This is a genomic window from Coprobacillus sp. (assembly GCF_984815275.1).
This window is the reverse complement of the sequence record NZ_CFJNYH010000002.1, coordinates 1-115,343: the sequence shown is the minus strand read 5'-3', so window position 1 is coordinate 115,343 and position 115,343 is coordinate 1. Positions and strand designations below refer to the sequence as shown.

Below are 115,343 nucleotides of genomic sequence, written 5' to 3'. Positions count from 1 at the left end.
AAAGGTTTTACATTAATTGAAATGATATTTTGTATTAGCGTTATCTTAGTTATTCTCTTATTAGTTATTCCAAACGTGACATCAAAAAATACAGTTGTTAAAAATAAAGGGTGTGATGCTCAAATTGAAGTTGTCAATTCTCAAATATTATTGTATGAAATAGAGAATGGAGAATTACCAACAAGTATTTCTGATTTAACAGGTGGGACACATCCTTATTTGACTGAAAAGCAAGGAATATGTCCTAATGGAAAAAGCATTTCAATTGATGATGGTCAAGCATATGTTGACGAATAGAGGTTTTACATTGGTGGAAACACTATTTGTTTTATTTATTATTTGTATGCTCTCTTTGCTCACAATGACATTGCATCTACCAAATAAGAATAATCAAGTCATTATTCAAGAAATAACAGAATTTTTAAATCAAGCAAAATTGGAAGCGATCGTTTCAAAAAAAACTGTTACAGTTCAATTTTTAAAAGATAAGGTCCTCTGGAAAACGACTGATAAAGAAAAAAACTATCAATTAAGTGAAAACACTTATTTTGATTCATACAAAATGACTTTTAATTCGGCTGGTCATATTAAAACTGCAAAAACTGTTACATATCATACTTTGCAACAGGATTTTCAGTTTGTATATCAAGTTGGTAGTGGGTGCTTTTATGTTCAATAATAAAGGCTCCACTCTGATTGAAAGTTTGTTGGCTTTTGAAATATTTATATCAGTATTAATTGTGTTAATAACATCATTGACAACTATATATAATCATGAATTAAGATTGAAAGAAAATTATACTAAAATTTTGGAGAAGGAGGAGGTATTATTAGAAAAAGAAGATTTTATAGGTTTAATCGAAGAGGTTTTACATTAGTTGAGGTTCTTTTATCTTTGTCAATTACAATGATTATTGTATTGTCATTAACAGGTTTTTATCGTATAATTGCTCACTCGAATCAAATATCTTCTTATGATGAGGATATCTATATTGCTGCCAAACAGGTGAGTCAGTATGCTATAGGGAGTTGTTATGAAGAAGTTGATGATTCTTATACATATTATAATTTTGAACAAGAGGAGGTAACTTTTGAGCTCAACAATAGACGACTTGTAAAAACTCCTGGATTTGAAATTATGTTGACGAATATTGATAACTTATATTTTGTTATAGAAAATAATAATATATATATGAATATTGAAAGAAGCGAAAGAGAATATCGTTTTTTGGTTAACTATGCAAAAGAAAAAGAGGAGGAAGATATTCCTGATGAAGAACTTGAATAATCGTGGATCAATTCTTCAGATCGTTTTGGTTATTTTTCTTGTTATTATTTTTGTTATAACGACATGTCTTATGACAATGCAATTCAATGTTAGTAATTACAAATTAGTGGATTTAATGATGAAACAGAAGAATCTTGAAATTAACCTTATTGCATATTATGTTGATCAAATGGAAAATGATATTTTATTAAGCGATGATTATGAAGAATCAGGATATCATATTTATAACCAAATTGATGATTTGGGAACAGTCTATGATATTACAACATATGTAGAGTCAAAAGAAATGAATTATAGTTTTTTCGTTCAAATAAGTATGGAAAATTTTAGGGTTTTAAAATTTGAATATAGGGAGGTGTAACCATGTTTTATTTTATTATGGCATTATTAATAATAAGTTTTATATTAACATATTTAAGGCAAAAACGTTATCAAGATAATCGTGATATGCAATTCAAACTTCGTATGGCAAGTTTTATATTATTGTTGCTTGTGGCATATTTTACATTTTTTGTAGCATAGAATAAAAGAAAAAGCACAAAAATAAAGCGAATATGGTATACGTGTTATTTTTTATTTTACATATTCATAGAAATTTGTTATAATTCTAAAGGAAATTATACAAAGGAGAGATTGATTATGATTAATGTTGGTGATTTAAGACCAGGTATGACTTTTCAATATGATGGCAACTTATATGTTGTTCTAGAATACTCACATAATAAAACTGCACGTGCAGCTGCAAATATTAAAGTGAAAATGAAAAACATGAGAACTGGTTCTACAACTGAAGTTACATTTGGAAATAGTGAAAAAGTTGCTAAAGCACATATTGAAAAAAGAAAAATGCAATATCTATATGATAGTGGAGATATGTTAGTTTTTATGGATAATGAGACATATGACCAAATTGAAATACCTAGTGATCGTTTACAATGGGAATTAAATTTCTTAAAAGCTTCTGATGAAGTGGAAGTTACAAGTTTTGAAAATGAAGTTTTAGGAGTGCAATTACCAGTAAATGTTGCTTTTACAATTACAGAAACTGAACCAGCTGTGAAAGGTGATACTGCAACAGGTGCATCTAAAAATGCGACAATTGAGACAGGATTTCAAATTAAAGTGCCATTATTCATCAGCGAAGGTGAAAAAGTTATTGTTAATACTGAAGATGGTAAATATCAAGGAAGAGCGTAAGCTCTTTTTTTCATATTTTTAAATGTTTATTCATATAGTGTAGAAGACAAAGGAGAATGGGATATGAATAAACAAGCTTTTACTTTTTTAACACTCTTTAGTTTGATATTAGTGTTGTCTATTTATTACATTATGTTACCACCAAGTTCTAATCAAGAAGTTGTCACCAATACACAAACAACAATTGAACAATTGCAACAACAATTAAATAAAAAAAGAGATGATATCATTGCTAAAAACAATGAGATTATTGCTAAAGAATCAAGTACATCAGATTCTATCAATGAAGCGCTTGAAACAATTAGTGAAACGAAAAACCTTGGTGAAAAAGAAAAGAGTATTGTTGCAAAGATTAAAGAACTTGGATATCAAGATGTTTATGTTGAAATAGACAATCAAACAATTAAAGTAACTGTTTTAAAGAAAGATGCAACACAAAGTGATGCTTCAAAAGTTATCAAAGAAGTTTTAAAGTTGGTAGGAGATAATTATCAAGTTGAAGTCAAATTTATTAGTGAATAACCTTGTAATTTTATGACTTTTTATATACAATAGAGTATAGAAAAGAGGTAATATTATGGCACATAATGAATACTATACATTTGATCAAGGAACTGTGAATGGAAAGATTTTAATGAATATTCAAGTCTTTGATGAAATTACTAAGAAAACTGTAAGTGAAATGAAAAATGTTTCTTTAGATACATCTAAAGGTATTCAAATTCCTGGAACAAAAGCAGTTGTTTCTTGTTCAATTAAGGATAACGAAGTTTATGTATGCATTCATGTTCGTTTGAAATATGGTGTGAATGTGTCTAAAATGACAAGAGAAATACAAGAAAAAATTGCAACTTCTATTAAACAAATGACAGGCGTTTTAGTTAAACATGTTGATATTGAAGTTGATAATATTGATTTCTAGCAACAAAAGTAAGAATATGCATTCTTACTTTTCTTTTGTTTATTTTTATCGTTATTTGTGGTAGAATAAGTTATATTTAGAGAGTGTGGAGGCATTTTGATTTTATGGAAAAAACACGAAGACAAATCGCTAGAGAAAAAGCAACTATTGGAGTTTATCAGAATCTTTTGGTTGATAGTTCTCTTGAAGATATTTTAACTTTTTTGAGCGAAGAAAAAACATTGACAAAAAGTGAAGAGACAATGGCATTTAGTCGTTGGTTAGTAGAAACAACTCTTCAAAATAAAGAATCATATCAAACTTTGATAGAAAAACATTTAAAGAAGGGTTGGAAATTCGAACGTTTGAGTATGATGGAAAAAGCTATTTTAATGATTGCTGCCTGTGAGTTATTAGAGTCTGATTTACCTAAAACTATCGTTATTAATGAAGCAGTTTTAAATGCTAAGAAATTCTGTGATGATGATTCTTACAAATTCATTAATGGTGTATTAGGTCAAATTATTTAATGGAAAGACAATACATAAGTGTTTTTGCTTTAAATAAGTATATTAAGGCAAAGATGAATCAAGATGTTTCTTTGCAAAATGTTTATATTAAAGGAGAAATTTCAAATTATAGGCCACATCCTAGTGGTCATCTTTATTTCACTTTAAAAGATGAGAATTCCAGGGTAAGTGCAATTATGTTTGCATCTGCCGCCCGTAAGATGAGTTTTCAAATTGAAAATGGTATGCAAGTTTTTATTCATGCGAGCGTTTCAGTATATGAGGCTTCTGGACAATATCAACTTTATGTTCAAACAATTCAACAGGATGGTATAGGAAACCTTTATCTGCAATATGAAGCACTAAAAAGAAAATTGGAAAAAGAGGGACTCTTTGATCTAAAGTATAAGCAATCTATTCGTTCTTTCCCTAAAGGAATTGCAGTTTTGTCAGCTAAGCAAGGTGCTGCTGTACAAGATATTGTTCGAACAATACATTTACGATTTCCTTTTGCAAAAGTCATTGTTTTTCCAATACCTGTTCAGGGTAAAAATGCTTATTTACAGATTATTGAAACTTTAAAACAAGTTGATACCTTAGGCTTTGATACAATTATTTTAGCAAGAGGTGGTGGCTCTATTGAAGATTTATGGAATTTTAATGAAGAAGATTTAGCACGTTGTGTTTTTGCATGTCAAACACCTATTATAACAGGCATTGGACATGAAACTGATTTTACAATTTGTGATTTTGTCAGTGATTATCGTAGTGCGACTCCAACAGCTGCAGCGGTGAAAGCAACACCTGATCAAAAAGAACTGAGAGTATATCAAGAAAACTTACAAAGACAATTGTTATATAAAATGAAACATCGCCTAGATGTACAAAGACAATACTTATCTCGTTTACAACAATCTTATTACTTAAATAATCCAGAAGTGATTTATTCTCATGAGTTTTTAAGATTGACTAAATTGCAGGATAAGTTGTCATATCAATTTAAAGTTTTTGATATGCGAGTGTATCAACAACTAGCAAGTTATCAAACCGAACTTAAAAATCAAATAGATTTGAAATTACAGGCATATGAACATCAATTGCATCAACATATTACAACTTTAGATGCATTGAGTCCACTGAAGGTTTTACAAAGAGGTTATACACTCATTCAAAAAGAAAAAACTATGATTAAGAAATCAAAAGATTTAAAATCTGGAGATATTATTGATATTCAATTTCAAGATGGTCATCAAAAAGCAGAGATTAAGTAGGTGAGAAAATGGAAAATATGACATATGAAAAAGCTATTTCACGTTTAGAAGAAATTGTTTCAAAACTTGAAGGAAATGAAATACCTTTAGAGGATAGTATTGCATTGTTTCAAGAAGGAATTGAATTATCTAAATATTGTGATGATAAACTTAAGAATATTCAAGAAAAAGTTGCTCAGATTTATGAAAATGGACAATTAAAAGATATGAAGACAGAGGAATAGTTTATGGAACAATTAAGAACTGAGATAAATTCACGATTAGAGGAACTTCTAGAACCATTAAAAAATGGACCTGTTAAAGAAGCTATGAGCTATTCTTTATTAGCTCCTGGAAAAAGATTAAGGCCATTGCTATTTTTAAGTGTTTTAAGAAGTTATCAAATTGATTATCATATTTATATGGATATTGCCTGTGCAATAGAAATGATTCATACATATTCATTAATTCATGATGATTTACCTGGAATGGATAATGATGATTTGAGACGTGGACGTCCAACGTGCCATAAACAATTTGATGAAGCTACTGCTATTTTGGCAGGTGATGCCTTACTAAATCTAGGTGTAAATACTATTTTAAATATATCTATTGATAGTGATTTAAAGGTGAAACTTTTGAATCGTCTTTATGAAGCGAGTGGTATTAATGGTATGATTTATGGTCAACAACAGGATATCACTTTTGAAAAGCAATTAGCGAATTTAGAACAACTCAAAGATATTCACAAACATAAAACAGGTGAATTGATTGCTGTAAGTATGCAATTAGGCAGTTTGATTGCCAATCCTAGTGATTATCAATATTGGACAAGTATTGGTTTTGATTTAGGGCTTGCTTTTCAAATTCAAGATGATATTTTGGATGTTGTTGGAAATACAGAACAGTTAGGAAAGAAAGTTGGCAGTGACCAAGAAAATCATAAAACAACATATGTTTCATTAATAGGGATTGATAAATCAGAATTAGCAATTCAGGAATTATTTAAAAAATGTTATGAAAATATATATGCAATGAGAATTAATCATGGATTAATTCTAGAATTATTATCAATTATTTTGAAAAGGGTGAATTAGATGAATCTTGAAAAGATCAAAAATCCAGAATTTATAAAACAATTAAATATTGAGGAGTTGGAAGATCTTGCAAGTGATATCAGACAGTTTATTATAAAGAGCGTTTCACAAACTGGTGGTCATTTTTCTAGCAATCTTGGTATTGTTGAATTGACAATAGCACTTCATTATATTTTTGATTCTCCACAGGATAAAATGATTTATGACGTAGGACATCAATCTTATGTGCATAAGATATTGACAGGACGGGCTAAAGATTTTACAACGCTTAGACAATTTGAAGGGTTGAGTGGTTTTCAAAAACGAAAGGAAAGTGTTCATGATGTTTGGGAAGCTGGACATTCTTCAACAGCTATATCAGGTGGTATAGGGATGGCTGTTGCACGTGATCTTAATCATGAAGATGGAGATGTGCTTTGTATAGTTGGAGACGCAGCTATTATGAGTGGTGAGTCTTTTGAAGCTCTTAATCATTTAGGTTCTATTGATTCTAAAGTCATTATTATTTTGAATGATAATGATATGTCAATTTCAAAAAATGTTGGTGGATTTAGTAATTTTCTATCTGAGGTGCGTATTTCTACACAATATAAGAATGCTAAATACAATTATGTATCTTTTCTTGAAAAATCAAAACTTGGAAAAAAAGTCTATAAATTCACAAAGAGAATTAAAGATCATATCAAGGAAAATGTTTTAGAAGACAATATTTTTGGTGAGTTTGGTTTGGATTATATTGGTCCAGTAGATGGGCATGATTTTAGAGAACTTTTTAATGCATTGAGTTTAGCAAAGGAAATGTCACACAGTGTGGTTGTCCATGTTCATACAATAAAAGGAAAAGGTTATGTATTGGCTGAAAATGACCGCCAAGGCGTTTATCATGGTGTCGCACCTTTTGATTATAAAGAAGGAATATATAAAAAAGAGTCACAACTTATGAGTTGGAGTGCTGTTGTTTCTTCACAAATTGAAAAATTAATGAAAGAAGACGAAGATATTGTTGTTATTACTCCTGCTATGATTTCAGGGAGTTGTTTAGGTGAAATTTTTAGAAAATATCCTCATCGGAGTTTTGATGTTGGTATTGCAGAAGAACATGCTATGACTTTTGCAGCAGGGTTATCTGTTGCCCATAAAAAACCATACATTACTATTTACTCATCGTTTTTACAGCGTTGCTATGATCAAATTAATCATGATATAGCTAGAATGAATTTGCCATGTCTTATTGGTGTTGACAGATGTGGACTGGTGGGAGCAGATGGTGAAACACATCATGGAGTTTTTGATATAAGTTTTCTGTCTGCTATACCTCATATTGTCTATATGACTCCGAAAGATACGCAAGAGGCTCGCAGAATGGTTAATACAGCTATGAAAAACTTTGATATGCCATATATTATGCGATTCCCTCGCGGAAATGTTTTTGATTGTGATGTTGCAACTGATGAGTTTATTGAGATTGGGACTTGGGAAAAAATCATTGATGATCAAACACATCATTTAACAATTATTACATATGATGCTAAAGTTAATACAGTTAAAGAGTTGATTGAAAAAAATCATTTGCCAATTAATCTTGTCAATGCAAGATTTATAAAACCAATGGATGAGAAGATGCTCAATGAATTCTATGATAATCATCAGGATTTAATTATTTATGAAACTGATTTAATGATTGGCTCATTAGGATCGATGATTGCAAAATATTATTCTCAAAATCATATGAATATAAGTATAGATTATTTAGGAATTGATGACAGGTATACACCTCAAGGAGATGTTGAAACTTTATTAAAATATGAAAACATGAGTTTGGATGATCTTTTCAATGTTATAAAGGAGAAATGTCATGAAGAAGGAAAGAGTTGATGTTCTTTGTGTAGAGCAAGGTTTATTTGATTCAAGAGAGAAAGCCAAAAGAGCAATTATGGCTGGGATTGTTAGAGATGAATATGATTATATTGATAAGCCAGGAACAAAAATACCTGTTGATTCACAGCTTTATATAAAGGGTGAACAATTGGCATATGTTTCCCGTGGTGGTTTAAAATTAGAAAAAGCTATCAAAGAATTTGGGCTTGATTTAAACGGTTTGATTATGCTAGATATTGGATCATCCACTGGTGGATTTACAGATTGTGGCCTACAAAATGGCGTTAAAGAAGTTTATGCTTTGGATGTTGGGACGAATCAATTGGTTTGGAAGTTACGTAATGATGAACGTGTTCATGTAATGGAAAAAACGAATTTTAGATATGCAACACTTGATATGTTTCAATTTGGACAACCTGAATTTGTAAGCATTGATGTTTCATTTATATCTTTAAAGCATATATTTCCTGCACTGTCTCATATTTTAAAAAAAGATGGTTATATTGTTGCATTAATCAAACCTCAATTTGAGGCTGGAAAAGATGATGTTGGAAAGCATGGGATTGTAAGCGAGCCATCTGTTCATGAGCGTGTTATTAAGGAAGTTATTGATTATGCTCATGATTCTCACATGTCTTTAAAACAATTGACATATTCACCTATTACTGGTGGTGTTGGTAATATAGAGTTTTTAGGTTGTTTTCAAAACAATGAAACTCAGGATTGTTTTATAGATGTTCAAAAAGTTGTTGCTACAGCACATCAATACTTTAAAGGGTAGGTGATAGTATGTTAAAAAGTTTATATATTTCTTCTTTTGTTATTATTGATCAGACACGTATTGATTTTGAAAGTGGTATGAGTGTTCTCACTGGTGAAACAGGCGCTGGTAAATCTATTATTATTGATGCATTAGGGCAGTTGTGTGGGAATAGGGCTTCTGTATCGTTAATTAAGAAAAACTGCTCTAAAGCGATTATAGAGGGTGTTTTTGATGCAACTATGAATGAAGCGTTGGAAGATATATGTGAACAGTTACATATTGAACCAGATGAACAGTTTGTTATTACTAAAGAAATTCTTCAATCAGGAAAAAGCAATATTAAAATAAATTATCAAAATGCTTCAAATCAAGCATTGAAGTTATTGATGCCTTTGCTAATAGATATTCATTCACAGTTTGAAACTCAAAAACTTTTTGAAGAAAAAAACCATATTATATTATTAGATGAGTTTTCTTCTCAGGAATTGGCTGATTTACAAAAAAAATATGCAGATTTATATACTTCTTATAAAGAACTTAAAACGAAATTAAAAAAGACACTTGAAGAAGATATGAGTGATGAACAATTAGATTTTTTAGAGAGTCAATTGGATGAAATTGATAAAGTTGAGTATACTGATGATGAGGTAGATGAATTAGAAAACGAGTTAAAAATGCTTCAAAATTTTGAAAAAATGAACGAAGATATACAGAATTTTGATAGATTAATGAATTCTTCAAAAGGAGCATTGCCTTTAATTAAAGAAAGTTTAAATGCATTAGAGTCAGTCAATGAAATAGAGGCATTTCAAAAATCATATGATAACATTTATAATCAGTACTATTTACTTATTGATGACTATGAAAATGTTATGGAAACATATAGGGAATTTCAATTCGATCAATATCGTTTTAATGAAATTCAAGAAACTCTTTATATAATTAATAGATTAAAGCGAAAATATGGTTTTACGATGGAAAGAATTAAGGAATATCGAAATGATATCATCGAAAAAATAGAAAAAATATCTCATCGTGAAGAATATATTCAAGATTTGCAAAAACAAGTTTCTGAATCAAAAGATGCTGCACTTTTAATTGCTAATCAAATGCATCATATTCGCTTAAAAAATGCAAATCATTTTGAAAGGCTTATCCAAAAAGAATTTAGGGACTTATATTTGGATAAAGCAATATTAAAAGTGAATTTTGATAGAGTTGAACTATGTAAAAATGGAATTGATAAAATACAATTTTTAGTTTCTATTAATAAAGGTCAAGATTTGAGTTTGCTTAACGAAAGTGCTAGTGGTGGAGAAATATCTCGTATTATGCTTGCAATAAAGACAATTATTTTGGCATATAGTTCAATAGAAACCATTATTTTTGATGAAGTCGATACTGGCGTTAGTGGTAAAGTAGCATCTAGTATTGGTGATAAAATGCTTCAATTGGCACAAAATAAGCAAGTTATTTGTATTACACATTTACCACAGGTTGCTTGTTTAGCTGAGCATCATTATTGTATCGAAAAAATGATTACTGATCATGAAACGACAACAGCAGTGCATCTTTTAAGTAAAAATAGTCGTATAGAAGAAATTGCTAAGATGCTTTCAGGAGAAAAATTAACACCTGAAGCTATAGAAAATGCAAAAAAATTATTGAATGTATAATTCAAAGCATATATGCCAAAATAAACTGTAATCAAAAAAAGATTACAGGGAGGTGTATATGCTTTGCTTTTTAAAAAGTTAAGTATTACACTCGTTATTGTCGTGACGATGTTATTCCAGACAGTCAATGTATTTGCAGCAGATGTTATTTTAGGTGGACAATCAATAGGGATAGAGTTAGATTATGATGGTGTATTGATTACTGGAACATATGATATTTCTATTGACAATAAAAAGTACAATCCTTCTTCAGATGGGTATTTAACAGGAGATATCATTAAGAAAGTGAATGGACAAAGTATTGATTCAATATCAACTTTAATGGCAAACGTTGAAAAGGAAATTGATAACAAAAATACGATTACACTTACACTCTCACGTGATAAAAAAGAACTCCACAAAGAATTAAAGTTCCAGGAATCAGATGGGAAGTTCACAACAGGTTTATATGTACAGGATGGGTTGACTGGTGTAGGAACAATGACATATTTTAATCCTGCCACACATCATTTTGGGGCCTTAGGGCATGTTATGATGGATGTATCGTTAGAAAGTGATGTTATTATTAAAAAAGGCAGTGTCTATAATTCATATGTCAAAAAAATCAATCCTTCAGAAAATGGTAAACCAGGTGAAAAAATAGCCGAAATAGGTTCGATTCAAATTGGAACGATATATGATAATAATAATTATGGTATTTATGGGAATTATGATGATTATCCTAGTCAAGATAAACAAATAATTTCTACGGCTTCTATGGATGAAGTTGAAGAGGGAGAGGCTTATTTCTTAACCGTTTTAGATGGTCATACACTTACAAAATGCTCTATCAATATTACAAAACTAAAAAAACAGAACGAGCCTTCTATTAAAGGTATTACTTTTGAAATTACAGATGAAAAAGTTCTTTCTTTAACAAATGGGGTTGTTCAAGGAATGAGTGGATCACCAATTATACAAAATGGGAAGTTAATTGGGTGTGTTACTCATGTTGATGTCAACAATGTTCACCAAGGTTATGGATTATACATCGATTGGATGCTTGAAAACGACAAATAGGGAAGGAATCGCTCAAGATTCCTTTTTCTTATTTCAACATAAAAAGACATTTGATAGGATATCGTGTCGTAAATATGGGTGAAAAAAATGACGAATTTGTGAAAATTCCGCTTTGACTATGTTTTCTTTACTTTTTGACTATCTTTCTTTTTTTGACACATATATAATAAATTTGCTGATGAGAATAAATCGAAAGGGGAAATTGGAAAAATGAAAACTTTTATAGCAATAGATCAACAAGAATTATTGGAAAATATTAAAATCAATTTAGAAAAAACAAATAAATTTGAAATTATAGGGACTGCAAACAATGGAACAGATTGTTTTAATTTCCTAAACCAAAGAACTTGTGATTTATTAATCATTGATTTAATGCTTTCAGAAATTGATGGTGTAGGAGTTTTAAATAGATTAAAAGAAATGCATAAAAACAGTTACAATAAAGTTATTTGTGTGACACAATTTATGAATCAAACAATTTGTAATTGGCTTGAGGATTTATCTGTAGATTACTGTTTTAAATATCCATTTGATTTACAACATTTTGTCCAATCTGCTCTTTACATAACAACTGCTGATCAACAAAAACATGATCAATTGTTAAATGGGGATGAATCAGAAAAATATAAAAAAGTCAAAATCGAAAATGAAATCACTGATATTTTACATGAAGTTGGAATTCCTGCTCACATTAAGGGGTATATGTATTTAAGAACAGCAATCTTAACAACTTATTATAATATTGATATTTTGGGGCAAGTTACTAAAGTTTTATATCCAGATATTGCTAGAATGTATAATACAACTTCATCTAGAGTTGAAAGAGCAATTCGTCATGCGATTGAAGTGGCTTGGAACAGAGGAAATACTGATGCAATTGATGATATTTTTGGATATACTGTTTCTGCAGTGAAAGCGAAACCTACAAATTCAGAATTCATTGCAATGATTGCAGATAAATTGAGATTAGCACATAAAACTGATACAGTTAAAAAAGAAAGCATTTATAATTATAAAGATTTTATGTTAAAATAGATGCTGAGGTAGGTGATGTTGATGCAAATTATATTTCATGTTGATTTAAATGCATTTTATGCAAGCGCAGAAACATCATCACAACCATCTTTGAAGGGCAAACCAATAGTTATCTGTAGAGAATCTCGACGAAGCATTATTACAACTGCTTCCTATGAAGCAAGAAAATTCGGTATTCATTCTGCTATGCCACTGTTTAAAGCAAAAGAATTATGTCCACATCTTGTTATTGTTCCTCCACATTTTGAACTTTACAAGACTCTCTCTGAAAAATTTTTCAATATTATTTCAACATTTTCACAAGAATTAGAAGTGGCAAGCATAGATGAATGTTATGTGGATTTAACGAACTATATTCAGATGCATTACCAAAACCCTTATGATGTCGCAATCGAAATTCAAAAGCGAGTTTTCGCAGAATTGAAGTTACAATGTTCGATAGGAATAGCACCAAATAAGTTTTTAGCAAAAATGGCTAGTGATATGCAAAAACCAATGGGAATCACTGTCATAACAAATCAAAACTATAAGCAAAAAATTTGGCCATTACCAATAGAAAACATGTTTGGTATTGGTAAAAAAACTGCTCCTAAGCTGATTGAATTAGGAATAGTCAGAATTGGTGATTTAGCAAAATATGAAAACTATGAGAAAATCAAACCTATATTTGGAAAAAATGCACTGATATATTATCAAAAGGCAAACGGGAAAGATTATTCAAAAATCAATGTTGCACATAATGAATTAAAGTCTATTGGGAATTCAACAACATTTGAGCGTGATAGCCAAGATGAAGAATTTATTAAATCAGTATTTAGAGACTTAGCACAAGAAGTTTCTTCACGTGCCAAAAAGCGAGATTTAGTAGGGAATTCTATCTCAATTACGTTAAAATACACAAGAGAAAAGAGTAAAACAAAACAAATGATTATTGATGATTATACTCAGGATTTTGATACTATTTATGCAACATCTTTATTGTTGTTTGAAAGTATTTATGGTGGTGAAATGCTACGATTAGTTGGTATAAGTTTGAATAATGTTAAACATGTTGAAGAATTACAGCAACAGATTTCTTTATTTGATCATACCCAACTACAAGCAAGTAAAAAAGAGATTAATGAAACTGACGAAGTTATACATCGTTTAAATTCTTCGTTACCTGGTTTGAAAGTAATGAAAGCATCAGATCTAATAGAACCACAATCAACAATTCAAAAGAAATACTTAGAAAACAATGAATAATATAAAAAGACACTCATATGAATTATTAGAGGTGATAATCAATGAGTGTCTTTTTACGTCGTTTTATTGACAATAAAAAATATATTGTTATAGCAATGGTAAGTGTTTTTGTTTGCGGGTTGTTGTTTGGGTTTTATCAGTATTCATCTTCAATACAAGGGGTAAAGGATTTTTTTCAAAATTTATTTTATCTTAATATCGATGGATATCAAAATCAATATCAGCTTTATGTCATTCAAGGTGGAGTTTACATATTGATATGTACATATCTGAGTTCTAGTTATTTGGGGCATATTGGCCTATTGTTTTTAATTTTCTTAAAAGGATTGCAATTATCATTTTCTTTTATGTTTGTTTTTACAGCGGTTCCATTTACATTTATAATATTTCTTTTGTTACTTGTTGAAAGTCTTTTGGAAATTGCGCTTTGTCTATCGATGAATTTAATATGTATACACATTTCAACATATGTCACATTAGTTACTTTTTGTGTTGAACAGAATTTTAGTATGAAAAGCATGATGAACTATAAGCTTAATTGTGTAATTATTGGTCTTGTTATTTTTTCTTTAGCATTAGCATTCCGTATCTATGTTGTACCAATGTTTTGAATTTTTTGATTATCTATAATCTACGTTTATTAGAATTCTTTTAAAAATTAGGAAAGTAGTGGTCAAATGAATTTTACACGATTGGATTTATATGAATTAAAAATGATTCTTAAATTAGCTCTTGTATATAATTTGGCTGATAATGAATACATTAAAGAATTAATTGGCAAAATAGAGTTTATGGAAGAAGCATTAGATACAAATAATCATATTGATTAATCTTAATGCAAAAATATTGTTATTTGTAATTTGTTTTTGTATAATATGGTAGGTGATGTATTTTGAAATGTGTAGATGCGTTAAAAGAATATAAACAATATATGATTGTAGAAAAAGGTTATAGCCGTTATACTGTTGAGAATTATGAACGTGATATTCTACATTTTATTGATTTTATTTATAAAAAATATGAAGTCAATAGTATAGATAATATTATTAAAGATCACATGTATCATTATCTTAAAGATTTGCGTAATCATTTAAAAGCATCTTCTGTTGACCGACATATGACTTCACTAAAGCAATTTTATATTTTCTTAGTAAAAGAAAATATCATTAAGGACAATGTTATGAGTTCTTTTGAAATGTCTAAGAAAGCGAAATATTTACCTGAAGTTTTGACAGTTGCTGAAGTCAATCAGTTGCTTGATTCAATTGATGTAAATGATCCAGTGTCAGCGCGTAATCGGTGTATGGTAGAAGTTTTATATGCATCTGGATTAAGAGTGAGTGAAATGTGTTTTTTAACGTTACAGAACGTGAATATACATAAAGGCTTTGTAAAATGTATTGGAAAAAGAAACAAGGAAAGAATTGTACCAATGAATGAGAATTGTTGTTTGTTGTTAAAGAAATATATTGAAGAATATAGACCACAATTATGTGAGGAAGTTTCGTCCCAATACCTTTTTATTAATAAAAAAGGACAGCCTATTCAAAGAGATGACTTTTATCATATTTTAGAAAATATTGTTAAGAAAAGTGGGTTGAAAAAACATGTCACTCCTCATACATTACGTCATACATTTGCGACTCATTTATTAGAAAATGATGCTGATTTACGGTCTATCCAAGAAATGCTAGGACATAGTGATATTTCTACAACAACAATATATACACATGTGTCTAATAATAAAGCAATAGAAGAATATAGGAAGTTACATCCACGAAGCAAGAAAAGGAGATAAATTATGAAAAAATATAAACGCGTTTTTTTAATTGTTTTAGATTCATTGGGCGTTGGAGATGCCCACGATGCAGAGGCTTTTAATGATTTGGGAGCAAATACACTTGGTCATATTTGTGAAAGCGTAGGGGGCTTAGATTTGCCTAATTTAGAAGGCATGGGCTTAGGAAGTATTGGACAATTTAAGGGCATTCATGCTTTAAAAAACCAATTGGCTTATACTGCTAGGCTAGAAGAAGTTTCAAATGGAAAAGATACAATGACAGGTCATTGGGAAATGATGGGATTAAAGATTACTGAACCCTTTCAAACATTTACTGAGACAGGTTTCCCAGATGAATTTATTAAACTATTTGAAGAAAAAACTGGAAGAAAATGTGTAGGAAATTACGCTGAGAGTGGAACTAAAATACTTGATGATTGGGGCGAACATCAAATTCAGACTGGGGATTGGATTGTTTATACTTCAGCAGATTCAGTATTTCAAATAGCAGCTAATGAAGATGTTATTCCTTTGGAAGAACTTTATAAAGCGTGCGATATTGCCAGAGAATTAGCTATGGATGAGAGATGGAAGGTTGGTAGAATCATTGCAAGACCATATATAGGACAGAAAAAAGGAGAATTTAAACGTACTGCTAATCGCCATGACTTGGCATTAAAACCTTTTGGAAAAACTGTTTTAGATTCTTTAAAAGAAAATCATCTTGATGTTATTGGAATTGGTAAAATACCTGATATATTTGTTGATCAAGGGATAACACGCAAAGTAAAAACTGAATCTAATTTTGATGGGATGATAAAGACAATAGAAATCGCTAAAGAGAATTTCACAGGTCTTGCATTCTTAAATTTAGTAGATTTCGATGCTGTGTTTGGACATAGAAGAGATCCTCGGGGATATGGCAATGCTATTATAGAATTTGATAACCAATTAACGGATCTGTTAAGAGAACTTAAAGAAGATGATTTATTAATGATTACTGCTGATCATGGGAATGATCCAACATATAAAGGAACTGATCATACACGAGAGAATGTTCCATTAATTGTTTATAGTAAATCGTTGCATAAACCAAGACACTTAGGTCTCTTAAAAAGTTATGCTGTAATTGGAGCAACAATCGCTGAGAATTTTAAAGTTGAAAATCCTGGTATTGGTCAATCATTAGCAGATAAAATTATATAGGAGCTTGAAGAAGTATATGGATGAAAACAACAAAACAAGACGTGTTATTATTATTTCTTTAGCTGGGTTATTAATTGGAACCTTGCTGTTTATTTTTGGGATTTCTATAAAAGATAGTATTTGGCCAATGATTGTGAATTATATAATTGGATTGGTATTGTATATCTGTTCTTTTTTAGCTGTTTATAATAACAACAAGGTAGATGTTCAGGCTATTTATAAATATATAATGGTATTAGTAGTAATCATGGCTATATTAATTACATTTGCAACACTTTCTCGCATAGTCTAGAATTCACATAATCTATATTATGCGAAGTTGTATATATTTCATGAAAATAAGGGAAGATTTAATGTCTTCCCTTATTTTTTTACTTTTCATCTTTATTCGCTTGTTCAAAAGAATCATATAGTTTTGTAACATATTTGCCGTTGAAACAAGACATACATAAGCCACATGTGTGTTCTTGTTTAAAGTGAATAGATTGACTCAATCCATCTTCACTGATAAATGCTAATGAATCTGCTTCTATATATTGGCATAACTCACTAACACTCATTCTATGAGAAATTAATTCTTCTATTGTAGATGTATCAACACCATAGAAACATGGATAACGAATTGCTGGTGAGGCAATGCGAACATGTACTTCTTTTGCTCCAGCTTCTTTTAATAGTTTAACTATACGTTGAGAGGTTGTTCCACGCACAATTGAGTCATCTATCAAAATGATGCGTTTTCCATTTACAATGGATGAGACAGCTGATAGTTTCATTCGTACACCCTGCTCTCTCATTTCTTGTGTGGGTTGAATAAATGTACGTCCTACATACTTGTTTTTAACAAGTCCCATCTCATAGGGAATTGAAGAAGCTTCAGCATAACCAATAGCAGCAGAAATGGATGAATCTGGCACTCCAATAACAACATCTGCATCAACTGGTGCTTCATAAAATAATTGTTTTCCTGCCAATTTTCTTGTTGTATGCACATTGATTCCATCTAAGGTACTATCTGGTCTTGAAAAATAAATGTATTCCATTGCACAAATTTTATCAACGACTGGATCTTTTGTATAAGTCATAGCTTTTAATTTTCCATCCTTTACTCGTACAATCTCTCCTGGTTCAACATCTCTTACAAAATTTGCTCCAACAATATCTAATGCACAAGTTTCTGATGCAAATACATAGGCTCCATTTGGGAGGATTCCAATGGATAAAGGTCTTAAACCATATTTATCTCTTGCAACATAAAGGCGATCTTCGATAAGAATCAAGAAAGCAAATGCCCCATCTAACATATCTAAAGATTTGCAAATACGTTCAATCATTTTACCATCTTGTCTTTTGATTAAATGACCTAAGACTTCAGTATCTGAAGATGATGAAAAAATACTACCCTGTTCTTCTAACTCTTTTTTTAGAATATTTGCATTTACTAAATTTCCATTATGACAGATACCTAATGAGCCCTTCATTGTTTTAAATAAAAAAGGCTGAACATTGGCAATGCCACTACCACCAGCTGTGGAATAACGAACATGCCCTATAGCTGCATCACCATCAAGCTGAGCAAGGCGTTTTGCATCAAACACTTCTGTTACTAACCCTTCGCCTTTATGAATGCTAAGTTTATGTCCTTTTTGCACAACAATTCCAGCTGCTTCTTGCCCTCTATGCTGCAAACTATGTAATCCATAATAACAAAGATCAGCAGCATTGTTATGTCCAAAAACACCAAATACACCACATTCTTCATGTAATTCGTCTTGATCAAACATTTTATTAGTCTCCTTGTGATAAATATTTATTAACACAATTAAAATTTACCAAAATGTAGATAATAAGTCAATAAAACTCATTAAAATTAAAGAAAAAAGAATAAAATTCTTCTTTCTTTAATAAATTTCATTAATATATTTGTGTTTATCAAAAGTATCTAACTTTACTTGATTAGACATCATTGTAATAATAAGAGATGACTGCCCTTCTATTTCAACATTTATATCACATTCTAAAATAATATTTTTTGTACTGTTTGAAAAATAAGATAACATAATATTTATAGAATCTTTTGTAAGATAGATAAACTCTGATATTTCAATAGATTCATCATTCTCATGATAAATAAGATATCCATGATCTTTGAAGATAAGAATATTATCCAAAAAAACAAGACATCTTTGAATAAATAACTTCCAATAGTATTCATCACGAATGCGATATTCATCAAATTGTTGCACAAATGCTTCATAATAATCTTTTAAGAGTGAAATATCATCTATAGGGATACAAGGAGACTGTATTAATTTTTCCTTATCTACAGCAATTTTTTGGTGATAATGAGATGCATTAAAACCAAAAGGTTTATAAATTTCTGGATGATACGCTTGTAAATAAATAATTTGATTATTATATTGTTCAAGAACAAATTGTAAAAGTTTTTTCATATACCCTTGTTTTTCAAAATTTTTCTTTGTTGCAACGCCTAATATAAAATAACACTCTCTTATCTGATTGTGAATTTGAATTGATATAGGAACAATTTGTAACATTGAAATCAAATGATTTTTATTCTTAAGAACAAAAGTATATTCCTTATGGTATAAATATTGAAAATAGTAGTTTGTTGTTTCTTCTGTTTCATCTGGGAAATTATCTTTCCAAAGATGAATGATAGATTCTAAATCATCATCAGATGCTTGCCCAATATACTCATCTTTTTCATAAATACGATATTTTTCAATCATCTTGATTGGATGTAGAGAAAGTTTTGATTTTTTTAGATTCTCTAATCCCATATCTTCTTCTCTATTAACATACTGTTCATCAGGAAAATGATGCTCTAACATTTCTTTAAGAATAGCAGGATACAATCCGCGAATATCTTTGTTTGCTTTTTCAACATGTATTTGAATTGTAGAATGCTTTAAACGAGAAGCAATAATGAAAGCTTCCATTTGTCCATTAATAAAAATCCCACCTACTTCAAATTCCAACATGTGTCGAGATGATAAAAGATACATAATGCCTTTAACTTCACTTGTCATAGATTCACTTAAATCTTCTTTCTCACTCTCCCAGCGATTAAGACATTCTAAAATCATATTAAAATCATTAACTAAGTCTAAATCTCTATAAATATAATCAGGATTTTCTTTCAAAAAAGCATTATAGTGATTACGACGCTTCTGCATTTTTTTACCAGATAAAGTTTGCAGCATCATTCGATCATAAACATAATCATCATTCTCGGGTGTACGTGCAAATAAAAGTTTATCTTGATATAATGGCTTGATATATTCAACGAATGTATCAATAGCACAATCAATTATAAATTCAAACTGATTTTTATGACTATACTCTAGCATATAATCAATAGCTTCTCGATAATATTGTGGACTTGTAAAAGGCATTGCCCAGAACTGTGTTCCTTTATAATTATGTAACATAACAACAAAATGTTCATGAATTTCATATTGAATATGATACTCATGGTTCCACATCATCATTGTTACAAAATTTGAATTATATCCTTCATAATTTGCTAAATCCAAGTAAGGTTTAATTATTGAATAATCATCTAATTTTAATTCTTTCATTATTTCTTTCCGAGCAGCATATGTATAAATTGTTTGGCAGTACGCCCAGAAAATCCTCCATTTCTAATTTCCCATTGTAATGCTAAATCATGCAATTCATCTTGCTTCATATCAATTTGATAAGTTTTAGCTAATCCATCAACAATATCTAAATAATGTTGTTTATCAGGATGAATATACATAATTTGTACACCGAATCGTGAAACAAGTGACAGTTTTTCTTGTTTTGCATCATTGTTATTAATCTCCTGATCATGATTTCTATCATTCCAGGTCTCTTTGATAAGATGGCGACGATTACTTGTTGCATAGATTAAAATGTTATCTGGTTTCTTCTCCAAACCACCTTCGATAACAGCCTTCAAATATTTATACTCGACTTCAAATTCCTCAAAAGATAAATCATCCATAAAAATTACAAACTTATAATTTCTATTTTGAAGTTCATTAATAATTTGAGGCAAAGAGATAAATTGATGCTTATAAACCTCCACCATTCTTAACCCATCTTTATAATATTCATTTAATAAAGCTTTGATGCTACTTGATTTTCCTGTTCCACTATCTCCATAAAGTAAGACATTATTAGCCTTTTTACCTTTTAAAAAAGCTTCAGTATTGGCTTTTAAATGCTCTTTTTGGCTCTCATAACCAATCAATTGGTCTAATTTATTATTCCCAATATGATCGATTGGTATAATTTTTTCGTTTTGAAAACGAAAAGCTTTATTCAGACCATACTTTCCCACTCCATATTGACTATAATGATTGTATAATATTTTATAGAATTCTTCTAGTGAAGTGCTCCAAGAAAGTTGTAATTGTAATTCTGACAATAAATTGAAAATTTCCTGATTAATGATCGGGCGACTATGTGGAAAGTCGAAAAAAATATTTTGATACTGAAGATCAAGGCTAGTAAAATTATAATGATAAAGGTGATATAACACATTTATATCATTCATTACAACATCTTTTAATGATTTATTTATAGTTTGTTTGCGTTCTAAAGAAAGTGTAAATATATTTTCGTGTTGCACTAATAAATATGTTATTAAACTTTGAAACAAATGACCATGAAGATCATATTTTTCAGTTAACTTTAACATTGTTGAAATAAAAGTATTTTCATTTTTATCACTGTCATGTGTGCAATATAATAAACAGTCTAAGACATCAGGATCATCAGTGAGATTTCTATATATAATTAATTGATTTAAGTCCATAAATTTAACCTTCTTCCTATGAAAAAAGACGATAAATCGCCTTTTTAATTTTTAAAGCTATGAATTGGTGCAGGGATTCTTCCACCACGATCAATAAATTCATCACATGAGAATTGGTTAACTGGCATAATTGGGGCATATCCTAATAATCCGCCAAATTCAACCATTTCACCTACATCTTTTCCAATGACAGGAATAATTCTTACGGCAGTTGTTTTTTGATTGATCATACCAATTGCCATTTCATCAGCAATAATTCCTGCAATTGTCTTTGCGGATGTTTTGCCTGGGATTGCAATCATATCTAATCCGACCGAACATACACATGTCATCGCTTCTAATTTTTCTAATGTCAATGCACCCATTTCAACAGCATCAATCATTCCCTGGTCTTCACTGACAGGAATAAATGCACCAGATAATCCGCCTACATATGATGAAGCCATGACCCCACCTTTTTTCACTTGATCATTTAAGATTGCTAAAGCAGCAGTCGTTCCAGGAGCTCCCACTCTTTCAAGCCCCATTTCTTGCAAACAATCAGCAATACTATCTCCAACAGCAGGTGTTGGTGCTAATGATAAATCAATAATACCAAAAGGAATATTTAATGCTGCTGAAGCTTCTCTAGCAACCAGTTGGCCAACACGAGTAATTTTGAATGCTGTTTTCTTAATCGTTTCGCACAATTCACCAAAATCTTTACCTTTTGCTGTTTGAATAGCAGTACGTACAACACCAGGTCCACTTACACCAACATTGATAATTGCATCAGCCTCACTGACCCCATGAAAAGCACCAGCCATAAATGGATTATCATCAGGTGCATTACAGAAAACCACAAATTTTGCACAACCTATGGAATCATTCTCTTTAGTAATTTCTGCTGTCGCTTTGACTGTTTCACCAATCAATTTCACTGCATCCATGTTTAATCCTGTCTTTGTTGATCCAACATTAACAGAACTACAAACAAGCTCAGTTTCTTTCATTGCCTGTGGAATTGACTCAATCAACAATTTTTCAGCTTTTGTCATTCCTTTAGAGACAATTGCACTATATCCACCAATAAAATTCACGCCAACTTTATGAGCGCAATGATCTAATGTCTTTGCAATTTTTACAAAATCATCAGAACTTTTACATGCTGAAGCACCAATAAATCCAATTGGTGTAACAGAAATTCTCTTATTAACAATAGGTATACCATATTTTTTCTCAATGGCTTCACCTGTTTTTACTAAATCTTTCGCAATCGTTGTGATTTTATTGTAAATGTTTTGACACAGAACGTCGATATTTCCATCAATACAATCCAGAAGACTAATTCCAATTGTGATTGTACGAACATCTAAATTCTCTTGTTCAATCATTTTATTTGTTTCTGCAACTTCAAATAAATTAATCATTCTTATCCTCCCTAGATTCTATGCATTTTATTAAAAATATCTTCATGCTGAAATTTTATATTAACACCAATCTCGTTTCCTAATTTTTCTAACTGATCAGCTAAAGTTGAAAATTCTTCTCCAGCATGAGATGCATCAACAATCATCATCATATTGAAATATCCTTGTAAAATTGTTTGTGAAATGTCAAGAATATTAATGTGTGAGTCTGCTAAATATGTACAAACTTTGGCAATAATTCCTACTTGATCTTTTCCTACAACAGTAATAATAGCTTTTTCCATTCGTAACCCCTCCTGATATTTTTTAATATTATAGCAAACAAGTCATAAAAAAGAAAGAAAAAAAGGAGTTTGCACTCCTTTTGTTTAAGAATATTAACCTAATAAAGACATTGCTTTATCAAATACAGCTTTTCCGTTCATTGTACCGTAATCTCTCATATCGATAACGTCTACAGGGATAGCTCCAGCTTTTCTTCCAGCAGCCATTTTTTCAATAGCACCTTTTTGGAATCTTACTTGTGGGCCAAGTAAAATGCAGTCAACTTCTTCTAATACTCTTGGTGCATCAGAGAAAGGTAATGCAAAGATTTTGCATTCAACACCTGCATCTTTAGCAGCAGCTTCCATTTTTGTTACTAATAAACTTGTTGACATTCCTGCAGAACATACTAATAAAATAGTTTTCATATTCATTACTCCTTTTCTAGTTATTTCACTATGACTATTTTACCAACTTTTGGACCAATTGTAAACACTTACGAGACAAATTTTTTCTATTTCAGAAAATATAAGGATTTTATCAACATAAAATGAAACGAAATTTATTTTGTGGTAAAATAAAGAATAGAAAAGAGAGGATAGTATGAATATTTTAGTTGTCAGTGATAGTCATTTATTTGGAAATGATCTCCAACGCATAACAAAACTCTATAAAAACAAAGTTGATTTGATGATCCATTGTGGTGATTCATCCTTGACTTTAGATGACCCATTAATTCATCAATATGACATTGTTGTCAAAGGAAATCATGATGATGCCGCTTTTCCAAAGTACAGAATTCATCAAGATATCTGTGTTACTCATGGTCATCATTATAATGTTTATTATGGTTATGACGATTTAGTTAAGTTATGTCAAAGTCATCATTGCCACTTGTGTTTGCATGGTCACACCCATGTCCCCACACACCAGATTCATCAAGGGATTCATTTTATCAATCCTGGGAGTCTTATGATGAATCGAGGAAGCTATGGTTATGGGACTTATGCTCTTGTTAATTATGAAAACAATCATACACAAGTCACCTACTATCATCATCAAACAGATCAACCAGTTGATGAATGTATTCTTAAAGAGGGATTAAAATTGTTGGATGAATTTAAAAAATTATTAAAATAAAAAGCAGAACAATTAATCATGATTAACTGTTTTGCTTTTTTCTTCGAGTCTTTTGCGTTTATATTCAATGATGAACATAACCTCTTTTAAATCTTCATCTGGTAATTCAGTAAGCAAGCGGGCAATATTTGCAATATTATAATAATCATATTTTTTACCACTCATAATTTCTTCTACACTTCGACCATATAAATGCGAAAGAATTTTAAGTTCACCAACTGTCACATCACGTTTTCCATTTTCAATATCTGAAATAGCAGAATGTGGAACTTCAAGGTGTGCAGCAACTTCTTTTTGTGTTAAATGTTTAAAATTTCTATAAGTTTTCAATCTTTTTGCTAAATCCATATCTATAGCCATAATGCCACCTCCATGGCACTATTATATCACTATTTAAAATTGATATCAATTTAGAATTATAAAAAAATTAATTTACGAAAGACATAAATGGAAACTATTAGACAAATTTCTACACTATACCTTAAAATATCCTGAAGTCGTCATTATTTTTTCTCTGATATTTGTTTTCTTGTGATGGTACAAATACGAAAATAACTGATTGAGAATAAATTCTGTCATTTCGCTATTTTCATTCGTGAAATGAATAAAATACCCTCCAACATCAAGAGTGTTGTTTGGTTCTATAAATAGTGTTCGGCAATTCAAAAGATGCATACGACATTGCTCATCCATCATTAAATCAAAAGTTTCATTTTTTCTATCAATAAGGGCATATTGAGATGATTTACATAACTGACAGTTCTTTTTTTGATATCCAAAATAATATTGTGATATAGGACAATAATCGCTAATCATATTTTCTATTTTTCCATAGATTTGTACAAAACATTGTTGATGATTGCATTTTAATTGATAGATTTGTTTTTGACTCATCTCTAGTGAAAGAATTTTTGTTTCTTGATAAGAGTTGATTGCATGTGAATTGTAAACATTTAATCCAGTTCCAATAATTCTCTTTTTATCTTGGCAGGAATAATAAGCACCATATTCATTGACAACCACAGCTTCAACTTGTTGATAAACATCAGATTGTTTAATAATTTCAAGTTCTTTATCTTTACAGATTCTTGGTATAAATAGAGCGAATTTCTGTTGTTTTCTAATACATAAATGAAAAGCTTCTAAACTATCTGTTTGAAATGGATAATAAATCATATCAATGTTATTATAGTTTAAGACAATTTCTAATTGTTTAAGATTGCTTACTAAGATGTGAATACATTGTGATTCTGCACTCTTTTTTATAGTCGTTAAATCATATTGTTCTCTAGGAACTGAAAAATGAATTTGGCGATTTGATAATTTTTCTGTTAATTCATCAATAGCTTCCCTACGCATTTCATTCAATACTTTAATAGGCATAGATAATTGCTCATCAATATCTAAATTGATATGATGCGCTATAAAAGTGCTTTGTCCTAATTTGCATAGTTGTTGTTGAATGCGCTGTCTATCTAAAGGTGTTTTGATTGCTTCTTCTACTGTGATATCTGCTGTTTTGTGGACTTTTATATCTTGGCATTGAAGAATGAGTTGTGGATGCTGTTTGATATGAGCGATAAATGTCATTTCAATTGGTTGTTTTCGATAGTCTTTATCATATGTATGATGCAATGTATCTATAACGTCAATATCAATCGTTTTACGCACATTTCCTTCATAAACTGGATAATTAAATTCTATTTCTGCGATATCTCCTGCAGATGCTTTTGCTACTAAGCGGTTATTTATAAATATTTTATTAATTGGGCGTCCTTTATCTATTTGTTCAAACACAAGACTATCCCCTTGTTTAAGAGACTTATCTAATTCAATAATGACATGTTTCTCTTTTTTTCGATACCCTATGACTTTTCCAATAATAATGCCTTTGTTACCTGGATAATCTCCTTCAACAATATGTTGGTCCTGATAAATATAGCCTTTTGTATAATTACGATTAAACATAGCTTTCATATAAAAAATGTCGTCATCAAATGTTTTTGTTTGACAATTTAAATGACTATCAATAGCTTTGCGATATGCCTTAATGACACTTGCGACATACTCTGGTTTTTTCATTCGCCCCTCTACTTTGAATGATTTTACACCAGCATCTATAAGTTCACCAATTGAATCAATTGTCATTAAATCTTTTGGCGAAAGAAGAAAGGGAACTTTCTTAGGTTGAATTTTCCCATTTTTAGATAATCTATATTGCAAACGACATGGTTGAGCGCATTCTCCCCTATTCCCGCTTCGTTTTCCAATAAAGCTACTCATCAGGCACTGTCCAGAATAACAAACACATAAAGCCCCATGAACAAACACTTCTACTTCGATAGACGTTGATTTGCAAATATGTTGAATTTCTTCTAGAGTATTTTCTCGTGCTAAAACTATTCTAGAAGCGCCTTGCTCATAAAAATATTGAGCAGCTGCTTTATTCATAATCGATGCTTGCGTGCTCATATGAATTTCAAAATCATCATAGCGTTTCTTAATCATATGAAAGAGTCCTATATCTTGAACAATAAGTGCATCAACCTGTATATGATATAAATAATCTAAATATTGAATTAATTCAGCAAATTCATCATCTCTATATAGTGTATTCACTGTAACATATATTTTAACATTACGTAAATGAGCATAGTGAATTGCCCACTCTAATTGCTCATCATCAAAATTCTTAGCAAAAGCACGAGCATTAAACAATGTTCCACCTAAATATATAGCATCTGCTCCATTTTGAATAGCAGCAATTAATGATTCCTGATCACCAGCTGGTGCTAATAGTTCAACTTTTTTCATTCTTTCACCTCCAAAAAAGTAGCAATAACTTGTTGCGTTATTGCTATAATTGAGAAACAAGTTCATTGCACATTTGTGCAGATTGTAGACTTGCTTCCTTTAAATATTCATCAAATTGGATATGACTTTTTCCTTTATTAAAAACATCACTTAATGAGCGAGTAATAATAAATTTTTTGTGGTAAACATGGCAGACTTGAGCAATAGCAGCAGCTTCCATTTCTACACACATCGCTTCTGGAAAGTGTTTTTGAATTGTTTTGACTTGTTGGGAATTTGATATAAATTGATCACCTGAAGCAATCAAGCCTATATGAGCATGAATATTATGTTGATTTAATATTTCTTTGACTTTCATAAGAAGATCTTGATCAGGTGTATAGTATTGAGGCATGCCAGGGACTTCACCTAGTGCTCTTCCAAATGCAGTCACATCTACATCATGATGAACAACTTGTGACGAAATCACAACATCTCCAACATTCTGATGAGAATGAAGTCCGCCAGCTGATCCGATATTAATGACATAATCTATAGAATAATGTGTAAACAGCAATGTTGTTGCAATAGCAGCATTGACTTTACCAATTCCACCCTGTAATAATACAATACCTTTATTATTAAGTGTTCCTTCATAAAATATATATCCTTGATATTCCTTTTGTTGATTCATTACCATTAATTTTTTTATTTCTAAAACCTCTTCTGCCATTGCTCCAATTATTCCAATCATGATTTACCCCTTTCTACAAACAAAGATAATGCGTTCACAATCTTCATGGTATTCTTCAAAATCACTATAATATTTAATATCAATAAATCCAATTTCATTAAGCCAATAGACATACTGTGATACAGTATATGTTTTTTGAAAATGATTTTCATCAACTATTTCATTTTCAATTTTATCTTCAATACGAAGATGATGATGCACATAGCCATCTTCTAATGTTTCTACATGCCAATGAAAAGAAAATTCTTCATCTTCTTCATCCTCATGATAATTTTTTAAAATAACATTCATTTTGTATAAACTATCAATATCAAAAATAAAAGTCCCATTGTCCTTTAATGATGAATATACATTTTGAAACGTTTTTAAAACATCTTCAGGATTTAACAGATAATTTATTGAATCGCAAAGACATAACACCAAATCAACCTGATGAGATGTAGAAAAATCACTCATATCAACACGTTGGAGTATTAAATTTACATTTTCAGCCATTGCTTTTTGCTTTGCAACTTCTAACATATCTAATGATAAATCAGATGCAAAAACGTGTTTACCATCTTTTGATAATCGAATAGCTATTTCACCAGTTCCACATCCTAATTCTAAGACTTCATTAAATTGGCAGTGTTTATAAATGAATGCATGATAGTCATCATAAAATTGTGGTTCCATAAGACTATCATAGTAATAAGCAAAATTTTCATAACTCATTTTGCCAGCATTCCTTCAACATTAATATGTGGCATATCACCCCATAATTTTTCTAAATTATAACTTTCGCGTTCTTCAGCTTCAAAAATGTGACATACAATATCACCAAGATCAATAAGTAACCATTTTGAATTCCTTAAACCTTCAATACTTTTGATCTCAAAATTGTTTTTTTCACATTCATCTTTAATATTTTGCATAATAGCCTGCATTAATCTTTCATTACTAGCTGTACACAATACAAAAGTATCAAATATAGGACTTGCCTCTTGCATATCAATAGCAACTATATGAGTTGCTAGTTTATCATCCATAGCTTTAACTACACATTCTAATTTTGTCATTTATATTTCTCCTTTAGTTACAAAATAATCATATATTTCATAAAAACATTCATCAATATTTCTGTTGTTTCTTATAGAAAATTCATAAAACTCATTTAATGAATTTCTAAATCCTTGATGAATATCTTTCTTGCATACTTCAATTTGCTGAGCTGAGTTATATCCTCGCAATGGGTCAAGTTTGTCAGCTACATAAACACATTTTCCAATTGCTGAAATATCGATTGATCCAGTTGTATGATGTTCAATTGCATTTAAAACAATAATATCATCTATCAAATATTCATGTTCACTTACATAACGAGATACCCATTGATGCCAAATTGGTTTTGGTTTGCTCATGTATTCAGGAAAATATGCTTGCATAATAGCTGTTGATTCTGTCTCATTCATTTCTTTTGCAATGTCATGAAACATTCCAGCAATATAAGCTTGTTTCTCATTAAGATGATTAGATTTCGCAATATCTGCTGCTAACCTGGCCACACTACAAGTATGCTTCCAACGTTTCTCTTTCATACGATTAAAAATCAATGTTTCTAGATATATTCCATGTCGTGTTATATATCTTAAGACACTTTCATCAAGCATTTCTATATGTCCTTTTCTAACATCACTGCTAGATGCATATATAGGTTCATTCTTTAATAATATAAAATGAAATTGTTGAATGATAGGAACATATGGTTCAAATCCTCCTCTTTGAAAGGCTACCAATTGGACCATTTGACTAATAAGTTCAGCATCTTTCCATCTATCAAATAAATTTGCTTGATCCATCCCCATAATATAATAATATTTAATATCTGGATTTTGTTTTGTTAATATTTTTAAAGTATCAACTGTAAAATTTTTTTTATCCGATTTTGAATCGATTTCAATGTTATTGATAGTCATCTCTGTTTCATCTTGAATAGCTAATACCATCATATCTAGGCGTTCTTGTCGCGTTGCGCAATTTTGATCTTTCCAAGGATTGTTTTTTGTTGGAATAAATTGAATTTCATCTAACTGCAATTGTTCAAGTGCTAATTTTGCTATAGTCACATGAGCCTTATGAATAGGATCAAAACTCCCACCGAATAATCCTACTTTTTTCATGGTAAACGATATAATTCCTTATCTGATGATTTATATAAAATAATTGTATGACCAATAATTTGAACAACTTCAGATTTTGTTTGTACACTTAACTCTAATGCAACTGTATTAACATCATCTGGACAGCTTTCTAAAATTTTTACTTTTAATAATTCTTGTGATTCTAAAGCTTCAGAAATTCCCTTAGCCTGATTACTATTGACTCCTTCTTTGCCAACTTGGAAAATAGCATTTAAATGATGTGCTTTTCCTCTTAAATATCTTTTCTGTTTACCTGTTAACATAGTATCTCCTTTTTTTAAATAATAGCTTCTCTTAATATAACTGAAATCTGTGGTGGAACCAAAACTCTTACTTTTCCACCTTTCGAACTCACTGTTATGAAACCTAATCCAGAAATAACAATATCAGTTTTTCCTGGCATCAATCGAAATTCATAAGACTTCATTTGTGCAATTGAATCAATTCCAGCAATTTCATACTGTAAAGTTTGATGACGATTATACAAATCATCTGCTTTAATTGTCTTTGTCCGATGAATTTTTAAGTTTTTAGAAAAATATGCAATAAAACTAGATTGTTCACCTTCTAAATAATCAATACGTCCTAAACCACCAAAGTAAAGCGTTTGAAGACTGTTTAATTGGAATCCCATTGGTCTAAGTTCTCCTTGAGGAACGACCTTTTTGATATCTTCTGGAGCTAACAAATGTGTCATTTGACTTTCATTGATAATTCCTGGTGTATCATATAGAACTGAATGTTCATCTAAAGGAATTTCAATGAGGTTCAAAGTTGTTCCAGGATACTCAGAGACAGTAATGAGATTTTGCTTTTCAACTTCAGCATAATGTTTTAATAAACCATTAATAAAAGTTGATTTCCCAACATTAGTCACACCTACAACATAAACATCCCGCCCTTTACGATGCTCCATGATAGCATCATATATGTAATCAAAGTTCATACTTTTTTTACCACTTGTTACAATGACGTCTACTGCTTGAACCCCTTGATCTTTTAATTGTCTTCTCACCCAATGTTCTAGTTTTCTTTCTTTTACAGATTTTGGTAAAATATCACGTTTGTTTGCCAATACTAACACATCATTATAAGCAATATGACGCATTAACCCTTGAATCATACTTCCATTAAAATCAAATAAGTCAATCATATATACAACCAAACAGTCTTTTTCACCTATTTGTTGTAATATAGTGAGAAAATCATCCTTTGTCATATTTGTTTCTTGCAACTTATGATAATTTTTCAATTGAAAGCAACGTTGACATAATACTTTATCATTGTTCATTGCACTTTTTGGCACATAACCAATATGTTTTTCATTTTCGTTTTGAATAATGGCTCCACAGCCAAAACATTTCATTTCCTGATTCATAAATGACCTTCCTTTTCTTCATTATTGTACCCTATTTTCGCTTCTATGAAAAGCCTAAACATAAACATCGACAATTTTCATATAATGATTTTGAGGTGGATTATGTTTACAACACTAATAACATTTTTACAACAATTTTTATTTGTCTCATTCATCAAGACACAAGCTTTTAAAAAACAATTGACTCCCCAAGAAGAAAATGATTTATTAGAAAAATATTTTCAAGGAGACCAAGAAGCTCGTAACCAACTAATTGAACACAACTTGAGACTTGTTGCTCATATTGCTAAAAAATATGAAAGTACAAAAGATCTTCAGGAAGATTTAATTAGTATAGGAACAATTGGTTTAATTAAGGCAGTTGATAGTTATAAACCAACAAAAGCAACAAAATTAGGAACTTATGCAGCAAAATGCATTGAAAATGAAATTCTTATGCATATGCGTGGTAACAAAAAAACTGCTCTTGATGTATCACTGAATGAAATTTTAGGTGTCGATAAAGATGGTGGAGAAATGACACTTCTAGATATCTTGCCATCTGATCAAAAAGAAATTATTGATCAAATAGATACAGAGGATCAAATCAAAAAGTTACAAGAATATTTTCTTCTTTTAACACCTCGAGAACAAGAAATACTTATTTATCGATATGGTTTAAATAAGCATAAAGTGTATACTCAAAAAGAAATTGCGAGCACAATGCATATTTCACGTTCATATGTATCACGTTTAGAAAAAAGAGCACTCATCAAACTTTTGAAAGCTTATCTTAATGATAAGTAAAAGAATATGAGAGTTCCCATATTCTAAAAATCATCTTTAAAAAGATCATCAAAAGAAATTGGCTCAAAATGTTTATCATCTTTTGATTCTTCTTTTTGTGAATTTTTTTGAAGAACTGGTTGAACTATGACTGGCTCAACTTTTTCTTCAATAATTTCATTTCTTTTTTTAGCAATCTCTTCTTTAACTTCATTGAATAAATCAGGTTGTTTTTTAACTTCAAAGATTTTAGGATTTATTTCATTGTTTATTTTCTCAACATCAAACAAATCTGTAGATAATGTTTTTGGATTATAAACATATCTTATAATGTTATCTTTAATTGCAGTTAGAATACTTGGCTTGCTTTCAAGCTGTGCATGAGTATAATCTTTGACAAAGATATCAATTTTTTGTGAATCTGTTTCAATATTGAGCTGATCCTTAGTTTCTAATACAAATGCATAAAGAGATTGAATATGCTTTGTTTTTGGTGATTTAAAAATAAGATTTCCTTTTGTAGCACGGTTACAACTTGGGATATCAGAAATACGTAAACGCTTGATACCTGGCTGATCACTAATAAGAATAAACGAATCTGTTCGCAAAGGATTAAAAATATTCATTGCAATCAATTCATCATTTTTTAAATTGATTCCTTTTATTCCTCCTGCTTTAACACCCAAAACAGAAATTTCTTGTTCGCTGTATAAAGTTGCATAACCAGCTTGAGTTGTTAAAACAATTCCTTGCTGTCCATCGCTTAATCCTACTTGTAATAATGAATCATCTTTCTTAAGATTGATACATTTCATTGGTTTTGTAAAACGGGTTACATCAAACTCTTTAAGTTCAACACGTTTCATTTGACCAAAACGTGAAGCAAGAACAATATACAATGGATAATCAAATGATTTCACAAGGACAGAGCCAACTATTTTTTCTTCTGGAGAAACTTTGATAAGATAGCTAATATGTTTTCCAAGTTCTTTCCATTTAAATTCTTCTAATTTATGAAGTGGTATATACATATAATTCCCTTTATCAGTAAATACAAGTAATTTATCTAAAGTATTGGCAAAATGAAGATCAACTAAAACATCATCATCTTTTTTCCCAAACAAAGTATTTTCGCTTGCTTTATATGATCTTTGTGAAATACGTTTGATATATCCATCTTGCGTTATAGAAACATAAATATCTTCTGGCAAAATCATTGCTTCTTCATTGATTATAATTTCCTGAACTTCATCTTTAATTTCAGTAAGTCTTGGAGATGGATATTGTTTCTTGATGTTTTTTAATTCGTCAACAATAACTTTTCTTAAGACTTGGTCGCTATTTAAAATATCATTTAATGTTTGAATTAAAGACTCTAATTCTTCTTTTTCTTTTTCTAAAGATACAATATCTGTATTTGTCAAACGATATAACTGTAATGTAACAATAGCTTCAGATTGCTTCTCAGTAAAACCAAATTGTGTTTGAATATTTATTTTAGCATCTTGTTTATCTTTAGAATGACGAATAGTATGAACAACATCATCAAGAATTGAGACAGCCTTAATTAAACCATCAACAATATGTTTTCTTTCTTCAGCTTTATTCAAATCAAAGATAGAACGTTTAGTAATGACTTCAATTTGATGCTGAATATAGCCATCAAGAATAGCTTCAATTCCCATACATACAGGTCTTTTGTCTTTGATAGCTACCATATTATAATTATAATTTTTTTGTAAATCAGTATTTTTAAAGAAATAATTTAATGTATTTTGGACATCTACATCTTTCTTTAAATCAATAACAATACTTAATCCATTCCGATCAGATTCATCACGAACCTCAATAATTCCATCAACGCTCTTATTGAAACGAATTTCATCTAGTTTTCTTACCAATTCAGCCTTATTGACCTCATATGGTATTTCACTGACAATAATTTTATTCATGTTTTTTTCGTGAATGATTTCTGTTTTAGAACGAACAACAACTTTTCCACGCCCTTTTTCAAAAGCTGTACGAATTCCCTGTTTTCCTTCAACAATTGCTCCTGTCGGAAAATCTGGTCCCTTCATAAATTCCATTAATTTATCTAATGAACAATGGGGATGAGAAAGACGATAAATTGTAGCATCAATAACTTCTTCTAAATTATGTGGTGGAATGTCTGTTGCATAACCGGCCGAAATACCAGTTGCCCCATTGACCAATAAATTAGGATACTTTGCTGGAACAACAGTTGGTTCATATTCAGTATCATCAAAATTCAATGCCATCTGAACTGTTTCTTTATCTATATCTTTTAATAATTCTGCTGCAATAGCTGATAAACGCGCTTCAGTGTAACGCATCGCTGCAGCCGGGTCATTATCTATCGATCCATTGTTTCCTTGCATGTCTACTAATGGTATACGCATTTTCCATTCTTGTGATAGACGCACCATCGCATCATATACAGAAGTATCACCATGTGGATGATAATTTCCAATAACATTACCAACTGTTTTTGCAGATTTACGATATGGTTTGTTGTAAGTATTACCTTCCTTGTACATTGCATATAAAATTCTTCGCTGAACTGGTTTTAACCCGTCTCTGACATCGGGCAGTGCACGATCTTGAATAATGTACTTGGAATACTTGCCAAATCGATCTCCCATAATATCATCTAATGATTGTGTTATGATTTTTTCGCTCATGCATACCCTCCTTACTTCGTAATAAAGAATGAATCTTCTAATGAGAATTGAACATTATCCTCTATCCATTCACGTCTTGGTTCTACTTTATCTCCCATTAATACAGAGACTCTTCTTTCAACTAATGCAGCATCCTCAATAGATACTTGAATAAGTGTTCTGGTTTCAGGATTCATGGTTGTTTCCCATAATTGGTCAGCATTCATCTCCCCAAGACCTTTGTATCTTTGAACACCATAACCACGTCCTATTTTCTTTTTTGCATCTTCTAATTCATCATCATCCCAAGCATAAAGTGAATCTTCATGCTTGCCATTTTTCTTAGAAACTTTATATAAAGGTGGCATAGCAATATATACTCTTCCAGATTGAATTAATCCACGCATATATCGATAAAAGAATGTTAAAAGTAATACCTGAATGTGTGCACCATCAGTATCAGCATCGGTCATGATAATCACTTTTGCATAATTAGAATCATCAGCATTAAAGTCAGCACCAACTCCAGCTCCAACAGTATTGATAATAGTACTAATTTCCTCGTTTTTAAGAATATCAGCCATTGCAGCTTTTTCTGTATTGACAACCTTTCCACGTAATGGCAGTATCGCTTGGTATTTACGATCACGTCCTTGTTTTGCACTTCCGCCAGCCGAGTCTCCTTCGACAAGATATAATTCCTTTTTTTTCTTGTCTTTTGATTGAGCAGGAGCTAATTTCCCACTTAATATTTTTTCAACTTTATTGCCTTTCCCTTTTCTTGCCTCTTCACGAGCCTTTCTAGCAGCATTTCTCGCTTGAGCAGCTTTAATCATTTTATTAACCAATTGATTAGCAACATCTTTATTTTCTTCTAAAAAATAATTAATTTGTTCATAAACAACATTTTCGACAATGTTTCTCGCTTCTGGTGAGCCTAACTTTGATTTTGTCTGTCCTTCAAACTGCAATAATGATTCAGGAATTTTAACTGAAATGATGCCTGTCAATCCTTCGCGAACATCAGCGCCTTCTAGATTTTTGTCTTTTGTTTTTAGTAAACCGTATTTTCTAGCATATTCATTAAATACTTTTGTAAAACCTGATCTAAATCCTGTTTCATGAGTTCCCCCATCTCCAGTTCTTACAAGGTTTACAAAAGAAATTAAATTTTCTTGATAACCTTCTGTAAACTGAAATGCAATTTCAACTTCAATTGGATTTGATTCATCATCAAAAGAAACTGTTTTGTGTAGCACTTTCTTTTCATAATTCAAATAATCAATAAAAGCCTCTAACCCATTCTCATATTGAAAAGTTTCATGTTTTCCTGTTCTTTCATCAATAACAATCATTTCAATGCCTTTTAATAAAAAAGCACTCTCTCTTAATCTCTCACAGATTGTTGAATAATTAAAATCGATTGTTGAAAAGATTTCCTTATTAGGCTTGAAATGAATTGTCGTCCCTGTACGGTTAGTTTTTCCAATAACTTTTAATGGAGAGATAATTTTAGCTCCATCTTCAAATTTTTGTTGATGAATTTTTCCATCACGATATACAGTCACTTCTAGCCATTCACTTAATGCATTCACAACAGAAGAGCCTACTCCATGAAGTCCCCCAGAAGTTTTATATCCACCATCTTCACTAAACTTACCACCAGCATGTAAAATCGTTAATATAACTTCAGTTGTTGGTTTTCCAGAAGCATGTAATCCAGTTGGCATCCCACGTCCTTCATCTTCAACTTTAATAGTGTTATCTGATCCAATTGTCACAGTTATTTTATTACCAAATCCCGCTAAGGATTCATCTATAGCATTATCGACAATTTCCCATACCAAATGGTGTAATCCACGATAATCAGTTGATCCTATATACATTCCAGGTCTTTTACGAACTGCTTCTAAACCCTCAAGAATTTGTATATTTGATTCATCATAATGATTTGATTTCATTTATGATATCCTCCTTCCATAACTAGTATATTATACCTTAAAATGATTGATTTTTCCAACTATTAATGTATAATAATTTTCAAGGATGTGAAATTATGGAGATTTTTGTATATATATTATTGATTTTAATGAGTTATTTGTATGGTTCAATTCCTTTTGCATTAGTTGTTGGAAAACTCTTTTATCATACTGATGTACGAGAAAGTGGCTCAGGTAATCTCGGTGGAACAAATGCTGGGAGAGTTCTTGGAAAAAAAGCAGGACTGACAGTTATATTGTTAGATGCTTCAAAATGCTGCATTTCCATTTTGGTAGCTAGAATTGTCACTCATTATATGGGCTTGAATACTGATATTATTTATCCTTGCGCATTAGCTTGTGTTATTGGACATTGTTATCCAATCTTTGCTGGTTTTAGAGGTGGAAAGGCTGTATCGGTGGCAATAGGATATGCACTTGTCACAAATGTTTATGCATTTGTTATTGCTTTAGTTATTTTCTTTATCACCTTAAAATTAACAAAATACGTTTCTTTAGCTTCTATTTTAGGATCTGCAACAATTGTTGTTATAGCTCCGTTTATTGGTTATAGTACAGTAGGTATCATTACTAATGCGTGTATTGTTGGATTATTGGTTTATAAACATAAAGCAAACATTAAAAGAATAAAAGCTGGAACAGAAAATAAAATTACATGGATGTAAAAAAGCCTTAATAAGGCTTTTTATTTTGCAAACGATGTATTCATAACATGTGGTAAATAATCGTGCTGATTATAAAATTCTAAATCATATTTACCATTTTCCAAATTAACCAGTGTCAAGGAACACCCTTCAACAACCTTTTGATTAATTTTGATGTAATCCTTTTTTTTCATACCTAACATGGTTGCTAATAAAACAATAAAAAACATGCCATGAGTAACAATCATAACTGTACTATTCTGAGAATGATTTTTTTCTAAATCGATTAAAAATGAACGTGCTCGTTCGATAACATCATCATAACTTTCGCCATGTGGAATAAAAGTGAATTTTTCAGGATGATGCCAAAGATTATGGTATAATTCATAGTCAGACTTTAATATATCCGAAATTTTTCTACCTTCAAAATCACCGAAGTTCATTTCCATAAGTCTATCATCTAAAATGATTTTCTTGTGATCAAATAACAGTCTAGCTGTAGTATAAGCTCTTGGAATAGGACTTGAATAAATACAATCAAAAGGAATGGTTTGTATATAATCTTTTAATGCTTTAGCATTTTCTTCTCCTTCTTGTGTTAAAGGAGAATCACATCTTCCTTGCAATCTTTTTTCTTGATTCCATGCTGTTTTAGAATGTCGTGTTAAATATATTTTCATAGTTATAGTAAAAAATAAGGGGTTAACCCTTATTTGTATTGATCATTGATACTTTTCATTATTCTCTTGATTTGAGTCTCGTTTGGTTTACGTCCCATTTCCATAAACATAGCACGAATCATTTTTTCATTGATTGGTGGGTTCTTCTTTAAGTTTTTCTTGAAAACATAACGTGATGCGAAGAATCCTATAACAAGACCAACAGCAAGTCCTAAAAATCCATATAACATTTTCAATTCCTCCATTTCAATTACTTACTCATTATAGCACAAAACATTTTGATTTGTAAAATCAATTATGTCTTTATCATATAAAAGTTTTTAGAAAAAGCCTTAATCATATCAAAAACAACATGTTTTTCATCACTTTCTGTCACTTCTATGTCATATTCATTCATAACAATTGATATTTTTTCCTCAGTAATAGGATTTAATAACTGATGAATTCCATGATAATATGTATAATCTTCTCGTTTTTGAATAATTTGAAGTAATTTTTCTTTCCCTAAACTCATAGGACTAAATAACAATTCTATTTGATTTGTTTCAAAAACATCATTTTGTTGAGAGTATAGTAAAGGAATGAGTTCAGGATAAGTATTGACCATTTCACTCATCTTTTCTTTCAAACATATAATTCTATATTGATCCATTATTCATCACCCTTTTTCAATATATCATAAATAAAATGAAAAAAATGTCAAAATCAAAGGTCTTAGAAAATTTCTAAGACCTTGTTGTTTTTATTTGAATTTCTTTTGTTTGTGATATGTTGTATGAAGAAGTTCGTGAGCAACATGAGAATTTGGATGTTCTAAAAATTCATCATACAATTTTTGAATTTGTGTATTTTTATGAGACTTTCTTGCTGGCATAGCACGGTCTTCATCATACAATGCTTTTGCACGAGCTCCTTTAAAATCAAAGCCACTATTCCTGATTAAAGCATTTACATATGACTGCCCGCCACCATTAATACATCCTCCAGGACAACCCATAATTTCAATAAAATGATATTTAGATGTTCCTGCTTTGATTTCTTCTAACAATGGCTTTGCAATTGTCATGCTGTGTGCTACTGCAACATTAACCTTTAAATCACCAACTTGTAAAGTGGCTTCTTTTAGTCCTCGTTGTCCTCGCACAGAATGATATTCGATATTATCTAAATCTTGATTCGTTAAAACATCAACAACTGTACGTAATGCAGCTTCCATAACTCCACCACTTGCTCCAAAAATAACACCAGCACCAGTATATTCACCAAACATATCTTGATCAAATTCTTCATCTTTTAAATCAACAAAATTGACACCAAACATTTTTATCAATTTTCCAAGTTCTCTTGTTGTTAAAACCGCATCAACATCTTTCATTTCGTCTTTTATCATTTGTGAACGTTCTTTTTCACCCTTTTTAGCTACACACGGCATAATAGAAACAACATAAATGTTTTTTGGATCTAATTGATGTTGTTTAGCATAGTAAGATTTAATCATTGCTCCTAACATCATGTGTGGTGACTTACATGATGATAAATAATCTAATAAATCCGGATATTCTTTCTCACAATAATTAATCCACCCTGGTGAGCATGATGTAATCATTGGGAGAACACCACCATTTTGAAGACGGTTAATGAATTCGTATCCTTCTTCCATAATTGTTAAATCTGCACCAAAGTTTGTATCATAAACTTTATCAAAACCAAGAAGTTTTAAAGCTGCAACCATCTTGCCAGTTACTCTTGTTCCTATTGGCATACCAAACTCTTCACCGAGACTAGCACGGACAGCAGGTGCAGTTTGAACGACAACATGTTTTGTCGGGTTATTTAATGCTTCAATAACATCATGAATTTCTTCTTTCTCTTGTAATGCCCCTACTGGACAAACATTAATGCATTGTCCACATTGCATACAATTGACATCATTTAAACTCCGATCAAAAACAGGACCAACTTTTGTTTTAAATCCACGCTCCATAAATCCTAAAATCCCAAGTCCCTGATGTTTTTTACATGCTGCAATACAGCGTCCACAAAGTATACATTTAGCAGTATTTCTCACAACACCAGGGGAAACTTCATCAAATGTTGGTGTCGTTTTTGCACCTTGAAAAGCATCTTCTCGAACACCTAATTCTTGACATAATCTTTGAAGTTCACAATTTGTATTGCGAATACAAGATAAACAGTCTTTTGAATGATTAGAAACAATCAATTCAACAACACGTCTTCTTGCGTCCAATGCACGCATAGAATTTGTTTTAACAACCATTCCTTCTCTAACAGGATAAACACAAGCAGCACAAAGATTTCTGACTCCTTCAACTTCTACCTGGCAGACACGACACGCTCCCGTTCCTGTATAATCCTTTAAATAACACAAAGTAGGGATGTGAATACCATTTTCTCTTGCAACTTCTAAAATCGTTTTGCCTTCATAAGCTTCAACTTGGCGATTATTAATCGTTAATTTTATTTTTCCCATTCTCTTCACCTACTTTCTCACAATAACATCGAAGTGACATGCTGTCATACAGTTACCACACTTGATACATTTGTTTTGATCAATGCGATAAGGGACCTTACCGAGTTCACCATCAATAGCATTTGCTGGACATTGTCTAGCACAAAGACCACATTTACGACACTTGTCCTCATCAATCTCATAAGATAATAAGGCTTTACAAACACCAGCTGGACATTTCTTATCAATAATATGCGCGATGTATTCATCTCTAAATTGTAAAATTGTTGATAACACAGGATTTGGTGCTGATTGGCCAAGACCGCAAAGTGCTGTATCCTTAATTGTTGTAGCAAGGACTTCTAGTTCGTCTAATGTCTCCATTGTCCCACGACCCTCACAGATATCCTCAAGCAATTCTAACATACGTTTTGTTCCAATACGACATGGTGAGCACTTTCCACAAGACTCATCAACGATGAAATCCATATAGAATCTTGCAACATCGACCATACAATTATCTTCATCTAAAACAATCATACCGCCTGATCCCATCATAGAGCCTAATTTCACCAATTCATCAAATCCAATTGGTGTATCCAATTGAGATTCAGTTAAACACCCACCAGATGGTCCGCCAGTTTGCACTGCCTTAAAACTCTTCCTATTTGGACACCCTCCACCAATTTCATAAATAACTTCGCGAAGTGTTGTTCCCATTGGAACTTCTACAAGTCCAGTGTTAACTATTTTTCCACCTAAAGCAAAAACTTTTGTTCCAGCAGATGTTTCAGTTCCAATAGAGCGGAACCACTTTGCACCATGAGTAATAATTTGTGCAATATTTGCATATGTTTCAACATTATTAATGATTGTAGGCTTCCCCCAAACACCTTTATGAGCAGGGAATGGAGGTTTTGGAGAAGGCATTCCCCTTTCTCCTTCGATTGACTGAATTAAAGCCGTTTCTTCACCACAAACAAATGCTCCGGCTCCTAAACGAATTTCTAAATCAAAATGAAATCCACTACCAAATATATCATTACCTAACAATCCCAAATCTTTGGCTTCTTGAATAGCATGTTTTAAACGTTCTACAGCGATTGGATATTCAGCACGAATATAAATATAACCATGATGAGCACCAATTGCATATCCAGCAATTTCCATAGCTTCAATAACACTATGAGGGTTCCCTTCCAAAATAGAACGATCCATAAAGGCCCCAGGGTCTCCTTCATCGGCATTACAAATAACATACTTTTCATCACCAGGCTCATTTAAAGCAAATTGCCATTTTAGACCTGTTGGGAAGCCACCGCCTCCACGACCTCTTAATCCACTTTCTTTGATTTCATCAACAACTTCCTGAGGCTGCATTTCAGTTAGAACTTTACCTAATGCAAAATATCCATCCTTGGCAATATATTCGTGAATATTTTCAGGGTCAATCACACCACAGTTATGCAAAGCAATTCTTTTTTGTTTTTCGTAAAACTTTGTTTTGTTAATATCATGAACCTCGTTTGTTTCCTTATCAGATTCATTAAGCATTAAGCGATGAACTGGACGTCCTTTATAAAAGTGTTCCATAACAATTTCTTTAACATCTTCAACTTTTACTGACTTATATATGATATTATCAGGGTAAATTGAGACATTTGGTCCAACACCACAAAGACCTAAACACCCAGTGCGCAAAACACTTACTTCATTCTCTAATCCCATAGATTTAATTTCAGCTCTAAAAGCATCAATCAAAGCGCCAGAGTTACCAATGCTACATCCAGTACCAGCACATACTAAGACTTGTATTCTTTCCATGTCATCCCCTCCTATCTCTTATATTTACCCACAGTGTATTCATCAATGACCTCATCATTTATTAAATGACGAGTTACAATTTCACTAGCTTTTTTTGCATCAACTAATACATATGTTGTTTTATGATCATCTTTATCAAAGACTTCAACAATTGGCTCTAATGTACACATTCCAATACACCCTGTTTGTAGGACAGTCACTGGAAGCTTGGCTTTTGCGACTTCTTCAACGATTGTATTCAATACTGGTCTTGCTCCAGCAGCAATTCCACAGGTTGCCATCCCCACAACAACACGATATTTTTGGTCATCATCTAAACGCATTGTCATTTTATTTTGTGCTGCATCTCTAATTTTCTTTAAATCTTCTAATGATTTCATGACGCTAATCCCTCCTTTATATAATCCTTTAACCATAAAAGAACTTCAGGTTCAGTAATTTTAACATCACCCAATATATCCTTCATATCTTTTGTTTTCATTATAAAATCATTATTATCAGTTTTATATTCGAATTCATAATCAATATTTTCATTAGCCTGAATTAAGGTCACCATTGTTTCTACAATATTTCCCATAACTGGCGTATCTATATTATTTTTTATAAACCTGGCTTCCACATTTGTTCCTTTATTTATCTGTGAATTGACTTTTAAATATCCACCAGTTAATTCAGCATTTTGTTTAAAAAGTGGAATTCCTAAACCGACTTTTCTAGTTGTTCTTGTTGTATAAAATGGATCAATCACTTTTTCTACAGTTTCTTTATCCATACCATGACCATTATCTTGAATAGAAATATCAATAATATTATTTTCTACACTATCAACAATTCGGATGTAAATCATAGATGCATGAGCACGAATAGAATTATAAGCAATATCTAAAATATTAAGTGCTAATTCATCCATATCGTTTCCTCCACATCTCGTAAAAATTTTGTTTGTCCATATTATGAATAGGTTCACTTATCATATCTAATCGATGAGCATCACTATTTATAAACCAAAGCATCTTTTTTAAATATGGGTATTGATGTAATAAATACTCTTGATGTTTTATTTCAGTGACTTCTATACCATCAATATCTAAATCCTTATCAATTTTCATAAAAACATTCATTATTGAAAATCGTTCGCTCATTGCATGAGCCAAAACAGCGACACCACCTAATTGATGAATCCATCTGATAACTTCTCTTATTGACAAGTCTAATGATTTTATAAGCAACCTCTTTTCTTCATTTATTATTTTATCATTCTCATCAAGAATATACTGATGACCAAAATAATATTCATCATTTGGTTCTTCTATTAAATAATCATCAAGAAATGTCTGGATTGAATCTAAACATGTTTCTCCTAAAAAATATGCTAAAATATGAACTTCTTCTCTACTCTGTATTTCAACACCATAAACAAACTCAACTTTATCTTTTGCAACTTCTTTAAGATGATATAGTTGTTTTACTGAATTATGATCAGTAATTGCTATGATATCAAGACCTTTAATATAAGCCATATTGACAATGTTATTCAAAGTCATATCATCATCACTACATGGTGATAAAGCAGAATGAATATGCAAATCATAAAACATTTTTATATACCTAAAGAAACCATTTTTTTTGCTAAAGAGTAAGCACTTTGTTGGCTACTCATAAGTGGCAAATTAAGTTCATCTGCTTTCTTCATGACATCTTCATTTGGTATGACTCCTTCAGGAAAGATAATCCCTGAAATATCAAGCATTTCAGCGATAGCAACTGTATTCATATGAGCTTGAACAGTTAACCATAATGAATTTTCATTGGCTTTAGCCATTACCATGCTGAGTAAATCACCAATATACACACCCTCAACTTCTTTTTCAAGTGTTGCTGTATTTAAAAGTTTTATATCTAACTCATTTATGCAATCTTTAATTTTCATTCTCTATCACCTTTTCTTTTGACTCTACACGCTTGGATATCAACATCTCCCTTCGCAACACTTTGTGCTAAACTTCGGCAGTTTGCAAATCCACAAGCGCCACAATCATATTGCGGTAATGTATCAAGTATTTCATTAACGCGTGCAAACCATGCCATACGCTCTTTCATTGACTTTATTTCCTGGCGATTGAGTTCCCTTTGAATAAGATATTCATTTTCTTCTAAGGCGATATTTTCAGCGGTATAATGTTCCATCATACTCTCGATGTTATAACATCCTTCAAAAGGATTTGACCATAAATAATAGCCCCCTATACATCCTTGATAACAAGCATACATAGCCACCAAATCAACATGTTGAATACGATCAAATTCCACCAAATCCAACAAACTTTTTGACTGATTCAATCCTTCCACACGCACAACAGATAAACTTCTATTTCCAAATAAGTCCTCAACATTACTTTTCACACCATATTTATTCATTTGGATTGGATATTTAATATCACTTTTTAATTTGTTCATTTTTGGAAAAACATGAGATATAGTCATTGCATAATCAATAGCAGATTTCTCATTTCCAAAAGGTTCTTTTGCTAAAATCATTTTTCCAACACATTCACATAAGGAATAAATACCAACATCCTTATCTTGATGTTTTTTTCTTATTCTTCTTGCAGCAATTTCTACTGGATAATCATATGGAAGTATCCTTTCATATAATGTTGGATAATTTTTCTCAATCAATTGATTAATTGTTGGGCAAAAAGAAGTTAACCATATGCCTTCTCTTTTGTTGCTTTCATCAATTGCCTTTTTATATAAAAAGCCTTCAATATCACTATACTGTTCAACCGCATCAAATCCAAGTTTTAAAATAGCTTCGCACATTCTTTGGAAGTCCTCATATGATTTCATGTCAGATAATATACTTGTTGGAATTAACACCACATTATAATCATGTTGATGCATTGTCTCATTCATATGCACGCCATGAACTTTTAAAACTCGAGCTGGACATTCCTTAATACATACATCACAATGAATACACTTTTCTTCATCAATTTGGACTTCATGATTCACAATAGAAATTGCATCAGCGGGACATGACTTTAAACATTTGATACAATGTTCACATTTTGTACCAAGCCAACTCACAACCGGTTTCATACAAACCTCATTTTCAAGTGCGTTCCTTCACTTGAAGATTCGATATGAAATTCACTTGCACAATTTTTCATATTATCAAGTCCCATTCCAGCTCCAAATCCAAATTCACGGGCTTTTGATGAAGCAGTTGAGAATCCAGGAGTCATAGCTAATTCAATATTAGGAATACCTGGACCAATATCATCAAATGATAAACAGACACCACCATTATCGTCAATTTCAAAAGTAATCGTTCCACCATTCGAATGAATCACTAGGTTAATTTCTGCTTCATAACATGCAATAGAAATACGTTTTAATACTTTTGGATCCAATCCAAGTGTCTTTAAAGTCATTTTAATATCACGTGAGGCTTGTCCAGCATCTTCATAGTTATCCTTATCAACTTGATATACTTTTTTCATTTTCCCAAACCTTTTTCATAGAGACGACCACAAGTTTCATACATTGTATAATCGGTCACAAAGACACTCACATCGCTCATTTTAGCCCCTTGAATCATATGTTCATCTATTGTTTTCCCTCTCACAATCAATATAGCAGCTAAATCCAGTGTATTTGCAGTATGGAATATTTGCATATTTGCAAGTCCTGTAATCAAGAGTTCACTTTCGTCAGCATCACGTAAATGACATAAGGCATCTGACATAAGATCAGTCCCAAAAGCATTTTTAAAATCAATGTCATAAACATGTGAATCATTTACATAAATTTCTTTCCCGCTCACAATATCTAAGATTTCTTTCATCTTCATGCAGGAGTTTCCTCCTTTTTATAGTCCAAAACAAGCATTTTTAAGTCTTCAAGCTGTTTTGTGCATCCGAAGACAGTCCCATCAACACTAACAACAGGAGCTAAACCACAAGCTCCTACACAACGTGTTGCATCAATAGAAAATACACCGTCCTGACTTGTTCCATTAACTGGAGCCCCTGTCATCTCAACTAGCAAATCAAGAATTGTTTGTGACCCATTTACATAACAAGCAGTTCCCAAACAAACACTAATGACATGTTTACCTTTAGGCTCAGTTGTAAACTGTGAATAAAAAGTCACTACACCATAAATCTTTGCAATAGGTTCCTCTAATGCTTCACTGATTTTTTCCATAGCTTCAAAAGGTATATAACCTAATTCATTTTGAATCTCATGAAGCATTAATTTGATGGGCCCTTTTTCGTCTTTGTGTCTATAAATGACATCATCTATAAAATCCAAAGACTTCTGATTCAATTTTTTCATACTCTCACCTCGTTTTTTTATTATCCTAAATTTATTATAGCATAGAAACCTAAAACTATGAAACCGTTTTCTTTCTAATAAAAAAAGAAAAACTGTTAATTTTCATTAACAGTTCATTATATTGATATAGCTAAGAAGGTATTCACAACATTTTCTACTGTAAAACCATAATTTTTAATAACAAGGTCGGCTGGAGCGCTCGCACCGAATTGATTTACAGATAGCATTTGTCCATCTAACCCAATATATTTATGCCACCCAAAATCAGTGCCCATTTCAATCGCAAGACGTTTTCTCATAGAACGAGGTAAAACCAATTCTTTATATTCATTTGATTGCTTATCAAATAACTCCATTGAAGGCATTGAGACAACGCGAACATCATGCCCTTGCTTAAACAACTCTGCTTGTGCTTGGAAAGCCAACTCTACCTCGCTACCAGTTGCAATAAGTATTCCATCCAATTGATTTTTTTCTTTTGAAGCTATATATGCTCCATGACAAACATCATCATATGTTGCATGAGTCAAATTTGTAACATTTTGTCTTGTGAGAATGAGTGCTGTTGGACAATCATTTGTTTCCATTGCTTTCTTCCATGCTGCACACATTTCATATGCATCAGCTGGTCTAATAACCTGCATATTAATCATTGAACGCATCATTGCCAATTGTTCAACAGGTTGATGAGTAGGTCCATCTTCACCTACAGCAATAGAATCATGTGATAATGGTAGAACTAATGGTAATTTCATTAAACATGCCATTCTTAAAGCCGCTTTAAAATAATCACTAAAAACGAGAAAACCACCAGAGGCAACTTTAACACCTTTATGAAGATTCATCCCATTCATTATAGCAACCATTGCAAATTCTCTAATTCCAAAGAATAAATTTCTGCCACTATAATTTTCACAACTAAAACGTCCACCATCTTTAATTGTTGTTTTTGTAGATGAAGCTAAATCAGCAGTTCCAGATAAGAATGTTGGATTCTGTTTAGCAATCTCATTAATGATTTTTTCACTTGTATTACGAGTAGCTTCACTTATCCCCTCAGGATAACTATTTATAAACTCTTCATAATCAAAAGTATACTTACCTTTAACATCATCAGATAATTCTTTATAAAGTTCAGGATAAGCTTTCTTATATTCACGCATCATTTTCTTCCATTTGTTAAATGTACGTTTTCCTCTTGCATATACATTCTTTTGGAAATCATCATAAACTTCTTCAGGAACATAAAAGTCAGGATGGTCAAACCCATAAGAGAGCTTAGCAGCTTTTCCATCTTCCGCTCCTAAAGGCGCACCATGAACCTTATTTGTCCCTTGATTTTTAGAACCAAATCCTATAACAGTATTCATAATAATCAATGTTGGTTTGTATTTTTCCTTTTTAGCTTTTTTAATAGCTTTTAATATTGCAGAAACATCATTTCCATCACTTACATATACAACTTGCCAATTCATTGCTTCAAATCTTTTCTTCACATCTTCACTAAATGAATAATCTAAAGGTCCATCTAATGTGACACGGTTAGAATCATACAAAACAATCAGTTTCCCTAATGATAAATGTCCTGCCAAAGATGCTGCTTCATAAGTCACACCTTCCTGCATATCACCATCACCACATAAAGCATATGAATAATGATCGACAACTTCAAATTCTTCTTTGTTGTAGCGGTCAGCTAAAAAGCGTTCTGCCATTGCCATACCAACTGCTGTTGGAACTCCTTGTCCTAAAGGACCACTTGATGCATCTACACCATCAGTTATTTCAATTTCTGGATGTCCAGGTGTACGGCTTTCCCATTGTCTAAATTGTTTTAAATCATCCATTGTTAAATCATAACCTGATAAATGCAGTAAACTGTATAATAACGAAGATGCATGTCCACTTGCAAGGACAAAACGATCTCTATTAAACCAATCAGATTCTTTTGGAAAAACTTTTAATTCCTTTGTAAATAAAGTATATAAAGCAGGGGCAGACCCCAATACCATTCCAGGATGACCTGAGTTTGCTTTATTAATCATGTCAATTCCTAAAGATCTAATTGTAGCTATTGATAATTCCGATTGATTCATTTCTCCATTTTCCTCCTCAAAACACATTCATCGTTATTATACACAAAAAACATCTATTAGCAAACACCTATTTGCCATATTTCATCAATTTAATTCATTTTTTTCGCATTTTTTAATTTTTGTGGTGTAACATCATGACCTTCTGAGTCAACAACTTTGATACTTTTGAGTTGTTGCTGAAAACCACTTCTAAAAATTCTTAGGTATTCCTGCCTTAATTCATGCTGTCTTGCCTTTTCTTCTTCAGTCAAACCTACTGTTTTGCTTTTATGAGCAAGTTCATTAATTTCATTTATCATTTCATCACTTATCTTAGCCATATTTTCCTCCATAATAAAAACCTAAGAGTTTTAGATATTATCCCTGGTTAATACAGGTGGGTATCTTGTGTTCGACTTTAGGATTCCTATTCAAGATAGGCTTTCAACACCATCGACCAACAATCAGATTCCCTTATCTATCGTGTAGGAAATACATATTCTCTTAGGTCAAACTTATTATAGCATAAAAACCTATTCTGTAAACCTACGAAAAGGGTTTTTATTTTTAAAGTTTTTTCCATATCATTTTGTTCGCGTTTCCTACAATATACTTGGTTTTTCTATCTCTTTATTTTTTTCTCATTGTAAGGACATTTTTTGAACACCCTTCTCTTTTACAGATTTGTATTTCTAAAAACAGAAAAACAAATTTGTAAAAACTATAACAAAAATTTCATTAATAATTGTTATAGTTTTGTAATTTATTTAGCTTTAACCATACATGTACTTGTTAAATCAATATCAAAAAGTGCTTTTAAATTTTCAATATCTTCTTTTTTAAGAGTTGCCACACAATCTATTAAATCAAAAATCATAATTCCTTCAAAATAATATCTACTAAACAAATTAGCAATGCCCTCTGGACTATTGAATACGCCAATTAAAACACCAATATTTTTCTTTTGAACACGCTGAAATTCAACATCATCAATAGCATAATCTTTTATTGAATGAATCAAATCTAAAATCTTATCTCTTAATTTTTCTGGTTCCATAGTGTCTCCACCAATTTGCAAGAAAGAATAATCTCTTTCTTGGGTAAAATTAGCACTAAAACTATCATTAATAATTCCTAAACGTGTCCACTCTTCAAATAAAGGTGAACTTTTAGAGAATAGAAGATCTAATAAAATGTTCATGCCTAATTCTCTTTTTAATTTTTCTTTAGGCTCACTTAAAATATCATTAATTTTCATGGAAACAATAACTTTAGGCATAATGACATCCATATGCAAAATATCTTCTTTTTTATCAATTCCTTGAGGTTCTTTGGTAATTTCTCTTTGAATTTGTTTTTCTTTATCAAAATGTTTTTTTGCTTGATTATTTCTAATCAATTGAATTGTATCTTCAACTTGGATATTCCCTACAACAAATAACATCATATTACTAGGGTGATAAAATGTTTGATAACATTTTTCTAAAATATCTTTATCTATTTCATTAACTGTTTCTACTGTTCCAGCAATATCAATTTTGACTGGATGTTTTTGATAAAGGTTTTGAATACTTCCAAAATAACAACGCCAATCTGGATCATCATCATACATACCAATTTCCTGATTAATAATCCCTTTTTCTTTTTCAACTGTTTGATCAGTTAAATAAATATCTTGAACAAAATCTAGCAATAATTCAACACATTCATTCTCATGGCTTGTTGTATTAAATAGATAAGCAGTTCTTGAAGATGAAGTAAAAGCATTTGTACTCGCTCCAAGTTGTGCGAATTTCTCACTTGCATCACCATCTTGCATCTCAAACATTTTGTGTTCTAAGAAATGAGCAATCCCATCAGGAACAGTTATCATTTCATTTTCTCCTAATGGCACAAATGTTGTATCTACAGAACCGAAATGTGTTGAAAATAAACCATAAGTCTTCGAGAATCCTTTTTTAGGTAATAAATAGACTTTTAATCCATTAGCCATCTCTTCATAATATAAAGTTTCTTGTAATGTCTGATAATTAATTGTTTCCATGAAAATCCTTTCCTGTAAGGAAGAATATTGTATCTAACTGTACTTTCTTAGCTACATTAATAATATCTTCTTTGCTTACATTTAATAATTTTTGAATATATTCATCATTCGTTTCTTGTTTGTGAGTGATGTCTCTATTATAAGCTAAAGCAATCATACTCCCTGCTTCATCATTTGTTTTCCTTAAAGCATTTTGAAGCATGATTTTGGCAATTTGAATATCATTATCACTTAAATTTCCATTTTGAATATCTTCTAATTGTTCTTTAATAAGACTCATTGTTTTTTGATAATCTTTTGCTTCAATTCCAGCGTTTACAATCATTATTCCATTAAAAGCATCATAACTTGATGAAACATAATAACATAAACTATTCTCTTCTCTGACAACCTTAAATAAACGTGATTGAGAAAAACCGCCAAATAAAGCATTAAAAACAGTGAATGCATAATGATGATTTGATGTGAAATCACAGCCAATACGATAACCCATATTGAGCTTAGATTGTGTTAAGTCCTGTTCCTCTATAATCTCTAAAACATCTTGACGCTGACTATCAAAACTATACGCTGAAGGATAATCTTTATTGTTTTCAGGGAATTGAAGATGCTGATTCAATATATCTATAATTGATTCATCTATATCTCCCACAACATAAAGATGCTTTTCATCGTTTTGAATAGTCTCTAAAAAATATTTGTAAAGGTCATGTGATGATATTGTATCTATTTCATCTTCATATCCAGTACTTGGAATCCCTAATGTATGATTTTTCCCCATATACTCAAATAACTTATCTAATGAATAAGAAAACTTATCATCTTTATTAACTTGTAATCTTTCTTTCAACTCTTTTTTCTTCATTTTGACAATTTCTTCATCAAACTTCTGATCTTGAACAAGAGGATTAAAAAACAAATCACTTAATAACTGAATTTGGCGAACTAGCAAAGATTCATTAATAGGTAAATAAACATCATTCACAAAACTAGAATAAACATTTATTGTTTGTGATTTTCCTTTAGTAGCGATATTTGTAGATAATCTAGCCCCATAATTTTCATCAAGATACGATGCCAGTTCTTTTGTGGATGGATATTTTTTAGTAGCTGCAACGATAACAAATGTTAATAGAGTTCTTAATGTTGTTGTTTCTTTTGTCAATGGACTTTGCAAACGCAAAGACATTGTTATTGTTTTAAATTTCTTTGTAGGGATCAAATGTAATGTATATCCCTTCATTTGATAAACTGTTTCCATAAATTCTCCTTTTCTCGCATATTACTATTATACTCATTTTTTATGAAAATAAAATAAAAAAAGATCAAGACTTTCATCCTGACCTCCCTTTAACGTTTTCCTTTGTCAAATGGCTCACCTTCTGCACGTGGCGCAGCAGAATTTTTTGAAACAAAAGCAAGAACAATCAAAGTTGCTATATAAGGTATAATTTTATAAACAACTGCCGGAATTCCTAAACCTAATAAAAATGGAATAGCATTTGATGTGGCAGCTATGGTTTTCATAAACCCAAAGAATAAAGCTGCAAAAAAGATTTTAAACGGTTTCCATTGTCCAAAAATCAAAACAGCCAGAGCCAAGAATCCATATCCAGCGACAGTTGCATTAAAAATGGTACTTGTTGGAATAATTAAAACCAAACCACCTATACCAGCTAATAAACCTGAAATAAGAACGCCAGCATAACGCATTTTATATACGTTAATCCCAGCACTATCAGCTGCTTGAGGCAACTCTCCACAAGCACGTAGTCTCAAACCAAATTTTGTTTTATAAATAAGTACATATGATACCAAAAGAATAATAATTCCTAAAAAAGTTGTCACATATGTATTTTGAAAAAACATTGGTCCAATTACAGGAATACTGCCCAATAAAGGTATTGATTCAATCCTAAAAAGATTATCAAAAGAAATCTGTTGTGTTCCAAGGATTAATCTTCCAAAAAAGACACAAAAAGCTGGAGCAAATATATTCAAAGCAGTCCCACTAATTGTTTGGTCGGCTTTCATATGTATAGAAGCAAATGCATGGAGTAATGAGAATAACATGCCTGTCCCTCCAGCAATCAATAATGCAATAATAAGGTTAAGCTGTGGTGGCAATACATTACCAAATAAGTGTAAATATGAAACTCCAAACAATGCACCGATTAACATAATACCTTCTAATGCAATATTAATAACACCACTTCGTTCAGAAAATAATCCTGCTAAAGCAACAATAAGCAAAGGAATAGCAAAAGTCCATGTTTGCTGAATAACAAAATAAAATAAATCCATTATTCATCACCTTCCTTTGTTTCTATCATTTGTTTTTTATGAGTAGACTTCTTTTTAGCTAACCAAAGTTTTATCATTAATGATAAAGCAGAGCAATAGATGATAGCAGAAATAATAATATCAACAATTTCAGGAATAAAACCAAATTGCTGCATTAAGTTTCCACCAACAGTTAAATATGATATAAAAATTCCTGAGAAGAAAATCCCAATTGGATTAGATAGCCCTAATAGTGCAACTGGAATTCCATTGAATCCTTCAGGAGCAAGCACTTCAACAATACTAATAAATTTTCCTGATCCAGAAAGATATACTAATCCTCCACCTATTCCAGCTAAAGCGCCAGCAATTACCATTGCCAATACAATGTTTTTCTTTTCGTTAATACCAGCATATCTTGCCGCATCAGCATTAAAACCACATGCTTTCATTTCATAACCAAATTTTGTTTTATTGAGTATAATGTAAATAATAATAACCATTCCTAAAGCAATCAAAATACCAGCATTAAGTGTAGAGCCTCTAAATAATTGATCTAATCCCAAACGAGGAATTTCAGCTGAAGATGCGACTCCTAATGATTGCGATCTTAATTCATCAAAAACAGTTGCCTTTACTAGAAAATTAACGAGATACATTCCAATATAATTCATCATGATAGAACTGATAACTTCGTTAACATTTAAATATGCCTTCATAATTCCTGGAACTATTGCCCATAATCCACCAACAATAAATGCAGCCAGCAAAGCTACTATCCAATGAATTTCAGCAGGTAAAAAAGTCCAATGAACACCAACATAAACTGCAGCAAAGGCACCAGTAATGAACTGTCCAGGTGTCCCAATATTGAATAGACCTGTTTTAAAAGCAAAGCCTACAGAAAGACCAGTCATGATAATTGGAATAGCATAAAATAAAACACGTCCAATCCCCATCATTCCCATTTTCAACGGACCAAACAGCATGTTCAAAAATCCATCAAAAGCATTAGCAGGATTCGTAAAAAGAATAATAACTAACCCAAACAACAGCCCTATAGCAATAGCCATACAAGAAGATATAAAACTGCTGGCCCCCTCACTCTTTAACCATTTTTTCATTTTACACCCTCCTTCTTAGAACCAGCCATATATAAGCCTAATTCTTGAATAGTAGTTTTTTCTGGATTTAATTCAGCAACAATTTCACCTTCATAAATTACTAAAATACGATCAGCTAAATTCATGACTTCATCCAATTCAAGAGAAATCAAAAGAATTGCACGGCCTTTATCCCTTTCGGCTACAAGTTCAGAATGAATAAACTCAATAGCACCTACATCCAAACCACGTGTTGGTTGAACTGCAATTAAAAGCTTAGGATCATTATCTACTTCTCTTGCAATAATTGCCTTTTGCTGGTTACCACCAGACATACTACGTGCAATTGTTTTTGATCCCTGCCCACTTCGCACATCAAATTTTTGAATAAGATGATCTGAATATTCTGTCATTTTCTTATAATCTAAGAAACCATGATTATTAAATTCCTTTTTGAAATAACTCTTTAAAGCCATATTATATGATAGAGGATAATCTAATACCAAACCATAACGATGTCTATCTTCTGGAATATGTCCTAATCCAGCAACATTTCTAGTAAATATAGAAGTATGAGTTATATCCTGATTATCTAATAAAATTGTCCCTTCTTTGACTGGCATTAATCCAGATAAAGCATAAACCAATTCAGATTGTCCATTTCCATCAATACCAGCAATACAAACAATTTCCCCTTTACGAACTTCGAAATTTACATCATTAACCACATCTTTATGATCTTTTTTTCCAACACATAGATGTTGTACACTCAATACAACATCAGTTGGTTTAGCCATTTCTTTGTTTACATTAAAATTAACTTTACGTCCAACCATCATTTCTGACATTTCTTCTTTAGACGTTTCACCAACCTCAATTGTTCCAATGTATTTTCCTTTTCTAAGAACTGTACATCGATCAGCTACCTCTTTTATTTCATTTAATTTATGAGTAATAAATAAGATTGATTTTCCCTCCGCTGAAAGATTCTTCATAATGTTCATCAATTCTTTAATTTCTTGAGGCGTTAATACAGCAGTAGGTTCATCAAAAATAAGAATTTCATTATCTCTGTATAACATTTTTAAAATTTCAACACGTTGTTGCATTCCAACAGTAATTTCACTAATTATTTCATCACAATCAACATTTAAATGATACTTTTGACTCAAATCATTCACTTTTTTTCTAGCCGCATCTAATGTCAATAGTCCCTTTTTTGTATCTTCAGCACCTAAAATAATATTTTCTAACACTGTAAAATTATGTACTAGTTTAAAATGCTGATGAACCATTCCGATTCCTAGTTTGTTGGCATCATTTGGATCTTTAATAGTTACTTCTTGACCATTCATCTTAATGACACCTTTTTCAGCTTGATAAAGTCCGAAAAGCACACTCATTAAAGTTGATTTTCCAGCTCCATTTTCACCCAATAAAGCATGAATTTCGCCTTTTTTTAACTGAAGTGTTATATCATCATTAGCTATGATTCCTGGGAATTCTTTTGTAATATGACACATTTCAATTACATATTCCATTCAATCTCCTCCTTATCCAATATTATATCTTTTTTTTCAACAAATATAAATATATTTTTCATATTCAGGATAATTTCACAAAAAAAGAGAAGGCTCCTAAAACCCTCTCTCAATCACACAAAATTATTTCACAAGTGTAACTTTTACATTTGATACTTTAATATCAGTAACAGCTTTAGCACCTTCATTATTAATGATTTTAACTTCATCATTAACTAGTTTCTTATAAAGTGTATCATAATCAGCTTGTGTGAATTTTTTAAATCTAGAAGTTTTCATTGGTAAACCAACAGCTTCATCTTTTGCACTTAAAACAAGATCCTGTCCACCTTTGAATGAACCATCATCAATTGCTTTCAATTGAACTTGAACTGAATGAGCTAATTGTTTGTATGCAGAAGTTAAAACATATTCACCTTCACCATTTTGATCAACATCAACACCAATAACAAGTCCATTATTTTGTTGAGCAGCAGCGCTGATTGAAGCGAAGATTCCTCCACCACATGAGAAAATAATTTCTGTTCCAGATTTATACCAAGAAGCAGCCTCAGTTTGAATTGCAGGATCTGGGATAAAAGAATCTGTATATTTATATTGTAATTCAATATTAATACCTAATTCTTTTGCAGCATCATTTGCACCTTGAACATAACCATAACCAAAGTTAACAACTGCAGGCACCGCTTGACCACCCATAAAACCAAGTTTAGTATGTCCTTCTTTTACAGCAGCATAACCAGCCAAATAACCAGATTCTTGTTCAGCATATTTAATACTTACTGTATTATCAGCCGTTTTGAATTCTTTATATTGACCATCTTTGTTTGGAACCCCATCAATTAAAATAAATTTCACATCAGGATATGTAGTTTGTTTTTCATAAATAGATGCTTCAAATAAATAACCTGGAGTCACAACAACATTTGCCTTGTAGTCATTAACAGCTTGATCAATAGCTTCATTGTAAGCTTGAGTTGTTCCATCAGTAGGTTTAATGTACTCAGTCTTAGCACCTGTTTCTGTGCCATAAGCTTTAATTCCTTCCCAAGTCCCTTGGTTAAAAGATTTGTCCTCAATTGTACCTTTGTCAGTAATCATAACAATGGTATTTTTCTTAGAGTCATCTTTTTTGTCGCCATCATCATTACCACCGCATCCAACAAGAATCATTGATAATGCTAATAAAGACGCAAACATTTTTTTCATATTCAGTTTTCCTCCTTCAAAATTTCTACACATATTTTAACATTAAATTTACAAAAAGAAAAGAAAGATTATCTATTCAATAAAACATTTTTATAGATGCTCATTCTATTAATTGTTTTATTTCACTCAAATAAATTAAAAACACAACAAAAAAAGATTAAATGGGTATTGTTTGCAGTAAAGCTTGATTAAGAATATAAACTATCTGCTTGTAGTTTAGATATATTGAAGTATTATAGAAAAGAATTTTTATTTTCTTGAATGCATTCCATTTCTGTAAAACTATATCATTATATACATGATATTTTCTTATTATTTACAACAAACCTAAATCCGTTATATTTGCATGCAATACTAGCATATAAATAATCCTTTTCATTATAGAGTCTTGTTCTTTCTTTTTTACCTTCGAATGTTCATTTTGACATATTTAAACCCCTCCAGTTAATAATTCAACCAGAGGGGACAGTTCTTCTATCCACTTTTTAAGTGAAAGAGAATTATGTAAGTCTTTTTTCTATAAGTCTTCTTCGTGATACTGCCTTATAAAAACTTCTCTTGGCTTACTACCAAGCTGTGGTCCAATAACACCATCTTCTTCTAACTGATCGATGATACGTGCAGCTTTGTTATAGCCGATTCTAAATTTACGTTGCAATAATGATGTGCTGGCTTTTTGTGCCTGAATAACAAATTCACGACACATTTCATACTCTTCATCACCATCATCATAATCATCACCAGATGAAGAATTTGATGATGTTGCTTTGGCATTAACATATTTATCTTCATAAATAGCTTCCTGCTGCTGGGAAACATAATGAACAATATCAGAGACTTCATCATCAGACACAAAGCAACCTTGAACACGAATAGGTGATGAAGCTCCCATAGGGGAAAATAGCATATCTCCTTTTCCTAATAATTTCTCTGCTCCAGATGTATCTAAGATTGTTCTTGAATCAATACTTGAAGAAACTGCAAATGCAATACGTGAAGGAATATTTGCTTTGATAACACCTGTAATGATATCAGTAGATGGTCTTTGTGTCGCAACGATTAAGTGAATCCCAGCTGCTCTAGCCATTTGAGATATACGCATAATACAATCTTCAACATCTTTACTTGCAACCATCATCAAGTCAGCAACTTCATCTAAAATGATAACATGATATGATAGAATTTCTTTTTGTTCAGAATCACTTTTTCCATTATTATAATCTTTTACAAATTCATTATAGCTTTTAATATTTCTCGCATTGACACTTGCAAAGAGATCATAACGTCTCTCCATTTCTGAAACAACTTCTCTAAGTACTGCTGCTGCTTTCTTTGGATCAGTAACCACAGGCGCTAGCAGATGTGGAATACCATTATAGATAGAAAGTTCCACCTTCTTAGGATCAACCAAAATTAATTTCACTTCATCTGGTTTTGCTCGCATTAATATAGAAGAAATGATTGTGTTGACACAAACAGATTTTCCTGAACCAGTTGCCCCGGCTATTAATAAATGGGGCATTTTATCTAATTCAGCATAAATTGGCTTGCCAGAAATATCCTTTCCTAAAGCAACAACTAACTTGTTACTTTCCATTTTTTTATCAGTTGATACTGTTTTAAAAACATCTTTGAACGCAACCATTGATGCAGATTGATTTGGAACTTCAATTCCAACATATGGCTTTCCTGGAATTGGAGCTTCAATACGAATGTCAGCAGTTGCAAGTGCAAGTTTGATATCATCTTGTAATTGAAGTATTTTATTGACACGAGTCCCTGTTTCCAATTTTAATTCATATTTTGTAATTGTAGGGCCAATAAAGGCATTTTCAATTGTAGCATTAACGCCAAATTGTTTTAAAACAGTCGTTAAGCGTGCCGCGTTTTTGTTTGCTGAAGTTCTTTCTTTTGAAGCATTATTCGTAGATTTTGTAGATAACAAACTTAGTGGTGGCAGATGGTATTGAGATGAAGATTTGCGTGGTTTCACTTGAATTGTTTCTTCAGTAACTTCTTCTATTTCCGTTTTAACAGGTTCCATTTCTTTAATATCTATTTTCATATTTTCATCATTAAACTCAAATGCACTTGTAATTTCAGGGTCTAAAACAGGTTCCTTTGGTTCATCTTCAAATATTTCATCTGGAAACAAAGGGATTTCCTCACTTTTTGATAAGAAATCAAAGAAGTGAGATTTTTTCTTTAAAACAATAGTTTGAGGAACTGGTTCAGATGATTCTTCCTTTTGTTTCTTAACTGGTTTTTTCTTTTTCTTTTGTTTTGCTTGATATTGTACATAAAGTTTGCTAAATAACAGAGCACATCCAATTAATAAAACAACAATAGCTAAAATCAAAGTTCCTAAACTATCAAACAAAGCACTTAAAGACCCATAAAAGATATGTCCAAGCAATCCACCTTTATTAAAAGTTTTTCCCTGAATATACGTATTGATAACACCAATTCCTTTAACTTGCGGATCACCAGGAATTGTTGCGAGTGTTAAAGCACTCGCAAATATCAAATAAAACCCAAGTGCTTCAGGTCCTTTAAAACGTGGAATTTTTGCCTTATAAATAATATAACAACATAACAAACTAAGGATAGCATAAACAACACCATAAAGATTACCAACAAAAAAAGTAAACATTTGGTGAAGCCCCTGACCAATAAAGCCGAGCCTCAAAGCTGCAATAACAATGATAAATAATATTAAGAGTGTTATAATTCGTAAACGTAATGTTTCTTCTATAATTTGATTTTGAGATTTCTTTGTTCGTTTTGATTTAGCCATGCCCTCACCTACTTTCACTTTCCTCATTATAACAAAATATTCCAATATTGAAAAGAAAAAGCAAGATTTCTCTTGCTTATTTTTCGACAACAACACCTATAAAAACAGGCTTTTTACCAGTTTCTTTCACAATATACTTCATACATTGATCTTTCATCATTGCACGAACATCAGCAACTTCTAATTCAGGATTTTCTTTATATTTTGCTATTACATTTTCACAAATTTCAATAATATGCTTTATCACATATTCTGAATCTTTTAAATAAACAAAACCTCTTGTCTGACAATCAGTTTGAGCAATAATATCCTTTGTCTCTCTAGAAATTGTTAATCCTACAATGACCACACCATCATTAGCAAGTTGTATACGATCGTCTATAACTTTTTCGCCAACATCGCCAATACCAATTCCATCAATCATAATATCTTCAATTTCAAAAGTATCACGAGCACTTTCCAATTCACCATTTTTAAATGTAATACGTTCACCATTATCTAAAATAACAATATGATCATCTTTAATCCCCATATCCTTAGCAATGTGCATATTAGAAATAAAGTGTTGATACTCTCCTTTTATAGGAATGTAGTATTTAGGATTAAAAATCTGAATAATGACCTTGATATCTTCTTCAGAAGCATGCATAGAAAATAAATCTTTATTCTTTAATAAATGAATATGAGCATCTGTTTTATATAGACCATTATGTGCTTTATTTGCAATTTTTTCAGTTCCTGGTAATACTGGAGAAGCGACAATGAATGTATCTCCTTTTCTTAACTTTAATAAATCATCTCCACCATCAATAATATCACAAATATCATGATAGATTCTTCTTGGACTGCCACTTAATAAAATAACATAATTGCTATCATATTGAGGTTTCCCTATATTTTCTTTTTTACCTAACAATCGATTTGGAACATCAATAATAGGTTCTTTTGATTTTTGTCCTAAACGCAATAAACTATTTGTATTGTCATACTTATCTCTACCATAGAAAACAATTTGTCGTTTATATTTTTTTGTTAATTCAATAATTTCTTTTGTTCTAAAAACATTCTGAGCATAACTAGAAATAATAATCCTTTCATTACTATCTTCAAAAATATGATCAATTTTATTTGTTAACTTATGATTTGGAGATGTGTAGCCCTCATGTTTTGAACTTGATGATTCAACCAGCAGTGCCAGAACACCTTTTTTACCAATTTCCATCATTTTCTGAATATCACATCTAAACCCTTCTGGTGCTCCAAAATCAATAATAAATTCACCACTATAGACAATATATCCTTGATCTGTCCATAAAGCCACACCAACACTTCCAGGAATTGAATGTGTCACTGGAAAAAACTCAATTGGAACACCTGCTATATCAATTGAAGCATTTCGTTTAACACGTCTTAAATCCAAATTTAACCGAACACGATTATGACGCTGGAAACGTTCTACCATTTGTTCAATCAAATCTGCTGTCAGATTTGGAGCATAAACTGGCGCTTTTACAGTTTGTAATAAATATGGTAAAGCTGCCATAGCATCATCATGAGCATGAGTAATAATAATCGCCACAATCTGCTCTGCTCTTTCTTCTAAATATGTAAAACTAGGAATGATGACATCAACACCTAGTTTGTCCGAATCAGGAAAACGAAACCCTGAATCTATTATAAAAATCTTGTCATTGATTTCAAAGCAGTACATGCTTTTACCCATTTCTGCTTGTCCACCCATAGGTATAAACCTAACGATATCTTTTTTCATCTTTTCACCCTTTCATTCTGCTTTCTATGATCATTTCTATATACATTATACATGCGTTTATGATTTGTGTATAGGTTTTTTCAAAAGTATCAATATCATATCACATTCTGATTTAAGCTTCAAATCATTTTCTTATATTTTTCAATGAGTGGTGTGAGTTTGACTTCTGAATCTTCTTCAATTGGTGTTAAAGGACAGCGTAATATATTCTGAATATACCCAAGTTGGCTTAATATATACTTAATTGGTGCAGGAGATGGTTCAATAAAAACATATTCACTGATTAATTTTAAATATCGATCATCAAAGATATTCTCATTCCTGCATATTTCTTCTATCAATGGATAATCCAAATGACTGGAAACTGAAATAATCCCATCAGCTCTTTGCTTCAATCCTTCTAATAACAAATGATCATCACCAATATAAACCTTAAATTGTGGCAAGGCATCTTTAAGCATGTGAATCTCATCCAGTGGTCCACATTGTTTCATACCAATAATATTTTTATGTTTATTAGCCAGACGAATAACTGTTGATACATCAATAGCAACTCCACAACGACTTGGAATATTATAAATCATAATCTTCTTATCAGTTGATGATGCAATTAAATCAAAATGTTTAAAAATACCACTTTGACTCGGTTTAATATAATATGGAACAATAACGAGATATGCATAGATGCGTGGATTGTCCTTATACATATTGATATGTCTAATAACTTGTGACGTACTATTTGAACTAATCCCCACAATCACTCTAATTTGTGGATATTTCTCTAAAATATTCTCAACCAACAATCTTCTTTCATCTAATTTAAGTGTCGATGTTTCACCTGTTGTTCCACATAACAAAAATGATTTGTTGCCTTCTTCGATAAGTTTATCCATAATACGGTATAACCCAGCATAATCAATTGATTGGTCTTGATTAAAGGGTGTGATTAAAGCAGTAAATATTTCTTTCATTTTATACCTCCTTATAACCTAATAGAAATGGTTGATACTGTTCATGTTTTAATGCACATTTTAATGTTTTTGAAACCTTTTTATGACATGCAATCATACTGTTAGGTTTCTTTTTATATTGATCCTGATACATTGGAACAAAATAGAAATTCTTTTTATTCATTAATGAGAAAAGATTCTTACCACTGTTTGAAAGAATATCATTTGAAAAGACACCTAAGACAATTGGAACATTGTTTCTCAAAGAAGACTTCACTAACATTGTTACACCATTATCATTGATACCACAATCTAACTTAGCCATTGTTGATGCATCACATGGATAGACCAGAACAGCATCTAATTTTTTTGATGGTCCATAAACTTCTGCTTCTTGTATTGTCGTATGCAGTTCTTTTTTTACAACTTCTTTAATTTTCTCTTTCAAATCATGACTTGAGTAGAACCTCGTATCCATTGTATTCACATGAGGCGTTAAAAAGACCTCTATTTCATAATCTTTCACTAATTCCTTCATCACTATCAACATATCATCCATACTACAAAATGAACCTGTAATACAAAATCCTAATTTAAGCATTCTCTAACTCCCTTTCTATTTCATCAGCAACCATCTTTCCCGCATACCCATAAGCATACTTACATGGTATTGAGGAGAGGATTTGACAATTTAATCCCTTAGATAAAGCATAGTGATGGTCGATTCCATATGGATATGATGCAATATCAACTATCATCAATCTCTTATGAGCTTTATCAATTTCATTTTCTTTCACCACAACATAAGGAATCGTATTGATTAAAATATCTAATTTTGATAAATCCAAATCATTTAAATGCAAATATCTAGCTCCCATATCTTCTATATCTTTTTGATATTCTGCTTTACGTACTGCAACAGATACATTTGCTTTCATTGCCACTAAATAATCAATAATTGGTTTGGCACAATGTCCAAATCCCAATATGCATATTTCACTTTCATACAAAGGATATCTCCGATGCATAATCATATAAGACAATAGTCCTTCAGCTGTTAATATACTATTCTTGACAATAAAATCTTCTTTATCTAGAAGAGCAGAATACCTAAATTGATATTGCGCAGATAATTCTTCTAAATATTCATTATGAATCAATGTTAGTATCAAACAATGAGATTTAAAAGCAGCCAACATGTCCTCATCAATAACAACTGTTTCTTGATGTGTCTGTAAACGATTTTTTCTATCAATTCCTCGCATCCCCATATAAATCACATCAGCATATTTCATATCTTTGAATTGATCACTGACATAATAACCTCTATGAAGCATTTCTTCCATGAGTTCTAGCGAACGCATATCATCATGATTAACAAAAACCAACATTTTTCCCACCTCACTATTAAATTATGTTAGATTACCTAAAATGTGAAAGAAGAAAGGCAATTAATGCCTTTCCTCTTCTTCGTCTTCACACACAATTGGATCTAATAAGATAATCAATTGCGTAAAAGAATGCATAACACTTTTAATAGCAACTTCAGCAATATCTGATTCACTCATACCATCATGAATCATGTCCACTATGTAAATGAGTTTTAAACAAAATCGATAATTGTCTTTATTATCACCGACATATGCAGTCATAAACAGTTTGATTTGGTGATTAGCTAATTTCTCATATTCAAAATCAACATGGACATCATTTCCCCATACATCTGAATTACTGCGTTCATATTTCAGTGCTTCAATTCTTGGATCCATTTTTTTACCTCCTTACTTATATATTCATAATTTTTTTCTATTTTTCTTTTTATTTTTTAAAAAAAGTATATAATTCTTTCAAAGAGGTGTTTTATGATTTATCTATTCATATGTTTCTTCACAATTTTTATAACAAGTCGTGCGAATCTGATGTATGAGAATATGACTGGTGTTGCTACAATGGCTGAATATCGATTGCTTGTTATTTTCTTTACAATTCTTTCATCTTGTTATTTTGTTTACAAAACACACAAGATTTTTCATTTTTTATTTTGGCAAAAAAAATACATTTATAACATTATAAACCTAACTGGATTGACAATGTCTCTAGGCGCATTATGTCCATATACAATAAATGGGCAGGATCTTTTTTCAAAACTCCATGTTTATTGTTCAATGTTTTCAAGTATAAGTTTTCTTGTATTATTATTTATTTGGACTAGACAGTTGGTTTTTGAGAATATAACAATATACAATCGTATTCACTGGTTCTATGATTTTGGCATTCAAATGTTAGGTATCCTTATTGTTGTCTTCACAAGAGTCAATGGATATATTGAAATTATATTTGCTATTTTGGTTTGTTCATATCTGTATATGATAGAAAGACATTTTGCAAAAGAAAAGAGCGATTAACATCGCTCTAAAAGATTCTAGGGATAAATATTAGCAATCCAATCAGAACTGCTATAATAGCACTTACCAAAACAGCTCCTGCCGCAACATCTTTAGCGTACTTTGCTAAAGGATGTTTTTGTGGGCTACACAAATCAACAACTGCTTCTATTGCTGTATTAACAAGTTCCAATGAAATAACTATTGCAAACAATAACAAACAGATCATCCATTCAAAATAAGATATATGAAATGCAAAACCACATATAATGACACATCCCATAATAAATATATGTATCTTTAAATTACGTTCTCTAAGGAAACATTTTTCAATGCCCTCTATAGCATACTTTAAACTTTTATCAAATCTCGCTTTCATACACTCACCCTTCCCTATACTCAGTATAGCATAAAAGCTTTCTTAAAAATATCAGAAAAAATCACAAAAAAGTCTTGCATCATTTTTCTGGCTATGCTATTATATATGAGCAGTTGAAAAACAGATGTCTACGTAGCTCAGCTGGATAGAGCACACGCCTTCTAAGCGTGCGGTCGCAGGTTCGAATCCTGCCGTGGACGCCATTAGAAAAAACGCCCTTTATAAGGGTTTTTTTATTATAAGAATTGAAAAAACAGTCCATGTTTGATGGGCTGTTTTTATATACAACGGAATTCATCATACCATGATATAAGTTCTTGATATGGCAAAGGTTCTTTTCTAGCACTTATCCAACGATTTAAAAAAGCACACACTTCTTAAATAATATAAAAACCTAGGGTTATGATATTTTTGCTCTTGTCTAAAATCATAATAAAATCCAATGGAGAAATCATGCCATATTCTAGATGCATCCAACGCCCTAGATCGAACTTGAAATCTTATTTTCACACTAACTCCCTTTTTTGATTTTTTTATTATTTTATTATGACTAATCTGAAAAACTATATCATATTTGGGTACATATACATATAGTATGTTGAAAATAAAAAAATTTTTTTATAAAATAAAAATGAATTCGAGGTGAGATATCAGTGCAAGATAAACAAACCTTATTTGATTATCTATACAAAACATTACATGAACAAATTGAAAATGGCCGCTTCCCATATGGTTCAAAATTACCATCAAGAAGTCATTTATGTGAAACTTATAATGTTGGTATGAGAACTGTCAAAGATGTGCTTATGCGCCTTAAGATAGAGGGATATATTCAAACACAAGAAAGAAAGCCAACCATTGTAATATATGATTCGTTACATACACACAAAGATTTTGAAGTTCAGTACGTTTTAGAACATAAGTCTTCAATTGTTGCTGTTTATGAAACATTGGCTTCACTTATGCCAAAAATCTTTGCACTTTCCATTCAAAATTGCTCAGATGACTTCCTTAAACATTGGCAAAAAAGATTAAATCGTGCAAAGAATAATAATGATATTGGAGCACGCAAACAAATCAATATACACTTTCTCCATGATATATTAACACAATCTAACAATCAATTATTTAAGAGTCTTTTTTTAGTCTTGAACTCTATACATACAGTTCTTTTTTTCTTGAAGAAGAAGATTTTCTTCAATTGCTTCGTACATACCCGCAATTTCCAGATATTTTTTGGGTTAGCGATGCTTTATTAAACAAAAACGATAATGAAATCAAATCGAGATTTCAAAAAATATACAGTTCTTTTGCAGAAACTGTGGAAAAGTATTTAATACAATTGTCATCACGATATCCAAACATTCATGAAAAGCAATTTTCATATACCTGGACAGTAGAGGTCGGAAGAGATCATTATTATACTCAAATTGTAAGAGATCTCATTGATAAAGTTGGTTTAGGTTTTTATAAAAAAAATGAATTTCTTCCATCAGAAGCACAATTAGCAAAGCAATACAAAGTCTCTATTTCCACAATCAAAAAATCTTTATCAGTTCTCAATGAACTCGGTTATGGAGAAACCATAAATGGCAAAGGGACAAAAATCTATATTCAAAACGACCAATACACCATCAAAAGTCTAAATAATAAAAAATATAGAAAAGATACAATTATCTATTTGAACGCTCTTCAGCTAATGGTTTTAAATATTGAAGTTGCAGCATTTTTAGCCTTTGAAGAAATTGATGCCAGAACTATTTCCAATTTAAAAACAAAAATTCAAAACAGTCAAAATATAATTCTCGATGAACTTTTTCACTGTATTTTAGAACATGTACAACTCAAACCTTTAAAAACAGTTTTACAAGAAAATAATAAAGTGCTGTATTGGGGATATTATCTATCTTTCTATTATGATGAATCACAAATAATACAGGAACTCAATTCAAAGGCAATGGTTGCTTTTGAATACTTATCTTCAGGAAATCAAAAAGATTTCGCTAAAGAAATGTCCAAGTGTTATAGAGATGTTTTTCATATTGTCAAAAAACATATGATATCTTTTGGCCTTTATGAAGTCAAGAGACTCATTGCCCCTCGCTAAATAATTTCTTATCTCGTTAGAATGACTATGCATCATCTTAACCCGTATGACTTCTCATTATAGATATACCTACAACGCTTAAAATGATTTATAAGAAATCCCTAGATCAATTATTGAGATCTAGGGATTTCTTTAAATACGCAATCAACAGCCTGACCATCAATTGTCACAACTGCATAACTTTTTTTACTTCCACCTCGAGGGAGCGATGTTGATCCAGGATTGATATAATAATATGAACCATCTTTTAGAAATAATGGCATATGTGTATGACCGGAAATGAAAACTTGACAATGATTACGTATTAACAAGTCTTTCATAGCAAGTTCGCGATTAAAATATCCTAAATATTGGCCATGTGTAATAAATAGAGTCACATCTTCAATTTGAAGTTTTGCTTCCATTGGCAAATCCAATGACCAATCATTATTTCCTTTCACACAAATATATCCGGTTAACAATTCTTTATAGGATGCTTCACTATCTCCACAATGAATATAATAATCTGCATGTGGTTCTTGTGCTTTAATATATTCCATCATAGAATCATTCCCATGATTATCTGACATAACTACAACTTTTTTCATTTCTATCACCAAGTGATATTATACCAAAATCTGGCTGAATTACTACATTTTAATATAATTATATTCAATTTGTGAAGATTGTTTTGTTCTTACATCTTCACCATTGATTTTAATTTCTACATCTTTAACATCTTTTAAAGAAGACAAAGACAAAACAATTAAATCTTCTAAAGTCTGATCGATTTTTTCATTGTCTAGAAGTATATTTGAATCAAGATCCACTGTCAAAACTCCATTATCTAATTTGGCATCTAACAAGTGAATTTTACTTTGTACATAACTTAAGATAGTTTGAACTTGTTTTGTTAATGGCTCATTCTCATCAACTCTCATAGTTGTTGGCACATAATAAGAATATTGTTCAATAGTCTTTTGATGATAAACCATGACAGGTACTGTTTGATGCAAAAACGCAGATGTTTCTTCAAAATTATTTAAACCTAAACTTTTTGTTAATGATGATAAAGGAATTGTACTATTTGGAATATATGAAACATTCTTTTCATTTATCTGAAGATTAACTCTTTCAACATCATCATAATCCGTCATGACATATGTCAAAGCTTCTAAAATATCCATTGCATCTTGATTAGCAACCAATTGATCATTAAAACTGACTGTTAAAACATGATCTTTTAAATTAACTGACTGTACCTCCAAATCTTTACTAATGACTGGATAGAGTCCATATTGAATCATTTCATCTGATTTCATTAAATCTATCTTATTTCTAATTTCTTCCTCAAGTTCTACTTCACTATGAAAATTAACAGATATAGGAATCAAATCATTATCACTATCCTTAAAAACCACACTCTTATAATAAACATCGTCTACTTTCTCATCGCTCTTTTTATCTTTTTTTAGATACATAATTGATACAAATGTCAAACACAAAACCAATACACTGATAACTCCTATCTTCTTTTTCATAGATCCCACCTCAAAATACTATATGATTCATTGCACAAGAAAATGCACATCACTTAAAAATGATGTGCATTATAATTCAAGAAAGTTAACTTTTAAATCATGGTAATGAAAGAATCCTTCTGATGAGTATCGAAATTCATGAGGATCACCAGTTGTATATATGACAGTTGCTCCACTATCATTTGATTCATTTAAAATGTGATGAACTCTCAAATAAGAAGCAACTTCTTGACAAATAGACTCACTACTTGAAATATATTCTTTATTGGGAAACACTTCCTTAATTTGTTCCAATACAATAGGATAATGTGTACACCCCAATATTAATGAATCAACTTTATTCACATATGGATAAAAATAATGTTCCAAAACATCCTGGATTCCCTTTTTGTACTGACCAGATTCAATTAATGGCACTAGTGCAGGTGTTTCCAATTCAAATATTTGAATATCAGGTTCATAATGCATAATGATTTCTCTGTACTTGTGCGATTCAATAGTTGCATGTGTAGCAATAATCAAAGGACACTTTTTCTTTCTAGTCAAAAAATCATGAACAGTTGAATGAATTACTCCTACAACAGGAACTTGATATAATTCTTGTAACTCTGCCAAAACATTTGCACTCGTTGTGTTACACGCCAAAACAATCATTTTTACATTTTGAGAAATAAAATAGTCACAAATTTCTTTTGTATATGAAAGCAATTGATGCTTTGTTTTATCACCATAAGGACAATGTGCATTATCACCAATATAAATCATATTCTCATGAGGCAATTCTTTTTGTAGAGCAGTCAAAACTGTTAATCCTCCAACTCCAGAATCAAATATACCTATTGGTTTATCCATAAAATACCTCCTATTTATTTTGTGATTGATATTCTTCCAATGTTAAATCAGATTCGTGTAATGATTTTGCTAATCCCTTACCAACATAACGATAAATATGAGGGTCATAAGTATGGTTTGTAATTGATGCTTTTTCTTTAGGATAGCGTAATATAAACCCATATTCATACGCATGTTCTTGCAGCCACTTTGAAATATCAGTATTATCAAAATCTTTATAAGGAATTTGAGATTGTGCAACCTCAATCGTTAAACCTAGCTGTTCTTCCGTATAACCAACCTCATCCGCCTTAAGTGATTGTGCCCCAATATATCCTTCTCTCAATAAGAAACCACTGTGTTTTTTACTGAGATCCTGATACATTTTAACAAGTGCATTATATGCATCACTTTGTAAATATATAGCATACCTTATTCTTGGTATGTCCTGAACAAGCAATAATCCAGTTGGCTCATATTTACCAATGTAATGATTGTGATCAACTAACGTTGACAAATCATTAGGATTATAAACAATTTGTACATTATGTGGCAATTCTTTCTTCAGAATATCAGCAAGTGCATCTTTTGAATATGCTTGTGTCATCATATGCATTGTCTCTTTAACATCATCAAAATCATCTATACCCATTTCACCAAAACGCTGAACATAAGTTTCAGCATCTTCTATATATGAATAATCTTGAGAAGCATATAAAGGTTTTAAATCTGTATATAAATCTATGTAATCAAATCTAAAATTTTCTTCACTTAAGAAAACCATCTCTAAAGATCTATCAATCAAAAGTTTTGCTTGATTCATTGCACTATCTTTATATAAATAACTCAATCGTGTAACGAGACTATTTGCAACATCTAAGATTTCTGAAGTTTTTTTATAACGGCCAGACTCTTTTAAATAATTGTAATATTGATAGTTTTGTAAATGAAAATCATCGAATTCTAAATAATCTATAAACAATTCAATTGATATTTGATTATCAATCAAATATGTCTGTTCATCCTTGTCCAGGTATTTCTCAATCAGGACACGATTATCATTATTAATTCCATTCACACGATAGAATTTATCAAACTTCAAATTTACAATATAAAAAGAGCAACCAAATAAAACAATAATGACAAAAAACAAATGCCATGTCTTTATTTTCATATAATCACCCTTTCTTGACCATTATAATACATATCAATTCATTTGGAAAGAAAAGAAATTGATTTCTACAAATCAATTTCTTTCATTTTAATCAATTCTAAAACGGCCTGTATTCTTGATTCAACGCCCAATTTCTGAATAACATTAGAAATATGATTTCTGACTGTTTTCTCACTAATGCAGAGTTCTTCAGCAATTTGTTTTGTTGTTTTATTGAATGTCAGCAAAGTAAAAATTTCTTTTTCTCTTTTCGTTAATAAGGAATGCATTGTAACCCTCCCCTATTTAGTATATGAGAAAGTCGTCTCAATGTGCTAATCTTCTTGTAAAGATTGAAAAAGTTCTTCTGCAACCTTATCTGGCAAGAGTTCCTGCAATTCTTCAAGCGATGCTTCTTTCATTCTTTTCACGCTTTTAAAATGATTTAACAGCTGTTTTTTACGCTTTGGACCAATTCCTTCAATATCATCTAAAACAGAAGCAAATAAGGATTTTGAACGCACATTCTTATGAAAACTAATCGCATATCTATGGACTTCATCTTGCATTCGCGTAAGCAAAAAGAAAAGTTCACTTTTTGGATGAATCGGAATTGGAGTACCATTTTCATCCAAGAGCATAGCTGTAGAATGTTTGTCATCCTTAGCTAAACCACAGACTTTAATATTCATATTTAACGAATCAACAACCTCTTTTGCAACATGAATCTGTCCTAACCCACCATCGACTAAAATCATATCCGGTGGTGTTAGCCCTTCCATTAAAACACGATAATAACGACGATAAATCACTTCACGCATACTTGCATAATCATCTGGACCCTCAACTGTTTTTATCTTATATTTTCGATAATCTTTTTTTGAAGGAATGCCATCTTTAAAACATACCATCCCAGCAACTGCATATGCCCCTTGAATATTTGAGTTGTCAAATAATTCAATAACATGAGGCGTTTCAATTTGAAGAAGCTCACCTAATTGTTTCATTGCTCCAATCGTTGCAGCTTCATTTTTTTGAATTAATTCAAACTTTTTCTCTAAAGACTCACGGGCATTATCAATTGCCATTTGAACCAATGAATATTTATTTCCCTTTTGAGGTTTTAATATCTTACAGTCAAGAATTTCTTTTAAAACCTCATCATCGACATCCTGGGGTAAGAGAACTTCCTTCGGTAAAGTATTGTTTTGATAAAATGAAACAATAAACTGCTGCAAATCCTCTTGAACATTGACACCAATAGGGACAAGATTTAAATCTCTAGATAAAAGTTTCCCATGACGCATGAAAAACAACTGAATACTCAAATATCCATGATCAACATAATAACCTAAAATATCCCGATCAATATTATCATTGAATTGAACATGCTGTTTAGCAGTAACATGCTGTATATAAGTTATAAGATCACGATACTCTTTTGCCTGTTCAAAATTCAATTCTTCACTTGCTTTTGTCATCTTTTCAGTCAATTCATGAATTTTATCTTTGGTATCACCATTGAGCAATTTGACAATTTCTTTTTTGATCTGCACATATTCTTCCTGATCAACATCTCGCACGCAAGGTGCCAGACATTGATTCAGCGAATAGTACAAACAAGGTTTTTTAGGGATATGATTGCATTTCCTTAGCGGATAAAGACGATCTAACAGTTTATACGTTTCTCGCGCTGCAGTCGCATCAGGAAATGGTCCAAAATGTTTGGCTTTTTTCTCTTTTGCATCACGAACAATCTTTAAACGAGGATGTTCTTCATTTGTCATTTGAATATATGGATAATATGTATTATCCATAAACATGATATTGTATTGTGGTGAATAGTCTTTAATCAAATTAATTTCTAGTAACAATGCTTCTTTTTCGCTGCCTGTCACAATATATTCAAAATCTACAATTTCACTGACCAATTTTGTCGTCTTATAATCATGAGCTCCCACAAAATAAGAGTGTACACGATTTTTTAATTTTTTTGCTTTTCCAACATAGATAACAGTTCCTTCTTTATTTTTCATTAAATAACACCCAGGTGAAGGTGGCAATAAAGAAAGCTTACCTTTAATTAAATCATTCATTATTCAAAATAAACCAACGTTGCACCTAATCCACCTTCATTAGGTCCACCATCACGGTACGAAACAACATGTTTATTTTTTTCAAGCATACGACGAATTCCATTTCGCAGAGCACCTGTTCCCATACCATGAACCACACGGACATGAGGATAACCAAGCACCAGAGCATCATCCAGAAATTTATCCACAAGACTCATTGCTTCTTCATAGCGTTTTCCAATAACATTAATTTCATAGGTTCCAGTTTTTTTCACTGTTGTCTTTTTCAAAGAGGCTTTTTTCACTTTTTTGACTTTCGTTTGTGGATGCATAAAAGTAACTTCGTCTTCATGAAGTTTCACATTTAATCCTGCTAATGATACCATCACCATATGATTTTTTAAAACTTCAACAATATCACCTTCACGATTCATTTTTGTAACTTTCACATGGTCACCAACTGTTAACTCATGGTCCTGTTTTATAATATCTTGTTCATCTAAATATTTCATTTGATCTAAATCATGCTTTGCCTGAATAATCTCATGTTGTTTTAAAGAAGAATTTTTCATTGTTTCAACAACCAAATCAATATTTTCTTTAGCATCTAATAACAGTTGATTGGCTTCATCTTTTGCTTTTTGAAGCAATTCATCTTTTTGTTTATTCAATTGATGCATTTGGTGCTGATACTGTTTTTCTAATTTCTGATTATCACTTAATAACTTTGTTAATTCATGTTCACGAAGATCTAACTGTTCCTGTTTCTTTTCAAGTTCTTCCATTAACTTTTCATGCTCACTCATAGCCTCTCTTTTTATCATTTGCGCTTGGTTAACAATATCTTGATCAAGACCTAACAGTTGTGCTATTTCAATTGCATATGACTGTCCAACACTGTCTAATTTTAAACGATATGTTGGTTTCATAGCATCTAAATCAAATGAGACAGAGGCCAATAAAATTTCTGGATGCTCTTTTGCAAATGTTTTTAATCTACCATAATGTGTAGAAGCAAAAACAAAAGAACCTATTTCTAAAAAACGTCCTAAAATAGCTTCGGCCAAACTTTCACCTTCTTGAGGATCAGTCCCTGAACCAATTTCATCTAAAATGACCAAACTCTGATTTGTGGAAACTTTTAAAATTTCAATAATCTTCATCATATGACTTGAAAATGTTGAAAGTGATTGCTCAATAGATTGCTCATCACCCAAATCTACATAAATCTGGTCAAATAATGGAATCGTTGCTTCTAGACATGGAATTGGCATTCCACATAAAGCCATCAAAGAAAGCAGACCAGTTGTTTTTAAAGTTACTGTTTTTCCTCCAGTATTGCTACCACTAATCAATAACATTTGATGATCTCTTAAGATAATATTATTAGCAATAACCTTCTTTTCATCAATCAAAGGATGGCGTGCTTCCTTCAAAGAAATAAACTTTCCTTTCTCTTCGATACAAGGTATGCAACAATCATGTTGATATCCATACTGTGCCTTGGCAAAGACAAAATCTAACTCCTCAAGAATTTCCAAATTAAAATGGAAATGATAATAATTACCTTTTACCAATTGTGACAAAACATACAAAATACGTTCCACTTCAGCCTTTTCAGCCATCATCATTTCACTTAATTGATTGTTCATGACAACAACTGCCTCTGGTTCAATATACGTCGTCTGTCCAGTTGCACTCTGAGCGTGGATCAGTCCCCCCAATTGATTCTTATAGCCAGATTTAACTGGTAAGACTAAACGATCGTTTTTGGTGGTCATTTGATCAATTGACAAAATATCTTTAGATTCTTTAACTAAAGAATCCATTTTTGTACGTATATTGACTTGAATTTGATGAATTTTCTTTCTCACTGAATAAAGATGATCACTTGCATGATCTCCCACACTTCCATCAGGTAAAATACACCTCTGTATTTCATTCAAGAGATGTTGATTCTCAACCAAACCATCACACAAGTCCTGCAAGAAATGAGTTTTTACCTCACTTGCTAAAATATAATTTTTAACACTTACAATACACTCAAGATGATGAGCAACTTTCAAAAAATCTTCCCCTAAAAGTGTCCCATCTCGATTTGCTTTTTCTAATAACAAAGAAATATCACTTAACCCACCCAAAGGCATACGACCTTGAATAGATATCAATTTCATTGCTTCATTGACTTTTTCTAAAGCCTCATCTAAATCCTCAACATCATCAAAGATTACAAGATTATCAACCCTTTTCTTTCCTAAAGTTGATGCACAATAACCTTGAACTTGTCTTTGAATTTCATTCATTTCTAATGTTTCAAATATTGTTTTCATTATTCACCACTCACATGTATATTAGATAATATTGATTGAATCAGACTTTGATCATAACCTGATTCTCTTAAAATGTCTTCAATCTGTTGTATCTGCGTTGCATTCAAAGTCATCTTTTCATGAGACAACTGATCTTGAATATTCTCTTGAAAAACTTTCTGAACTTGTTCATCATCTATGAATCCCATATCCTTAGCAGTTAATAAGATCTTTGTTAAAGTTTCCAGAGAATCAGGCTGAGCATTTCCAGTCTGTTTAAAACTTCCTGTTAAATCAATAACTTGATGACTAACGTCTGGAACAATCTTTAAAACTTGTTTAGCTAAAAGTGTGTTTTGAACATTAGCTATTCCATTTTCAGTAAAAGGAATGACAATAAATACAATGACTAAGTAAGAAATCACAAGCCCTTCAATAAGACTTAAAACCAACCCCAATATTTTATCAACAAATGAAGTCAATGAGAAAGTATTCATTATTGTTTTTAATGTTGGCTTAATGACAATTCCAATTAATTTCTTTATAATCATTAACACCACCATTAAAATAATAAATACTAATATTTGATTGATCATTTGACCAACCATAGATGCAAAAACATCGGTTGCATCATAACTATAAATTGAAATTAATGAACTGAGAGGTTTTGCTAAAAAGTATGATAAAAACAAAACAATTATTGTTCCAACAAAGTCATAGAGACGTGTAACAAAACCTTTTATGTATCCAAAAATTGCCATCAAAACTAAAAATATGACAAAAATAATATCAATCATATGAAAATCCAAAATAAATACCTCCTTTCAAGCCAAGATATTATAACATTTGAAAATTATTCTGTCAAAATTAACAAAATTATGTTAAAATAGATTAGAGGTGATGAGTGTGGAACCAATTATACTTAAAGTGGAAGATAGTACATTGGAGAAAATGAAAAAATTTTATGATAGTCAAATGGTTCCAGTTGATGACACAGACCTTATCTTTAAAGCGCATGCTATTGGTTGTGATATTATAGCAAAAATGGATGGGACAATTGAATTAAGTGGGCAAAATGCTTTACAGGAAGCAAAACATTGGTCAAAGAGAATCGCCAAGGAATTATCTCATTTAGTTGCTCCTCAAGATGATATCTTTCCATATCATCATATTGGTTGTGCAGAAACAGGTTCATCTGATTATTTAGGACCCTTATGTATCGTTTCTTGCTATGTAACATCGGAAGATTCTGAATTTTTAAAGAGTTTACATATTGAAGATTTGAATTCCCTATCCAATCAAGAAGTTGTAGATTATGCCAAACAGATTAAAGACAAACTTGTCTATAGTTTATTAATTTTAGATAATTCGCATTACAACAAAATGGTTCAAGAAGGCTTGAATCAGGCAAATATCAAAGCAAAACTTTTTAATCAGGCAACTGTAAATGTCATGCAAAAAGTTAAACAAAATGTTAAGGTAAAAGTGATCAATCAATTTGTTTCTCCAAAGACATATTTTAACTATCTAAAGAATGAAGTTATAGTTGTTAAAGATTTGATGTTTGAAACAAGTCATGCTGAAGATAAATATATGGCTGTTCTTGCTGCAGAAATTCTTTCTCGCTATGCATATTTACAATATTATGCGAATATGACAAAGAGTTTAAAAATGAACTTAAGTCGTGGGACAAGTACTGCTGTTGATGCTGTTGCTGCAAAAATTGCAACAAAGTATGGTGAAAAGATGTTGATGAAAGTCGCAAAATTAAATTTCACAAATACAAAGCGAGTAAAAGCTTTATTAGAAGAACAGTAGAGAATGGTAAGCCATTCTTTTTCTTTATTTCTAATTAAGGAGTATAATGATGAAAATTCAATTTTATCAAACAATTGATGATCACTTATTAAAATATGCTGTTATTGTTTCAAAATATAAAGGACAATGGGTCTTTGTCAAACATAAAGAAAGAACTACTTACGAAGTGCCTGGTGGACATCGTGAAGCATTTGAAACTATTGAACAAGCAGCTAGGCGTGAACTTTATGAAGAAACTGGTGCAAGTTCTTATAAATTATTCCCTATTTGTGTCTATTCAGTCACAGGAAAAACACGTGTGAATTTAAGTGGTCAAGAAAGCTATGGTATGTTATATTATGCTGATATTCATGAATTCTCTATCAAACCTCATTCTGAAATAGAAAAAGTTTATTTTTTTGTTGACTTACCAGTTTCATGGACATATCCTGATATACAACCTCATCTTATTCAAAAAGTACAAAAGAGCATCGTGTGATGCTCTTTATTTAATATCAATATCAAATCTATTCATTTTTGTATATTTAACACCTGCTGCATCCAGCATACGTTTAGCAGCCTTATCACTTGGTGTATCACTATATTTATCATCTTCATAAACAATCTCCTTGATTCCACTTTGAATGATGGCTTTAACACATTCGTGACAAGGAAATAATGAAACATAAATACGACAACCCACTAATTTTTGAATACTATTTAAAATGGCATTTAATTCTGCATGAACAACATAAGGATATTTTGTATCATACATATCCCCTTCTCGATTTGCCCATGGAAATTCATCATCTTCACATCCCCATGGTAATCCATTATAACCTACACCAACAATTTTATGTTCAGGTGTCACAATACAAGCACCAACTTGAGTATTAGGATCCTTAGAACGATATGCAGAAAGTTTTGCAACCCCCATAAAATATTGATCCCAACTAATAACCTTAGACATTATCTTTCCTCCTATTCCATCTCGTTCCTTAATTCCTGAAGTTTCTTTTCAAAAAAATCAGGAAGTTCACTTTCAAAATACATTTCCTCACCAGTTCTTGGATGAACAAATCCTAATATTTTGGCATGTAAAAACTGTCCATGTGATGTATCATCACGACGCAATCCATACTGAGGATCACCATAAACAGGATATCCGATATATTGCATATGAACACGAATCTGATGTGTACGACCAGTTTCCAAGCGACACTCTACCAATGACATATCTCTAAATCTTTCGATAACCTTAAAATTTGTAATAGCATCTTTAGCATTTTTATCAGTACAAGTCATCTTTTGACGATCATTTTTATCACGTCCAATAGGAGCTTCTATTCTTCCAAATTCATGAGGAATAAGCCCATGTACCAAAGCTAAATAACGGCGTGTCACAGTATGCTCCTGCAATTGTTTACTCAAGCTTTGATGCGCCTTATCATTTTTAGCAACCATCAATAAGCCACTCGTTTCTTTGTCAATACGATGCACAATGCCAGGTCGTGTCACACCATTAATACCTGATAAATCATGACAATGATATAACAAAGCGTTGACCAAGGTTCCACTATAAATACCTATAGACGGATGAACAATCATACCAGTTGGTTTATTAATGACAATAACATCCTGGTCTTCATAAACAACATCTAAAGGAATATCTTCAGGTAAAATATCTGTACTTTCAGGTTTAGGAATATAAACAATAACATCTTCACCAGTTTCAACTTTATAACTTGCTTTAATAGGCTTCTCATCAATAACAACATATCCATTTTGTATTAATGATTGTATTTGTGTACGTGAAAAGTCAGCCAATTCTTTTGCCAATATCTTATCAATTCTTTGACCCTTTTGTTCTTCTACAATTCTGATTTTGATATCTTCCATGCTTTATACTCCTCCATTGCTACTTCTAAAACAACTAATCCAATACCAATAGTAATCGCCATATCAGCCACATTAAAGATTGGAAAACTATATCCAAAGATATTAAAACCAATAAAATCACGTACATATCCAAACACAATACGATCTATCAAATTACCTATAGCTCCACTTAAAACCAAGACAAGTCCAAATCGTGTCAATTTTTGATAAGCATGTGATTGCTTGAAATAATAGAATATTCCAATAATTGCAACAACAGCAACAATTAAGAATACACCTATCTTTCCTTCTAATATGCTCCATGCTGCTCCTTGATTTTGATAATATGTAAAATAAAAGAAATCTTCAATAATTGTATAAGCTCCTCCAAGCTGCAAGGTATGATCAACAATAACCTTTGTAATCTGATCTCCTAAAACAATAATCAAGAATGTTAAAACATAAAGTATAATATGTTTATATGTTAAATCTAATTTTTTCATTTTCATCACCTTCTCTTATTATAACAAAACAGCACTATTTATGCCACTTTTAATTTTATTTGTTATAATCATGTCACTTATTATCTAAATTCATAATTTTCCACTTTAGCATTGGTAAAGATAAACTATCAATTTCTTCTTTAAAATTTTCTTGAATCCTATAAATAACAATATGTAATGATAATGAACAATCACACGATTGACTACTTAATAATTCCTTGTGGTAAGGAATAAGATATACCTTCACAACCCCTCTTTCTATAACAAAAACACTTCCCATATCAGTACCATATGGCTGAAAATAATCTTTAAACTGATTATAAGTATAACTTTTATGTTCATTAAAATCAGAAGCAATTCTCTGATAATCTCTTAATGCTCTTTTATACAATCTTAATTTTTCTTGATTCTCCATATTTAAAATATGCCTCAAAATCAAGAAAACAAACAAAAAAAGCACAAATGTGCTTTTAAAGAATAAACATTAAGATAGCTAAATAATGTAACAATGAGCCTAACATCACAAAAATATGAAACAATTCATGAAATCCAAAATTTTCAGTCAAATTAGGTTTCTTAAATATATAGATAAATGCACCAATAGAATAAGCAATACCACCTGCTGCAATCATCATTAAACAGTTTACTGGAATCCCAGTAAATGATTGAAAATCAAAAACAATAGCCCATCCAAGGATTAAATATATAGCAGTTGTAATTGCACGTGGGGCATTCAACCAAATAATTTTCACCAAAATACCAATGATAGCAACTGCCCAAAGTATTCCTAAAAAATAGTAAGAATGAGGAGTTTCCATACAATACATAACAACTGGTGTATATGTTCCAACAATCAATACATATATCATTGAATGATCTAATTTTCTTAAAACAATTTTTATTTTTTGACTCCCTTTAAAAAAATGATATATTGCACTTGCACTATATAAAGCAATTAATGAAAAACCAAATATCATTGCAGCACCTAGAATCATAGGCGCAGTTTCTCTCTTTAATCCTACAAATATCATAATAAATAAGCCTATTAGTGATAAGCATGCACCAATAAAATGTGTTTCACTACTAATAGGATCCATAGCCTTTTTAAACAGTTTAATCACAATATCATCTCCTTTATATATAGTTATAATAACTACTTTATACGTATATTATATTTCATTTTCTTCGAATGTCAACTATGTGTTGTTATTTTTTTCAAAATCATGTATGATATAAACGAGGTGATTCTATGAGCAATGATAAATTTTACAAAAGATTAATAGAAATAGAAAATACGAGTGATTTAAAATCAGAAGATATCCCCTCTTTAGATCTTTATATGGATCAAATTATGACACTTTTTGATGTCAACCTTGCTGATAACAAAAGAAATGAAGATGATAAGTTATTAACAAAAACAATGATCAATAATTATTCTAAAGAAGGTTTACTAAAACCAATTAAAGGGAAAAAATATACTAAAGATCATATCTTACAGATGTTACTGATTTACTCTTTAAAAAATACAATCTCAATTCAGGAAATAAAAAAAGTTCTACAACCCTATCATGAACAAACTGAAAAAATAGAACCAATATATAACAAGTTCTTATCAACAAAAAAAGAATTAGCACATCTTGTTACAACATCTACACAAGAATTCATTGAAAAACAAGGTTTTGATCTTGATGATCCTGACCAACGAACAATGCTGCTTTTGCTTATTTGTGCATTAAGCAATCAGTATAAAACAATTGCAGAAAAAATTCTAGATACATACTATCAGGATGAAAATGAAAAATAGCAGAAGAATCTCTGCTATTTTTACATAAAGAAAACAATGGCTATAAAATGAAGAATACTCGCTGCATTAATAAACAAATGCCAGACAAAGTGAAAAAACTTTTTATGTTTTGAATAAAAGTATACACCAGCTGAATACATAACTCCTCCCATAACAATAAATGAGAGAAACAAGAAAGATGCATCCTGCAAAAGGGCAGGAATAAAAAACACAGCTGTCCATCCCATAACAAGATAAATTGTTGTAGAGAGAACAGGATAGGCTTTCTTTGAAATTGATTTCAAAAGTATACCTGCGAAAACTGCCCCCCACTCCAACACAAGAATAAGAACACCTAGCCACCCTTGCACAACGCATAATGCAATAGGAGTATAACTTCCAGCAATGGCCAAATAAATACAAATATGATCTAATTTTCTAAAAACATATTTTTGCTCAGTATTATAATCCATACTATGATATATAGTCGATATAAGAAACATGAGAAATAAGCAAATAATAAAGATAGAGACACCAACTGCCCTCACAACGCCACCCACAAGATAGGAATAGACTGCTGCAAATGGCAAAACAAATAAACAAGCAAGTGCCATGACTCCATGACTAATAGCATTTCCAACTTCTTCTCCAAAAGTCAAATGAATCATATCACGCATTGTTTTTTCTTCCATATATATTCCCCCTTTAGATTTACAATTATAATGGATTTTTTATCATGATCCAAATTTTATTATAACAATTCTACTATTCCATGATACCTAATTGCTTCAATAAGAATTGACCATTTGTTGATTGTGATTGACCTTCTTTAATGAGATAATCAAAACAAATATGATTGTTTTCATAAAATTCATCAAAATGATAATTTAAACATTCAACATTTTGACTTCGACATAACTCAAAATCATGCGTAGTTAAAAAAGTCATACTATAAGGTAGAGATAATTTTTGAATAGTTGCTTTGGCGCCAGCAATACGGTCCAAAGAATTTGTACCTTTGAAAATCTCATCAATCAAACATAACATTGGTTTTTCCTCTTTAGCATAACATATCATTTCTTTAATACGTAACAATTCTCCATAGAAAGTTGACACACCTTCTTCTACATTGTCTTTAACACGCATAGATGTCATAATATGCATATGGCAACATGTCATTTGATCAGCTAAGACAAACCCTCCTGCATATGCCAACACAAGATTTAATCCAATTGTTCTCATAAATGTTGTTTTTCCAGACATATTTGAACCAGTAATTACGCAGACAGAATCCTTCATAACAAAGCTATTACCCACAACTTTCTCTTTGACAATCAAAGGATGTCTAAGATTTTTAAATGATAATAACTTTTCTTTTTGAACTTTTGGCATAACAACATCAAAATCATCTATTTTCAAAACACTTAAACTTGCCCAAACTTCAATCTGCCCTAACCCATCAAACCATCTTTCTAAATCCTGATGATATTTTTCAAGCCAACCAATATATTGATTTCTTAGCCAAAAATCATATAACCCTAAAGCATTCAACACAAGAATAGCAATAATATTCTGACGATATCCAATTCTTTGAGATAATCTTGACAACTCTTGAATACCTTTCACTGCTTTCCCCTTCACACATATTTCTAATTGCAATGCTTTGAAAAGTTGACTTTCAAATCTTTCATCTTCAATTAATTGAAATATTCTCAAATAACTTTGAACGCTTTTGTTCAAGAAAGCAACAGGTTCAAATAGTTCCTGATGTTTTTTTAAGTTTAAGAATGCAAAACAAAGTTGAGCAACTGCTCCTATTTCAAAAGAGGCTAAAGTATATGGAAGACCAATTGAAAAACACAAGCAAAATAATGATACAATTGTTATAAATGAAACAATAAATACAAATGGTGATATTTTCTCATAAGAGTGTATATTGAAATGAGTCATAAAATTTTGAATCACAGTTTCTTTATGGGCTTGTGTCATCTTTCCATAGGCTTCTAGTTGCAAAACAAATGCCTCATGCTGGCTCATCTCTAACACTGTTTCTTGATGTTTCTCAAGCTCTTCCTGCTGAATACCGTCTTCTATAAGAATATCAGCAAGTTTTTTTTGACCCTTTTGAGTAAATGCAAGATTTATCATTTGAAATAATGAGTGGTGTCCAACAATATCTAAATCAATCGCCTTTGGATTATCATTTAAATATGCCTGACCAGTTTCAGAAAATGTTGTCCACTGATTCGTCATACGTTTTATATGATCTTGATATACATTCGCAAGTGATTGCTTTTCTAACAAATCTTGTTTTATACTATCATGATAACGTATAGTTACTAAAAAGATGATTAGACATAATAGAGAAATACCATATAAAATATGTAGGTTTTGAAAATAACCTACTAATAAACCAGCAATCACTCCCATACCCAAGACAAATCTCATAATCGCTATATAATTGGATTTCTTATGCAAATCTTGACAGATGTCATGTGTCTCATTATAAAGTTTTTGAAATTTTTGTAGTGTCATTTGATATCTCCTTATTCTCTTACAAACATAGTTTTAATTCCTTCAATGCTTGAACAATCCCATCATTATCATTCGTATCTGTCACAATGTCTGCAATGTTTTTTACTTCAGAAACAGCATTCCCCATAGCAACACCTGTTCCAGCAAATTGCATCATTGTTATATCATTATGTGCATCACCAAACACTATGACTTCTGTTCTGTCACTTCCATAAAATGATATAACATGCTTTAAAGCAGTTGCTTTATCTACTCCAAGAGCATTAAACTCATAATAATATGGGGCTGTGAACATAGAGTGAACTTCATTTGAAAATGGTTCAGCCATTTCCTGAAAATGCTGTTTCAAATAACATGGTTTAGCACTGATTAAAATTTTATTTAATGGAAACTGACAAGCTGCTTCTAAATCATCTACTTCACATAGTTTATAACATCCCATACGAGATTCATGTTGGATATTGTCAGCATAAACATCATGTACAAACATATATTCATCTTTATCAATCATAATATCAACATCAAATTGTTTAAGATGATGAAGTATCCTTTTTGATTGTATTGTACTTAAAGGTTTATGAAAAAGTATCTCTTGATTTTGAACATTCATTGCAAGACTTCCATTATATGAAATCACAACTCCATTATATTTATCCATATCTAATTGTTTTGCATATTGCAGCATTCCAGATGTTGGTCTACCAGAAGCCAATATAAAACGATAACCTGATTTTTGCATATCTATTATAGTTTCTTTTGTCAGATCAGTAATAATTTTTTGACTGTTAAGCAAAGTTCCATCCATATCCACAACTATCCATCTCATCATGCTTCATTTCTCCCCTATCTTAAAAAAGAACTCTATAAATCTAATTGAAAAACAACAACAGGAATCTCTCCAAAATGAGAATCAGCAATCTTATAAAAACCAAGCGATTGCCAAAATGCCATACCTTTTTCATTATATTCAATACAAGCTAATTGAACATGGTTATAATGATTATCTAACTGGTTAATAAAACTTTGTATAATTGCTTTTCCGAATCCTTGTCTATGCTTATTTTCATCAACTAAAAATAATCCAATCCATACGTATGTATCATCATGCTGCATTGAATAGCGATAACCACATTGATAATCGATATAAGCAGTCATCTGATGATCAATATAAACTTTTTGACAATAATGCTTTTTCTTATCATAACCTTCAGGAATATTCATATCTTCCCTAAGCACTTCTTTAGTAATCACTATATTTTCTAATTGATAATAACCTTTTTGTCTTAAACAGAATTCATACAATTCATTGTCAACATCATAAATGCGATAAAACTCTATCATATTCTACCTCCTTTTATTTTTCTTTATATATTCTTCAACTGGATCAATAATCTTATCTAAAAAAGCTTCTTCACCCCAGGTATTGACCTTAAAAAAAGTTGCCTGACTTCCACCAGCTGTAATAGCAATTAACTCTATATAATCTTGATAACCTAAAATAGTAACATTCATACTTACACGATTTCCACCTATATAACTATATCGTTCGAAAACCAAAATTGTACACTGAACATTATTAATAACACTTTGATGCCTATCTTCAATAGTAGCAGACATACTTCCTTGAATAATTTCGTTCTCTATATACTTGAGAAAATGATTATAATTTCCTTGAAATGATTTGGTATACTTTGCCATTTTTTATGTCCTCCATTCATAATTTCAACTCTACCTCTATGATACTTTATTTAAGACAAAAAGAAAACATGATTTCTCATGTTATCTCATTAAAAAATATGCAAGTACTAAAATCCCTAATACAATACGATACCATCCAAAAACCTTAAAGTCATGTTTCTTAATATATCCCATTAAAAATTTAATCACAACAACTGAAACCATAAAGGCAACAATCATTCCAATAACCAAAATAATCAATTCAGCAGTTGTGAACAAAAATCCAAATTTAACCAATTTCAACAATGATGCCCCAAACATAACAGGAATAGCTAAGAAAAAAGTAAACTCAGCAGCAACTGTTCTAGAAACACCTAATAATAATGCTCCAACAATTGTTGCACCTGAACGAGACGTTCCTGGGAAAATAGCAGCAATTAATTGAAAAATCCCAATTAAGAGTGCTGTATTAAATGTTATATCAGCAAGCGAATTAATGCGTGAGTGCTGTGATGCATTTCTATTTTCAATAACAATAAAAGCAATCCCAAAAACAATGAGTGCTATTGAAACTGTCTGATAGTTGTAAAACATTGCTTCTAATTGTTCATCAAATAATAAGCCAACTACAGCAGCAGGTACACAAGAAACTAAAATTTTAAACCATAACATAAATTTATCCCATTTTACATAAGATAAAACTCCAGTTTGTGCTAATGGCTGTTGATTATCCTTTTTACCAAACGGAAAAAAATCATTCCAAAACAAAACAACAACTGCAAGAATTGCTCCTAATTGAATTACAACTTGAAACATACTATAGAATTCAGGACTCACATCCAATTTCACAAATTCATCCAGTAAAATCATATGACCAGTGCTGCTAATTGGCAACCATTCAGTAATACCTTCAACTATTCCAAATAGAACAGCTTTTAATATTTCAAGAATTTCCATTTCTAAACCTCCATATTATCCATATGCTTTTTTTATACTGTATTACTATATAACAAAACACATATTTTGTATACCATTTTTTAGAAGAAACGTATTTAGTAAGAGTGTATTTCATCATAGCAACAATAAGGTTTAATTTTGTTAAAAGAAAAAAGGAAAGAGAAAGATCATATATTCATAAACAAGCATAGCAAGTATTATTTAACAAAGGAGACATTAAACAATGAACAAAAGTCATAAAGATAAAAGTATATACGATAAAATCCCTCATCCTAAAACAATTCTGACAGCACTTACCAGAATGTTATATTTTAAAAATACATTTACCTTATATAAAGAATTTTATCAATAATTAAACCTTTATGATATGCTTGTTTTACCAGTAAAGCAGACAATAGAATGGGAAGAAATCTGATTACTCTCATACACTACAAGATTTACAGTTCATCTACAAAAATGCAAAATTAGTAAACTCACTAAAAGTTATCACTCTACTTATGAAACTATGACTTTTGTAAAACAAATCCAACCAATTCATCAAATCCATCTATCTTATTTCTCCTGAAAGTACAAGCATTATTCATGGTATCTCTGTGACTTTAATTCAAATGTCAAAGGGCTTGAAATTTGATGAAGTGATTGTTTTAGATGTAGAAAATGAGTCATATATTATCGAATATGATAAAAATCAGTTGTATATAGCAGCTGCACAAATTCACTAGAAATTCTTCTTTATTCCTATTACAGTCATAAAATCTTCATCATTAAACTGTCATTTTCAATAATAAATATATTTATATTTCTTTATAATAAAAATATGAAAACAGGCAAATGATGTATTTGAACATCACTCGCCTATTTTATTTTTCAGTCACGCCAATCCATATCTCAACAATCCCATCTTGACCATAATACTGAATATCTGGTGCTCCTGATTTCATTCGCCCAGTTATATATCCTGAATTCAATGGTTTGTATCGAGACTTTGGTAACCATTTTGTAATGGCCTGAACCTCTGTTTTTCCTATTGTTTCAATAGTACAAGGAAAAACTGCCCATGTCATAGCAGGTACTATATAACTATCTAATTCATTATCAATTGTCATATGACTTGAGACAGCAATATAATAATCAAATTTATGAGAATCATCTTCATATGTATTATAAACACTTATCCCAAACAATCCAAATGGTTCTTGATTCATCATAGGCATTAATGTGCTTTGAAAATCTTTTTCTTTGAACTCGTTCCATAACAAAGGAATTTCTTTTCTTCCCTTTTTTCTTTTATTTGTTGTATGTAAACAATAACCAATAACTCTAAAACTTTCTCTTTGTTCAATTCTAAATGGTACGTTCATATCTTTTCCTCCTTAATATAAAATGATTATAAAAGAAAATGATATTTTTGTCCTCTTTATTTATGCCAAAAAAGAAGAGGTTATATATTTGTCAAATTCATGAATTTTTTTATCATAATTTTCAGTAAAAAGCACTTCTGGTTGCTTTTTGATCAAATTCTGACATACAATATCTTCTTAAGTATACTCAAAGTTCTCTTTTCAAAATCATGCATAGTAATAATTTGACTCCCTTGATTTATTTTGTTTTTTAGATATTTTTTAACAAAATAAAAGAATTGAGCAAAAAATATATTACGTCTTACAGGATTGTTATCAAATAAGCTAAGAAGGGATTCTTGCTCATATCCGTTATTAAAATACAAAGATAATGCCGAATATCCAAATGTTATATCAGCGGCAAAAAAAGGATTTACTTTTACACATGCTAATTCATCAAATAACCAAATCGCTTCAAATATTGCTGCATCTCTTTTTTGAGGACTAGTTCTATAATATTGAGTATCTTCATTATTTAATTTATCAATATAATCAATGAATTGATCAATTGGTAAATATTTAACAGTATAAACATCATCTAAAGTCGCATAACCAAGATAATAATTATTAGATTCATTTTTAGGTAACAAACTTAATAATACTTCATCTTTTAATAATTCTTCTTTAGTAACGATATGATTATGAATCACCTAATCATTACAAATCAAATCTTTCGACTCAAGTAGTTAATAAAGAATTTGATGATTTTATACAACAATTAAGCATATTAGATAAAATTAAAAATGATGATGAAAAAGACATGTCTGAAGATACATGTCCAATTGATTTATTATAGTAAGTTTTATTTCTTTTTAGACTTCTTAGGATGCTCATATTTAATTAACTCGTCAACTGTACAGTCTAAATAAAAACAAAGTTTTGCAATTAAATTTGCGTCTATTCGTTGAAATTGATTACGACAATATTTATTAAAGTTTGGTCGAGGTAAATCTAAGTCTTTACAAATTTTATTTTTACTTATCCCTGCTTTCTCTAAAAGCTCTTCAATATTCATTTTTACAACTCCATAATCACTGTCCATTCGTTTTACCTCCATTGTATGTATTATTATATAGGAAAAATGACTTTACCATAATTTTCTATCCAAGACTTTCTGAAATTATCAATTTCTTTCATAATTTCTTGTCTTCATTTTAATAATGTTACTATGCCTTCAGTTGTAATTGTTCAATTATTTAATAACTGCTCTACTATTTATGATTTCTAATCTTTTTCACATTTCTATTCATGAGATGTCTGCCTAAATATCTATATAAAATTGTCTTCACTTTTGATAAATCCTGATGATGAACTTTTAACAGATCATCTGGACAATCATAAATCCCAAAATCTTGATTAATTCCTTCACTTTGGATATATGTATTATTTTTGTTCCAATCAATAATTGGATTTTGAAAATCAGTAACTGCCACACCATAGCCACAAAAAGCGCCTGTACATGATGAATTGAGTTTTTGTAATTGATTCAAATATAATTTATCCAAAATAAATCCTTCTAATTCATACCAAGAGCCATCATAATAAATTTCAACCCAACTATGAAATACATTCAAAGGAGCATTTTTATAAACAAAGCCAGTCATTGCACCTTTTTGCAACTTTTTATCAATTGTAAAGCCATGAATTCGACAAGGTATTTGGCATCCTCGCAATAATGCCATAAAAAGTGTTCCCTTTGTATTGCATTGTCCATACCCATCGGACAAGACACGAGATGCTGTCACATTATCATTTATATTGTATCCAAACAAAATATCATCACGAACAAAATTATAGATTTCAAGAATTCGATGAAATTCATCTAAATGCTTCCACCCTTTTCTTTCTATAAGTTCTTGAATTGATTTATTTGAATAATTTAACATTGGTGTTTCTTGTAAATAATTTTTCATTTTTGTTTTCCTTCCAATATCTTATCTTTTTGATTGCACCGAATTATTCTACTATATATTTCTATCATGTACAATATAATTCATCCACAAGCATCTAAAAAAGCATGGTTCATAAAGAATCATGCTTAGATATTATTTTAATTTATCAATAGAACCAGATTGAATATCATTTATATGTTTTCTGATTTCATCTATCGACCAATCCCACCACTTCATTTTAAGCAATGAAGAAATGATTTTCTCTGGAAAACGTTTTTTAATGACTTTAGCAGGAACTCCACCTACAATACAGTAAGGCGGAACATCTTTTGTTACAACTGCACGTGAACCAATTATCGCCCCATCCCCAATAGTCACGCCTGCTAAAATAATAGCTTCAAATCCTATCCAAACATCATTTCCAATAACAATATCACCTTTATGATCCCATGATGTTGAAACATCTTTGATATTTAAATTCCATTCTTCAAAAAACAAGGGAAAAGGATATGTTGATAATGATGACATTGTATGATTGGCACTATTTAATAAAAACTTTGCCCCACATGCGATAGAACAGAACTTGCCAATAACAAGAGTATCATGATTAATGGGATAATGATATAAAACATTATTTTTTTCAAATAATCTAGGATCATTAACAAAATCATTATATATTGTATAATCCCCAACTCTAATGTTAGGATGAGTAATAACATTCTGTAAATATATTGTTTCTTTATCTCCTGAACGGGGATATACTTTCATTTCTGGAATAGCCATAAAATCCTCCTATAATTATATTAAATATCTGTAACTATTCCAGAAATTACACTACAGTGCCTCATTCTAACCACCTCTTTTATGATGAGTATACAAACTCTACTATTAGTATAACATAAACATTCTTCACAAGAAAGTGAATAATTATTTCCATAATTGTAACTATATTTTCACTTTCTGCTTTTCATATCCTCTATTTATTTAGGTTTTATTCTGTCAGCTTTTATATAAACATATATGAAAAGACCTATTTTTAGGTCTTCAAAACAATATATTCAATTGAAAAGGTTAAATAACATTATTTTTGATTCATACCTTTTGTTAGGCATATAACTGTTTCAATTGCTTGTGTTTGTGGAAACATATCAAACGGATAAATATCTTGAGTTTGATATCCAATATCCCAAAACCATTGTAAATCTCTAGCCTGAGTAACTGGATCACATGAAACATAAATAACTTGCTGAGGTTGCAGAATATGAATGGCTTGAACAAATTCTTTTGTACTTCCCGCTCGAGGCGGATCCATAATCACACAATCAATTTGAGTACGTTGATTTGCCATATCTTTCATAAATTCAGTAGCATCCTGATTATAAAAATGAATATTATTAATCTTATTCATTTTTGCATTATTCACAGCATCCTTATAGGCTTCTTGATTCAGTTCCACACCAATCACCTGACTCACTCGACTGGCAATCATCATTCCAATTGTTCCAATTCCACAATAGGTATCTAAAACAGTTTGATTTTCTTTCACCTCTAACAAATCGCTAACCTTTTGATAAAGTCTTGTACACTGTTCATGATTAATCTGATAAAAAGATTGAGCAGATATCTTAAAAGTTAAACCACACAATTCATCAACAATAAAACCTTTTCCATATAGAACTTTTTCTTGTTGAGATAAAACAATACTCGTTTGTCGTTTGTTGACATTTAACACAACTGTTTTAACACTTGGACAAGTTTTCACCAATTCACTGCAAAAATTCTTAGAGCCTTTAAACATTGGCTCAGTAACCACCAAAGCTACTAAAGTTTGATTTGTTTGAACTGCCCTTCTAATTAATACATGTTTTAAAAACCCCTTATGTCTTTGGTGATCATAAATTGAAGTTCTATATTTTTTTAACAAAGATTGTATTTTTAATAAAATATGATGTGTTTCCTGATCATGTAACATACATTGTTGAATTGGAACAATCCGATGCGAACCTTCTTCATACAAACCATATTCATATCTTTGATTAAAAGCAATAATAACTTTATTACGATATTCAAATGGATTTTGCATACCTATAACAGAATGTACTTGAACAGGAAATTTTTGAAATAATTTCTGACAATATTTTTGTTTTTTGATGAGTTGTTGGGAATAATCCATATCTAGATATTGACAACTCCCACATCGTTGACTCATTTGACATTTCATATATTTTCCTTCTCTCTTTGACTAAGATTTTTTCTTATTTTTTAAATAAAAAAGTAAAAGCATTGCTGCTCTTACTTTCGTTTTCATACAAGACGATTGAAAGGGATGAGCGTCTTTGAAATGAATAATAACATATCCATGTATGAAAACAATATGCAAACCAGATATAATTTCATATACCCTTTCCAATACAAATGTTGATTGGCAACTGGCTGTCATTCTCATATGAGATTAGACCCTATAGCTTTGCGTCACTATTTTTCAATAGTTTTGCTATTTACATATCTGGGCACATTGTAACATTTTTCAATAAATTTGTATAGTCTGAATTATAAAGTTTCAATAAATGAAACAAGCAATTGGTAGGTTTTGAGAAAAGATTCTAATTCTAATTTTTCATCTGGAGTATGAATATCGGACATATTTGGCCCCATTGTTACAATATCTAATTCAGGGATTTTCCCTTTCAAAACACCTGTTTCCAATCCTCCATGAGTTGCAACCTCTTTTAATTTGAGACCAGTATATTGCTGATAAAAAGCTTGAAATTGACTCCTTAATTGAGAACTTGGATCGTAATCCCAACCCGGATAATCTCCTGACACCTTAACATAAGCATTATATAAAGAGGCAATTAATTCTAATTGTAAAGACAGCTCTACGCGAATACTCTGTAATGGTGAACGAATAGAATAATCTATAGTCACACAATCATCATGAGTACGAACAACTCCCATATTTAATGACACTGTTGTTAAACCAGCAATAACTTGTGACTTTTCTATCATACCATTAGGTGCTAAATACATAATTGAAATAATAGCCTCACTATCTCGTGAACATATACACACTGGACATTCTTCTTCATGAATAGTGATAGAAACACCTGGATCACTCATTTCTAATTCTTTATAGATATCATTCTGATAGGCTTGAACCAATTCATAAAGTGATTTAAAAGGATTAGAACTTGCAAAAGCCACAGTACATTCTCTTGGAATTGCATTGTTTTTTAATCCACCAGTTATATCGATTAAACGAATGTCCATACCTTCTTTTAAGAAATGGTATAAAACTCTAGCAGCAATTTTATTAGCATTTCCTCTGCCTTTATCAATACACTCTCCAGAATGACCACCTAAGAGCCCTCTAACTTCTAAAACATATACTGGAGAATCATTATCTTCACCCGTTATCTGTTTCGTAATCATCAAATCATTTCCACCAGAAGATGATGTACATGTCTCACCTTCTGTTTCACTATCTAAACCAATCATTCTTTTAGCAGATAATTGAGTTTCATCTACTCCAAATGCACCAAATAATCCTACCTCTTCTTGCACTGTAAAAACACATTCTAGAGGCGGATGCTTTAAAGAATCATCAGTTAAAATTGCTAACATGTAACAAACCCCATAACCATCATCAGCACCTAAAGTTGTTCCATTGGCATGTAAAAATCCATCTTCAATATACAAATCAAGTGGATCATTTTCAAAATCATGCTGGCAGTCATTATTCTTCTCATTGACCATATCTATGTGAGCCTGTAACATGAGTGGAACATGACTTTCATAACCATGACTTGCATCTTTATAAACAATCACATTATTCATTTCATCTCTAAAACAGCGCAAATTATGCTCTCTCGCAACAGATTCTATATAATCAGCAATCCTTTGCTCATTATAAGAACCATGAGGAATCTTTGCGATTTCTTCAAAATAATTAAAAATTGGAATACTTGTATCTAAAACAGCCATTTCTTATCCTCCTTATATTAATGTCCGCAATATCAATTCAGTAATACCAGAATTCATTGACAATTCTACTCTCATAATCTTAGGATGACTGCGATATTCTCTACGAATCATATCACGTAAAACTGTTCCATTATGATAACCATGAATAATTCTGATTATATATGTCCCCCTAGTCGCTTTTTTTAAGGCAGCATTTATAGTTGTTTTTGCTTGAAATTGATTCATACCATGAACATCAATTTCCATTATTCCTGAATTCATATCATCACCTACACTTTATTATATCAACTCTTATACAAGTTGTCTATTCATCCACTTTCCGCTTTGATAACGCCAAACAAAGAAAATGCAACGTACACCCCAATCAACAAACATAGCTATCCAAACACCCAATAACCCCATATTCATATATTGTCCTAATACATAACTCAAACAGAATCGAAAGATCCACATAGAAAGTGCTGAAACAATCATTGTATATTTGGCATCATTCGCTGCCCTTAAGGCATTGGGGAATGTAAACGATAATGGCCAAATCGTTATTGCTATGAGTCCATGTAAGAAAATACACTGGTATGCTAAATCGGTTGTCTCTCTAGATAGAGAATAAAATGGTAAAATCAATGGGGTCGCCATTAAAAGAATAGCAATCAAGATAAACATGGATAAATAAGTAATTTTCATTAGTTTTTTGATATAATATCTTGCTTGATCATATTGATTTGCTCCCGCACACTGTCCTACAACAGTCACCATAGCTAATCCCATTGCCATACCAGGGATAATCTGCATTTGAGCTAAATTATTTGAAACTGCATTAGCTGCAATTGAATAGGTCCCAAACGTCGCTATCAAACTTTGGACAAGAATTTTTCCAAATTGAAACATACCATTTTCTAACCCAGATGGTACTCCTATAGAAAGAATCTTACGAATATAAATTCTATCAAATGACCAATGTTTAAAATCTTCAATGCGAAGTTCGTTATCTGAATGTGATAATACATATAAGATGACACAACATGCGATAGCACGTGCAATCAAAGTTGCCAAAACCGCTCCAAAAACACCCCATTGAAATCCATAAATAAAAACCGCATTTAAAACAATATTAATAACATTCATAATAGCACTATTAACCATTGAAATTTTTGAATTCCCAGTCGCTCTAAAAAGTGCTGCTCCTGAATTATATAATGCAATAAATGGATATGATATAGCTGAAAATAAAAAATAAATTTCTGCATTTTTCATCACATCAATATCTACATCTCCAAAAATCAAATGCAATAGTGTTCCATTAACAGCAATCACAACAAGCATAATGATTGCTGATAGAATAGCAGTAATCATTATGAGTTGCTTAGCTGAATAACGAGCTCTTTCATGTGATCCCTGTCCTATAAATTGAGCAGCTACAACTGCTCCGCCAGTTCCCAAAGCAGCAAAAATATTAATTAATAAAATATTAATTCCATCTACTAAAGAAACTGCTGAAACAGCAGCTTCGCCAACATTGGACACCATAATTGTATCTGCAAAACCAACTGTTACTGCTAATAACTGTTCAATAACAAGTGGAATAATTAATTTTTTTAAATCTTGATTTGTAAACATCATAAAACCATCTCCTCATATGGTTTTATTATATACCTAACTTTATTGACAAACTAATTCTTTCAATTTTTGAAATTCATCTTGATTCAATTGACGATATTCTCCATAACCTAAAGAAGCATCTAATACAAGACCGGCAAATGCAATTCTCTTGAGGTCAACAACCTCATTTTGGCAAGATAAAAACATCTTTTTTACCTGATGATATTTTCCTTCGTGGAGAGTCAAATAACATTGATGAGTATTTATAAGTTCTAATTGAGCTGGCAGACAACATATATCTTGATCTATCACTATTCCCATTTCAAACCTATATATAGAATTCTCATCAATTGGAAAACGGGTCGTTACCAAATATGTTTTTGGCTGATGATTTTGTGGTAATAATAAGGCTTTGACAATAGATTTATCATTTGTTAAAAGTAAAAAACCAGTTGTATCCTTATCTAATCTACCAACACAGATGCAATCATTTCTTTCAATTAAATCAACAACACACAAATGATTTTTATCATAATTAGCACAAATATAACCTTTAGGCTTGTTCATCATATAATAAACAAAAGGCTGAGAGTGAATTGCTTTTCCAAATACATTAATTTTATCATCATCATGAACGACGTAGCGATGATCATTTATAACTTGATTATTGACCTCAACAAATCCATGTTTGATTAATGTTCTACACTCATTCATATTCCCCAAATTATTTTTCATTAAAATAGAATATAGTGGTTTAATGTGAATTCCTCCCTCTCCAACAATCATTTGATCGTATATTATCATTATTCTTAATCAGAACATAAACTTGACTTCCTCTTTTATATTGAGGATTTTTTTCCAAAATATCCTGTAAAACAGATAAACGTTTATGGCCATCTAAGCATAGATACTTATTATCCTTAATAATAAGTTGTATTGGAAAAGAAAAACCAATTCTCATAACAGAATCATATAGATTCTGGTCATAATCACGATATTGATAATTAATTTGTGATATATCAACTTTAATAATCCGCATAAGTCCACCTCATTGTCTGCATTATAACATTTTTTTCTGAAAAGAAAAATATTTATCTTTTCACTTTTATTCATGATATAATAAAGAATAAGGGAGGTCATCACATGAATATCTTATTAAGTCGTATACTTACATATTTGAATGGTACTTTATTTCATGATTTTCATTATAAAATTTGCACATTTATCATCTTTCATTATTTAGAAATAGAAGATATGAGCGAAGAAGAATTCTTACATAAAGGATGTTTTAAGAAAGAACAGCTCTACTCTTTTATATCTTTGCTAGGATTTGAAACTTATGAAGACTTTAGACAAACATTGATCAATCATTATCAAACACGATTAAATCAAATTCGTGTCAGAATGGTTGGCGTTGATAGTCGTGATTTGATTAGAAATATGGACAAAGATTGTACTGATGAAGAAATGGAAAAAACGATTAGTGACATTTGTAAAAAATTATATCATGCAAAAAGAATTGTTGTTTTTGGTGCATTGTATCCAATTTCAATTGCGATTGAATTGCAAACAGACATGATTACATTTGGAAAGCCATTTATTCAATATCATAGTTATGATCCAATTGTTCTAGATGAAAAAGATGTTGCTATAGTGATTAGTGCAACAGGACGATATCTAGAAGGATTTAAGAAATCGAGAACAGATGTTCATATTGACAAGGCTCAACAAATTCTGATTACACAAAATAAAAAATATACACGAACAGAAGCAACAAATAATTGCAAAGTGATTTATGTTCCTGGCAAATTTGATAGTATTAATTTCAATTATCAAATCATGACTATCTGTGATTTAATCCGTTTACATTATTTTCAACAATATTATTTATAAGAAGCTGAGCTTCTTTTTTTGTTATTAATGAAAATTTTTTATCAAATGATAAATTTTTCCAAAAATATTAACAAAGAAAGTAGAAATCTTTTGAAAAAGTGATATAATGATTACGTTATTCAAGATGGAGGTATAAGATGAAGAAAACATATGAAGGTAAAACAAAAGATGTATTTGAATTAGACAACGGAAATGTTATGTTAAAATTTAAAGATGACTGTACTGGTAAAGACGGTGTCTTTGATCCAGGTGAAAATGCAGTTGGTTTAACAATTGATGGAATTGGAAAAGCAAATCTTGAAACATCAGTTCACTTCTTTGAAATTTTAAAAGATGCTGGTGTTAAGACACATTATGTGAGTGCAGATGTTGACAATGCAACAATGGAAGTTCTTCCAGCAAAAGTATTTGGAAAAGGATTAGAAGTTATCTGCCGTTTAGTTGCTACAGGAAGTTTTATTCGCCGTTATGGTTCATTAATTGAAGATGGTACCGAATTACCTGGTGGTTTAGTTGAATGTACTTTAAAAGATGATGACAATGGAGATCCATTAATTACAAAAGATGCTTTGGTTGCATTAAATGTAATGTCCGCTGCTCAATATGATAGTTTAAAAGAACAAACATTAAAAATCACTCAAATTGTTGCTGATGATTTAAAATCAAAAGGATTAAAACTTTATGATATTAAATTTGAATTCGGTTATAATAATGATGAAGTTATCTTAATTGATGAAATTGCATCAGGAAATATGCGTGTGTACAAAGATGGTAAAATTGTTGAACCTGTTGATTTAACAAACTTTATCTTAGAAAAATAAATGATACCCCACTTTATGTGGGGTATTTTATTTGAGATAAACGCTCCTTTTGTTTCGTTGTCTTTACTCTATAAATACAAAAGTTATTGCCTTTAATAAGCAATAACATTTCATATAAATTATAAAAGTTTTTATTGTTTTAAGAATATACGATCATTATAGTCATGAGTAGAAGAAGAATACAAATGAATTAACTCTTCAACACTCATCTTTTCTCTTTTATCACCTTCAATAACAGCTATAACTTGTCCATCTTTCATAATCATAGTTTTGTTTCCATATTTAAGAGCATCTTCCATATTATGAGTAATCATCAAAGTTGTAATTTGATGTTCTTCAACAAGTCGTGAAGAAATTTCCAGTACCTTTTGAGCTGTTTTAGGATCTAATGCAGCAGTATGTTCATCCAGCAATAAAAGTTCAGGTTTTACATATGTCGCCATGAGCAATGTCAATGCTTGTCGCTGCCCTCCTGAAAGTGTACCCACTTTCATGTCTAGTCTTTCTTCTAAACCAAGATTTAGTTCAGCAAGCGCTTGTTTCATTTCCTGCTTATGCTTATGAGAAAACAATGTTAAACGAAAATGCTGACCGCGTTGTGATGCTAAAGATAAGTTTTCCTCAATTGTCATTGAAGGTGCAGTTCCTTTTAATGGGTCTTGAAACAATCTACCAATAAAACGTGAACGTTTATATTCTGGCATGTGACTTAAATCTTGACCATTTAAGATAACTTGTCCCTCTGTGGCCTCTACAGCTCCTGAGATTGTTTGAAAAAGAGTTGATTTACCTGCCCCATTACTACCAATAATTGTTACAAAATCACCTTTCTCTAATTCGAGATTCACATGAGAAAGAGCAATTTTTTCATTAACTGTTCCCTGATTAAAAACAACTGAAATATTCTTCAATTCTAACATTATGAGCGCCTCCTTTTCATATTAGCTGATGCAATAGCAATAACTACCAAAACAGCTGATAAAAGTTTTAAGTCTCCTGAAGGCAACCCTAGCTGTAAGGCGACTGTTAATACAGCACGATAAAAAATAGCACCAAAAACCACTGCTACCAATTGAAAAACAACCTTATCATTCTTGATAAAAGTCATCCCAACAATGATGCTAGCCAAGCCAATGACCATCATACCAGTCCCGCTATTAATATCAGCAAAAGTTTGATGTTGAGCAAAGATAGCTCCAGCCATTGAGACAAATCCATTAGCTAAAGACAAGCCAAGTATTTTCATTTTATTTGTATCAATTGAACTTGCACGAACCATGTCCTCATTATCACCACAAGCTCGTAATGCTAACCCTAATTGTGTTCTTAAGAAATAATGAAGACAAAAACAAATGAGCAATACAATAATTAAAATGATAATGACTTTATGATAGGGATCGAATGATTCAAATGTAGTGAACAATGTACGATATTCAAATAAAGAAATATTAGGTGAGTCATCCATAATCCTTAAATTCAGAGAATAAAGACCTGTCATTGTTAAAATCCCTGCCAATAATGGCATAATCTTAAACTTTGTAATTAACAAACCTGTCACAAGTCCAGCAATACATCCTGCAAAAAATGCAGCAATCATACCAATTAGTGGCATTGCATGAACTGTAAATATTGCACTTACTGCACATCCTAATGTGAAACTTCCATCAACTGTTAAATCTGGTAAATTTAATATTTTATAGCTTATATAAAGACCAAGGGACATAATCGCAAATATGCCCCCAAGTTCTAATGCTCCTAAAATGATCGTTAAATTCATATCCTCAACTCCTATTTTATCATTGATAATGATTTATCATTTTTGATACTTTCTGGTAATTCAATACCTAATTGATTTAAAACACTTTGATTGACATAAATATTTAAATTATCTTTAAATACTTTTACTGGAATATCTTCAATTTTTGTTCCTTTTAAAACTTTGTCAACCATATTAGCTGTTTCTTTTCCTAGTTCTTCATAATTAATACCAACACTTAAAAATCCACCATCCTGAACCATTGAATCAGCACCAACATATAAAGGAATCTTTGCTTTTGCACAAGCTGTTCCCACAACATTCATTGCACTTGCAACAGTATTATCATTTGGAGCAAATACAGCATCACACTTACTTGTTAAGACATCAATAGCTGTTTGTACTTCATTAACATTTGTGACTGTAGCTTCTATCAATTCAATATTCTTGCTCTTCGCATATGTTTTTGCTTTTTGTATATTTGTTACTGAATTCGCTTCACCTTTATTATAAATAACTCCTAACTTTTTAAGATTTGGATTAATTTGTAATGCTCTTTCCAAAATCAGTTCAACCTGAATTTCATCACTTGTTCCAGTAATATTCTTATCTGGTTTTTCTAACGAATTTGTTAACTTAGCTCCAACTGGATCACTAACTGCTGAAAAGATAATGGGTGTATCTATTGATAATTTAGCAGCTGCTTGAGCCACAGGAGTTGCAATAGCCATCACAACGTCTGGATTCTGTGCTTTAAATTCCTGTATAATACTGGCCGCTGTGTTGTTATCCCCTTGTGCATTCTTGAAGACATATTCAATATTCTTACCCTCTTCATATCCTAATTCTTTCATTTGTTTATCAAAAGAACTCTTAATTGTATTTAATGAAGTATGTTCTACCAATTGTATAATAGCCACTTTCTTTATGTCTTTTACATTTGTAGATGCATCATTGCTCCCACATCCTACCAACATATTTGCAGCTAACCCTGCAGCAAATAAACCTTTAATTAATTTTGTTTTCATTTTCTTCTTCTCCTTTTTTATTTTGTTTTTTAAATTATAAGGAGCTACACCATCGATTCATTTTCATATTTTTTATTCCTCCCCCTCTTGTTAGCATATAAATAAAAAACACCTATCCTCTCAAAAGGACAGATGTATATATCTGCGGTACCACCTTTATTGGTTCATTGAACCCACTCTGTAAAATGCTAACACATTTTTGCTTGATAACGTAAGCCAACGTCTCAGGATACTTGTTACCGTTCCCCTTCGCCCTCGCAGGTCCATTTACTTAACTGCCATTACCTAGTTTCCACCACCCTAAGCTCTCTACAAATACATTTTTAAGTTTTATCTCCCACTCATCGGTTTTCTTGTCTATAATTTACCATAACTACAATATGATGTCAATATTAAAATGTTACATATTTTCATTTTTTCCTAAATATATGTACATTATTTCTTTTTTTATTAAATATAACATTTTTTTAAACCAAATATTCTATAGTTCCTATCATATGTAATTGAATAATACATTCTATCTTGACATTAAAATCACCTTTACCAGAAGTATGAGAGGATTGGTCTGCTGTAACCTTCAAAATAAATATATTTCATAACTGGAATTGTTTATCCTGCCATATCAGCTGTGATTTTTTTGTCAGTAATTAAAAACTGAGATCTATTGACACTTTCTTTAGGTTGCAACTTCACTACTTGCCATAAAAAAGATGCAGTATCAAAGCCTATGTTCTTAAGCACATTATTGATTTTTTCATCATAACCAACAACATCAATATTTGTTTATCCCGCTAGAGACTATTATCTATTACACATTGATTCGTTTCCTTTGTATAAATAACTATAGTAGAATGATTATATTGATATTTCATATAAGTGACATTTCCATCTTCATAGCGTAAACTTTGAATAACTCCAACTCCATTTGCCTTTGAAACATATAACGACAATAATGTGCTGTCTGTTTCTGTATATGTTCCAGAATGAGATAAATATTTACCCTCCAATGACAAACGATCAGAATGTGCACCACTCCTTGCTTGACTCAAAACAGCCTCGGCTTCATTTAAGATTTTCTTTTCTTGAATATTATCCATATAACTTAAAGAAATAGGTACAACAATAGCCATCAAAACTGCTAAAAGTGTTATTGTCACAATCACTTCTATTAATGTAAATCCTTTTATGTTTTTCATGGCTATTCCCCTCCTTTATATCATTTGTTGAAGTTCTGAAACATTATCAGAATATTGAAGTGCTGCATCCTTTGTAATTACGCCTTGTCTCATTAATGATGCAAGACACATGTTTAAAGACTGCATTCCCAAATTCATTCCAGTTTGTATTAAACTATTAATTTGATGTCCTTTATTTTCACGAATCAGATTTTGAACAGCTGGTGTAGCAAGCATGATTTCCAAAGCTGCAACTCGTGAATTTCCGTTTGCTGTTGGTATTAATTGCTGTGTTACAACTGCATTAAGTACACCAGATAACTGTGTACGAATTTGTTCTTGTTTATGAGGTGGGAAAACATCTACAATACGGTCAATTGTCTTTGCCGCTCCAATCGTATGCAAAGTCGAAAAAACAAGATGTTCGGTTTCTGCTAATGTCATTACAGCTTGAATTGTTTCATAGTCACGCATTTCACCAACTAAAATAACATCCGGATCTTCTCTCAGTGCACTTTTTAATGCCATGTCAAATGATTCAACATCAAATTCAACCTCTCTTTGATGGATGAGTGCCTGTTCTTGATTATAAACATATTCAATAGGGTCTTCTATCGTTAAAATATGACATTTTCTATTTTGATTAATTTCATTAATCATTGCAGCTAGAGTTGTTGATTTTCCTGAGCCAGTTGGCCCAGTTAACAAAACCAATCCTCTATTTTCTTGAGTTAATTGCCTAAGCACAGGTGGAAGGTGAAGTTCATCCAAGGAACGGATACGCTCATAAATAATTCTTAGTGCAGCACATAACTGCCCTCTTTCTTTGTAGACATTAACTCTGTAACGATTCATATTCTCAACATAAACCAAATCAATATCCTTACCTTGTTCTAATTTTTCTTTCTGAGAAATACTCAGCATTGATAAAATCATAGCAACAACATCATCAACTGAATATGAATGCTCATACGGATATAGTATTCCATTATTTCTAATCATAATATTGTTTTGTCCACCTAAATGAACATCAGAATAGTTATTCTCTCTTGCTACATGTAATATATCATTTAATGATTGCATTTCATTTCACCTATCTTTCATAATAAGAGATCTTTAATAATTCACTCACAGTTGTTTTACCATCCTCAACCAATTTCAAAGTCTCATCAAATAAAGAACGATAATTTTGATGTTGACGAACATAATCAGAAATATCACTAATATCTACTTTTTCACTAATCATCTTACGGATTGTCTTATCAATAACAATCATTTCATGAATGGCAACTCGTCCTCTATAACCTGTATGATGACAAGCAGGACACCCATCACCCTTATAAACATACTCAATTTTCTTGCCAAGAATACGACAATCATCCTCACTTGTTGCGACTTTCTTAGCACAATTAGGACATACTTTTTTTACCAATCGTTGTGCAACAATCCCAACAACGCTATTAGATACCATATAAGGTTCTATTCCCATATCTTCCAATCTCACAATTGTACTAATAGCATCATTAGTATGTAAAGTTGATACAACCAGATGCCCAGTAATAGCAGCTCGTACAGAAATAGAAGCTGTCTCAGCATCACGTGTTTCCCCTACCATAATAATATCAGGATCCTGTCGCAAAATAGCTCTTAAACCACTCTCAAATGTTAACCCAGCAACATTATTAACCTGCATTTGATTAATACGATCTAAAGTCTTTTCTACAGGATCTTCAATTGTTAAGATATTTACATCCTTTTTTGCAAGTTTCTCCATAATCATATACAAAGTTGTTGTTTTTCCAGAACCGGTTGGTCCAGTTACATAAATAATTCCATTTGGATTGTCCATCATCATCTTCATTTTATGATAATTCTCTTCATTCATCCCAAAATGGTTGGCATAATCAATAGGCGTATGAGAATTAAGATATCTTAATACAATCTTTTCACCATGAACAGTTGGAACAATAGATACACGAAGATTCATTTTCTCACCGTTAATAGTAATTACAAAATGCCCATCTTGAGGAATTCTTTTTTCAGAAATATCAAGGTTTGCTAAAATCTTTGTTCTTACTACCAATGCATTATGAATATTTCTTTGAAGTTTCATTGATTCAATGAGCATTCCATCAATTCTCATACGAACAACAGTTTCGTTTTGAAATGGTTCAATATGAATATCAGAAACATTAGTATTGAATCCATTTGTCAACAAAGAATTCAATAACTTTACAACTGGTGTATCATCTGTTTCACTATCAAAGATTTCTTCATCTGATATTTGAAACTGATTTGTCTGTGTATTTGCGACCTCTGCAGCTGTTTTTGCACGTACCTGCGAATAATAATAGGAAATAGCATCATTTATTGACTGTGCAGTTGTCAAAGCAATTGATAAATCCATACCAGTAACCAAACGAATATCTTCAAAGCCATAAAAATTCATCGGATCACTTGTTATTACATTCAAAATATTCCCATTTATCTCATAAGCAAGTATATTATACTTCATAGCCAAAGGCTCTGGTATTTTCCCAACTGCCTCTGTATCAATATTGATATTATTTAAATTGACAAACGGCTCTCCTAACTTTACAGAGAGAGCCTGCAAAGTTTGTTCTTCGCTCACAAATCCTAAATCAATAAGATGTTGTCCTAACCTCTTACTACGATCTTGTTTTTGAGCATCAAGAGCCTGTTGCAATTGTTCTTCATTAATATATCCCTGCTCTTTTAAAACCTCACCAATTGGTATCATTTTCATACACATCACCACTTTCTAATATAGTTTCTTCCAAACAAATTGATTTGTAAAGTTAAATTCCCCACCAGGATTCAAATAATTACTATATAACAAATCATCAGTATATTGACTGCCTAGTTTATTTTTAATATTCTGTATTGTTTGTTCTGTTAAAATATCCATCTGCACTTCAAAATGACTCTTTAATGCACCATTATTAGCAACTGATAAAACACTATCACCTACAACATATGCACTATTTTCATCATAATCAATTTTGATTTCTTGCCATCCAAAAAAACCATTCGATTTTTCACCTGGTTTGGCATCATTATTAAAAACACGATAATAATAATGATAATAATCTCCTGTTACAACTTGATCCTTAATTTTTACGAAATCTGTCGCCTTGGTAGGCGTTTCATTATAAAAAACATGATATGAGTTATTATTTTCAGGAATATAAGTAGGAATCTTATCCAAATCTATATTATTTAATTTTGATATAACTGTCTTTTTATCATATGCAACATACTCATTATCAGGTATATTATAAACTGTTTCTTGAGCAACTTCTTTAGAAATTTCTTCCCATTGCTTATTCCATTGATCAGTAGGCTTAGCATTCCAACTCGCATCAACTATTCTCCTGTAATACTTCCCCTCAAAAATAATAACATCTCCAATACTATACCGACTCTGTTCTGTCCATTCAGAAGTTAATCTCTTCCAAAAACTTGATGATGTTCCAGGAACATCAGAACCACTATTTGTTGTGGCATTGTACATCCACCAATATCCATTATGAAAAACTCTATCACCAAATCGATAAAAGTATGAAGTCGAATAAAACCATCTATTCGTTCCTAAAGCCATTGATAATAATTGATCATGAACTGTCCCATCTCCCTCTTTTGGATTTTCAATAACAGGTTCAGTATACTTTTTGTTGTAAAATAACCAATACCCATTATAAGACAACTCATAATAATCAGCTGTATATAATGCTTGTTTTTGAATATCTTCACTGACTGACAAGTTCATAAACATGACCGTATCTCTACTGCTATAAACATTCTCTTTATGGTAATCTAAAAGACTATATTTCATATCAATACGTTGTTTATTTTCATAATCCCCTTTAATATAGACAGATAAAATATCAGAATTATAAAACTCCTCACCAAATACCTTTTGCCCATCATGATAAAGATAGCCATCTTTGATATAGATATAATGCCAATTATTATCTTTTTGATAATTAGGTGCATACTGACTATCCTCTTTTACAAAACGAACATCTGTAGAATAAATGATTTCCCCTCTTATAAAATCAATAGTTGAATCAATTTTACGTTTATTTAAATCTGTCTCAACAGTTGTGCCCATAAACTTTGTAGAAGAAAGAATCATTGAACCCGCAATCAATAAAACAATTGATGCAATAGCAATAGACACAATTATTTCTATAAGAGTAAAACCATGTCTATTCTTTCTCATTACTATCGCCTCCTTATTTTTTTATACAACTTTACCAAAATAAAGTTCTGTTGATTGATCAGTAACAAAGTTCAATTGCTGAATTGAATCAAATGAATATTCTTTATTGTTAATTTTTACCTTTTTATTCATTAACTCAGCCTCTAATGCTTCTATTCCAATTAACTTGCCATCATTGTCAAAATCTAAATAAGCAACTTTGCTATTATCAGTACTATAATTTAAAATCAAACTTCTGGTTCCAATTTTCTTAACAAAACCATAAACTTTGACTTTGTTTTCACTTAGTATTGAGTCACCATCGATGCAAAACCATTTTATTTCATATGATGATCCCTTTAACCACTCTAAATAATCATTTTCAAATATAATATTTTCTAATTGTAACTGAGAAATATCAGGACTATTTACCAGATATTTACCAACAGCATTTCCAAAGATAAAACTGTCCATTGTTTTATCGACGGATTCAGCAACAGAACCAATTGAATCAAAATAAAATTCTTTATTAATTTGAGTCAATTCTTTATAAGACTTAGGTAGAACAGAAAGAGCACTATTGAGAACATAAAAATCCGCATCATAACATTCTGTTGGCTGCACTGGCTCTTCTTGAATTATAGAAGGTAACAGCTGTGCTTGGGTTTTAGGAATCAATTTATGTAATTGAATATCAAAAGGGTTTTTCGTTGTAACACTATCTTTCACAAATTCTTTTGTCATAGCAATAGTATGAGTAGAACCATTAGCAAAAACAATTGTCATATTTTTTTCATTACTCTCTTTAATGACATTTTCATTTTCTGATATGAGATCATTATATAGGGTATTTGTTGTTGTCTTAATCAATGAACCTTCTGAAGCTATTATAGATACATTATAAAAACCTACTAAAAACATAGTTCCAGCTACAGCAATTATTGCAAATGTGACAAGCGATTCAATCAGTGTAAAACCTTTACTATTCAGACTCTTCATGAAACTCATCTCCAATCTGTGAATACACTTTTTTATACCAAATATTTTTATGTTTTTGCATTGTAAGTTGGACTTCTTCAGTTTGATGATTATAGATTGATGTCACTTGAATATACAATAAGTTAGAATTAACTTGATCATATTTAATAACAACTGAAATATCTCCCCCAAGACCATCAGGCAAATTTACTTTTGAAATTTCTAGTGGTTGTGATGTAGATTGAGGTAAATAAAATGATGATTGTGACTCAACTGATAATTGTCCAGCAATAGCATCAACAACTGAAATTCCATTTAAATACGCTTGTTTACGTGCATGTTCATAGACTGAACGCTTTTGATAATTAACAGCAATAGCCAAAGCAGTACCTAGAACTATAAAAATGATGAGGACAATGACAATCCCTGTAATAATTGTAGAACCTCTTTCATCATGTCTTTCCATCATTTTCACCTCTTTTATGAATTGGCCATATAAACAACAATTGTTAATGTTGCACTTGTACCTGAACCTTGTGTAGAAGATGAGGTTGTATAAGTGAATTTCGAAATCTCTATACCCTTCATCTTATTTAAAGTATCTATTGTATTCGTAATTTGTACTAATGAACCTGATACAGAAACATTAACTGTTGCTTGTGTAACATATTCTGATGTTTCTTCATCAGTAGGAGTCTGATCTGTTGTGGCAGTTTTAACTGAGGCAGGTTTCACATCAGAGATTGCAAGAGAAACAGGTTTTAAACCATTTGTTAAAAATGCTGTTGTCAATAATTTATCAATCTTTTCATTTGATAATTGAGAATTATATTTATCAATAATCGTTTTTAAACTATTCTTTTTTATTTTTAATTCATCTGGTGCTAATAGATATTTTGAAAGATCACTTTGCTTTGAAGTGTTTAAAGCCAAGGCATTTTGATAAGTTTGATTTAATTCACTACTTTTATCCAATGAAGGTGTAATCAATAGAAACCAGCCACCCACTACAATGAAAAAGCAAATTAATGTATATAACAATTTCTTTTCTCGCTGGGTTAAATGTTCATAGAGTTCTTTCATATTACTGTGCACCCCCATTCAATGTTAGTACCAAACTAAAATTATAATACAATACGACTGTATCAGTAGTGATTTCTTGTCCTGTTAAAGGATTTGTTTCTCCTGTTCCTTGTGAGGTAGTAGAAGAGCCTTGTTGATAACCTGTGTATGTGATTTGAGCATAATCTTCAGAGTTACGTAATATTGTAACATACTTCTCAATATTTTGAACATTACTTGATGTATAAGAGACTGTCATCTCTTTAGAATCCTGATTATATGAAATAGAGTTTAATGTCATTCCAGACAATAACTTCTTTTGTAATTGCAAAATATTTTGCTTATCTATTTTAGATAATCCAGATACATAATTATCAATAGCTTCTAATGAACTATATGTTCCTTGTAAAACAGTCAACTCATTATAAGGTTCTTTATCTGTTGAATCAATTTTAAGTTGTAATTCCTCATTTGAAAGATTCACCTCATCAATTTGCTTTTGCAAATGATAATTACTTATAAACAAATAAAGATAAATAGCTCCAAAAAACACAATTAATGATAAAGGAATTGCAATCAATCTGACAACTTTTGATGACTTTGAAGGACCTTCTTTACGATTGTAGGCCGCAAGTAAATCTAATTCTTTATTTTGAATTTTAGAAAACATAATGACGACCTCACTTTCTTTTCAAATAGCCAATGGGATATGCATAATCATTCACATCAAATTGATGTGTATTATTTTTAACTGCATAGATAGCTTTTGAATTTGGTAATCTTCCTACAGTTAAATTTAATGATAGTCTTACTCTTTCAAACAATTGAATTTCTTCTCCATGTTTTAAACCAAAGAAATAAATATCACTCATTGGTAAGTTTTGATGACTAGAAGAAGCAAATTGTTTAAGTTGTGATATCGCATTAATAACTTCATTCTCAAAATCAGTTGTCCCTCGATTTGCAAAAATACGTGAACGGTTGGTTAAAGCGTATTCATTATTCATAAATAATACACTAATCAAGTTCTGACCATCCACTTGACAAACTGCATATGTTTTATCTAAGAATCCACTTAACTCATTAACCAAGGAAATTAGCACATTAATTGCATAATCAATAGCTATGACTCTAATGCCCACTTCTTCAAAAAGTGTTAGATAACTACCAATAAATTGCCTTTCAACTCCGACACAAAATATTTTACTTGCTCCTTTGGCAGAGTCATCATCACCAAGATAAGCAAAATCATAAACAATATCTTCGCTATTACTATCAATAGCAGACAATTCATCTTTAACAAATTGCAAAATTTCACTTTCACGCATTTTGGGAACACTCGCTGCTTTTGCTAAAATTTTTGCACTATCAACAATTAAACACGTCTCATGAACTCCTCTATCATAAACTGTTTTTAAGCTTCGCTTCATTTCATTTTCATCAATAATCACTCCATTTAACATTGTCCCCTCTTTAAGAGGAATTTGAAAATAATCGACAACTCTTAAAACATCACGTTTAGCTTCAGCAGTCACCACAGAAATATTTTCGTTTGAAATATAAATAACTGTTCCACTTTTCATTTCTCTTTCCTCCTATTTCCCACCAATACTTCCATATAAAGAATAGAGCGGAAGCATGACTGAGACTATAATTGTTCCAATGATAACACCTAATATAATAATCATTAATGGTTGCAATAAAGTAACCATCTTCTCTGTAGCTAATTCGGCTTCATAATCAAAATCATCAGCCACATCCAATAATGTTTGATCCAGTTTACCACTTTCTTCACCAATATAAACTGAACTAGATAACTTTGGATCAAACCCATCAACACTTGAAATGGCTTGACTTAGATTTGTTCCATCTCTAACCTGTTTAATGACTTCATCAAATTGATTCTCAATGTACTTATTATTTATTGTTGCTTTAGCAAGTTCAAGAGAATTCAGCATAGAGACTCCACTCGTATATAAAGAACTCATACTTCTTGCAAAACGTGCAGTATAAATAATACTTGTTAATCTGCCTACTTTTGGACAATGAATCTTAAAGCGGTCCCAAGCAAATTTTACTTTAGGAACCTTAATAGACATTGTGATGAAACATATAAGCACTAAAATCCCAATCAAAAACCATTCCCAATAAGCTGTCATTGCTTTAGAAATGCCAAACATAATTTGTGTAATCAAAGGAATTGGAGTCCCTTCAAAAACATCAAAGAAATTCGGTAAAATCATTGTAAAAACAGCTATAACAACACAAACAGTGACAACTATTAAAATCATTGGATATAGCATTGCACTTTTGACTTTGTTTTGTAACTTATTATCTTTATCAAACTGGACAGATAATTTCATTGCTGTTCTATCCATCATACCCGTTGATTCACTTGCTCTAAACATATTAATCATTAAAGATGGAAACAATTCTCCTTGTGCCTCCAAAGCTGATGATAAAGATAATCCTTGTTGTAATTTCACATAAACATCTTTATAAACTGCTTGAAGCTTAGGATCAGTTGTTTTCTTAGTAATAATATTAATCGTCATAATTAACGAAATACCTGATGATAACATTGTTCCTAACTCTCTACAAAACTCTGATAAATCTTTTAGTTTCATCTTTTTATGCGATTGTTCTTTTATAATTTCCTTAGCCTGTAAAAGATATAAATTATCAGAACGCAATAAAGCGACAAGTTCTTCGCGAGAATTGACCTCCATCTTGCCGTGAAATTTCTTAGAATTTATATCTTTTGCAGTATACTTAAATATCGCCATAACTTGTACTCCTCATCCCTAAAGTCCAAACAAGCTTAAATACCATTTAAACAATTCCTGTCCATATAACAAAGCTACAAATACTCCAAAACAAATATAAGGTCCAAAAGCAATGTGACCTTTTCTATCTATTCTGTGAGTCAGCAATAAATAGCCAGCATAAATTCCAGCTATCAACACAGCAATAAACATTCCTATCAGTACGTTTATCCACCCCATTAATAAACCACTAACTGCTAATAACTTGATATCACCACCACCAAAGCAATCAGGTATTATTAAATTCATAATATATAATGGTACGCTTATTATAAAAAATCCAATTATACGATCCATCAAACTTAAATCTAAAAATGGCACACTTACAATAGCCACTATTAAACAACAAATTACTAAACCATTTGGTATTATCATTGTATCATAATCTATCATACAAATGGTTAATAAAATCATAGAAAATACAAAAGAAATCAATGTCATCCAGTCAATTCCATATCTATAAAAACATAGGACTGCCAAAACTCCACCAACAAACTCAATTGCTGGATATCTTAATGATATTGGTTCTTTACAAAAACGACACTTTCCTCTTAATAAAAACCAACTAAAAACAGGTATCATATCATATGCTTTTAATGTCTTATGACATTTTGGACAAAAACTTCTTCCTTCTACAAAATTCAAACCTAGAGGTAATCGATAGATCACAACATTGATAAAACTTGCAATACATGTCCCCAAAACAAACATATAAACATATAAAAACAATACGATTGGCTCCATTCCTTTCCCCTTTCCACACATTTAATCACTTATAGAATGAAACCCTCTCATTGAGAGGGTTAGACAATCTTTTTATTATCTATATATTTGAACTGAAGAGTTTGGTTCTACTGTAGCAACAGCTTCAGGTTTAGATGGATCTGCTCCAAAATAAACAACATACATAACTGCATTTTCAGGACTTCCAGTTAATTTAGTTCCACCTTCTGCTCCAGTCTTATCAACTGATGTTGGTTTGACCATATAAACATCAACTTGAGAGACTTTTGGTGTGCCACTAACCATTTCATCAACTTTAGCTTCCAAAGTGTCTTTAGTAGTAGAAGCAACATATTCCTTAGTGATTTCAGCTTGTGCAGCAATATAAGCACCTCTTGCTTGTGACATGTATTTAGCATCATCCGCTTCTCCCATATATTTTAATACAGAAGGTACAGCAACTGCCATTAATACAGCCAAAATAACAACAACGACTATGATTTCAATTAACGTAAAACCTTTTTTATTTTTTCTCATTTCTTTTAATTTTTGATATTCATTCCAATATCCTCCCTTTCATGTCATTATTATATTACAAATATATGTCGTTTGCAAGCATATCAAAGCCCTTTCAAAAGACTTTTATTCCCATATTTTGTCATATTATGTAGTATTCCTAAAATTTATTATCTTACATGAAAGTTGAAAATAAAGAAGTAAAAAAAGAGAACTATCAAAATGATATTATTCTCATAATAAATACTAATTTGTTTTTAATCGACGTTGAGATATAAACATATATAATGTAATCCCAAAAATAATAAAATATCCTATCCAACTATAAATATCTGGTATTTGTTGAAAAACAAAAAAACCAAGAATAGCTGCAAAAACAACTTGAGAGTAATCAAACAATGAAATATCTCGACCAGCGGCATAAGAATAAGCTGCTGTTACTGCAAATTGTCCTCCTGCTGCACATAATCCTGCCAGAAATAAAATTATTAATTGTTCTAAAGTCATAGGATGAAAGTTTAATATAAGATATGGAACAACACTGAGACAAGAAAAAATAGAAAAATAAAAAACAATTTGTGGACCTTTCACACCATTCTTTGATAGTTTTCTAACTAATGTATAAGCAATCCCCGCTCCCATTGCCCCTATTAATGCAACAAAACTTGGGAATAATTGAGTATTATGAAAACTTGGTTTTACAATAAACAATGTTCCTATAAAAGCAATTATAATTGAGAAAATTTGCTTTTTTGAAACATTCTCTTTTAATAGAAAAAATGAAAATATAATTACAAAGAATGGTGCTAATTTCTGAATAATGGATGCATCAGCCAACAGCAAATGATCAACAGCATAAAAATTAGCAATAATTCCAACTGTTCCACATAAAGATCTTAAAAATAATGTTTTTATATTCTTTTTATCAACATGAAAACCATAACCGCTCTTTTTAAGGATTGAAAAAGCAATGATTACAGCAACCAAATTTCTAAAGAAACTTTTCTGAATAGAAGGCAAATCCCCTGAAAGTTTAACAAACATATTCATACCAGCAAAACAAAGTGCTGATAAAACAATCATTAAAATTCCTTTGTTTTTCATAAAATCAACTCCATTGTTTATGAATATACCTTATTTTTCCTTGATTGTCATCTGATATACTTTTTATTTTAAAGATATTTATTTCATTTGTTTTCCTATTTCAAAAGATTTATAATGAATCAAAGGGGTTGATAAATTATGGATTTTGAAAATGGCAAGTTTCTGTTAGATATTTATAAAAATTATAAAGATTTACAGCATTTCTTTTTAGATAATGATTATCAACAATCATTAATATCTTTTTTTAATATATTAAAACCATTAATTCCCATCAAAAATATTGCAGCTTTCTTTTTAAAGAATAAACAAGATAAAGACTTTTTTTATGTTTATCAAATAGAAGATTGTCAGTTATTAGAATACATTCATACTCATCATGAAAAAACAATCTCGTCTTATCATTCATCAGTTCACTATCTACTCATTTGTCCACTTATAAATCAAAATACTTACTATGGGGAACTTCTTTTTATAAGAGATATTCATGAAGGCGATTTTACACAAAAAGATAAAGAAGTATTAAAAGACATTGCTCATTTTTATACAAGTGTATTTATAGATAAAGATACATATCTACACAACTTATTAAATAATAATACTATTTTTAGTCAATTCCTAGATAATATCAAAGCTAATGTTCTCATCACCAATCCACATACAGATGAAATTCTTTATATCAATGAACATATGAAAAAGAATTATCGTTTAGATAATCCTATTGGTTTACAATGTTGGAAAGTCTTACAAAAAAATGCCTACCATAGATGTGATAATTGCCCTGTCAAACTCTTGATTGAAAATCCGCAACAATGTTATTCATGGGAAGAAATGAGTTCTTTTGATAATCATGTCTATCAAAACTATGATTGTATGGTTGAATGGTTTGATCATTCATTAGTTCATTTTCAATATTCAGTTGATATTACTGCTATTAAACAATTAACAATAGATGCATCATTTGATGAATTGACTGGTATCTATAATCGTAAGTTTGGTAAGCAAGCATTACAAAATCAAATACTTAAAGCCAGAGATGATAATAAAAATATCATTCTATGTTTATTTGACATTGATCACTTAAAACAAATCAATGATAGTTACGGGCATCACGATGGGGATTATGTTATCAGCACCATTGCTAGTTATGTTAGAAAGACTTTAAATTCAGAAGATGTTTTTTTAAGGTTGAGTGGTGATGAATTTTTACTCTCATTCTATGATAACACTACTGATAATATTCATGAGCACCTTAATCAAATTTTGAATGATTTAGAATCCTTAAAGCATGATGAAAATCTTCCTTATTATCTATCATTCTGTTACGGATTGTACAAAATCACACCGGATTGTTCATTATCATTAAATGAGATGATTACTCATGCAGATGAAAAGATGTATAAATGGAAAAAACATAATCACCTTAAAAAAGCTCTAGATGATCTCAAAAAAAATTCTCCAGTTCAGAATCAATTTGATTATAATAAAGATTTATTATACGATGCTTTGGTAAAAAGTACTGATGATTATATTTTTATTTGTAATATGAAAGACAATATATTTAAATACACACCTTCAATGGTTGAAGAATTTGATTTCCCAAGTGAAATCCTTACAAATGCTGCAGCAGTCTTTGGAACAAAAATTCATCCTGATGATAGAT

At 31.0% G+C, this 115,343-nt stretch carries 125 protein-coding genes, 1 tRNA gene, 1 other RNA gene, 1 pseudogene, 1 riboswitch and 1 other annotated feature (1 of these 130 running past the window's edge); of the genes and pseudogenes, 37 read left to right on the top strand and 91 right to left on the bottom strand.

Annotated elements, in window-relative coordinates; translation table 11 throughout:
• The 24 genes and pseudogenes from comGC to AC5M21_RS01460 form a co-directional block, all read left to right on the top strand.
• On the top strand, positions 1–297 hold the 3' portion of the coding sequence (comGC, locus tag AC5M21_RS01575; protein WP_008789699.1) for a competence type IV pilus major pilin ComGC. Its footprint begins 9 nt before the window's first position; 297 of the gene's 306 nt are visible here — the last part of the coding sequence; its start codon lies beyond the left edge, outside the window; the stop codon is at positions 295–297.
• Positions 248–679 (top strand): competence type IV pilus minor pilin ComGD, encoded by a 432-nt coding sequence (gene comGD / locus AC5M21_RS01570; protein ID WP_236916456.1) that lies wholly within the window; start codon positions 248–250, stop codon positions 677–679. The genes comGC and comGD overlap by 50 nt, the downstream gene beginning before the upstream one ends.
• Before the next feature lie 147 nt (positions 680–826).
• Positions 827–895, top strand: a pseudogene (locus tag AC5M21_RS01565) (prepilin-type N-terminal cleavage/methylation domain-containing protein); the annotation flags it as partial.
• Positions 896–1,288: a competence type IV pilus minor pilin ComGF gene (locus tag AC5M21_RS01560; RefSeq protein WP_008789696.1), complete on the top strand. Its 393-nt coding sequence runs from the start codon at positions 896–898 to the stop codon at positions 1,286–1,288.
• Positions 1,272–1,649: a hypothetical protein gene (locus AC5M21_RS01555; protein ID WP_017143735.1), complete on the top strand. Its 378-nt coding sequence runs from the start codon at positions 1,272–1,274 to the stop codon at positions 1,647–1,649. Before AC5M21_RS01560 ends, AC5M21_RS01555 begins: the two co-directional genes overlap by 17 nt.
• 2 nt (positions 1,650–1,651) lie before the next feature.
• Positions 1,652–1,810 carry a hypothetical protein gene (locus tag AC5M21_RS01550; RefSeq protein WP_008789694.1) on the top strand — a complete coding sequence of 53 codons (159 nt, stop codon included), beginning with the start codon at positions 1,652–1,654 and terminating at the stop codon, positions 1,808–1,810.
• Between the two features lie 117 nt (positions 1,811–1,927).
• On the top strand, positions 1,928–2,485 hold the full coding sequence (gene efp, locus AC5M21_RS01545; RefSeq protein ID WP_008789693.1) for an elongation factor P: 558 nt from the start codon (positions 1,928–1,930) through the stop codon (positions 2,483–2,485).
• Positions 2,486–2,548: 63 nt separating this feature from the next.
• A complete protein-coding gene (locus tag AC5M21_RS01540; protein ID WP_008789692.1) occupies positions 2,549–3,007 on the top strand; it encodes a SpoIIIAH-like family protein in 459 nt (152 codons plus the stop codon).
• 55 nt (positions 3,008–3,062) lie between these two features.
• Positions 3,063–3,407 (top strand): Asp23/Gls24 family envelope stress response protein, encoded by a 345-nt coding sequence (locus tag AC5M21_RS01535; protein ID WP_008789691.1) that lies wholly within the window; start codon positions 3,063–3,065, stop codon positions 3,405–3,407.
• A 104-nt stretch (positions 3,408–3,511) separates the two neighbouring features.
• On the top strand, positions 3,512–3,916 hold the full coding sequence (gene nusB / locus AC5M21_RS01530; protein WP_008789690.1) for a transcription antitermination factor NusB: 405 nt from the start codon (positions 3,512–3,514) through the stop codon (positions 3,914–3,916).
• A complete protein-coding gene (gene xseA, locus AC5M21_RS01525; RefSeq protein ID WP_008789689.1) occupies positions 3,916–5,166 on the top strand; it encodes an exodeoxyribonuclease VII large subunit in 1,251 nt (416 codons plus the stop codon). Before nusB ends, xseA begins: the two co-directional genes overlap by 1 nt.
• Positions 5,167–5,174: 8 nt before the next feature.
• Positions 5,175–5,390, top strand: coding sequence for an exodeoxyribonuclease VII small subunit (xseB, locus tag AC5M21_RS01520; protein WP_008789688.1), 216 nt, complete (start codon positions 5,175–5,177; stop codon positions 5,388–5,390).
• 3 nt (positions 5,391–5,393) lie between these two features.
• Positions 5,394–6,242, top strand: a complete 849-nt coding sequence (locus tag AC5M21_RS01515) for a polyprenyl synthetase family protein (protein WP_008789687.1) — start codon at positions 5,394–5,396, stop codon at positions 6,240–6,242.
• The gene (dxs, locus tag AC5M21_RS01510; RefSeq protein WP_117598785.1) at positions 6,243–8,117 is read left to right on the top strand and encodes a 1-deoxy-D-xylulose-5-phosphate synthase; all 1,875 of its coding nucleotides are present in this window, start codon (positions 6,243–6,245) and stop codon (positions 8,115–8,117) included.
• Positions 8,098–8,901 (top strand): TlyA family RNA methyltransferase, encoded by an 804-nt coding sequence (locus AC5M21_RS01505; protein WP_054325147.1) that lies wholly within the window; start codon positions 8,098–8,100, stop codon positions 8,899–8,901. Before dxs ends, AC5M21_RS01505 begins: the two co-directional genes overlap by 20 nt.
• Positions 8,902–8,909: 8 nt before the next feature.
• Positions 8,910–10,559, top strand: a complete 1,650-nt coding sequence (recN, locus tag AC5M21_RS01500) for a DNA repair protein RecN (RefSeq protein WP_054688607.1) — start codon at positions 8,910–8,912, stop codon at positions 10,557–10,559.
• 63 nt (positions 10,560–10,622) lie between these two features.
• Positions 10,623–11,618 carry a SpoIVB peptidase S55 domain-containing protein gene (locus tag AC5M21_RS01495; protein WP_008789683.1) on the top strand — a complete coding sequence of 332 codons (996 nt, stop codon included), beginning with the start codon at positions 10,623–10,625 and terminating at the stop codon, positions 11,616–11,618.
• Positions 11,619–11,828: 210 nt separating this feature from the next.
• Positions 11,829–12,653 carry a sporulation transcription factor Spo0A gene (gene spo0A / locus AC5M21_RS01490; RefSeq protein ID WP_008789682.1) on the top strand — a complete coding sequence of 275 codons (825 nt, stop codon included), beginning with the start codon at positions 11,829–11,831 and terminating at the stop codon, positions 12,651–12,653.
• A gap of 21 nt (positions 12,654–12,674) precedes the next feature.
• A complete protein-coding gene (gene dinB, locus AC5M21_RS01485) occupies positions 12,675–13,898 on the top strand; it encodes a DNA polymerase IV (RefSeq protein WP_117598782.1) in 1,224 nt (407 codons plus the stop codon).
• Positions 13,899–13,939: 41 nt separating this feature from the next.
• Positions 13,940–14,509: a hypothetical protein gene (locus AC5M21_RS01480; protein ID WP_117598781.1), complete on the top strand. Its 570-nt coding sequence runs from the start codon at positions 13,940–13,942 to the stop codon at positions 14,507–14,509.
• Between the two features lie 66 nt (positions 14,510–14,575).
• A complete protein-coding gene (locus AC5M21_RS01475; protein WP_160340846.1) occupies positions 14,576–14,728 on the top strand; it encodes a hypothetical protein in 153 nt (50 codons plus the stop codon).
• Between the two features lie 62 nt (positions 14,729–14,790).
• On the top strand, positions 14,791–15,696 hold the full coding sequence (locus AC5M21_RS01470) for a tyrosine recombinase (RefSeq protein ID WP_054688603.1): 906 nt from the start codon (positions 14,791–14,793) through the stop codon (positions 15,694–15,696).
• A 3-nt stretch (positions 15,697–15,699) separates the two neighbouring features.
• A complete protein-coding gene (locus tag AC5M21_RS01465; RefSeq protein ID WP_117598780.1) occupies positions 15,700–16,884 on the top strand; it encodes a phosphopentomutase in 1,185 nt (394 codons plus the stop codon).
• Between the two features lie 4 nt (positions 16,885–16,888).
• Positions 16,889–17,176: a hypothetical protein gene (locus AC5M21_RS01460; protein WP_243672313.1), complete on the top strand. Its 288-nt coding sequence runs from the start codon at positions 16,889–16,891 to the stop codon at positions 17,174–17,176.
• Positions 17,177–17,255: 79 nt separating this feature from the next.
• Here the strand turns inward: AC5M21_RS01460 and purF are convergent, their stop codons facing one another.
• The 6 genes from purF to AC5M21_RS01430 all read right to left on the bottom strand — a co-directional run bounded on the left by purF (position 17,256) and on the right by AC5M21_RS01430 (position 23,816).
• On the bottom strand, positions 17,256–18,668 hold the full coding sequence (gene purF, locus AC5M21_RS01455; protein ID WP_017143733.1) for an amidophosphoribosyltransferase: 1,413 nt from the start codon (positions 18,666–18,668) through the stop codon (positions 17,256–17,258).
• 117 nt (positions 18,669–18,785) lie between these two features.
• Complete coding sequence (locus AC5M21_RS01450; RefSeq protein WP_008789672.1) at positions 18,786–20,489, bottom strand: GNAT family N-acetyltransferase; 1,704 nt, start codon at positions 20,487–20,489, stop codon at positions 18,786–18,788.
• The gene (locus AC5M21_RS01445; protein WP_008789671.1) at positions 20,489–21,715 is read right to left on the bottom strand and encodes an ATP-binding protein; all 1,227 of its coding nucleotides are present in this window, start codon (positions 21,713–21,715) and stop codon (positions 20,489–20,491) included. The genes AC5M21_RS01450 and AC5M21_RS01445 overlap by 1 nt, the downstream gene beginning before the upstream one ends.
• Positions 21,716–21,759: 44 nt before the next feature.
• A complete protein-coding gene (locus AC5M21_RS01440) occupies positions 21,760–23,124 on the bottom strand; it encodes a PFL family protein (protein ID WP_008789670.1) in 1,365 nt (454 codons plus the stop codon).
• Positions 23,125–23,135: 11 nt separating this feature from the next.
• Positions 23,136–23,408 carry an ACT domain-containing protein gene (locus AC5M21_RS01435; protein ID WP_008789669.1) on the bottom strand — a complete coding sequence of 91 codons (273 nt, stop codon included), beginning with the start codon at positions 23,406–23,408 and terminating at the stop codon, positions 23,136–23,138.
• Positions 23,409–23,501: 93 nt separating this feature from the next.
• Positions 23,502–23,816, bottom strand: coding sequence for a PTS sugar transporter subunit IIB (locus tag AC5M21_RS01430; RefSeq protein WP_008789668.1), 315 nt, complete (start codon positions 23,814–23,816; stop codon positions 23,502–23,504).
• Between the two features lie 175 nt (positions 23,817–23,991).
• Between AC5M21_RS01430 and AC5M21_RS01425 the strand changes: the two genes are divergently transcribed.
• Positions 23,992–24,528: a metallophosphoesterase family protein gene (locus tag AC5M21_RS01425; protein WP_160340849.1), complete on the top strand. Its 537-nt coding sequence runs from the start codon at positions 23,992–23,994 to the stop codon at positions 24,526–24,528.
• A gap of 12 nt (positions 24,529–24,540) precedes the next feature.
• Here the strand turns inward: AC5M21_RS01425 and AC5M21_RS01420 are convergent, their stop codons facing one another.
• The 8 genes from AC5M21_RS01420 to yqeH all read right to left on the bottom strand — a co-directional run bounded on the left by AC5M21_RS01420 (position 24,541) and on the right by yqeH (position 31,633).
• Positions 24,541–24,888 carry a helix-turn-helix domain-containing protein gene (locus tag AC5M21_RS01420; protein WP_008789666.1) on the bottom strand — a complete coding sequence of 116 codons (348 nt, stop codon included), beginning with the start codon at positions 24,886–24,888 and terminating at the stop codon, positions 24,541–24,543.
• Positions 24,889–25,002: 114 nt separating this feature from the next.
• Positions 25,003–27,342: a U32 family peptidase gene (locus AC5M21_RS01415; RefSeq protein ID WP_302280703.1), complete on the bottom strand. Its 2,340-nt coding sequence runs from the start codon at positions 27,340–27,342 to the stop codon at positions 25,003–25,005.
• 43 nt (positions 27,343–27,385) lie between these two features.
• Positions 27,386–28,075, bottom strand: coding sequence for a 5'-methylthioadenosine/adenosylhomocysteine nucleosidase (locus AC5M21_RS01410; protein ID WP_008789664.1), 690 nt, complete (start codon positions 28,073–28,075; stop codon positions 27,386–27,388).
• Positions 28,076–28,078: 3 nt separating this feature from the next.
• Entirely contained in the window at positions 28,079–28,789 is a 711-nt protein-coding gene (locus AC5M21_RS01405) for a class I SAM-dependent DNA methyltransferase (protein WP_008789663.1), read from the bottom strand.
• Positions 28,786–29,133, bottom strand: coding sequence for a ribosome silencing factor (gene rsfS / locus AC5M21_RS01400; protein WP_017143732.1), 348 nt, complete (start codon positions 29,131–29,133; stop codon positions 28,786–28,788). Before rsfS ends, AC5M21_RS01405 begins: the two co-directional genes overlap by 4 nt.
• A complete protein-coding gene (locus AC5M21_RS01395; RefSeq protein ID WP_008789661.1) occupies positions 29,134–30,234 on the bottom strand; it encodes a nicotinate-nucleotide adenylyltransferase in 1,101 nt (366 codons plus the stop codon).
• On the bottom strand, positions 30,231–30,518 hold the full coding sequence (gene yhbY / locus AC5M21_RS01390) for a ribosome assembly RNA-binding protein YhbY (protein WP_008789660.1): 288 nt from the start codon (positions 30,516–30,518) through the stop codon (positions 30,231–30,233). Before yhbY ends, AC5M21_RS01395 begins: the two co-directional genes overlap by 4 nt.
• A 14-nt stretch (positions 30,519–30,532) precedes the next feature.
• Positions 30,533–31,633, bottom strand: a complete 1,101-nt coding sequence (gene yqeH, locus AC5M21_RS01385; protein WP_278665938.1) for a ribosome biogenesis GTPase YqeH — start codon at positions 31,631–31,633, stop codon at positions 30,533–30,535.
• 102 nt (positions 31,634–31,735) lie between these two features.
• On the opposite strand from yqeH, the gene sigK reads away from it, so the two are divergent.
• The gene (gene sigK / locus AC5M21_RS01380) at positions 31,736–32,419 is read left to right on the top strand and encodes an RNA polymerase sporulation sigma factor SigK (RefSeq protein ID WP_008789658.1); all 684 of its coding nucleotides are present in this window, start codon (positions 31,736–31,738) and stop codon (positions 32,417–32,419) included.
• Positions 32,420–32,442: 23 nt separating this feature from the next.
• Here sigK and parC read toward each other — a convergent pair whose 3' ends face one another.
• Both parC and parE read right to left on the bottom strand, forming a co-directional pair.
• On the bottom strand, positions 32,443–35,100 hold the full coding sequence (parC, locus tag AC5M21_RS01375) for a DNA topoisomerase IV subunit A (RefSeq protein ID WP_278665937.1): 2,658 nt from the start codon (positions 35,098–35,100) through the stop codon (positions 32,443–32,445).
• A gap of 11 nt (positions 35,101–35,111) precedes the next feature.
• Entirely contained in the window at positions 35,112–37,040 is a 1,929-nt protein-coding gene (parE, locus tag AC5M21_RS01370; protein ID WP_008789656.1) for a DNA topoisomerase IV subunit B, read from the bottom strand.
• Positions 37,041–37,135: 95 nt separating this feature from the next.
• Between parE and plsY the strand changes: the two genes are divergently transcribed.
• The gene (gene plsY, locus AC5M21_RS01365; protein WP_008789655.1) at positions 37,136–37,744 is read left to right on the top strand and encodes a glycerol-3-phosphate 1-O-acyltransferase PlsY; all 609 of its coding nucleotides are present in this window, start codon (positions 37,136–37,138) and stop codon (positions 37,742–37,744) included.
• A gap of 20 nt (positions 37,745–37,764) precedes the next feature.
• Here plsY and AC5M21_RS01360 read toward each other — a convergent pair whose 3' ends face one another.
• The 28 genes from AC5M21_RS01360 to AC5M21_RS01225 all read right to left on the bottom strand — a co-directional run bounded on the left by AC5M21_RS01360 (position 37,765) and on the right by AC5M21_RS01225 (position 64,583).
• Positions 37,765–38,403 carry a histidine phosphatase family protein gene (locus tag AC5M21_RS01360; RefSeq protein WP_008789654.1) on the bottom strand — a complete coding sequence of 213 codons (639 nt, stop codon included), beginning with the start codon at positions 38,401–38,403 and terminating at the stop codon, positions 37,765–37,767.
• Between the two features lie 29 nt (positions 38,404–38,432).
• Positions 38,433–38,633: a YneF family protein gene (locus tag AC5M21_RS01355; RefSeq protein ID WP_008789653.1), complete on the bottom strand. Its 201-nt coding sequence runs from the start codon at positions 38,631–38,633 to the stop codon at positions 38,433–38,435.
• Positions 38,634–38,698: 65 nt separating this feature from the next.
• Complete coding sequence (locus AC5M21_RS01350) at positions 38,699–39,055, bottom strand: hypothetical protein (protein ID WP_054325142.1); 357 nt, start codon at positions 39,053–39,055, stop codon at positions 38,699–38,701.
• Positions 39,056–39,145: 90 nt separating this feature from the next.
• Positions 39,146–40,894, bottom strand: coding sequence for an NADH-dependent [FeFe] hydrogenase, group A6 (locus AC5M21_RS01345; RefSeq protein WP_054325141.1), 1,749 nt, complete (start codon positions 40,892–40,894; stop codon positions 39,146–39,148).
• A gap of 9 nt (positions 40,895–40,903) precedes the next feature.
• Positions 40,904–42,697, bottom strand: coding sequence for an NADH-quinone oxidoreductase subunit NuoF (locus tag AC5M21_RS01340; RefSeq protein ID WP_278665933.1), 1,794 nt, complete (start codon positions 42,695–42,697; stop codon positions 40,904–40,906).
• A gap of 11 nt (positions 42,698–42,708) precedes the next feature.
• Positions 42,709–43,077 carry a (2Fe-2S) ferredoxin domain-containing protein gene (locus AC5M21_RS01335; RefSeq protein WP_008789649.1) on the bottom strand — a complete coding sequence of 123 codons (369 nt, stop codon included), beginning with the start codon at positions 43,075–43,077 and terminating at the stop codon, positions 42,709–42,711.
• Positions 43,074–43,607 (bottom strand): ATP-binding protein, encoded by a 534-nt coding sequence (locus AC5M21_RS01330; RefSeq protein ID WP_054325140.1) that lies wholly within the window; start codon positions 43,605–43,607, stop codon positions 43,074–43,076. Before AC5M21_RS01330 ends, AC5M21_RS01335 begins: the two co-directional genes overlap by 4 nt.
• Positions 43,600–44,295 (bottom strand): PHP domain-containing protein, encoded by a 696-nt coding sequence (locus AC5M21_RS01325; RefSeq protein WP_054325139.1) that lies wholly within the window; start codon positions 44,293–44,295, stop codon positions 43,600–43,602. Before AC5M21_RS01325 ends, AC5M21_RS01330 begins: the two co-directional genes overlap by 8 nt.
• Before the next feature lie 2 nt (positions 44,296–44,297).
• Positions 44,298–44,627 (bottom strand): DRTGG domain-containing protein, encoded by a 330-nt coding sequence (locus AC5M21_RS01320; protein WP_054325138.1) that lies wholly within the window; start codon positions 44,625–44,627, stop codon positions 44,298–44,300.
• Positions 44,624–45,799: a [Fe-Fe] hydrogenase large subunit C-terminal domain-containing protein gene (locus tag AC5M21_RS01315; RefSeq protein WP_282767969.1), complete on the bottom strand. Its 1,176-nt coding sequence runs from the start codon at positions 45,797–45,799 to the stop codon at positions 44,624–44,626. The genes AC5M21_RS01320 and AC5M21_RS01315 overlap by 4 nt, the downstream gene beginning before the upstream one ends.
• Positions 45,796–46,203 carry an ATP-binding protein gene (locus AC5M21_RS01310; RefSeq protein WP_278665927.1) on the bottom strand — a complete coding sequence of 136 codons (408 nt, stop codon included), beginning with the start codon at positions 46,201–46,203 and terminating at the stop codon, positions 45,796–45,798. Before AC5M21_RS01310 ends, AC5M21_RS01315 begins: the two co-directional genes overlap by 4 nt.
• Positions 46,200–46,553 carry a hypothetical protein gene (locus AC5M21_RS01305; RefSeq protein WP_054325137.1) on the bottom strand — a complete coding sequence of 118 codons (354 nt, stop codon included), beginning with the start codon at positions 46,551–46,553 and terminating at the stop codon, positions 46,200–46,202. Before AC5M21_RS01305 ends, AC5M21_RS01310 begins: the two co-directional genes overlap by 4 nt.
• The gene (locus tag AC5M21_RS01300; RefSeq protein ID WP_054325136.1) at positions 46,550–47,041 is read right to left on the bottom strand and encodes an NADH-quinone oxidoreductase subunit NuoE family protein; all 492 of its coding nucleotides are present in this window, start codon (positions 47,039–47,041) and stop codon (positions 46,550–46,552) included. Before AC5M21_RS01300 ends, AC5M21_RS01305 begins: the two co-directional genes overlap by 4 nt.
• 116 nt (positions 47,042–47,157) lie before the next feature.
• On the bottom strand, positions 47,158–49,137 hold the full coding sequence (tkt, locus tag AC5M21_RS01295; RefSeq protein ID WP_278665926.1) for a transketolase: 1,980 nt from the start codon (positions 49,135–49,137) through the stop codon (positions 47,158–47,160).
• A gap of 89 nt (positions 49,138–49,226) precedes the next feature.
• Complete coding sequence (locus tag AC5M21_RS01290; RefSeq protein WP_278665925.1) at positions 49,227–49,457, bottom strand: DUF896 domain-containing protein; 231 nt, start codon at positions 49,455–49,457, stop codon at positions 49,227–49,229.
• A gap of 14 nt (positions 49,458–49,471) precedes the next feature.
• A non-coding RNA gene (ssrS, locus tag AC5M21_RS01285) (6S RNA) lies at positions 49,472–49,630 on the bottom strand.
• Positions 49,631–49,879: 249 nt separating this feature from the next.
• Positions 49,880–51,160 (bottom strand): EF-P 5-aminopentanol modification-associated protein YfmH, encoded by a 1,281-nt coding sequence (gene yfmH / locus AC5M21_RS01280; protein WP_008789639.1) that lies wholly within the window; start codon positions 51,158–51,160, stop codon positions 49,880–49,882.
• On the bottom strand, positions 51,147–52,421 hold the full coding sequence (gene yfmF / locus AC5M21_RS01275; protein WP_008789638.1) for an EF-P 5-aminopentanol modification-associated protein YfmF: 1,275 nt from the start codon (positions 52,419–52,421) through the stop codon (positions 51,147–51,149). Before yfmF ends, yfmH begins: the two co-directional genes overlap by 14 nt.
• Positions 52,422–52,510: 89 nt before the next feature.
• On the bottom strand, positions 52,511–53,464 hold the full coding sequence (locus tag AC5M21_RS01270) for an ABC transporter permease (protein WP_008789637.1): 954 nt from the start codon (positions 53,462–53,464) through the stop codon (positions 52,511–52,513).
• A complete protein-coding gene (locus tag AC5M21_RS01265) occupies positions 53,464–54,567 on the bottom strand; it encodes an ABC transporter permease (RefSeq protein WP_008789636.1) in 1,104 nt (367 codons plus the stop codon). Before AC5M21_RS01265 ends, AC5M21_RS01270 begins: the two co-directional genes overlap by 1 nt.
• Entirely contained in the window at positions 54,564–56,087 is a 1,524-nt protein-coding gene (locus AC5M21_RS01260; RefSeq protein WP_008789635.1) for an ABC transporter ATP-binding protein, read from the bottom strand. The genes AC5M21_RS01265 and AC5M21_RS01260 overlap by 4 nt, the downstream gene beginning before the upstream one ends.
• 123 nt (positions 56,088–56,210) lie before the next feature.
• Positions 56,211–57,296, bottom strand: a complete 1,086-nt coding sequence (locus AC5M21_RS01255; RefSeq protein WP_008789634.1) for a BMP family lipoprotein — start codon at positions 57,294–57,296, stop codon at positions 56,211–56,213.
• Between the two features lie 517 nt (positions 57,297–57,813).
• Complete coding sequence (locus tag AC5M21_RS01250; protein ID WP_302378533.1) at positions 57,814–60,093, bottom strand: FtsK/SpoIIIE family DNA translocase; 2,280 nt, start codon at positions 60,091–60,093, stop codon at positions 57,814–57,816.
• Positions 60,094–60,169: 76 nt separating this feature from the next.
• Positions 60,170–61,864, bottom strand: coding sequence for a ribonuclease J (locus AC5M21_RS01245; RefSeq protein ID WP_008789632.1), 1,695 nt, complete (start codon positions 61,862–61,864; stop codon positions 60,170–60,172).
• 119 nt (positions 61,865–61,983) lie between these two features.
• Positions 61,984–62,835 (bottom strand): 4-hydroxy-tetrahydrodipicolinate synthase, encoded by an 852-nt coding sequence (dapA, locus tag AC5M21_RS01240; RefSeq protein ID WP_008789631.1) that lies wholly within the window; start codon positions 62,833–62,835, stop codon positions 61,984–61,986.
• 1 nt (position 62,836) lies between these two features.
• Positions 62,837–63,415 carry a dipicolinate synthase subunit B gene (locus AC5M21_RS01235; protein WP_017143729.1) on the bottom strand — a complete coding sequence of 193 codons (579 nt, stop codon included), beginning with the start codon at positions 63,413–63,415 and terminating at the stop codon, positions 62,837–62,839.
• Complete coding sequence (locus tag AC5M21_RS01230; RefSeq protein ID WP_008789628.1) at positions 63,408–64,205, bottom strand: hypothetical protein; 798 nt, start codon at positions 64,203–64,205, stop codon at positions 63,408–63,410. The genes AC5M21_RS01235 and AC5M21_RS01230 overlap by 8 nt, the downstream gene beginning before the upstream one ends.
• 60 nt (positions 64,206–64,265) lie before the next feature.
• Positions 64,266–64,583, bottom strand: coding sequence for a hypothetical protein (locus tag AC5M21_RS01225; RefSeq protein ID WP_008789627.1), 318 nt, complete (start codon positions 64,581–64,583; stop codon positions 64,266–64,268).
• A 93-nt stretch (positions 64,584–64,676) separates the two neighbouring features.
• Between AC5M21_RS01225 and AC5M21_RS01220 the strand changes: the two genes are divergently transcribed.
• The gene (locus AC5M21_RS01220) at positions 64,677–65,219 is read left to right on the top strand and encodes a hypothetical protein (protein ID WP_008789626.1); all 543 of its coding nucleotides are present in this window, start codon (positions 64,677–64,679) and stop codon (positions 65,217–65,219) included.
• A 7-nt stretch (positions 65,220–65,226) separates the two neighbouring features.
• On the opposite strand, the gene AC5M21_RS01215 is transcribed toward AC5M21_RS01220, so the two are convergent.
• Complete coding sequence (locus AC5M21_RS01215) at positions 65,227–65,577, bottom strand: diacylglycerol kinase family protein (protein ID WP_008789625.1); 351 nt, start codon at positions 65,575–65,577, stop codon at positions 65,227–65,229.
• Positions 65,578–65,703: 126 nt separating this feature from the next.
• On the opposite strand from AC5M21_RS01215, the gene AC5M21_RS01210 reads away from it, so the two are divergent.
• The 3 genes from AC5M21_RS01210 (at position 65,704) to AC5M21_RS01200 (ending at position 67,684) form a co-directional block, all read left to right on the top strand.
• Positions 65,704–65,780 (top strand) — tRNA-Arg (locus tag AC5M21_RS01210).
• Between the two features lie 450 nt (positions 65,781–66,230).
• Positions 66,231–66,836: a FadR/GntR family transcriptional regulator gene (locus AC5M21_RS01205; protein WP_008789624.1), complete on the top strand. Its 606-nt coding sequence runs from the start codon at positions 66,231–66,233 to the stop codon at positions 66,834–66,836.
• Between the two features lie 62 nt (positions 66,837–66,898).
• On the top strand, positions 66,899–67,684 hold the full coding sequence (locus AC5M21_RS01200; protein WP_049939211.1) for a winged helix-turn-helix domain-containing protein: 786 nt from the start codon (positions 66,899–66,901) through the stop codon (positions 67,682–67,684).
• A gap of 110 nt (positions 67,685–67,794) precedes the next feature.
• On the opposite strand, the gene AC5M21_RS01195 is transcribed toward AC5M21_RS01200, so the two are convergent.
• The 8 genes from AC5M21_RS01195 to AC5M21_RS01160 form a co-directional block, all read right to left on the bottom strand.
• Complete coding sequence (locus AC5M21_RS01195; protein WP_008789622.1) at positions 67,795–68,271, bottom strand: metallophosphoesterase family protein; 477 nt, start codon at positions 68,269–68,271, stop codon at positions 67,795–67,797.
• Between the two features lie 42 nt (positions 68,272–68,313).
• Positions 68,314–69,204: a GerMN domain-containing protein gene (locus AC5M21_RS01190; protein ID WP_017143728.1), complete on the bottom strand. Its 891-nt coding sequence runs from the start codon at positions 69,202–69,204 to the stop codon at positions 68,314–68,316.
• Between the two features lie 69 nt (positions 69,205–69,273).
• Positions 69,274–70,056 (bottom strand): glutamate racemase, encoded by a 783-nt coding sequence (gene murI, locus AC5M21_RS01185; RefSeq protein ID WP_008789620.1) that lies wholly within the window; start codon positions 70,054–70,056, stop codon positions 69,274–69,276.
• Positions 70,057–70,066: 10 nt separating this feature from the next.
• Complete coding sequence (locus AC5M21_RS01180; RefSeq protein ID WP_008789619.1) at positions 70,067–71,209, bottom strand: M15 family metallopeptidase; 1,143 nt, start codon at positions 71,207–71,209, stop codon at positions 70,067–70,069.
• A gap of 65 nt (positions 71,210–71,274) precedes the next feature.
• Entirely contained in the window at positions 71,275–71,478 is a 204-nt protein-coding gene (locus tag AC5M21_RS01175) for a helix-turn-helix domain-containing protein (protein ID WP_008789618.1), read from the bottom strand.
• A 45-nt stretch (positions 71,479–71,523) separates the two neighbouring features.
• Positions 71,524–73,284: an excinuclease ABC subunit UvrC gene (gene uvrC / locus AC5M21_RS01170; RefSeq protein WP_008789617.1), complete on the bottom strand. Its 1,761-nt coding sequence runs from the start codon at positions 73,282–73,284 to the stop codon at positions 71,524–71,526.
• A complete protein-coding gene (locus tag AC5M21_RS01165) occupies positions 73,284–75,593 on the bottom strand; it encodes an endonuclease MutS2 (protein WP_008789616.1) in 2,310 nt (769 codons plus the stop codon). The genes uvrC and AC5M21_RS01165 overlap by 1 nt, the downstream gene beginning before the upstream one ends.
• Complete coding sequence (locus tag AC5M21_RS01160) at positions 75,593–76,381, bottom strand: CvpA family protein (protein ID WP_017143727.1); 789 nt, start codon at positions 76,379–76,381, stop codon at positions 75,593–75,595. The genes AC5M21_RS01165 and AC5M21_RS01160 overlap by 1 nt, the downstream gene beginning before the upstream one ends.
• Before the next feature lie 97 nt (positions 76,382–76,478).
• On the opposite strand from AC5M21_RS01160, the gene rnhC reads away from it, so the two are divergent.
• On the top strand, positions 76,479–77,390 hold the full coding sequence (rnhC, locus tag AC5M21_RS01155; protein WP_008789614.1) for a ribonuclease HIII: 912 nt from the start codon (positions 76,479–76,481) through the stop codon (positions 77,388–77,390).
• Between the two features lie 49 nt (positions 77,391–77,439).
• The gene (locus AC5M21_RS01150) at positions 77,440–77,868 is read left to right on the top strand and encodes an NUDIX hydrolase (protein ID WP_017143726.1); all 429 of its coding nucleotides are present in this window, start codon (positions 77,440–77,442) and stop codon (positions 77,866–77,868) included.
• A 6-nt stretch (positions 77,869–77,874) separates the two neighbouring features.
• Here the strand turns inward: AC5M21_RS01150 and AC5M21_RS01145 are convergent, their stop codons facing one another.
• The 5 genes from AC5M21_RS01145 to trhA (AC5M21_RS01125) form a co-directional block, all read right to left on the bottom strand.
• Complete coding sequence (locus AC5M21_RS01145; protein ID WP_008789612.1) at positions 77,875–78,339, bottom strand: deoxycytidylate deaminase; 465 nt, start codon at positions 78,337–78,339, stop codon at positions 77,875–77,877.
• 11 nt (positions 78,340–78,350) lie between these two features.
• Complete coding sequence (locus tag AC5M21_RS01140) at positions 78,351–79,268, bottom strand: RluA family pseudouridine synthase (protein ID WP_008789611.1); 918 nt, start codon at positions 79,266–79,268, stop codon at positions 78,351–78,353.
• On the bottom strand, positions 79,241–79,750 hold the full coding sequence (lspA, locus tag AC5M21_RS01135) for a signal peptidase II (RefSeq protein WP_008789610.1): 510 nt from the start codon (positions 79,748–79,750) through the stop codon (positions 79,241–79,243). Before lspA ends, AC5M21_RS01140 begins: the two co-directional genes overlap by 28 nt.
• A 73-nt stretch (positions 79,751–79,823) precedes the next feature.
• The gene (locus tag AC5M21_RS01130; protein ID WP_008789609.1) at positions 79,824–80,165 is read right to left on the bottom strand and encodes a hypothetical protein; all 342 of its coding nucleotides are present in this window, start codon (positions 80,163–80,165) and stop codon (positions 79,824–79,826) included.
• A 55-nt stretch (positions 80,166–80,220) separates the two neighbouring features.
• Positions 80,221–80,871 (bottom strand): PAQR family membrane homeostasis protein TrhA, encoded by a 651-nt coding sequence (trhA, locus tag AC5M21_RS01125; RefSeq protein ID WP_008789608.1) that lies wholly within the window; start codon positions 80,869–80,871, stop codon positions 80,221–80,223.
• A 128-nt stretch (positions 80,872–80,999) separates the two neighbouring features.
• Between trhA (AC5M21_RS01125) and AC5M21_RS01120 the strand changes: the two genes are divergently transcribed.
• Positions 81,000–81,554, top strand: a complete 555-nt coding sequence (locus tag AC5M21_RS01120; protein WP_008789607.1) for a DUF1836 domain-containing protein — start codon at positions 81,000–81,002, stop codon at positions 81,552–81,554.
• Positions 81,555–81,574: 20 nt separating this feature from the next.
• On the opposite strand, the gene trhA (AC5M21_RS01115) is transcribed toward AC5M21_RS01120, so the two are convergent.
• The 17 genes from trhA (AC5M21_RS01115) to AC5M21_RS01035 all read right to left on the bottom strand — a co-directional run bounded on the left by trhA (AC5M21_RS01115) (position 81,575) and on the right by AC5M21_RS01035 (position 96,616).
• Positions 81,575–82,225, bottom strand: coding sequence for a PAQR family membrane homeostasis protein TrhA (trhA, locus tag AC5M21_RS01115; protein ID WP_008789606.1), 651 nt, complete (start codon positions 82,223–82,225; stop codon positions 81,575–81,577).
• 73 nt (positions 82,226–82,298) lie between these two features.
• Positions 82,299–84,068 carry a MutS-related protein gene (locus AC5M21_RS01110; RefSeq protein ID WP_008789605.1) on the bottom strand — a complete coding sequence of 590 codons (1,770 nt, stop codon included), beginning with the start codon at positions 84,066–84,068 and terminating at the stop codon, positions 82,299–82,301.
• A 19-nt stretch (positions 84,069–84,087) separates the two neighbouring features.
• The gene (locus AC5M21_RS01105) at positions 84,088–84,897 is read right to left on the bottom strand and encodes a Cof-type HAD-IIB family hydrolase (protein ID WP_008789604.1); all 810 of its coding nucleotides are present in this window, start codon (positions 84,895–84,897) and stop codon (positions 84,088–84,090) included.
• 32 nt (positions 84,898–84,929) lie between these two features.
• On the bottom strand, positions 84,930–85,409 hold the full coding sequence (locus AC5M21_RS01100) for a GNAT family N-acetyltransferase (protein ID WP_008789603.1): 480 nt from the start codon (positions 85,407–85,409) through the stop codon (positions 84,930–84,932).
• Between the two features lie 3 nt (positions 85,410–85,412).
• Complete coding sequence (locus AC5M21_RS01095) at positions 85,413–85,766, bottom strand: DUF6054 family protein (protein ID WP_008789602.1); 354 nt, start codon at positions 85,764–85,766, stop codon at positions 85,413–85,415.
• Between the two features lie 81 nt (positions 85,767–85,847).
• Positions 85,848–86,702, bottom strand: coding sequence for an undecaprenyl-diphosphate phosphatase (locus AC5M21_RS01090; RefSeq protein ID WP_008789601.1), 855 nt, complete (start codon positions 86,700–86,702; stop codon positions 85,848–85,850).
• Positions 86,703–87,562: 860 nt separating this feature from the next.
• The gene (locus tag AC5M21_RS01085; RefSeq protein ID WP_008789600.1) at positions 87,563–88,063 is read right to left on the bottom strand and encodes a GyrI-like domain-containing protein; all 501 of its coding nucleotides are present in this window, start codon (positions 88,061–88,063) and stop codon (positions 87,563–87,565) included.
• A 152-nt stretch (positions 88,064–88,215) separates the two neighbouring features.
• Positions 88,216–88,752, bottom strand: coding sequence for a hypothetical protein (locus AC5M21_RS01080; RefSeq protein ID WP_008789599.1), 537 nt, complete (start codon positions 88,750–88,752; stop codon positions 88,216–88,218).
• Between the two features lie 152 nt (positions 88,753–88,904).
• Positions 88,905–89,144, bottom strand: coding sequence for a helix-turn-helix domain-containing protein (locus tag AC5M21_RS01075; RefSeq protein ID WP_008789598.1), 240 nt, complete (start codon positions 89,142–89,144; stop codon positions 88,905–88,907).
• 169 nt (positions 89,145–89,313) lie between these two features.
• Positions 89,314–90,015 (bottom strand): transglutaminase-like domain-containing protein, encoded by a 702-nt coding sequence (locus AC5M21_RS01070; protein WP_008789597.1) that lies wholly within the window; start codon positions 90,013–90,015, stop codon positions 89,314–89,316.
• Positions 90,016–90,147: 132 nt separating this feature from the next.
• Entirely contained in the window at positions 90,148–90,777 is a 630-nt protein-coding gene (locus AC5M21_RS01065; RefSeq protein WP_008789596.1) for a CatB-related O-acetyltransferase, read from the bottom strand.
• 298 nt (positions 90,778–91,075) lie between these two features.
• Entirely contained in the window at positions 91,076–92,215 is a 1,140-nt protein-coding gene (gene rlmD / locus AC5M21_RS01060; RefSeq protein WP_008789595.1) for a 23S rRNA (uracil(1939)-C(5))-methyltransferase RlmD, read from the bottom strand.
• A gap of 200 nt (positions 92,216–92,415) precedes the next feature.
• Positions 92,416–92,500: riboswitch (cyclic di-GMP riboswitch) on the bottom strand.
• 44 nt (positions 92,501–92,544) lie between these two features.
• Positions 92,545–93,978, bottom strand: coding sequence for a beta-Ala-His dipeptidase (gene pepD / locus AC5M21_RS01055; RefSeq protein WP_008789594.1), 1,434 nt, complete (start codon positions 93,976–93,978; stop codon positions 92,545–92,547).
• A gap of 12 nt (positions 93,979–93,990) precedes the next feature.
• Positions 93,991–94,239 (bottom strand): Smr/MutS family protein, encoded by a 249-nt coding sequence (locus tag AC5M21_RS01050; RefSeq protein ID WP_008789593.1) that lies wholly within the window; start codon positions 94,237–94,239, stop codon positions 93,991–93,993.
• 30 nt (positions 94,240–94,269) lie between these two features.
• Positions 94,270–95,598 (bottom strand): MATE family efflux transporter, encoded by a 1,329-nt coding sequence (locus tag AC5M21_RS01045; protein ID WP_008789592.1) that lies wholly within the window; start codon positions 95,596–95,598, stop codon positions 94,270–94,272.
• 39 nt (positions 95,599–95,637) lie between these two features.
• On the bottom strand, positions 95,638–96,291 hold the full coding sequence (locus AC5M21_RS01040) for a 16S rRNA pseudouridine(516) synthase (protein ID WP_236916458.1): 654 nt from the start codon (positions 96,289–96,291) through the stop codon (positions 95,638–95,640).
• 40 nt (positions 96,292–96,331) lie between these two features.
• Complete coding sequence (locus AC5M21_RS01035) at positions 96,332–96,616, bottom strand: hypothetical protein (protein WP_008789590.1); 285 nt, start codon at positions 96,614–96,616, stop codon at positions 96,332–96,334.
• A gap of 104 nt (positions 96,617–96,720) precedes the next feature.
• On the opposite strand from AC5M21_RS01035, the gene AC5M21_RS01030 reads away from it, so the two are divergent.
• Both AC5M21_RS01030 and AC5M21_RS01025 read left to right on the top strand, forming a co-directional pair.
• Positions 96,721–97,470, top strand: coding sequence for a MurR/RpiR family transcriptional regulator (locus tag AC5M21_RS01030; RefSeq protein ID WP_008789589.1), 750 nt, complete (start codon positions 96,721–96,723; stop codon positions 97,468–97,470).
• Positions 97,471–97,607: 137 nt separating this feature from the next.
• On the top strand, positions 97,608–98,291 hold the full coding sequence (locus tag AC5M21_RS01025) for a phosphoribosylaminoimidazolesuccinocarboxamide synthase (protein ID WP_008789588.1): 684 nt from the start codon (positions 97,608–97,610) through the stop codon (positions 98,289–98,291).
• Between the two features lie 131 nt (positions 98,292–98,422).
• Here the strand turns inward: AC5M21_RS01025 and AC5M21_RS01020 are convergent, their stop codons facing one another.
• The 16 genes from AC5M21_RS01020 to AC5M21_RS00945 form a co-directional block, all read right to left on the bottom strand.
• Complete coding sequence (locus tag AC5M21_RS01020) at positions 98,423–99,211, bottom strand: ABC transporter ATP-binding protein (protein WP_008789587.1); 789 nt, start codon at positions 99,209–99,211, stop codon at positions 98,423–98,425.
• Entirely contained in the window at positions 99,211–100,068 is an 858-nt protein-coding gene (locus AC5M21_RS01015) for an ABC transporter permease (RefSeq protein ID WP_008789586.1), read from the bottom strand. The genes AC5M21_RS01020 and AC5M21_RS01015 overlap by 1 nt, the downstream gene beginning before the upstream one ends.
• A gap of 11 nt (positions 100,069–100,079) precedes the next feature.
• Complete coding sequence (locus tag AC5M21_RS01010; RefSeq protein ID WP_008789585.1) at positions 100,080–101,075, bottom strand: ABC transporter substrate-binding protein; 996 nt, start codon at positions 101,073–101,075, stop codon at positions 100,080–100,082.
• Between the two features lie 121 nt (positions 101,076–101,196).
• Positions 101,197–101,429 (bottom strand) — a binding site (T-box leader).
• 437 nt (positions 101,430–101,866) lie between these two features.
• Complete coding sequence (locus tag AC5M21_RS01005) at positions 101,867–102,271, bottom strand: prepilin-type N-terminal cleavage/methylation domain-containing protein (protein WP_008789584.1); 405 nt, start codon at positions 102,269–102,271, stop codon at positions 101,867–101,869.
• A 15-nt stretch (positions 102,272–102,286) separates the two neighbouring features.
• The gene (locus AC5M21_RS01000) at positions 102,287–103,333 is read right to left on the bottom strand and encodes a type IV pilus twitching motility protein PilT (RefSeq protein WP_493531468.1); all 1,047 of its coding nucleotides are present in this window, start codon (positions 103,331–103,333) and stop codon (positions 102,287–102,289) included.
• A gap of 10 nt (positions 103,334–103,343) precedes the next feature.
• The gene (locus AC5M21_RS00995; RefSeq protein ID WP_008789582.1) at positions 103,344–105,017 is read right to left on the bottom strand and encodes a GspE/PulE family protein; all 1,674 of its coding nucleotides are present in this window, start codon (positions 105,015–105,017) and stop codon (positions 103,344–103,346) included.
• Positions 105,018–105,032: 15 nt separating this feature from the next.
• Entirely contained in the window at positions 105,033–106,496 is a 1,464-nt protein-coding gene (locus tag AC5M21_RS00990) for a prepilin-type N-terminal cleavage/methylation domain-containing protein (RefSeq protein ID WP_008789581.1), read from the bottom strand.
• A gap of 21 nt (positions 106,497–106,517) precedes the next feature.
• Positions 106,518–107,474 carry a pilus assembly FimT family protein gene (locus AC5M21_RS00985; RefSeq protein ID WP_008789580.1) on the bottom strand — a complete coding sequence of 319 codons (957 nt, stop codon included), beginning with the start codon at positions 107,472–107,474 and terminating at the stop codon, positions 106,518–106,520.
• Positions 107,458–107,919: a hypothetical protein gene (locus AC5M21_RS00980; RefSeq protein WP_008789579.1), complete on the bottom strand. Its 462-nt coding sequence runs from the start codon at positions 107,917–107,919 to the stop codon at positions 107,458–107,460. Before AC5M21_RS00980 ends, AC5M21_RS00985 begins: the two co-directional genes overlap by 17 nt.
• Before the next feature lie 14 nt (positions 107,920–107,933).
• Positions 107,934–108,536, bottom strand: coding sequence for a hypothetical protein (locus AC5M21_RS00975; protein ID WP_017143722.1), 603 nt, complete (start codon positions 108,534–108,536; stop codon positions 107,934–107,936).
• A gap of 1 nt (position 108,537) precedes the next feature.
• On the bottom strand, positions 108,538–109,185 hold the full coding sequence (locus AC5M21_RS00970) for a hypothetical protein (RefSeq protein ID WP_008789577.1): 648 nt from the start codon (positions 109,183–109,185) through the stop codon (positions 108,538–108,540).
• A 10-nt stretch (positions 109,186–109,195) separates the two neighbouring features.
• Positions 109,196–110,098, bottom strand: coding sequence for a type IV pilus biogenesis protein PilM (gene pilM, locus AC5M21_RS00965; protein WP_008789576.1), 903 nt, complete (start codon positions 110,096–110,098; stop codon positions 109,196–109,198).
• Between the two features lie 12 nt (positions 110,099–110,110).
• On the bottom strand, positions 110,111–111,301 hold the full coding sequence (locus AC5M21_RS00960) for a type II secretion system F family protein (protein ID WP_302378334.1): 1,191 nt from the start codon (positions 111,299–111,301) through the stop codon (positions 110,111–110,113).
• Between the two features lie 18 nt (positions 111,302–111,319).
• The gene (locus AC5M21_RS00955) at positions 111,320–112,105 is read right to left on the bottom strand and encodes a prepilin peptidase (RefSeq protein WP_008789574.1); all 786 of its coding nucleotides are present in this window, start codon (positions 112,103–112,105) and stop codon (positions 111,320–111,322) included.
• 54 nt (positions 112,106–112,159) lie between these two features.
• On the bottom strand, positions 112,160–112,600 hold the full coding sequence (locus AC5M21_RS00950; protein ID WP_008789573.1) for a prepilin-type N-terminal cleavage/methylation domain-containing protein: 441 nt from the start codon (positions 112,598–112,600) through the stop codon (positions 112,160–112,162).
• 225 nt (positions 112,601–112,825) lie between these two features.
• A complete protein-coding gene (locus AC5M21_RS00945) occupies positions 112,826–113,683 on the bottom strand; it encodes a DMT family transporter (protein ID WP_008789572.1) in 858 nt (285 codons plus the stop codon).
• A 138-nt stretch (positions 113,684–113,821) separates the two neighbouring features.
• Between AC5M21_RS00945 and AC5M21_RS00940 the strand changes: the two genes are divergently transcribed.
• Positions 113,822–115,343: GGDEF domain-containing protein (locus AC5M21_RS00940; RefSeq protein WP_493531467.1), on the top strand; the 1,522-nt coding region annotated here is incomplete at its 3' end.

What these genes read in the sequence shown, in the direction of transcription:
- AC5M21_RS00980 (WP_008789579.1), bottom strand. Translation starts at nt 107,919, where the DNA reads ATGGAAAGACATGATGAAAGAGGTTCTACAATTATTACAGGGATTGTC.
- xseB (WP_008789688.1), top strand. Translation starts at nt 5,175, where the DNA reads ATGGAAAATATGACATATGAAAAAGCTATTTCACGTTTAGAAGAAATT.
- dxs (WP_117598785.1), top strand. Translation starts at nt 6,243, where the DNA reads ATGAATCTTGAAAAGATCAAAAATCCAGAATTTATAAAACAATTAAAT.
- AC5M21_RS01085 (WP_008789600.1), bottom strand. Translation starts at nt 88,063, where the DNA reads ATGAACGTACCATTTAGAATTGAACAAAGAGAAAGTTTTAGAGTTATT.
- AC5M21_RS00990 (WP_008789581.1), bottom strand. Translation starts at nt 106,496, where the DNA reads ATGAGAAAGAATAGACATGGTTTTACTCTTATAGAAATAATTGTGTCT.
- AC5M21_RS01010 (WP_008789585.1), bottom strand. Translation starts at nt 101,075, where the DNA reads ATGAAAACAAAATTAATTAAAGGTTTATTTGCTGCAGGGTTAGCTGCA.
- AC5M21_RS01230 (WP_008789628.1), bottom strand. Translation starts at nt 64,205, where the DNA reads ATGTTGGTTTTTGTTAATCATGATGATATGCGTTCGCTAGAACTCATG.
- AC5M21_RS01075 (WP_008789598.1), bottom strand. Translation starts at nt 89,144, where the DNA reads ATGGACAGTGATTATGGAGTTGTAAAAATGAATATTGAAGAGCTTTTA.
- AC5M21_RS00985 (WP_008789580.1), bottom strand. Translation starts at nt 107,474, where the DNA reads ATGAAGAGTCTGAATAGTAAAGGTTTTACACTGATTGAATCGCTTGTC.
- AC5M21_RS01005 (WP_008789584.1), bottom strand. Translation starts at nt 102,271, where the DNA reads ATGAAAAACATAAAAGGATTTACATTAATAGAAGTGATTGTGACAATA.
- yfmF (WP_008789638.1), bottom strand. Translation starts at nt 52,421, where the DNA reads ATGGAAACAGTTTATCAAATGAAGGGATATACATTACATTTGATCCCT.
- AC5M21_RS01425 (WP_160340849.1), top strand. Translation starts at nt 23,992, where the DNA reads ATGAATATTTTAGTTGTCAGTGATAGTCATTTATTTGGAAATGATCTC.
- tkt (WP_278665926.1), bottom strand. Translation starts at nt 49,137, where the DNA reads ATGAATCAATCGGAATTATCAATAGCTACAATTAGATCTTTAGGAATT.
- comGD (WP_236916456.1), top strand. Translation starts at nt 248, where the DNA reads ATGGAAAAAGCATTTCAATTGATGATGGTCAAGCATATGTTGACGAAT.
- AC5M21_RS01515 (WP_008789687.1), top strand. Translation starts at nt 5,394, where the DNA reads ATGGAACAATTAAGAACTGAGATAAATTCACGATTAGAGGAACTTCTA.
- AC5M21_RS01070 (WP_008789597.1), bottom strand. Translation starts at nt 90,015, where the DNA reads ATGAAAAATTATTTACAAGAAACACCAATGTTAAATTATTCAAATAAA.
- dinB (WP_117598782.1), top strand. Translation starts at nt 12,675, where the DNA reads ATGCAAATTATATTTCATGTTGATTTAAATGCATTTTATGCAAGCGCA.
- AC5M21_RS01265 (WP_008789636.1), bottom strand. Translation starts at nt 54,567, where the DNA reads ATGAAAAAATGGTTAAAGAGTGAGGGGGCCAGCAGTTTTATATCTTCT.
- AC5M21_RS01045 (WP_008789592.1), bottom strand. Translation starts at nt 95,598, where the DNA reads ATGATGTTTACAAATCAAGATTTAAAAAAATTAATTATTCCACTTGTT.
- AC5M21_RS00955 (WP_008789574.1), bottom strand. Translation starts at nt 112,105, where the DNA reads ATGTGTGGAAAGGGGAAAGGAATGGAGCCAATCGTATTGTTTTTATAT.
- AC5M21_RS01245 (WP_008789632.1), bottom strand. Translation starts at nt 61,864, where the DNA reads ATGAAAAAAGATATCGTTAGGTTTATACCTATGGGTGGACAAGCAGAA.
- rsfS (WP_017143732.1), bottom strand. Translation starts at nt 29,133, where the DNA reads ATGACAAAATTAGAATGTGTAGTTAAAGCTATGGATGATAAACTAGCA.
- AC5M21_RS01095 (WP_008789602.1), bottom strand. Translation starts at nt 85,766, where the DNA reads ATGGCAAAGTATACCAAATCATTTCAAGGAAATTATAATCATTTTCTC.
- AC5M21_RS01225 (WP_008789627.1), bottom strand. Translation starts at nt 64,583, where the DNA reads ATGGATCCAAGAATTGAAGCACTGAAATATGAACGCAGTAATTCAGAT.
- AC5M21_RS01190 (WP_017143728.1), bottom strand. Translation starts at nt 69,204, where the DNA reads ATGAAAAAGAAGATAGGAGTTATCAGTGTATTGGTTTTGTGTTTGACA.
- yhbY (WP_008789660.1), bottom strand. Translation starts at nt 30,518, where the DNA reads ATGTTAACAGGTAAACAGAAAAGATATTTAAGAGGAAAAGCACATCAT.
- uvrC (WP_008789617.1), bottom strand. Translation starts at nt 73,284, where the DNA reads ATGAATGATTTAATTAAAGGTAAGCTTTCTTTATTGCCACCTTCACCT.
- recN (WP_054688607.1), top strand. Translation starts at nt 8,910, where the DNA reads ATGTTAAAAAGTTTATATATTTCTTCTTTTGTTATTATTGATCAGACA.
- AC5M21_RS01175 (WP_008789618.1), bottom strand. Translation starts at nt 71,478, where the DNA reads ATGCATTCCTTATTAACGAAAAGAGAAAAAGAAATTTTTACTTTGCTG.
- AC5M21_RS01465 (WP_117598780.1), top strand. Translation starts at nt 15,700, where the DNA reads ATGAAAAAATATAAACGCGTTTTTTTAATTGTTTTAGATTCATTGGGC.
- AC5M21_RS01540 (WP_008789692.1), top strand. Translation starts at nt 2,549, where the DNA reads ATGAATAAACAAGCTTTTACTTTTTTAACACTCTTTAGTTTGATATTA.
- trhA (WP_008789606.1), bottom strand. Translation starts at nt 82,225, where the DNA reads ATGGAAGAAAAAACAATGCGTGATATGATTCATTTGACTTTTGGAGAA.
- AC5M21_RS01105 (WP_008789604.1), bottom strand. Translation starts at nt 84,897, where the DNA reads ATGATGAGATGGATAGTTGTGGATATGGATGGAACTTTGCTTAACAGT.
- AC5M21_RS00970 (WP_008789577.1), bottom strand. Translation starts at nt 109,185, where the DNA reads ATGTTTTCTAAAATTCAAAATAAAGAATTAGATTTACTTGCGGCCTAC.
- purF (WP_017143733.1), bottom strand. Translation starts at nt 18,668, where the DNA reads ATGTTTGATCAAGACGAATTACATGAAGAATGTGGTGTATTTGGTGTT.
- AC5M21_RS01325 (WP_054325139.1), bottom strand. Translation starts at nt 44,295, where the DNA reads ATGTTTTATGATTTGCATATTCATTCTGCTTTATCACCATGTAGTGAT.
- AC5M21_RS01165 (WP_008789616.1), bottom strand. Translation starts at nt 75,593, where the DNA reads ATGAAAACAATATTTGAAACATTAGAAATGAATGAAATTCAAAGACAA.
- AC5M21_RS01260 (WP_008789635.1), bottom strand. Translation starts at nt 56,087, where the DNA reads ATGGAATATGTAATTGAAATGTGTCATATTACAAAAGAATTCCCAGGA.
- AC5M21_RS01410 (WP_008789664.1), bottom strand. Translation starts at nt 28,075, where the DNA reads ATGATTGGAATAATTGGAGCAATGGCAGAAGAGGTTTTAGAAATAAAA.
- AC5M21_RS01030 (WP_008789589.1), top strand. Translation starts at nt 96,721, where the DNA reads ATGAATATCTTATTAAGTCGTATACTTACATATTTGAATGGTACTTTA.
- AC5M21_RS01110 (WP_008789605.1), bottom strand. Translation starts at nt 84,068, where the DNA reads ATGACACTACAAAAATTTCAAAAACTTTATAATGAGACACATGACATC.
- plsY (WP_008789655.1), top strand. Translation starts at nt 37,136, where the DNA reads ATGGAGATTTTTGTATATATATTATTGATTTTAATGAGTTATTTGTAT.
- AC5M21_RS01250 (WP_302378533.1), bottom strand. Translation starts at nt 60,093, where the DNA reads ATGGCTAAATCAAAACGAACAAAGAAATCTCAAAATCAAATTATAGAA.
- AC5M21_RS01040 (WP_236916458.1), bottom strand. Translation starts at nt 96,291, where the DNA reads ATGAATGAGTGTAGAACATTAATCAAACATGGATTTGTTGAGGTCAAT.
- parC (WP_278665937.1), bottom strand. Translation starts at nt 35,100, where the DNA reads ATGAGCGAAAAAATCATAACACAATCATTAGATGATATTATGGGAGAT.
- spo0A (WP_008789682.1), top strand. Translation starts at nt 11,829, where the DNA reads ATGAAAACTTTTATAGCAATAGATCAACAAGAATTATTGGAAAATATT.
- AC5M21_RS00945 (WP_008789572.1), bottom strand. Translation starts at nt 113,683, where the DNA reads ATGAAAAACAAAGGAATTTTAATGATTGTTTTATCAGCACTTTGTTTT.
- AC5M21_RS01320 (WP_054325138.1), bottom strand. Translation starts at nt 44,627, where the DNA reads ATGAAAATTAAAGATTGCATAAATGAGTTAGATATAAAACTTTTAAAT.
- AC5M21_RS01415 (WP_302280703.1), bottom strand. Translation starts at nt 27,342, where the DNA reads ATGAAAAAAGTTGAACTATTAGCACCAGCTGGTGATCAGGAATCATTA.
- AC5M21_RS01255 (WP_008789634.1), bottom strand. Translation starts at nt 57,296, where the DNA reads ATGAAAAAAATGTTTGCGTCTTTATTAGCATTATCAATGATTCTTGTT.
- nusB (WP_008789690.1), top strand. Translation starts at nt 3,512, where the DNA reads ATGGAAAAAACACGAAGACAAATCGCTAGAGAAAAAGCAACTATTGGA.
- AC5M21_RS01440 (WP_008789670.1), bottom strand. Translation starts at nt 23,124, where the DNA reads ATGATTAATTTATTTGAAGTTGCAGAAACAAATAAAATGATTGAACAA.
- AC5M21_RS01290 (WP_278665925.1), bottom strand. Translation starts at nt 49,457, where the DNA reads ATGGCTAAGATAAGTGATGAAATGATAAATGAAATTAATGAACTTGCT.
- AC5M21_RS00995 (WP_008789582.1), bottom strand. Translation starts at nt 105,017, where the DNA reads ATGAAAATGATACCAATTGGTGAGGTTTTAAAAGAGCAGGGATATATT.
- pilM (WP_008789576.1), bottom strand. Translation starts at nt 110,098, where the DNA reads ATGAAAAGTGGAACAGTTATTTATATTTCAAACGAAAATATTTCTGTG.
- yfmH (WP_008789639.1), bottom strand. Translation starts at nt 51,160, where the DNA reads ATGGAAACAATTAATTATCAGACATTACAAGAAACTTTATATTATGAA.
- AC5M21_RS01000 (WP_493531468.1), bottom strand. Translation starts at nt 103,333, where the DNA reads ATGCAATCATTAAATGATATATTACATGTAGCAAGAGAGAATAACTAT.
- AC5M21_RS01035 (WP_008789590.1), bottom strand. Translation starts at nt 96,616, where the DNA reads ATGCGGATTATTAAAGTTGATATATCACAAATTAATTATCAATATCGT.
- lspA (WP_008789610.1), bottom strand. Translation starts at nt 79,750, where the DNA reads ATGAAAAAATTAGATTTAACATATAAACATATTATACTTTATGTTTTA.
- AC5M21_RS01145 (WP_008789612.1), bottom strand. Translation starts at nt 78,339, where the DNA reads ATGTCTAAGGTTATTAGTTGGGATCAATATTTTATGGGGGTTGCAAAA.
- AC5M21_RS01130 (WP_008789609.1), bottom strand. Translation starts at nt 80,165, where the DNA reads ATGGAGAATCAAGAAAAATTAAGATTGTATAAAAGAGCATTAAGAGAT.
- AC5M21_RS01505 (WP_054325147.1), top strand. Translation starts at nt 8,098, where the DNA reads ATGAAGAAGGAAAGAGTTGATGTTCTTTGTGTAGAGCAAGGTTTATTT.
- yqeH (WP_278665938.1), bottom strand. Translation starts at nt 31,633, where the DNA reads ATGAATCAGGAAATGAAATGTTTTGGCTGTGGAGCCATTATTCAAAAC.
- AC5M21_RS01480 (WP_117598781.1), top strand. Translation starts at nt 13,940, where the DNA reads ATGAGTGTCTTTTTACGTCGTTTTATTGACAATAAAAAATATATTGTT.
- AC5M21_RS01345 (WP_054325141.1), bottom strand. Translation starts at nt 40,894, where the DNA reads ATGGGAAAAATAAAATTAACGATTAATAATCGCCAAGTTGAAGCTTAT.
- AC5M21_RS01550 (WP_008789694.1), top strand. Translation starts at nt 1,652, where the DNA reads ATGTTTTATTTTATTATGGCATTATTAATAATAAGTTTTATATTAACA.
- AC5M21_RS01430 (WP_008789668.1), bottom strand. Translation starts at nt 23,816, where the DNA reads ATGAAAACTATTTTATTAGTATGTTCTGCAGGAATGTCAACAAGTTTA.
- rlmD (WP_008789595.1), bottom strand. Translation starts at nt 92,215, where the DNA reads ATGAAATGTCAAATGAGTCAACGATGTGGGAGTTGTCAATATCTAGAT.
- xseA (WP_008789689.1), top strand. Translation starts at nt 3,916, where the DNA reads ATGGAAAGACAATACATAAGTGTTTTTGCTTTAAATAAGTATATTAAG.
- AC5M21_RS01195 (WP_008789622.1), bottom strand. Translation starts at nt 68,271, where the DNA reads ATGAAAAAAGTTGTAGTTATGTCAGATAATCATGGGAATGATTCTATG.
- AC5M21_RS01215 (WP_008789625.1), bottom strand. Translation starts at nt 65,577, where the DNA reads ATGAAAGCGAGATTTGATAAAAGTTTAAAGTATGCTATAGAGGGCATT.
- AC5M21_RS01100 (WP_008789603.1), bottom strand. Translation starts at nt 85,409, where the DNA reads ATGATAGAGTTTTATCGCATTTATGATGTTGACAATGAATTGTATGAA.
- AC5M21_RS00975 (WP_017143722.1), bottom strand. Translation starts at nt 108,536, where the DNA reads ATGAAAGAACTCTATGAACATTTAACCCAGCGAGAAAAGAAATTGTTA.
- AC5M21_RS01120 (WP_008789607.1), top strand. Translation starts at nt 81,000, where the DNA reads ATGAGCAATGATAAATTTTACAAAAGATTAATAGAAATAGAAAATACG.
- AC5M21_RS01535 (WP_008789691.1), top strand. Translation starts at nt 3,063, where the DNA reads ATGGCACATAATGAATACTATACATTTGATCAAGGAACTGTGAATGGA.
- AC5M21_RS01025 (WP_008789588.1), top strand. Translation starts at nt 97,608, where the DNA reads ATGAAGAAAACATATGAAGGTAAAACAAAAGATGTATTTGAATTAGAC.
- AC5M21_RS01435 (WP_008789669.1), bottom strand. Translation starts at nt 23,408, where the DNA reads ATGGAAAAAGCTATTATTACTGTTGTAGGAAAAGATCAAGTAGGAATT.
- AC5M21_RS01310 (WP_278665927.1), bottom strand. Translation starts at nt 46,203, where the DNA reads ATGAAAAAAGTATATCAAGTTGATAAGGATAACTATGAAGATGCTGGA.
- AC5M21_RS01315 (WP_282767969.1), bottom strand. Translation starts at nt 45,799, where the DNA reads ATGAAACCGGTTGTGAGTTGGCTTGGTACAAAATGTGAACATTGTATC.
- AC5M21_RS01270 (WP_008789637.1), bottom strand. Translation starts at nt 53,464, where the DNA reads ATGGATTTATTTTATTTTGTTATTCAGCAAACATGGACTTTTGCTATT.
- AC5M21_RS01350 (WP_054325142.1), bottom strand. Translation starts at nt 39,055, where the DNA reads ATGGATCAATATAGAATTATATGTTTGAAAGAAAAGATGAGTGAAATG.
- AC5M21_RS01140 (WP_008789611.1), bottom strand. Translation starts at nt 79,268, where the DNA reads ATGGAAGATATCAAAATCAGAATTGTAGAAGAACAAAAGGGTCAAAGA.
- AC5M21_RS01015 (WP_008789586.1), bottom strand. Translation starts at nt 100,068, where the DNA reads ATGAATTTAACGATCATTTTAGGAGCATTAGAACTTGGGGGCATATTT.
- AC5M21_RS01335 (WP_008789649.1), bottom strand. Translation starts at nt 43,077, where the DNA reads ATGAAATCATTAGAAGATTTAAAGAAAATTAGAGATGCAGCACAAAAT.
- AC5M21_RS01555 (WP_017143735.1), top strand. Translation starts at nt 1,272, where the DNA reads ATGAAGAACTTGAATAATCGTGGATCAATTCTTCAGATCGTTTTGGTT.
- pepD (WP_008789594.1), bottom strand. Translation starts at nt 93,978, where the DNA reads ATGGCTGTTTTAGATACAAGTATTCCAATTTTTAATTATTTTGAAGAA.
- sigK (WP_008789658.1), top strand. Translation starts at nt 31,736, where the DNA reads ATGTTTACAACACTAATAACATTTTTACAACAATTTTTATTTGTCTCA.
- AC5M21_RS01340 (WP_278665933.1), bottom strand. Translation starts at nt 42,697, where the DNA reads ATGGAAAGAATACAAGTCTTAGTATGTGCTGGTACTGGATGTAGCATT.
- AC5M21_RS01020 (WP_008789587.1), bottom strand. Translation starts at nt 99,211, where the DNA reads ATGTTAGAATTGAAGAATATTTCAGTTGTTTTTAATCAGGGAACAGTT.
- AC5M21_RS01475 (WP_160340846.1), top strand. Translation starts at nt 14,576, where the DNA reads ATGAATTTTACACGATTGGATTTATATGAATTAAAAATGATTCTTAAA.
- AC5M21_RS01050 (WP_008789593.1), bottom strand. Translation starts at nt 94,239, where the DNA reads ATGAATTCAGGAATAATGGAAATTGATGTTCATGGTATGAATCAATTT.
- AC5M21_RS01065 (WP_008789596.1), bottom strand. Translation starts at nt 90,777, where the DNA reads ATGGCTATTCCAGAAATGAAAGTATATCCCCGTTCAGGAGATAAAGAA.
- AC5M21_RS01395 (WP_008789661.1), bottom strand. Translation starts at nt 30,234, where the DNA reads ATGAAAAAAGTAGGATTATTCGGTGGGAGTTTTGATCCTATTCATAAG.
- murI (WP_008789620.1), bottom strand. Translation starts at nt 70,056, where the DNA reads ATGGATAAACCAATAGGTATATTTGATTCTGGAGTTGGAGGATTAACA.
- AC5M21_RS01330 (WP_054325140.1), bottom strand. Translation starts at nt 43,607, where the DNA reads ATGGATGAATTAGCACTTAATATTTTAGATATTGCTTATAATTCTATT.
- AC5M21_RS01300 (WP_054325136.1), bottom strand. Translation starts at nt 47,041, where the DNA reads ATGAAAAAATTGAATCAGAAGTCTTTGGATTTTATAGATGATGTCATT.
- AC5M21_RS01305 (WP_054325137.1), bottom strand. Translation starts at nt 46,553, where the DNA reads ATGAAGATGAAAGAAATCTTAGATATTGTGAGCGGGAAAGAAATTTAT.
- AC5M21_RS01405 (WP_008789663.1), bottom strand. Translation starts at nt 28,789, where the DNA reads ATGAGTTATGAAAATTTTGCTTATTACTATGATAGTCTTATGGAACCA.
- dapA (WP_008789631.1), bottom strand. Translation starts at nt 62,835, where the DNA reads ATGAAAGAAATATTTACTGCTTTAATCACACCCTTTAATCAAGACCAA.
- AC5M21_RS01450 (WP_008789672.1), bottom strand. Translation starts at nt 20,489, where the DNA reads ATGAAAGAATTAAAATTAGATGATTATTCAATAATTAAACCTTACTTG.
- AC5M21_RS01090 (WP_008789601.1), bottom strand. Translation starts at nt 86,702, where the DNA reads ATGGAAATTCTTGAAATATTAAAAGCTGTTCTATTTGGAATAGTTGAA.
- AC5M21_RS01180 (WP_008789619.1), bottom strand. Translation starts at nt 71,209, where the DNA reads ATGAAAATAAAGACATGGCATTTGTTTTTTGTCATTATTGTTTTATTT.
- AC5M21_RS01150 (WP_017143726.1), top strand. Translation starts at nt 77,440, where the DNA reads ATGAAAATTCAATTTTATCAAACAATTGATGATCACTTATTAAAATAT.
- AC5M21_RS01235 (WP_017143729.1), bottom strand. Translation starts at nt 63,415, where the DNA reads ATGCTTAAATTAGGATTTTGTATTACAGGTTCATTTTGTAGTATGGAT.
- AC5M21_RS01420 (WP_008789666.1), bottom strand. Translation starts at nt 24,888, where the DNA reads ATGGCTATAGATATGGATTTAGCAAAAAGATTGAAAACTTATAGAAAT.
- AC5M21_RS00960 (WP_302378334.1), bottom strand. Translation starts at nt 111,301, where the DNA reads ATGGCGATATTTAAGTATACTGCAAAAGATATAAATTCTAAGAAATTT.
- AC5M21_RS00950 (WP_008789573.1), bottom strand. Translation starts at nt 112,600, where the DNA reads ATGAGAAAAAATAAAAAAGGTTTTACGTTAATTGAAATCATAGTCGTT.
- AC5M21_RS01360 (WP_008789654.1), bottom strand. Translation starts at nt 38,403, where the DNA reads ATGAAAATATATTTAACACGACATTCTAAAACAGCATGGAATCAAGAA.
- parE (WP_008789656.1), bottom strand. Translation starts at nt 37,040, where the DNA reads ATGAAATCAAATCATTATGATGAATCAAATATACAAATTCTTGAGGGT.
- AC5M21_RS01445 (WP_008789671.1), bottom strand. Translation starts at nt 21,715, where the DNA reads ATGGACTTAAATCAATTAATTATATATAGAAATCTCACTGATGATCCT.
- AC5M21_RS01355 (WP_008789653.1), bottom strand. Translation starts at nt 38,633, where the DNA reads ATGTTATATGGATTTTTAGGACTTGCTGTTGGTCTTGTTATAGGATTC.
- AC5M21_RS01220 (WP_008789626.1), top strand. Translation starts at nt 64,677, where the DNA reads ATGATTTATCTATTCATATGTTTCTTCACAATTTTTATAACAAGTCGT.
- efp (WP_008789693.1), top strand. Translation starts at nt 1,928, where the DNA reads ATGATTAATGTTGGTGATTTAAGACCAGGTATGACTTTTCAATATGAT.